At 66.8% G+C, this 112812-nt stretch carries 103 protein-coding genes and 1 riboswitch (2 of these 104 only partly in view); of the genes, 44 read left to right on the top strand and 59 right to left on the bottom strand.

What is annotated here, in order from left to right; translation table 11 throughout:
• Positions 1–611, bottom strand: the beginning of a protein-coding gene (locus HV742_RS05450) for an MFS transporter (RefSeq protein WP_175144641.1). 694 nt of this gene lie to the left of the window's left edge; the window shows 611 of its 1305 coding nt (coding positions 1–611); the start codon lies at positions 609–611; the stop codon falls past the left edge of the window.
• 112 nt (positions 612–723) lie between these two features.
• Here HV742_RS05450 and HV742_RS05455 point away from each other — a divergent pair, with 112 nt between their 5' ends.
• Complete coding sequence (locus tag HV742_RS05455) at positions 724–1698, top strand: Lrp/AsnC family transcriptional regulator (protein WP_254600975.1); 975 nt, start codon at positions 724–726, stop codon at positions 1696–1698.
• A gap of 54 nt (positions 1699–1752) precedes the next feature.
• On the opposite strand, the gene HV742_RS05460 is transcribed toward HV742_RS05455, so the two are convergent.
• The 3 genes from HV742_RS05460 to HV742_RS05470 are packed head-to-tail and all read right to left on the bottom strand — an operon-like array spanning position 1753 to position 6329.
• Positions 1753–4242, bottom strand: a complete 2490-nt coding sequence (locus tag HV742_RS05460) for a branched-chain amino acid ABC transporter ATP-binding protein/permease (protein WP_175144643.1) — start codon at positions 4240–4242, stop codon at positions 1753–1755.
• Complete coding sequence (locus HV742_RS05465; protein ID WP_175144644.1) at positions 4242–5120, bottom strand: branched-chain amino acid ABC transporter permease; 879 nt, start codon at positions 5118–5120, stop codon at positions 4242–4244. Before HV742_RS05465 ends, HV742_RS05460 begins: the two co-directional genes overlap by 1 nt.
• A gap of 18 nt (positions 5121–5138) precedes the next feature.
• Positions 5139–6329, bottom strand: coding sequence for an ABC transporter substrate-binding protein (locus tag HV742_RS05470; protein WP_047993169.1), 1191 nt, complete (start codon positions 6327–6329; stop codon positions 5139–5141).
• 197 nt (positions 6330–6526) lie between these two features.
• Between HV742_RS05470 and HV742_RS05475 the strand changes: the two genes are divergently transcribed.
• Genes HV742_RS05475 through HV742_RS05485 form a run of 3 tightly spaced genes read left to right on the top strand, consistent with a single transcriptional unit; the run spans position 6527 to position 8910 of the window.
• Positions 6527–7486, top strand: a complete 960-nt coding sequence (locus tag HV742_RS05475) for a polysaccharide deacetylase family protein (protein WP_063583725.1) — start codon at positions 6527–6529, stop codon at positions 7484–7486.
• Positions 7487–7520: 34 nt separating this feature from the next.
• Entirely contained in the window at positions 7521–8285 is a 765-nt protein-coding gene (locus tag HV742_RS05480; RefSeq protein WP_006389774.1) for a GntR family transcriptional regulator, read from the top strand.
• Between the two features lies 1 nt (position 8286).
• Positions 8287–8910 (top strand): flavin reductase family protein, encoded by a 624-nt coding sequence (locus tag HV742_RS05485; RefSeq protein WP_175144645.1) that lies wholly within the window; start codon positions 8287–8289, stop codon positions 8908–8910.
• A gap of 18 nt (positions 8911–8928) precedes the next feature.
• On the opposite strand, the gene HV742_RS05490 is transcribed toward HV742_RS05485, so the two are convergent.
• Positions 8929–9852: a LysR family transcriptional regulator gene (locus tag HV742_RS05490; protein ID WP_175144646.1), complete on the bottom strand. Its 924-nt coding sequence runs from the start codon at positions 9850–9852 to the stop codon at positions 8929–8931.
• Between the two features lie 131 nt (positions 9853–9983).
• Between HV742_RS05490 and HV742_RS05495 the strand changes: the two genes are divergently transcribed.
• From HV742_RS05495 to metF, 9 genes are all read left to right on the top strand, one after another.
• The gene (locus HV742_RS05495; RefSeq protein WP_059272820.1) at positions 9984–10958 is read left to right on the top strand and encodes a Bug family tripartite tricarboxylate transporter substrate binding protein; all 975 of its coding nucleotides are present in this window, start codon (positions 9984–9986) and stop codon (positions 10956–10958) included.
• 61 nt (positions 10959–11019) lie between these two features.
• Positions 11020–12441 carry a 3-isopropylmalate dehydratase large subunit gene (leuC, locus tag HV742_RS05500; protein ID WP_175144647.1) on the top strand — a complete coding sequence of 474 codons (1422 nt, stop codon included), beginning with the start codon at positions 11020–11022 and terminating at the stop codon, positions 12439–12441.
• On the top strand, positions 12438–13076 hold the full coding sequence (leuD, locus tag HV742_RS05505; protein WP_175144648.1) for a 3-isopropylmalate dehydratase small subunit: 639 nt from the start codon (positions 12438–12440) through the stop codon (positions 13074–13076). Before leuC ends, leuD begins: the two co-directional genes overlap by 4 nt.
• Before the next feature lie 29 nt (positions 13077–13105).
• Positions 13106–14002 (top strand): alpha/beta fold hydrolase, encoded by an 897-nt coding sequence (locus HV742_RS05510; protein WP_175144649.1) that lies wholly within the window; start codon positions 13106–13108, stop codon positions 14000–14002.
• Between the two features lie 209 nt (positions 14003–14211).
• Entirely contained in the window at positions 14212–14448 is a 237-nt protein-coding gene (locus tag HV742_RS05515; protein WP_047993175.1) for a DUF1289 domain-containing protein, read from the top strand.
• 79 nt (positions 14449–14527) lie between these two features.
• Positions 14528–15568: a glycosyltransferase family 4 protein gene (locus HV742_RS05520; protein ID WP_049077029.1), complete on the top strand. Its 1041-nt coding sequence runs from the start codon at positions 14528–14530 to the stop codon at positions 15566–15568.
• 67 nt (positions 15569–15635) lie between these two features.
• A riboswitch (S-adenosyl-L-homocysteine riboswitch) is annotated at positions 15636–15771 on the top strand.
• 100 nt (positions 15772–15871) lie between these two features.
• Positions 15872–17290 carry an adenosylhomocysteinase gene (ahcY, locus tag HV742_RS05525; protein WP_049077027.1) on the top strand — a complete coding sequence of 473 codons (1419 nt, stop codon included), beginning with the start codon at positions 15872–15874 and terminating at the stop codon, positions 17288–17290.
• Positions 17291–17410: 120 nt separating this feature from the next.
• Positions 17411–17746 carry a phage holin family protein gene (locus HV742_RS05530; RefSeq protein ID WP_006389784.1) on the top strand — a complete coding sequence of 112 codons (336 nt, stop codon included), beginning with the start codon at positions 17411–17413 and terminating at the stop codon, positions 17744–17746.
• A 137-nt stretch (positions 17747–17883) separates the two neighbouring features.
• On the top strand, positions 17884–18726 hold the full coding sequence (metF, locus tag HV742_RS05535) for a methylenetetrahydrofolate reductase [NAD(P)H] (RefSeq protein WP_054418482.1): 843 nt from the start codon (positions 17884–17886) through the stop codon (positions 18724–18726).
• A 167-nt stretch (positions 18727–18893) separates the two neighbouring features.
• Here the strand turns inward: metF and HV742_RS05540 are convergent, their stop codons facing one another.
• The 6 genes from HV742_RS05540 to HV742_RS05565 all read right to left on the bottom strand — a co-directional run bounded on the left by HV742_RS05540 (position 18894) and on the right by HV742_RS05565 (position 25301).
• Positions 18894–19892, bottom strand: coding sequence for a tripartite tricarboxylate transporter substrate-binding protein (locus tag HV742_RS05540; RefSeq protein ID WP_049077023.1), 999 nt, complete (start codon positions 19890–19892; stop codon positions 18894–18896).
• 155 nt (positions 19893–20047) lie between these two features.
• Positions 20048–20911: a proteasome-type protease gene (locus HV742_RS05545; protein ID WP_054418480.1), complete on the bottom strand. Its 864-nt coding sequence runs from the start codon at positions 20909–20911 to the stop codon at positions 20048–20050.
• Positions 20912–20966: 55 nt separating this feature from the next.
• A complete protein-coding gene (locus tag HV742_RS05550; RefSeq protein ID WP_175144650.1) occupies positions 20967–21770 on the bottom strand; it encodes a transglutaminase family protein in 804 nt (267 codons plus the stop codon).
• A 13-nt stretch (positions 21771–21783) separates the two neighbouring features.
• Entirely contained in the window at positions 21784–22770 is a 987-nt protein-coding gene (locus HV742_RS05555) for an alpha-E domain-containing protein (protein WP_175144651.1), read from the bottom strand.
• A gap of 2 nt (positions 22771–22772) precedes the next feature.
• Complete coding sequence (locus tag HV742_RS05560; RefSeq protein WP_054418474.1) at positions 22773–24203, bottom strand: circularly permuted type 2 ATP-grasp protein; 1431 nt, start codon at positions 24201–24203, stop codon at positions 22773–22775.
• A gap of 420 nt (positions 24204–24623) precedes the next feature.
• Positions 24624–25301 carry a 5-formyltetrahydrofolate cyclo-ligase gene (locus HV742_RS05565; RefSeq protein WP_175144652.1) on the bottom strand — a complete coding sequence of 226 codons (678 nt, stop codon included), beginning with the start codon at positions 25299–25301 and terminating at the stop codon, positions 24624–24626.
• A 198-nt stretch (positions 25302–25499) separates the two neighbouring features.
• On the opposite strand from HV742_RS05565, the gene HV742_RS05570 reads away from it, so the two are divergent.
• Together HV742_RS05570 and HV742_RS05575 are read left to right on the top strand one after the other, a co-directional pair.
• Positions 25500–27647 carry a lytic transglycosylase domain-containing protein gene (locus HV742_RS05570; protein WP_254600976.1) on the top strand — a complete coding sequence of 716 codons (2148 nt, stop codon included), beginning with the start codon at positions 25500–25502 and terminating at the stop codon, positions 27645–27647.
• Positions 27644–28747 carry a tRNA nucleotidyltransferase/poly(A) polymerase-related protein gene (locus tag HV742_RS05575; RefSeq protein ID WP_175144653.1) on the top strand — a complete coding sequence of 368 codons (1104 nt, stop codon included), beginning with the start codon at positions 27644–27646 and terminating at the stop codon, positions 28745–28747. Before HV742_RS05570 ends, HV742_RS05575 begins: the two co-directional genes overlap by 4 nt.
• Positions 28748–28756: 9 nt before the next feature.
• Here the strand turns inward: HV742_RS05575 and HV742_RS05580 are convergent, their stop codons facing one another.
• The 3 genes from HV742_RS05580 to HV742_RS05590 all read right to left on the bottom strand — a co-directional run bounded on the left by HV742_RS05580 (position 28757) and on the right by HV742_RS05590 (position 32839).
• Positions 28757–29938: a class I SAM-dependent methyltransferase gene (locus HV742_RS05580; protein WP_175144654.1), complete on the bottom strand. Its 1182-nt coding sequence runs from the start codon at positions 29936–29938 to the stop codon at positions 28757–28759.
• Between the two features lie 86 nt (positions 29939–30024).
• Positions 30025–31800, bottom strand: coding sequence for a DEAD/DEAH box helicase (locus HV742_RS05585; protein WP_059272810.1), 1776 nt, complete (start codon positions 31798–31800; stop codon positions 30025–30027).
• 277 nt (positions 31801–32077) lie between these two features.
• Positions 32078–32839, bottom strand: a complete 762-nt coding sequence (locus HV742_RS05590) for a uracil-DNA glycosylase (RefSeq protein WP_175144655.1) — start codon at positions 32837–32839, stop codon at positions 32078–32080.
• 274 nt (positions 32840–33113) lie between these two features.
• Between HV742_RS05590 and HV742_RS05595 the strand changes: the two genes are divergently transcribed.
• The 5 genes from HV742_RS05595 to HV742_RS05610 all read left to right on the top strand — a co-directional run bounded on the left by HV742_RS05595 (position 33114) and on the right by HV742_RS05610 (position 45298).
• Positions 33114–34853, top strand: coding sequence for a ShlB/FhaC/HecB family hemolysin secretion/activation protein (locus HV742_RS05595; protein ID WP_175144656.1), 1740 nt, complete (start codon positions 33114–33116; stop codon positions 34851–34853).
• Positions 34854–34925: 72 nt separating this feature from the next.
• Entirely contained in the window at positions 34926–43151 is an 8226-nt protein-coding gene (locus HV742_RS05600; RefSeq protein ID WP_175144657.1) for a hemagglutinin repeat-containing protein, read from the top strand.
• Between the two features lies 1 nt (position 43152).
• The gene (locus HV742_RS32625; protein ID WP_496350038.1) at positions 43153–43416 is read left to right on the top strand and encodes a DUF8617 domain-containing protein; all 264 of its coding nucleotides are present in this window, start codon (positions 43153–43155) and stop codon (positions 43414–43416) included.
• Positions 43417–43978: 562 nt separating this feature from the next.
• Positions 43979–44659 (top strand): hypothetical protein, encoded by a 681-nt coding sequence (locus HV742_RS05605; RefSeq protein ID WP_146074682.1) that lies wholly within the window; start codon positions 43979–43981, stop codon positions 44657–44659.
• Positions 44660–44707: 48 nt separating this feature from the next.
• Positions 44708–45298: a hypothetical protein gene (locus HV742_RS05610; protein WP_254600980.1), complete on the top strand. Its 591-nt coding sequence runs from the start codon at positions 44708–44710 to the stop codon at positions 45296–45298.
• 34 nt (positions 45299–45332) lie between these two features.
• Here HV742_RS05610 and tenA read toward each other — a convergent pair whose 3' ends face one another.
• Together tenA and HV742_RS05620 are read right to left on the bottom strand one after the other, a co-directional pair.
• Complete coding sequence (tenA, locus tag HV742_RS05615; protein WP_175144658.1) at positions 45333–45995, bottom strand: thiaminase II; 663 nt, start codon at positions 45993–45995, stop codon at positions 45333–45335.
• A gap of 177 nt (positions 45996–46172) precedes the next feature.
• Positions 46173–46958 carry a 3-hydroxybutyrate dehydrogenase gene (locus HV742_RS05620; RefSeq protein WP_049076994.1) on the bottom strand — a complete coding sequence of 262 codons (786 nt, stop codon included), beginning with the start codon at positions 46956–46958 and terminating at the stop codon, positions 46173–46175.
• Positions 46959–47367: 409 nt separating this feature from the next.
• Here HV742_RS05620 and HV742_RS05625 point away from each other — a divergent pair, with 409 nt between their 5' ends.
• The 3 genes from HV742_RS05625 (at position 47368) to HV742_RS05635 (ending at position 50255) form a co-directional block, all read left to right on the top strand.
• Positions 47368–48030, top strand: coding sequence for an N-acetylmuramoyl-L-alanine amidase family protein (locus HV742_RS05625; RefSeq protein ID WP_175144659.1), 663 nt, complete (start codon positions 47368–47370; stop codon positions 48028–48030).
• Positions 48031–48180: 150 nt separating this feature from the next.
• Positions 48181–49383, top strand: a complete 1203-nt coding sequence (locus HV742_RS05630) for a COG3904 family protein (protein WP_236749496.1) — start codon at positions 48181–48183, stop codon at positions 49381–49383.
• Between the two features lie 23 nt (positions 49384–49406).
• Positions 49407–50255 (top strand): lysozyme inhibitor LprI family protein, encoded by an 849-nt coding sequence (locus tag HV742_RS05635; protein ID WP_175144660.1) that lies wholly within the window; start codon positions 49407–49409, stop codon positions 50253–50255.
• Positions 50256–50309: 54 nt separating this feature from the next.
• On the opposite strand, the gene HV742_RS05640 is transcribed toward HV742_RS05635, so the two are convergent.
• Together HV742_RS05640 and nhaA are read right to left on the bottom strand one after the other, a co-directional pair.
• Positions 50310–50711 (bottom strand): DUF488 domain-containing protein, encoded by a 402-nt coding sequence (locus HV742_RS05640; RefSeq protein ID WP_054418453.1) that lies wholly within the window; start codon positions 50709–50711, stop codon positions 50310–50312.
• A 50-nt stretch (positions 50712–50761) separates the two neighbouring features.
• The gene (nhaA, locus tag HV742_RS05645) at positions 50762–51985 is read right to left on the bottom strand and encodes a Na+/H+ antiporter NhaA (protein WP_175144661.1); all 1224 of its coding nucleotides are present in this window, start codon (positions 51983–51985) and stop codon (positions 50762–50764) included.
• 260 nt (positions 51986–52245) lie between these two features.
• On the opposite strand from nhaA, the gene HV742_RS05650 reads away from it, so the two are divergent.
• Complete coding sequence (locus HV742_RS05650) at positions 52246–53634, top strand: glycosyltransferase (RefSeq protein ID WP_437340584.1); 1389 nt, start codon at positions 52246–52248, stop codon at positions 53632–53634.
• Between the two features lie 30 nt (positions 53635–53664).
• On the opposite strand, the gene HV742_RS05655 is transcribed toward HV742_RS05650, so the two are convergent.
• The 4 genes from HV742_RS05655 to HV742_RS05670 all read right to left on the bottom strand — a co-directional run bounded on the left by HV742_RS05655 (position 53665) and on the right by HV742_RS05670 (position 57027).
• On the bottom strand, positions 53665–54129 hold the full coding sequence (locus HV742_RS05655; protein WP_049076988.1) for an HIT family protein: 465 nt from the start codon (positions 54127–54129) through the stop codon (positions 53665–53667).
• Positions 54126–54575: a GNAT family N-acetyltransferase gene (locus HV742_RS05660; protein WP_054419825.1), complete on the bottom strand. Its 450-nt coding sequence runs from the start codon at positions 54573–54575 to the stop codon at positions 54126–54128. The genes HV742_RS05655 and HV742_RS05660 overlap by 4 nt, the downstream gene beginning before the upstream one ends.
• A gap of 20 nt (positions 54576–54595) precedes the next feature.
• A complete protein-coding gene (gene pap / locus HV742_RS05665) occupies positions 54596–56062 on the bottom strand; it encodes a polyphosphate:AMP phosphotransferase (protein WP_049076982.1) in 1467 nt (488 codons plus the stop codon).
• A gap of 101 nt (positions 56063–56163) precedes the next feature.
• A complete protein-coding gene (locus tag HV742_RS05670) occupies positions 56164–57027 on the bottom strand; it encodes an MBL fold metallo-hydrolase (RefSeq protein ID WP_175144662.1) in 864 nt (287 codons plus the stop codon).
• Between the two features lie 126 nt (positions 57028–57153).
• Between HV742_RS05670 and HV742_RS05675 the strand changes: the two genes are divergently transcribed.
• Genes HV742_RS05675 through HV742_RS05690 form a run of 4 tightly spaced genes read left to right on the top strand, consistent with a single transcriptional unit; the run spans position 57154 to position 59608 of the window.
• Complete coding sequence (locus HV742_RS05675) at positions 57154–57492, top strand: ArsR/SmtB family transcription factor (RefSeq protein WP_054505676.1); 339 nt, start codon at positions 57154–57156, stop codon at positions 57490–57492.
• Positions 57486–57917, top strand: coding sequence for a YeeE/YedE family protein (locus tag HV742_RS05680; RefSeq protein ID WP_059273123.1), 432 nt, complete (start codon positions 57486–57488; stop codon positions 57915–57917). The genes HV742_RS05675 and HV742_RS05680 overlap by 7 nt, the downstream gene beginning before the upstream one ends.
• A gap of 1 nt (position 57918) precedes the next feature.
• On the top strand, positions 57919–58356 hold the full coding sequence (locus tag HV742_RS05685) for a YeeE/YedE family protein (protein ID WP_049076974.1): 438 nt from the start codon (positions 57919–57921) through the stop codon (positions 58354–58356).
• 13 nt (positions 58357–58369) lie between these two features.
• Positions 58370–59608 carry an NAD(P)/FAD-dependent oxidoreductase gene (locus HV742_RS05690; RefSeq protein ID WP_175144663.1) on the top strand — a complete coding sequence of 413 codons (1239 nt, stop codon included), beginning with the start codon at positions 58370–58372 and terminating at the stop codon, positions 59606–59608.
• Positions 59609–59685: 77 nt separating this feature from the next.
• On the opposite strand, the gene HV742_RS05695 is transcribed toward HV742_RS05690, so the two are convergent.
• The 7 genes from HV742_RS05695 to HV742_RS05725 form a co-directional block, all read right to left on the bottom strand.
• The gene (locus HV742_RS05695) at positions 59686–60954 is read right to left on the bottom strand and encodes a phenylacetate--CoA ligase family protein (protein ID WP_049076969.1); all 1269 of its coding nucleotides are present in this window, start codon (positions 60952–60954) and stop codon (positions 59686–59688) included.
• Positions 60955–61036: 82 nt separating this feature from the next.
• A complete protein-coding gene (locus tag HV742_RS05700; RefSeq protein ID WP_049076966.1) occupies positions 61037–61879 on the bottom strand; it encodes an ABC transporter ATP-binding protein in 843 nt (280 codons plus the stop codon).
• 58 nt (positions 61880–61937) lie between these two features.
• The gene (locus HV742_RS05705) at positions 61938–63278 is read right to left on the bottom strand and encodes an ABC transporter substrate-binding protein (protein WP_080977525.1); all 1341 of its coding nucleotides are present in this window, start codon (positions 63276–63278) and stop codon (positions 61938–61940) included.
• A gap of 226 nt (positions 63279–63504) precedes the next feature.
• Positions 63505–64569 carry a branched-chain amino acid ABC transporter permease gene (locus HV742_RS05710; RefSeq protein ID WP_049076964.1) on the bottom strand — a complete coding sequence of 355 codons (1065 nt, stop codon included), beginning with the start codon at positions 64567–64569 and terminating at the stop codon, positions 63505–63507.
• 23 nt (positions 64570–64592) lie between these two features.
• A complete protein-coding gene (locus HV742_RS05715; protein WP_049078187.1) occupies positions 64593–65522 on the bottom strand; it encodes a branched-chain amino acid ABC transporter permease in 930 nt (309 codons plus the stop codon).
• 10 nt (positions 65523–65532) lie between these two features.
• A complete protein-coding gene (locus HV742_RS05720; RefSeq protein WP_175144664.1) occupies positions 65533–66429 on the bottom strand; it encodes an ABC transporter ATP-binding protein in 897 nt (298 codons plus the stop codon).
• Positions 66430–66434: 5 nt separating this feature from the next.
• Complete coding sequence (locus tag HV742_RS05725) at positions 66435–68411, bottom strand: AMP-dependent synthetase/ligase (RefSeq protein WP_175144665.1); 1977 nt, start codon at positions 68409–68411, stop codon at positions 66435–66437.
• A 168-nt stretch (positions 68412–68579) separates the two neighbouring features.
• Between HV742_RS05725 and HV742_RS05730 the strand changes: the two genes are divergently transcribed.
• The 3 genes from HV742_RS05730 (at position 68580) to HV742_RS05740 (ending at position 70534) form a co-directional block, all read left to right on the top strand.
• Entirely contained in the window at positions 68580–69287 is a 708-nt protein-coding gene (locus tag HV742_RS05730; protein ID WP_054419840.1) for a Crp/Fnr family transcriptional regulator, read from the top strand.
• Positions 69288–69489: 202 nt separating this feature from the next.
• Positions 69490–69951 (top strand): MarR family winged helix-turn-helix transcriptional regulator, encoded by a 462-nt coding sequence (locus HV742_RS05735; RefSeq protein WP_049076957.1) that lies wholly within the window; start codon positions 69490–69492, stop codon positions 69949–69951.
• Between the two features lie 154 nt (positions 69952–70105).
• On the top strand, positions 70106–70534 hold the full coding sequence (locus HV742_RS05740) for an organic hydroperoxide resistance protein (protein ID WP_024070675.1): 429 nt from the start codon (positions 70106–70108) through the stop codon (positions 70532–70534).
• Positions 70535–71020: 486 nt separating this feature from the next.
• Here HV742_RS05740 and HV742_RS05745 read toward each other — a convergent pair whose 3' ends face one another.
• The 7 genes from HV742_RS05745 to HV742_RS05775 form a co-directional block, all read right to left on the bottom strand.
• A complete protein-coding gene (locus HV742_RS05745) occupies positions 71021–71743 on the bottom strand; it encodes an ABC transporter ATP-binding protein (RefSeq protein ID WP_064528418.1) in 723 nt (240 codons plus the stop codon).
• A gap of 16 nt (positions 71744–71759) precedes the next feature.
• Complete coding sequence (locus HV742_RS05750; RefSeq protein ID WP_059272798.1) at positions 71760–73685, bottom strand: branched-chain amino acid ABC transporter ATP-binding protein/permease; 1926 nt, start codon at positions 73683–73685, stop codon at positions 71760–71762.
• A gap of 3 nt (positions 73686–73688) precedes the next feature.
• The gene (locus tag HV742_RS05755; RefSeq protein ID WP_049076953.1) at positions 73689–74561 is read right to left on the bottom strand and encodes a branched-chain amino acid ABC transporter permease; all 873 of its coding nucleotides are present in this window, start codon (positions 74559–74561) and stop codon (positions 73689–73691) included.
• A gap of 142 nt (positions 74562–74703) precedes the next feature.
• Positions 74704–75867: an ABC transporter substrate-binding protein gene (locus HV742_RS05760; protein ID WP_049076952.1), complete on the bottom strand. Its 1164-nt coding sequence runs from the start codon at positions 75865–75867 to the stop codon at positions 74704–74706.
• A 333-nt stretch (positions 75868–76200) separates the two neighbouring features.
• Complete coding sequence (locus tag HV742_RS05765; protein ID WP_063569609.1) at positions 76201–77142, bottom strand: LysR substrate-binding domain-containing protein; 942 nt, start codon at positions 77140–77142, stop codon at positions 76201–76203.
• Positions 77143–77194: 52 nt separating this feature from the next.
• Entirely contained in the window at positions 77195–77557 is a 363-nt protein-coding gene (locus HV742_RS05770; RefSeq protein WP_063579988.1) for an antibiotic biosynthesis monooxygenase family protein, read from the bottom strand.
• Between the two features lie 5 nt (positions 77558–77562).
• Positions 77563–78195 (bottom strand): LysE/ArgO family amino acid transporter, encoded by a 633-nt coding sequence (locus HV742_RS05775; protein WP_049076948.1) that lies wholly within the window; start codon positions 78193–78195, stop codon positions 77563–77565.
• 149 nt (positions 78196–78344) lie between these two features.
• Here HV742_RS05775 and HV742_RS05780 point away from each other — a divergent pair, with 149 nt between their 5' ends.
• Both HV742_RS05780 and HV742_RS05785 read left to right on the top strand, forming a co-directional pair.
• A complete protein-coding gene (locus HV742_RS05780) occupies positions 78345–79244 on the top strand; it encodes a LysR family transcriptional regulator ArgP (protein ID WP_049076946.1) in 900 nt (299 codons plus the stop codon).
• 19 nt (positions 79245–79263) lie between these two features.
• Complete coding sequence (locus tag HV742_RS05785; protein ID WP_049076944.1) at positions 79264–79755, top strand: copper chaperone PCu(A)C; 492 nt, start codon at positions 79264–79266, stop codon at positions 79753–79755.
• Between the two features lie 202 nt (positions 79756–79957).
• Here the strand turns inward: HV742_RS05785 and gdhA are convergent, their stop codons facing one another.
• Both gdhA and HV742_RS05795 read right to left on the bottom strand, forming a co-directional pair.
• Positions 79958–81304, bottom strand: coding sequence for an NADP-specific glutamate dehydrogenase (gene gdhA, locus HV742_RS05790; RefSeq protein ID WP_054500375.1), 1347 nt, complete (start codon positions 81302–81304; stop codon positions 79958–79960).
• A gap of 451 nt (positions 81305–81755) precedes the next feature.
• Positions 81756–82544 carry an exodeoxyribonuclease III gene (locus tag HV742_RS05795; RefSeq protein WP_049076940.1) on the bottom strand — a complete coding sequence of 263 codons (789 nt, stop codon included), beginning with the start codon at positions 82542–82544 and terminating at the stop codon, positions 81756–81758.
• A 134-nt stretch (positions 82545–82678) separates the two neighbouring features.
• On the opposite strand from HV742_RS05795, the gene pyrE reads away from it, so the two are divergent.
• The gene (gene pyrE, locus HV742_RS05800) at positions 82679–83368 is read left to right on the top strand and encodes an orotate phosphoribosyltransferase (RefSeq protein ID WP_063583587.1); all 690 of its coding nucleotides are present in this window, start codon (positions 82679–82681) and stop codon (positions 83366–83368) included.
• Here pyrE and HV742_RS05805 read toward each other — a convergent pair.
• The 5 genes from HV742_RS05805 to gatC all read right to left on the bottom strand — a co-directional run bounded on the left by HV742_RS05805 (position 83283) and on the right by gatC (position 87544).
• On the bottom strand, positions 83283–83861 hold the full coding sequence (locus tag HV742_RS05805) for a type II toxin-antitoxin system VapC family toxin (protein ID WP_175144666.1): 579 nt from the start codon (positions 83859–83861) through the stop codon (positions 83283–83285). The two genes, pyrE and HV742_RS05805, sit on opposite strands and share 86 nt — an antisense overlap.
• On the bottom strand, positions 83858–84109 hold the full coding sequence (locus HV742_RS05810) for a hypothetical protein (protein ID WP_063583586.1): 252 nt from the start codon (positions 84107–84109) through the stop codon (positions 83858–83860). Before HV742_RS05810 ends, HV742_RS05805 begins: the two co-directional genes overlap by 4 nt.
• A 127-nt stretch (positions 84110–84236) precedes the next feature.
• Entirely contained in the window at positions 84237–85694 is a 1458-nt protein-coding gene (gatB, locus tag HV742_RS05815) for an Asp-tRNA(Asn)/Glu-tRNA(Gln) amidotransferase subunit GatB (protein WP_049076931.1), read from the bottom strand.
• A gap of 2 nt (positions 85695–85696) precedes the next feature.
• Positions 85697–87232: an Asp-tRNA(Asn)/Glu-tRNA(Gln) amidotransferase subunit GatA gene (gene gatA / locus HV742_RS05820; protein ID WP_049076929.1), complete on the bottom strand. Its 1536-nt coding sequence runs from the start codon at positions 87230–87232 to the stop codon at positions 85697–85699.
• 3 nt (positions 87233–87235) lie between these two features.
• Positions 87236–87544: an Asp-tRNA(Asn)/Glu-tRNA(Gln) amidotransferase subunit GatC gene (gene gatC / locus HV742_RS05825; protein ID WP_049076928.1), complete on the bottom strand. Its 309-nt coding sequence runs from the start codon at positions 87542–87544 to the stop codon at positions 87236–87238.
• A gap of 228 nt (positions 87545–87772) precedes the next feature.
• Between gatC and HV742_RS05830 the strand changes: the two genes are divergently transcribed.
• From HV742_RS05830 to rodA, 5 genes are all read left to right on the top strand, one after another.
• Complete coding sequence (locus HV742_RS05830) at positions 87773–88816, top strand: rod shape-determining protein (protein ID WP_006216320.1); 1044 nt, start codon at positions 87773–87775, stop codon at positions 88814–88816.
• A gap of 84 nt (positions 88817–88900) precedes the next feature.
• The gene (gene mreC, locus HV742_RS05835) at positions 88901–89785 is read left to right on the top strand and encodes a rod shape-determining protein MreC (protein WP_049076925.1); all 885 of its coding nucleotides are present in this window, start codon (positions 88901–88903) and stop codon (positions 89783–89785) included.
• Entirely contained in the window at positions 89772–90341 is a 570-nt protein-coding gene (mreD, locus tag HV742_RS05840) for a rod shape-determining protein MreD (RefSeq protein WP_059272793.1), read from the top strand. Before mreC ends, mreD begins: the two co-directional genes overlap by 14 nt.
• Before the next feature lie 17 nt (positions 90342–90358).
• Positions 90359–92287, top strand: a complete 1929-nt coding sequence (gene mrdA, locus HV742_RS05845; RefSeq protein ID WP_175144667.1) for a penicillin-binding protein 2 — start codon at positions 90359–90361, stop codon at positions 92285–92287.
• A complete protein-coding gene (gene rodA, locus HV742_RS05850; protein WP_049076918.1) occupies positions 92284–93420 on the top strand; it encodes a rod shape-determining protein RodA in 1137 nt (378 codons plus the stop codon). Before mrdA ends, rodA begins: the two co-directional genes overlap by 4 nt.
• Positions 93421–94267: 847 nt before the next feature.
• On the opposite strand, the gene HV742_RS05855 is transcribed toward rodA, so the two are convergent.
• The 5 genes from HV742_RS05855 to argB all read right to left on the bottom strand — a co-directional run bounded on the left by HV742_RS05855 (position 94268) and on the right by argB (position 99389).
• Complete coding sequence (locus HV742_RS05855; protein ID WP_049076915.1) at positions 94268–95317, bottom strand: Ldh family oxidoreductase; 1050 nt, start codon at positions 95315–95317, stop codon at positions 94268–94270.
• A gap of 12 nt (positions 95318–95329) precedes the next feature.
• Entirely contained in the window at positions 95330–96823 is a 1494-nt protein-coding gene (locus tag HV742_RS05860) for a DASS family sodium-coupled anion symporter (RefSeq protein ID WP_080977523.1), read from the bottom strand.
• 286 nt (positions 96824–97109) lie between these two features.
• Positions 97110–97685 (bottom strand): nucleoid occlusion factor SlmA, encoded by a 576-nt coding sequence (gene slmA, locus HV742_RS05865; protein ID WP_049076910.1) that lies wholly within the window; start codon positions 97683–97685, stop codon positions 97110–97112.
• 55 nt (positions 97686–97740) lie between these two features.
• Entirely contained in the window at positions 97741–98487 is a 747-nt protein-coding gene (locus tag HV742_RS05870) for a pyrimidine 5'-nucleotidase (RefSeq protein ID WP_049076907.1), read from the bottom strand.
• Positions 98487–99389 (bottom strand): acetylglutamate kinase, encoded by a 903-nt coding sequence (gene argB / locus HV742_RS05875; RefSeq protein WP_026382124.1) that lies wholly within the window; start codon positions 99387–99389, stop codon positions 98487–98489. Before argB ends, HV742_RS05870 begins: the two co-directional genes overlap by 1 nt.
• Before the next feature lie 335 nt (positions 99390–99724).
• Between argB and HV742_RS05880 the strand changes: the two genes are divergently transcribed.
• On the top strand, positions 99725–100513 hold the full coding sequence (locus HV742_RS05880; RefSeq protein ID WP_049076905.1) for a MetQ/NlpA family ABC transporter substrate-binding protein: 789 nt from the start codon (positions 99725–99727) through the stop codon (positions 100511–100513).
• Positions 100514–100716: 203 nt separating this feature from the next.
• Here the strand turns inward: HV742_RS05880 and HV742_RS05885 are convergent, their stop codons facing one another.
• Genes HV742_RS05885 through HV742_RS05900 form a run of 4 tightly spaced genes read right to left on the bottom strand, consistent with a single transcriptional unit; the run spans position 100717 to position 103048 of the window.
• Positions 100717–101211 carry a peroxiredoxin family protein gene (locus HV742_RS05885; RefSeq protein ID WP_049076901.1) on the bottom strand — a complete coding sequence of 165 codons (495 nt, stop codon included), beginning with the start codon at positions 101209–101211 and terminating at the stop codon, positions 100717–100719.
• Positions 101208–101954 (bottom strand): BON domain-containing protein, encoded by a 747-nt coding sequence (locus HV742_RS05890; RefSeq protein WP_175144668.1) that lies wholly within the window; start codon positions 101952–101954, stop codon positions 101208–101210. The genes HV742_RS05885 and HV742_RS05890 overlap by 4 nt, the downstream gene beginning before the upstream one ends.
• Complete coding sequence (locus HV742_RS05895; RefSeq protein ID WP_006389868.1) at positions 101951–102544, bottom strand: phosphoheptose isomerase; 594 nt, start codon at positions 102542–102544, stop codon at positions 101951–101953. The genes HV742_RS05890 and HV742_RS05895 overlap by 4 nt, the downstream gene beginning before the upstream one ends.
• Before the next feature lie 30 nt (positions 102545–102574).
• The gene (locus HV742_RS05900; RefSeq protein ID WP_049076889.1) at positions 102575–103048 is read right to left on the bottom strand and encodes a YraN family protein; all 474 of its coding nucleotides are present in this window, start codon (positions 103046–103048) and stop codon (positions 102575–102577) included.
• Between the two features lie 68 nt (positions 103049–103116).
• Here HV742_RS05900 and rsmI point away from each other — a divergent pair, with 68 nt between their 5' ends.
• Both rsmI and HV742_RS05910 read left to right on the top strand, forming a co-directional pair.
• Complete coding sequence (rsmI, locus tag HV742_RS05905; protein WP_049076886.1) at positions 103117–104046, top strand: 16S rRNA (cytidine(1402)-2'-O)-methyltransferase; 930 nt, start codon at positions 103117–103119, stop codon at positions 104044–104046.
• A 4-nt stretch (positions 104047–104050) separates the two neighbouring features.
• Entirely contained in the window at positions 104051–104665 is a 615-nt protein-coding gene (locus HV742_RS05910) for a methylated-DNA--[protein]-cysteine S-methyltransferase (protein WP_054419855.1), read from the top strand.
• Positions 104666–104680: 15 nt separating this feature from the next.
• Here HV742_RS05910 and HV742_RS05915 read toward each other — a convergent pair whose 3' ends face one another.
• Positions 104681–105637 carry a septal ring lytic transglycosylase RlpA family protein gene (locus tag HV742_RS05915; RefSeq protein WP_049076883.1) on the bottom strand — a complete coding sequence of 319 codons (957 nt, stop codon included), beginning with the start codon at positions 105635–105637 and terminating at the stop codon, positions 104681–104683.
• Positions 105634–106506, bottom strand: a complete 873-nt coding sequence (rapZ, locus tag HV742_RS05920; RefSeq protein ID WP_049078186.1) for an RNase adapter RapZ — start codon at positions 106504–106506, stop codon at positions 105634–105636. Before rapZ ends, HV742_RS05915 begins: the two co-directional genes overlap by 4 nt.
• A 206-nt stretch (positions 106507–106712) precedes the next feature.
• Between rapZ and HV742_RS05925 the strand changes: the two genes are divergently transcribed.
• Both HV742_RS05925 and HV742_RS05930 read left to right on the top strand, forming a co-directional pair.
• On the top strand, positions 106713–107468 hold the full coding sequence (locus tag HV742_RS05925; protein WP_169535716.1) for a c-type cytochrome: 756 nt from the start codon (positions 106713–106715) through the stop codon (positions 107466–107468).
• 13 nt (positions 107469–107481) lie between these two features.
• Complete coding sequence (locus HV742_RS05930) at positions 107482–108762, top strand: c-type cytochrome (protein WP_049076880.1); 1281 nt, start codon at positions 107482–107484, stop codon at positions 108760–108762.
• Here the strand turns inward: HV742_RS05930 and HV742_RS05935 are convergent, their stop codons facing one another.
• From HV742_RS05935 to lptB, 5 genes are all read right to left on the bottom strand, one after another.
• Positions 108763–110196: an aminotransferase-like domain-containing protein gene (locus tag HV742_RS05935; RefSeq protein ID WP_059272787.1), complete on the bottom strand. Its 1434-nt coding sequence runs from the start codon at positions 110194–110196 to the stop codon at positions 108763–108765.
• 22 nt (positions 110197–110218) lie between these two features.
• Positions 110219–111145, bottom strand: coding sequence for an HPr(Ser) kinase/phosphatase (gene hprK / locus HV742_RS05940; RefSeq protein ID WP_006216298.1), 927 nt, complete (start codon positions 111143–111145; stop codon positions 110219–110221).
• Positions 111146–111164: 19 nt separating this feature from the next.
• Positions 111165–111620, bottom strand: coding sequence for a PTS sugar transporter subunit IIA (locus tag HV742_RS05945; protein ID WP_049076876.1), 456 nt, complete (start codon positions 111618–111620; stop codon positions 111165–111167).
• 375 nt (positions 111621–111995) lie between these two features.
• The gene (gene hpf, locus HV742_RS05950) at positions 111996–112331 is read right to left on the bottom strand and encodes a ribosome hibernation-promoting factor, HPF/YfiA family (protein ID WP_049076874.1); all 336 of its coding nucleotides are present in this window, start codon (positions 112329–112331) and stop codon (positions 111996–111998) included.
• Positions 112332–112550: 219 nt separating this feature from the next.
• Positions 112551–112812, bottom strand: the final stretch of a protein-coding gene (lptB, locus tag HV742_RS05955; RefSeq protein ID WP_049076872.1) for an LPS export ABC transporter ATP-binding protein. 533 nt of this gene lie beyond the right edge of the window; only the last 262 of its 795 coding nucleotides appear in the window; its start codon lies beyond the right edge, outside the window; it ends in the stop codon at positions 112551–112553.

The raw sequence follows: 112812 nt of genomic DNA on the forward strand, positions 1-112812 counted from the left end.
AGGAAGAACGGAATGCGCCAGCCCCAGTCGGCCATCTCGGTCTTGGTCAGGGTCGAAGTCAGCAGCCAGCCCACCGCCGACGCCGCCAGGATGCCCACGGCGGCGCTGAAAAAGACGAAGCTGGAGTAAAAACCGCGCTTGTTGGGCGGCGCCATTTCCGCCAGGAAGGTCGTGGCCGAGGCATACTCTCCGCCCAGCGACAGGCCTTGCAGCAGGCGCGCGGCGGTCAGCAGCAGCGGGGCGGCCAGGCCGATGGTGGCATAGGTCGGGGTGACGGCGATGATCAGCGAACCGCCGGCCATCATCAGGATGGTCAGGCCCAGCGCGGCCTTGCGGCCGTAGCGGTCGGAGAAGATGCCGAGCACCCAGCCGCCGACCGGGCGCATGAAGAAGCCGACGGCGAAAATGCCGAAGGTCGCCAGCAGCGCGGCGGTTTCATTGCCTTCGGGGAAGAACTGCTTGGAGAAGAAGATGGCGAATGACGCATAGATGGTCCAGTCGAACCATTCCACCGCATTGCCTACACTACCGGCCAGAATCGTGCGGGCGCGCGACACGGGCGCGGCGTTTGCCCCCTGCGTGGCTCGCAGGGTCGCGGAAGGGGTACTCATAACGTCCTCGGTTTTATTTTTTGGTCAAATAGACCGTTAAATTTTGTGTTTTTATCAATGCGCGAACGTTAGATTAATGAATATGGTCACGTCAAGTAAGGGTAAGTCCCTAATGCCGGCGCTCGATGACACCGATCTGGCCTGCCTGATCGCCTTGCAGGCCGACCCGCGAGCGTCCTGGCGCGAGCTGGGCGCGGCCACCGGCATCGCCGAGCGCACGGTGGCGCGCCGGATCAAGCGGCTGATGGATGCCGACGCCCTGCGCGTCATTGCGGAGGCCGACCCGCTGGCCACAGGCCGTGGCGTGGTGCTGCACGCCTGGGTGCGCTGCCGCTCGGGCCGCGTGGCCGAGGCGGCGGAAGCCCTGGCGCAGCTCGGCATCACTCAGTTGGTGGTGACCCTGGCCGGCACGGCCGATTTGATGGCGGAACTGACGCTGGCGGACGCAGCCGACATGCCCGACGTGGTGACGCGGGTGTTGCCGTCGATCGAGGGGGTGGAGCACGTGGAGGCGCGGTTGGTGCTGCGGCCTTTCCGCCGCGCCGGTCAGTGGCGCATCCAGGCCGGCGACGGCCCGCCCGATGGACCGGAACCGGCGACGGCGCAAACGCCAGCCGCGCTGACCGAGCCGGAACAGCGTATCGTCGCCCATCTGATGCGCGATGGCCGCGCGAGCCTGGCCGAGTTGGCTGCGCATGCCGATGTCAGCGAGCCCACCGTCCATCGCCTGTTGCAACACCTGGTGGAGCGGCGCGCGCTGAGTTTCCGCGTGGAAGTCGAGCCTGCCCTGGTGGGCTTTCCGGTGGAGGCGGTGATCTCGGTGCAGGTGCGGCCGCAGGCGGTCGATGCCCTGGCCGCGCACCTGGCGCTGGATCCGAATACGCGCTGCCTGTTCGGCACCAGCGGCGCTTCGCAACTGTTCTGGCATGTGCTGTGCCGCGACAGCCTGAACTTGTGGGACGTGGTCACGCGCAGGCTTGGCGAACTCGATGGCGTGCTGGCCAGTGAAGTGGGCGTGGTGATGCGCGCCTACAAGCGCTGCGGCATCGTGCGCGAGGGCGCGCGGCTGGGCGGCGAGGCCGCCTGAGCGTTCTGGCGCGGAGCCTGGCGCGCCTGCGCCGCGCCAGGCTCCGGTGCATTCTCACGCGCCGAGGTAGGCGCGCGCCAGCGCTCCATCGGCGGCGATTTCCCGCGCCGTGCCGTGCGCCGCCACGCGGCCGGACTCCAGTACGTAGGCGCGGTCGGCCAGCGACAGCGCCAGCGCGGCCATCTGGTCCACCAGCAGAATCGTCATCGATTCGGCCCGCAGCCTGTCCAGCGCTTCGAACAATTCGTCGATGATCTTCGGCGCCAGGCCGAGCGACGGCTCGTCCAGCAACAGGATCACCGGCTTGGACATCAGCCCGCGCGCGATTGCCAGCATCTGCTGTTCGCCGCCGGACAGCAGGCCGGCGCGCTGGTGCAGCCGCTCGCGCAGGCGTGGAAAGCGCGTCAGCATCTCCTCTACGCGGGCTTCCCGATCGGCCGGATGCAGGAAGGCGCCCAGCCGGATGTTGTCGAGCACGCTCAGGTCCGGGAACACCTGCCGCCCCTCGGGCACCAGGACCAGCCCTCGCGCCACGATGCGGTCCGCGCTCAGCCCCTGCAATTCCTGCCCTTGCAGGTGCATGCCGCCCTGGACGGGCCGGTGCAGCCCGGCCAGGGTGCGCATCAGCGTCGACTTGCCGGCGCCATTGGCGCCAAGCAGCGCCACCATTTCGCCCTCGCGGACCTGCAGGTCGATGCCATGCAGCACCGGGTTGGCGCCGTAGCCGGTGGTCAGGCTGCCTACGCCCAGCACTTCCGGCGCGACGCCGCCAGTCGCCGGACGCGCACGCGCCGTGGGCGCCTGGCGCGCCGCATCGTCGCCCAGGTAGGCTTGCCGCACGGCTTCGGACTGCTGGATCTCGCCGGTGGATCCCTGCGCCAACTCGCGCCCCGCGTCGATGGCGACAACGTGATCCGAGACGCCCATCACCAATGCCATGTCGTGCTCGACCAGCAGTACGCCGGCGCCGGCCTCGGCAATGCGCCGCAGCAGGGCGGCCAGTCGTGTCTTGTCCTCGCGGGACAGGCCCGCCGCGGGCTCGTCCATCAACAGGACGTCGGCGTCGGTGGCCAGCGCGCGGGCAATCTCCACCAGCCTGCGATCCACGTGCGCAAGATCGGCGGCTGGCGTGTCCAGGTCGCCTTCGTATCCGCAAAAGGCCAGCAGGGCGCGGGCCCGCTCGCGCGCATCGGACGACAGATAACGGCGTGCGGCCAGCAGGCCGCCCAGCCGGCCGCGCAACAGGCCCAGTGCGACGTTGTCCTCGACACTCAAAGTGTCGAACAACTGCGAGGTCTGATAGGTGCGCGCGATGCCCTCGCGCGCCACGCGGTGGGCCGGCAGGCCGGCCAGTGGCGCGGCGCCCAGCGCGACGTTGCCGCTGGTGGGCTGGTAATAGCCGCTGAGCATGTTGATGACGGTGGACTTGCCCGCGCCGTTGGGGCCGATCAACGCAGTGATGGCGGCGGGCGCGACGTGAAACGATACGCCCTGCACCGCGCGCACCCCGCCGAACGTCATGGTCAGCGTGTCGGCGCGCAGGGCGCGGCGGGCCCGGCCATTGGCGGCCAGGCCGCCCTGGCGTGGGGCCAGACGCGGTGTCAGGCCGCGTCGCCGCCAGCGGGCCAGCAGTCCCGCCGCGCCTTCGGGCGCCGCCCACAGCACCACGAGCAGGAAGGCGCCGAAGAACAACAGGCGATATTCCTCCAGGCTCGACAGCAGTTCGGGCAGCAGTCCGACCACCACCGCGCCCAGCAAGGGCCCCGCCAGCGAACCGGCGCCGCCGATGGTGACGGCCAGCACGAACAGGATCGACTGCATGAAGTTGAAGTTGTGCGGCGTGATCATGCCGGCCTGGGGCGCATACAGGCCTCCCGCCAGGCCGACCACGGCCGCCGACACCATGAAGGCCACGGCCTTCACCACCAGCGGGTTGATGCCGATGGATTCACTGGCCGTTTCACTGTCCTTGACCGCGCGCATGGCCGCGCCCCAACTGCCGCGCGCCAGCAGCGCATAACCGGCCAGCGCGGCGAACACCGTCACGATCGCGAGCATTGCCACCTCGCGGTCTCCGCCCAGCGCGCCGAGCGCGGGCTGCGCAATGCCCATCAGCCCGTTCTGGCCGCCGGTGAGATCGCCGCCCTCGACCAGGGTGTGTTCCACGATGAAGCCGAAGGCGATCGTGATCATCGCCAGGTAGGGCCCTTGGACTCGCAGCGCCGGGAGCGCCAGCAGCAGCCCGAACACCCCTGCCACCGCCGCGGCAACGGGCCATGCCAGCCAGAAATTCCAGCCCGCCTGGCCGGTGAGGATAGCCACCGTGTACGCCCCGATGGCGTAGAACGCGGCATGGCCGAACGACATCTGGCCGGTCAGCCCCAGCAGCACGTTCAGGCCGATGCCGGCAAGCGCCAGCAAGGCCACGTTGCCGATCACGAAAACGTAATAGCCGTTGACGCTGGCCGCCAGGGTCAGGCTGACGACCGCCAGCAGGGCGTAGGCGGCCAGCGCCGGCCAAGAGAATGCAGATTGCCGGGCCATCAGACTTTCCTCACGGCCGCGCGGCCGAACAATCCGTTGGGCCGCATGGCCAGGATGGCGATGACCAGCGCGAAGCTGATGATCTGGGTGTAGCCGGAGCCCAGCGCGACGGTGATCAGCCCTTCGGTCACGCCGAACAGCAGGCCGGCGAGCATGACGCCCCAGGCGCTGGTGATGCCGCCCAGGATGGCGACCACGAAGGCCTTCAGTCCGAACAGGGTGCCCATGTCGGCCTGCACGTTGAACAGCGGCGCGACCAGCGCGCCGGCCACGCCCGCGAACAGCGTCGAGACGGCAAAGGCGGCCATGATGGCGCGCCGCACCGGGATGCCCATCAGCCGCGCGGCGTTGGGATTCTGTACCACGGCCAACAGTGCCACGCCCCAGCGCGTGCGTCGCGACAAGGCGTGCAGGGCGGCAGCCAATGCCAGTCCGACCAGCGGGATCAGCAGTTGCAGCGGATACACGCCCAGCCCCAGGCCGCCGATTTCCAGCGGCGCTTGCGCCAGCGGAGACGGCAGGCTGCGGGGCTCCTTGCCGAAGGTGAACATCACCAGGTTGTCCAGCACGATGCCCAAGGCCACCGTCGACATCAGCCAGGCGTTCGAGCCGCGGCTGGCGAATGGCCGCACCGCCAGCCGCTCGACCACCAGGCCATACAGCGCGCACAAGGCCAGCGCCGGCGGCAAGGCGGCCAGCAGCGGCCAGCCCAGCGTCTGCGCGAAGGTATAGGTCAGCACCGCGCCCAGCATCATGGAGCTGCCCTGGGCGAAATTGACCGTGCCGGACACGGCGTAGGTCAGGTAGAAGCCCAGGGCCATCAGCCCATACATGCTACCCAGCCCCAGGCCGCTGACGATGGCGGACATCCACAGCATGCGTCTCTCCCCTCGCGCTTACTGCGCGCCCTTGACGGGCAGGATGCGGTTGTCGACGAAGTGCGTCCACACGTAGTCGTCTTCGCGCAGGGCGTCATGCGAGGCCGGCGTGAAGGGCTGCTCGTAGGTCTTGATCAGGCCTTCATACTTGCCGATCTTGTAGAAGCCCTGGCGCACGGCGTCGCCGTCGGTGGAACCGGCCTGCGCGATCGCCAGCGCCGCCAGTTGCATGCCGTCATAGGCATTGGCCACGCCCACGGCCGGGGTGATGTCCTGCGGACCCTTGATGTCGGAATACTTGGCCTTGAGCGCCTGCATCACTTTCTCGCCCACCGGCCCCTGCTTGCCGAAGAAGCTGTAGGTCTGCACGAAGTGCACATTCTTGGCGTTGGGGCCGGCCAGTTCGGTGAAGCGGCCGCCGGCCGGGCCCCAGTGCGACACCACCGGCACCTTCCAGCCCATGCGGTCCAGCGACTTCACCACCTGGGCCGAGGGCCCGACGTTGCCCACCAGGAACAGCGTGTCGGCGCCGGCCGCTTTCAGGCGGCTCAGTTGCGGCGTGACGTCGAGGTCGGCGGGCTGGAATTTCTCGACGCCGGCCGGCGTGATCTTGGCGGCGGCGAGCGCGGCGTCCAGCCCCTTTTCATTCGATTCGCCCCAGGGGTTATTCACCAGGATCATGCCCGGCTTGGCGCTCTGGAACGTCTTGCGGGCGTACTGCACCATGGCGCTGTCGACGATCTCGTCCATCGCCGAGACGCGGAACACGAAGTTTGGGTTGCCCTTGTTGTGCGTGATCGCGGTGCCGGCGGCCCAGGGGCCCATGAACGGCACCTTCTCCTGGTTGACGATGGGCACGATGGCCATCGACACCGGCGTGTCCAGGCCGCCGAACAGCACGGCGACCTTTTCCTTGTAGATCAGTTCGCGTGCCGCGGCCATGCCCTTGGCGGGGTTGCCTTCGTCGTCGCGCCGCACCAGCACCACCTGGCGCCCGCCCAGCAGGCCGCCCTTGGCATTGATTTCGTCGATGGCGATGGTCATGCCGCGCGTCAAGGCTTCGCCGGCACGCGCCGATTCCCCCGACAGGGCGGTGATCAGGCCGATCTTGATGGGGTCGGCGGCCAGCGCGGGTTGCGCGGCCAGGCCGGCCGCGAACAGGGCGGCGGCAGTGGCGCGGAGCATGAAGGAACGGCGGGTCGGGCGCATCGGGGCACTCCTGGAAAAGTGGAATGGATCTTGCATGGGAGAGGTGCTGCTGCCGTTCCCAATGCAAGATCCATGCCACCCGCGCCTCGGGGGCGTGTCCCAGGGGGAAATTGGTGGTTTGTCGACGCTGGATCCTGTTTTTGTTTTCAAAAGAACAGGGTTTTTGTTCACAATCATGCATCAGGATTTGCACCAAAATGAATCCATCCCTGCTTCAAGGCACTAATGCGGGGCCTGCCGCGCCCTGGTCTCCCGCGCCGCTGGCCGGCCACGACCGCTTCGCCTACCAGCCCATCACCGGCCGCGCGGACTACGCCTGGCCCAACGGCGCGCGGCTGGCCGTCTACCTGGGGTTCAACATCGAGCATTTCGCCTTTGGCGAGGGGCTGGGCGCCGAGCTGGGGCCGGCCTCGCCGCATCCGGATGTGCTCAATTACGCCTGGCGCGAGTACGGCAACCGGGTGGGCGCCTGGCGCTGCCTGGAACTGTTCGACGCGTTGGGACTGCCGACCGGCGCGCTGATCAACACCGCGCTGTATGACCATTGTCCGGAACTGGTCGATGCCTGCCTGGCGCGCGGCGACGAGCTGATCGGCCACGGCTACAGCAACGCGCATCGCCAGGGAGGGTTGGGCGAGGCCGAGGAACGAGCGCTGCTTGAACACTGCCGCGAGCGCATCGGCCGCCACGCGGGCAGCGCCCCGGCCGGCTGGCTGTCGCCATGGATTTCGGAAAGCCGCGCCACCCCGGACCTGCTGGCCGAGACCGGCTACCGCTACACCTTGAATTGGTGCCACGACGACCAGCCCACGCGCATGCGCACGCGTGGCGGCGATCTGTGGGCGATTCCCTACCCGCAGGAGCTGAACGACATTCCCATGATCATGGGCCGCAAGATGGATGCGCGCGATTTTGCCGATATGATTCTCGACCAGTTCGAGGAAATGCGGCTCCAGGCGCAGCGCCAGCCCCTGGTGATGGGCATCGCGCTGCATCCGTATATCGTGGGGCAGCCCTACCGTCTGCGGCACCTGCGCCGGGCGCTGGCCCCGCTGGCGGCCGCGCGCGACCGGGGCGAGATCTGGTTCGCCACGCCGGGCCAGATCTGCGCGCACGTCGATGGACTGTCGCCAGCGCCCGGACTGTCTTCCCGTTGACCGACCCTTTGTCTTCGTTGCCACCGAGTCCGCCATGCCTACCCGCGATCCCGCCAAATCCCGTCCCAGGGCGACGCCTTCGCGCCGCGCCGCCGCCGCCGTGTCCGAACACCTGGAGGACACCGCCCCCGATGCCGACATGGAGCGCCGCATTTGCGAGGCGGTCTATGAAAGTGTCATGAGCCAGCGGCTGACACCGGGCACCAAGCTGCCCGAGGCGGCGCTGTGCGACATCTTCGGCGTTTCGCGCTCGGTCGCGCGCAAGGCGCTGCAGCGCCTGGCCCACGAGCATGTGGTCGACCTGCACCACAACCGCGGCGCGGTGGTGGCCGAGCCCACCCCCGAGGACACGCGCCAGATCTTCGAGGCGCGGCGCGCGCTGGAAGCGGCCCTGTTGCCGCTGGCGGCCGCGCGCGCCACCAAGGCCGACTACGCCTCGCTGCGCAAGCAGTTGCGCGACGAGCACGCCTTGCTGCACCGCGCCGGCCAGCCTGCCTGGGCGCGCCAGGCCAGCGCCTTCCATGTGCGTCTGGGCGAGCTGTCGGGCAACGCCATCCTGCACGGCTACCTGGCCGAACTGGTGTCGCGCTGCTCGCTGATCGTGGCGCTGTATGAACCGCCCGGCAACGCCGCCTGCGAGCATGGCGAGCACGTGCAGATCGTCGATCTGATGGAACAGGGGCAGGTGGCCGAGGCGGTCAAGATCAACGACAACCATCTCGCGGACCTGGAGCGGCGCATCAGCCTGGAGCGCCCGCAGCCCGCACAAACCCTGGCCCAGATGCTGGGAATGGCCTGACATGGACATCGACTTCGATTCAATCACCGAATACCAGCGCTACAAGCTGATGGCCAGCCTGATCGTGCCACGGCCGATCGCGCTGATCACCACGCTGTCCGAAACCGGCGTGGTCAATGCCGCGCCCTTCAGCATGTTCAACATGCTGGGCGAGGATCCTCCCATCATCATGGTCAGCATCAACCGGCTCGAGGATGGCAACCTGAAGGACACCGCGCGCAACATCGCGCGCGACCGCGAATTCGTGGTGCACCTGACCGACGAGGCCATGGCCGAGAAGATGCACCGCTGCGGCGACCGCCTGCCGGCCGACGTCAGCGAGCTGGCGCACGCCGGCCTGGACGCCGCGCCCAGCCAGCGGGTGGCGCCGCCGCGCATCGTGCAGGCGCCGGTGGCATTCGAATGCACCCTGTTCGAGACCCTGGAAACCGCCAGCCGCCAGATCTTCATCGGCCAGGTGCGCTGGCTGCATGCGCGCGACGGCCTGATCGACACGGACACCTGGCGCGTGCGGCTGCAGGATTATTTTCCGGTGGGCCGCTTTGGCGCCAGCTTCTACGTCACCACGCGCGACCGCTATGCCATCGGCGACATGCCGGCCAGCACCGCCATCGACGAGATCTGACAGCGCGCGGGACGTTCGTCACCACACGGCGGCCTGCGAACCCGGCGCGCGCAGGTGGCGGGCGAAGCGTTGCGCCAGGAAATCGACGAAGGCCAATGTCTTGGCCGGCAGGTTGAGCCGCTCCGGGTACAGCACGTGGATGTCCGCCGGCGGCGTCGCCCAGTCGGTCAGCACCTGGCGCAGGCGGCCGGCGCGCAGCAGCGCGGCGGTCTCCCATTCCGAACGCATGACGATGCCGTGGCCGTCCAGCGCCCATTCCAGCGCGCTCTGGCCGTCATTCGAACTGACTGGGCCGCGCACCTTCACGGTTTCCGTGCGCGAGCCGGATTCGAGCCGCCAGGTGCCGTAGGCGACGTCGTTCTCGCGCACCACGATGCAGCGGTGGCGCTGCAACTCTCCGGGTGTGCGCGGCTCGCCAAAGGTTTCCAGGTAGCGCGGCGACGCGCACAGCAGGCGCCGGTTGGAGGCGATCTTGCGCGCGGTCAGGCGCGCGTCGGGCAAGTCGCCGAAGCGCACCGCGGCGTCGAAGCCTTCTTCGATCAGGTTCAGGGGCCTGTCGGTCAGGCGCAGTTGCACTTCCACTTCCGGATATTGCCGCGCGAAATCGGAGATGGCGGGCGTCACGTGGGCGCGGCCAAAGCCGAAGGTGGCGTTCAGGCGCAGCAGCCCCTGCGGCTGGGCGCGGCTGCTCGACACGGATCGTTCCAGCGCCTGAAGATCGGCCAGGATGCGGCTACCCTCGGCCAAGTACAGCTCGCCTTCCTGGCTGACGCTGACGCGCCGCGTGCTGCGGTTCAGCAGGCGTACGCCCAGACGCTGTTCCAGCTTGGCCAGCCGCGTGCTGACCGCCGGCGGCGTCAGGCCGAGCTCGCGCGCGGCGGCCGACAGATTGCCGTGCTTGACCAGCAGGGAGAAGAAGGCTAGGTCCGACAGCGCGTCCATGGATTTATTTATAAATTCAATTTAATAAAGATTTATTTTATTCATCCATTATAAGAATGGAACGGACTTATACACTGGGTCGACCGATACACAGAGCCGCCTGACGCGGCCGCCCTCAAGGAGACCCACCCATGAAAGTCCGCCATCTGTTGTGCGCGCTGACCGCCGCCGCGTCCTGTTGGACGGCGCCGGCCATGGCAGCCAATGCCTTTCCGCAGCGCCCGATCACCCTGGTGGTGCCGTTCGCTCCGGGCGGCAGCGTGGATATCGCCGCGCGCCTGATTTCCGACGCCTGGGGCAAGGCCCTGGGCCAGAGCGTGATCGTCGAAAACCGCGCCGGCGCCTCCGGCAACATCGGCATGGCCGCCGTGGCCCGCGCCGAGCCCAATGGCTACACGCTGGGCATCAACACCATGTCGCTGGCGATCAATCCGGCGCTGTTCCGCGCCATGCCGTTCGACACCGCCCGCGATCTGCGTTCGGTCGGCACGGTTGGAACTTCGCAGCATGTGCTGACGGTGTCACCGTCGCTGCCGGTGAACGATGTCAAGGAACTGCTCGATTACATCCGCGCGCGCCCGGCGAATGCACTCAGCTTCGGCTCCGCCGGCACGGGCAGCACTTTTCACATGGCCGCTGAACTGTTCAAGGCGGTCTCCGGCACGCAGATCCTGCACGTGCCTTACAAGGGCGGCGGTCCGGCCATGGTCGACACCATCAGCGGCCAGGTGCAGATGAGCTTCCCCGTGCTGTCCGCGGCCAAGCCGCAGGTCGACGGCAAGAAGCTCAAGGCACTGGGCGTGACCGGCACCACCCGCTCGCCGCTGCTGCCGGACGTGCCTACCATCGCCGAGTCCGGCCTGCCCGGCTATGCCTTCACCACCTGGTTCGCGGTCAGCGCGCCGGCCGGCACGCCGCAGGCTGTCGTGGACACGCTGAACGCCAAGCTGGCGCAGGCCCTCCAATCGCCCGAATTGTCAGATCGCATGCGCCGCGAAGGGTTCGATCCGCTCGTTTCGACGCCCGCCGAGACCGACGCCATGGTCAAGGGCGAAATGACGCGCTGGGCCGGCATCGTCAAGGACGCCGGCATCGAGGCCAATTGACGGCCGGCGACACATCGCGCGCCTCGCGTGGGCGCGTTGTTCTAAGCAAGGAAGCACCGACATGCCTGGCATGACGCTATACGACAAGCTGGTGGCGAGCCATGAAGTGGCCCGCATCGACGACGAGCACATCCTGCTGTACGTGGATCTGCACATCATGAACGAATACACCAGTCCGCAGGCCTTCAGCGGCCTGGCCGCGCGCGGCCGCGATGTGCTTCGGCCCGCGCAGCAGATGGCGGTGGTGGACCACATCATCCCCACCCATCCGGTGCCGGCCGCGCTGCGCGTGATTGCGGATGACGCTTCCTCGCGCCAGGCCCGCAACCTCAAGCGCAATTGCGACGAGCAGCGCATCGCGCTGTTCGACACCACCGACCCGTTGCAAGGCATCGAACACGTGATCGCGCCCGAGCACGGCATGATCCTGCCGGGCATGGTGGTGCTGTGCGGCGACAGCCACACCACCACCTACGGCGCGCTGGGAGCGCTGGGTTTCGGCATCGGCACTTCGGAAGTCGAGCACATCCTGGCGACGCAGACGCTGGTCTACCGGGTCGCGCGCAACATGCGCATCCGCGTCGACGGCCGCCTGGGCGCGGGCGTATCGGCCAAGGACCTGGTGATCTACGTGGTCCACCGCATCGGCGCGCAGGGCGCGCGCGGCCATGCCGTGGAATTCTGCGGCAGCGCCATCGAAGGCCTGTCGGCCGAGGCCCGCATGACCCTGTGCAACATGACGGTGGAAGCCGGCGCCCGCGCCGCGCTGATCGCACCCGACGCCACCACCGACGCCTATGTCGCTGCCCGCGCGCGACACCTGGACGCCAGCGAACTGGCGCAGGCGCGCGCCTATTGGGCCACCCTGCGCACGGATGCCGACGCGGCGTTCGACGCCGAGCATGTCTTCGACGCGGCGCTGATCGCGCCGTTCGTGACCTGGGGCACTAGCCCGGACCAGGCCATGCCGATCACCGGCACGGTCCCCGATCCCCAGGCCGAGCCGGATGCGCTGGCACGCCTGGCGCTGGAAAAGGCCGTGGAATACATCGGCCTGCAGCCCGGTGCGCCGATCGCCGGGGTGCCGATCGAGCGGGTCTTCATCGGCTCGTGCACCAATGGGCGCATCGAGGACCTGCGCGTGGTGGCCGACATCGTGCGTGGCCGCAAGGTGGCCGATGGCGTGCGCGCCATGGTGGTGCCGGGCTCGGGCGCGGTGCGCGCCCAGGCCGAGGCCGAGGGCATCGCCGCCACGCTGGTCGATGCCGGCTTCGAATGGCGCCAGCCGGGCTGTTCCATGTGCCTGGCCATGAACGACGACGTGCTGCGGCCGGGCGAGCGCTGCGCATCCACCACCAACCGCAACTTCGAGGGCCGCCAGGGCCGCGCCGGGCGCACCCATCTGATGAGCCCGGCCATGGCCGCCGCCGCCGCGCTGGCCGGCCGCATCGTCGACGTGCGCGACTTGGAGAACCTGCAATGAACCAGATCATCAGCGGCGTTGCCGCGCCGTTGCCGTATTCCAATCTGGACACCGACCAGATCATGCCGAAGCAGTTCCTGCGCATCATCGACAAGGCCGGGTTGGATCGCGGCCTGCTCTATGACCTGCGCTTTGACGCCGACGGCGAGCCGCGGCCGGACTGTGTACTGAACCAGCCCGCTTACGCGGGCGCGTCGGTGCTGGTGGCCGGCCCCAACTTCGGCTGCGGCTCCAGCCGCGAGCATGCCGTCTGGGGACTGATGCAGTACGGTATCCGCGCCGTTGTGGCCGCCAGCTTTGGCGAGATCTTCTACTTCAACGCGCTCAATAATGGTCTGCTGCTGGTGAGCCTGCCGCCGGCCGATGTCGACGCGCTCTTGGCGTGGGTGTCCGACCCCGGCGCCAACCGCGTCGAGATCGACGCGCTGGCGGGCACGGTGCGGGCCGCCGACGGCTGGACCGGGCATTTCGACTTGCCGGCGCGGCACCGCCGCATGTTCTCGCAAGGGCAGGACATGGTGGGCGCCTCGTTACAGCAGTTGGCGGATGTGGAACACTTCGAGGCCGGCCACTGGGCGCGGCATCCCTGGATGAAAGACGTGGCGCGCCGCGTGCGCGACCGGCTCGGCCAATGAACGCCACAGACTGAGAGGCACCGACCGCAATGACCGCTTTCTTCGATCTTCCCGTGCGCCGCCACGAGGTCAACGGTATTCACATCGCCGCCCGCATCGACGGCCAGGGGCCGCCGCTGCTGTTGCTGCACGGCCATCCGCAGACCCACGCCATCTGGCACCGGGTGTGGCCCGAGCTGACGCGCCGCCACACGTGCGTGGCGGCCGACCTGCGCGGCTACGGCGACAGCGACAAGCCGGCCGCCATGCCGGACCATGCCGCGCATTCCAAGCGCACCATGGCCGCCGACATGGTGGCGCTGATGCGCGCCCTGGGCCATCAACGTTTCGATGTGCTGGCCCACGACCGCGGCGCGCGTGTCGCGCACCGGCTGGGACTGGACCATGCCGACGCGGTCGGGCGCATGATGCTGCTGGACATCGCGCCGACGCTGGACATGTACGAAAACACCACCCGCGCCTTCGCCCAGGCCTACTACCACTGGTTCTGGCTGATCCAGCCCGCGCCCATGCCGGAGACCATGATCGAACGCGACCCGGTGTTCTACCTGCGTTCGGTGATGGGCGGCCGGCCTGGCGGGCTGGCGCATTTCTCCGCTGAGGCGATGGCCGAGTATGAACGCGCCGCGCGCCTGCCGGGTTGGGCCACCGGTATCTGCGAAGACTACCGCGCGTCCGCCACGCTGGATCTGGAGCACGACCGCCAGGGCCGCGCGGCCGGCGAGCGCCTGCGCATGCCGCTGCGCGTGCTGTGGGGCGAGCGCGGCGCGGTGGGGCGCAATTTCGATGTGCTGGGATTGTGGCGGGCGGTGGCCGACGAGGTCACGGGCGGACCGTTGCCCGGCGCCCACTACCTGGCCGAGGAAACGCCCGACGCATTGCTGCGCGAAGTGGCCGGCTTTTTCGGCTGGGGCGGGCGGGAATAGAGGCGGCTGCCCTCGCGGCCGGCACGGGCCAGCGCGGGTGCCGCAGCAGCCTGCTTGGCGACTTTCCATCGCCCTCCACGCCGGCCGTCGCCACCGGCGGGCAGTCAGGCCAGCGGCCTGGATGGTCCCTTGGCCCTGTTGTCAATCAAGCCACGGCGGGCGATAGGGCCATCCAAAAAGGGACGCACCGCCGGTGGTAACCTTCGGCCATGAATCCCTCTTTTGCCGATCTGACCGAATTGCCTGAACCGGAGGACGCCCAGCGCGCCTTCCGGGCCTCGGATTCCCCCTGCGTTGCCGTTTGTTCCACGCTGTTCGACGATATCTGCCGGGGCTGCGGCCGCACGGCCATGGAAGTGGCCAACTGGGTCTTCATGACGGAAGAGGAAAAGCGCGAGGTCTGGATCCGCATCAAGGCGCAGGGGTATCCCCGCCGCAACAACTAGGCCGGCGGCGCCGGGCGCGGTCTTGAGGGTGTCACATGGCGCGGGCTAAATCGCGCTATTGCCCACTTCCGGCCCCATCATGCGCATCGTCCTGGTTACGGATGCCTGGCATCCGCAAGTCAACGGCGTCGTCCGCACCTGGACGACCATGCAGCAGATTCTCACCGATTGGGGCCACGAGCTGATCGTGGTGAATCCCCAGGGCAGCCGCACCGTGCCGGCCCCCTCGGAGCCTGATTTGCGGCTGTGCCTGCAGCCGGGGCGGCAACTGCGCCGCATCCTGGGCGATATCGTGCCCGACGCGCTCCATATCGCCACCGAAGGCCCGCTGGGCCTGGCGGCGCGGCGCATGGCGCTGTCGCGCGGCTGGCGCTTCACCACCTCGTTCCACACCATGTTCCCTGACTACCTGCAGGCGCGCATGGGCATTCCCGCCGCGTTGCCGTGGCGCTTCCTGCGCTGGTTTCACCGACCGTCGCAATGCGTGCTGGTGCCCACGCCGACCGTGCGCGACATCCTGGTGCGGCGCGGTTTCGCCAACCTGCGCATCTGGTCGCGCGGGGTCGATCCGCGCAAATTCCAGCCCACCCCGGGCCGGGCGTTCCAGGACCTGCCGCGCCCCGTCTTCCTGTCGGTCGGCCGGGTGGCGCGCGAGAAGAACCTGGATGCGTTCCTGTCGCTGGACCTGCCCGGCAGCAAAGTGGTGGTGGGCGCGGGCCCCGACGAGGCGCGGCTGAAAAAGCGCTTTCCCCAGGCGGTGTTCCTGGGCATGCAGAACGACGAGGCCCTGCCGACGTTCTACGGCGCGGCGGACGTCTTCGTGTTTCCCAGCCTGACGGACACGTTCGGCCTGGTGATGCTGGAGGCCATGGCTTGCGGCACGCCGGTGGCGGCGTTCCGCAGCGAGGCGCCGCTGGCGGTGGTGACGCAAGGCGTCACCGGTTTCCTGGACGACGATCTGGCCCACGCCTGCCGCGCCGCCTTGCCGCTGGACCGGCACGCCGTGCGCGAGCACGCCCTGACGCGCAGCTGGGATGCCGTGGCCACGGATCTGCTGGCATCGCTGGTGCCGCTGACCCCCGGCGCGGAGCTGGCCAGGCCCTTGGCCCCGGCGGGCTGACCGCCGCCGATCCGACATTGCATATCGGGCTTTCCACCGCCCGGGCCAAACCGGTACAATGCCCGTCAATCCTGAGGAGCGTTGCGACGACCTCGCGGTTCCCGCCATCTCCCATGGCCCGCGGAACCCGGTTCGCCAGGCTCAGGAATCCTTGTTCAAGCGCCGTGCCACGCACGGCGTTACAGCAACGGCGCTCACCTTTTGTCGCGTATGGCGGAAAAGGCGAGCACTCGATTGTCGTGGTGGTTTCGCGTTGTCCGGCCGTATCGTGCGCCGTTCGTCATTCACGTGGAGCTACACACCATGAACGCTGTCACCGATAAATCCTTCTCCGACTACATCGTCGCCGACCTGTCGCTGGCAGGCTGGGGCCGTCGCGAGCTGGCCATCGCCGAAACCGAAATGCCCGGCCTGATGGCCATCCGCGAAGAGTTCGCCGCCAAGCAGCCGCTCAAGGGCGCCCGCATCGCCGGCAGCCTGCACATGACCATCCAGACCGGCGTCCTGATCGAGACGCTGGTGGCCCTGGGCGCCGAAGTGCGCTGGGCCTCGTGCAACATCTTCTCCACGCAGGACCACGCCGCCGCCGCCATCGCCGCGTCGGGCACGCCGGTCTTCGCCGTCAAGGGCGAAACGCTGGAAGAATACTGGCAGTACACCCACAAGATTTTCGAATGGCCCAATGGCCAGAACGCCAACATGATCCTCGACGATGGCGGCGACGCCACGTTGATGCTGCACCTGGGCACCAAGGCCGAGAAGGACATCTCGGTGCTGGCCAACCCCGGCAGCGAGGAAGAGCGCGTGCTGTACGCCGCCATCAAGAAAACGCTGGAGCGTGATCCGAAGTGGTACTCGACCCGCCTCGCCCTGATCAAGGGCGTGACCGAGGAAACCACCACCGGCGTGCACCGCCTGTACCAGATGTCGCAGAAGGGCGAGCTGGCCTTCGCCGCCATCAACGTCAACGACTCGGTCACCAAGTCCAAGTTCGACAACCTGTACGGCTGCCGTGAATCGCTGGTCGACGGCATCAAGCGCGCCACCGACGTGATGGTCGCCGGCAAGATCGCCGTTGTCGCCGGCTACGGCGACGTGGGCAAGGGCTGCGCCCAGGCGCTGGTCGCCCTGCGCGCCCAGGTGTGGGTCACCGAAATCGACCCGATCTGCGCCCTGCAGGCCGCCATGGAAGGCTTCAAGGTCGTGACCATGGAAGAAGCCGCCGCCCACGGCGACATCTTCGTCACCGCCACCGGCAACTTCCACGTCATCACGCGTGAGCACATGAACGCCATGAAGGACCAGGCGATCGTCTGCAACATCGGCCACTTCGACAACGAAATCGACGTCGCCAGCCTGGCCGACTGCAAGTGGGAAGAGATCAAGCCGCAGGTCGACCACGTCATCTTCCCGGACGGCAAGCGCATCATCCTGCTGGCCCAGGGCCGCCTGGTGAACCTGGGTTGCGCCACCGGTCACCCCTCGTTCGTGATGTCGTCGTCGTTCGCCAACCAGACCATCGCCCAGATCGAACTGTTCACGCGCAACGAAGCCTACAAGTCGGGCGAAGTCTACGTGCTGCCCAAGCACCTGGACGAGAAGGTCGCGCGCCTGCACCTGAAGAAGCTGGGCGTGAACCTGACCACGCTGCGCAAGGACCAGGCCGACTACATCAGCGTGCCGGTCGAAGGTCCTTACAAGCCGAATCACTACCGCTACTGATGCTTGTAGCAAAATAGGAAAGTGCCGCGCCATGTCGGCGCGGGCTTTCCGGTCCGCGGGGCTTGCCCGTCTCGCCTGGCGATGGCGGGGCCGCGGAGCGTCAATACAGGAGGTCGAACAATGGCATTGATACTCGTCTGGATCCTGAACGCGGTGGCCCTGTTGGCCGTTGCCTACTTGCTGCCCGGCATCACCGTGGCCAGCTTCGGTTCGGCGCTCATCGCCGCGCTGGTGCTGGGCCTGGTCAACATGCTGGTCAAGCCGGTGCTGGTGCTGCTGACACTGCCCATCACGATCGTCACGCTCGGTCTCTTCCTCATCGTCATCAACGCCTTGTTGTTCTGGTTCGTCGGCTCCGTGCTGAAGGGCTTCCAGGTCAACGGGTTCTGGTGGGCCGTGGGCGGTGCGATCCTGTACAGCATCATCTCGGGCCTGCTTACCAAACTGATCCCCTGAATTCCCACCCCCGAGCGCTACGCGCTTCCCCTCAAGGGGGCGTGCCAGCGGACCGGCCAAGCCGGCTCCGCGGCACCCCGGAGGGGGCGGCACCTGTTTCATGCAATGCGCATGGCGCTATGGATAACTGATCCGATATGTCCGACTCGACTTCTCCGGCGTTCAGCCTGGAATTCTTTCCGCCTCGCGACCTGGCTGGCCAGGAGCGGCTGGTCCGCGCGGCCAAGCAGATGCTGGCGATCCAGCCCAAGTACGTCAGCGTGACGTTCGGCGCCGGCGGCTCCACCCGCGCCGGCACGGCCGACGCGGTGCGCACGCTGCGTAACCTGGGCTGCGACGCGGCGCCGCACCTGTCGTGCGTCGGCGCCTCGCGCCAGGACCTGCGCGAGATCCTGCAGGCCTACAAGAACGAAGGCGTGCGGCGCGTGGTGGCCTTGCGCGGCGACCTGCCCTCGGGCATGGGCGGCGACGCCGGCGAATTGCGCTACGCCAACGAACTGGTGTCGTTCATCCGCGAGGAAACAGGCGATTGGTTCCACATCGAAGTGGCGGCCTATCCCGAAATGCATCCGCAGGCCGCCAATCCGTCGGCGGACCTGGATCATTTCGTGGCCAAGGTCAACGCGGGCGCCAATGCCGCCATCACCCAGTACTTCTTCAACGCCGACGCCTACTTCGACTTCGTCGACCGGGCCCAGGCCAAGGGCGTGCGGGTGCCGATCGTGCCGGGCATCATGCCCATCACCAACCACACCCAGCTGCTGCGCTTCTCGGAAATGTGCGGCGCCGAAGTGCCGCGCTGGATCCGCCTGCGCCTGGCCGAGCTCGGCGACGACAAGGCCTCGATCCGCGCCTTTGGCGTGGATGTGGTCACCGAGCTGTGCCAGAACCTGCTGGACAATGGCGCGCCGGGCCTGCACTTCTACACCCTCAACCACGCCGAAGCGCCGTTGGCCGTGTGGAAGGAATTGAGCGTGTGATCCCCGCGGCGCGCAGCGCGCAGTAACGCAAAGGCCGGCAGCTATTGCCGGCCTTTTTTCTCGGGCGTGTCAGGGTCTCAGCGCGCCTGACCGGCACGCGCGCCGCGTGGCAGCGACGGGCCGGCTGGGGGCGACGGCAAACGCGCCTCAACGGCCCGCATGACGCTTCAGTCGGCGTATACGCCCGCCTTGCGGATGATCGGCCCCCACTTGTCCACTTCCGACTGTAGCCAGCTCTGCAGGCCGGCCGGCGTCTGCTTGGCCTCGGGCACGATTTCCGCGCCCAGCTCGGCCATCTTCTGCGTGAAGGCAGGGTCCTGGAGCGCCGCGCGCAGGGATGCATTGAACTTCGCCACCACTTCCGGCGGGGTGCCCTTGGGCGCGTACACGCCGTGCCAGACCTTGACCTCGAAGCCCTTCAGCCCGCTTTCCTGCAGGGTCGACGCATCGGGCAGCGTCTTGATGCGATCCAGCGTGGTCACGCCGTACAGCTTGACCCGCTGCGCCTTGATGTGCGGAATGGTCTGCGTGGTCTGGTCGCACAGCACATCCACCTGGCCGCCCAGCAGCGCCGTCAGCGCGGGGGCGGTGCCGGCATACGGGATCGTGGTGAACTGCGTGCCCAGCGCTTCCTGCAACAGCATGCCGCATAGCTGCGACACCGCCCCCAGGCCGGCGTTGGCCAGGTTGATCTTGTTGCCGTTGGCGCGCGCGTACTTGATGAATTCCACCATGTCGGCGGGCGGCAGATCCTTGCGGCCCAGCAGCGTCATGGGCACGTCGGCCACCTGGCCGACATAGGCGAAGTCGGTCAGCGGATTGAACGGAAGCTTGCGGTACAGCGCCGGGGCAGTCGCCATGCCGTTGTGGTGGATCAGGAAGGTATACCCGTCGGGCGCGGCGCGCGCCACGTGCGTGGCCGCCAGCGTGCCGCCCGCCCCGGGCCGGTTCTCGACGATGATGCTCTGGCCGAGGGTCTTGGACATGGCGGCTCCCAGGCTGCGGGCCACGACGTCGGTGGGGCCGCCCGCCGCGAACGGTACGACCAGCGATATGGCGTGGTTGGGATAGTTGTCCTGGGCCGTGGCCGGGCCGCCTGCCAGGCAGCCCAGCGCCAGCAGGGGCGCGGCCAGGCGCCGCAGGGCGCGCGGGAAATTCGGGGTCATGTCTCGTCCTTATGGTGTTATGGCGACCCGCAAGACGAAGCATGGCGGGCTGGCGCCAGTGTGGCGCGCCAGCCGCGAGATGAGAATTTGTGGTTTTACAAGCCGGGTTTAGGGAAGCGGAAAGCCGGGTTTGTACGGTGGGACAGGTCCGAGCCCTAGTTCGGCTGATCCTTGCCCGGGTCCTCCGCCAGCACTTGCGGCGCGGGATAGACGACCTGTGGCACGTCCACCGGTTCGGCCCGCAGCGGCTGGTGCTCCCGGCTGGCGGGCACCAGCGAACCCGGGTCTTCCGGACGGGTCCAGAGCGGATCCGGGATCTCGGCGAACACCTGGCGCAGGCGTTCGCCCCAGGTGCCGCGGATCATGCGGAAATATTCGTTGTGCTCGTCGATGCTGGCGAAGTGCGTGACGCGCAGCGCGTCGGCGTCATAGACCAGCAGGTCCAGCGGCAAGCCGACCGAGATGTTCGAGCGCAGCGTCGAGTCCATCGAGATCAGCGCGCACTTGGCGGCTTCGTCCAGCGAGGTATCGGGGCGCAGCACGCGGTCCAGGATAGGCTTGCCGTACTTGGCCTCGCCGATCTGGAAGTACGGGCATTCGGAGCCGGCCTCGATGAAGTTGCCGGCCGAATACACCTGGAACAGCCGGCAGCGTTCGGCGCCGATCTGGCCGCCGAAGATCAGGCTGACGTTGAAATCCACGCCCTGCTCGTGCAAGGCCGCGGCCTCGCGGTGGTACACCGCGCGCACCGCCGCGCCGACCCGGCGGGTGGCCTCGAACATGTCGGGCGCGTTCCAGACGGTTTCGCCACCCTCGTCATGCTGGCGCGCCAGTGCGTTCAGCACGGCCTGGCTGACGGCCAGGTTTCCCGAGGTCATCAGCACCATCATGCGCTCGCCGGGGCGCTCGAAAACGGTCATCTTGCGGAAGACACTGATCTGGTCGACCCCGGCATTGGTGCGGGAGTCGGACAGGAATACCAGGCCGGCGTCGAGGCGGGCGGCTACGCAGTAGGTCATGATCGAAAAAGGGAAAAAACCACACCGCATTGTATTGCGGCGTGGCCGGGCGGGGTTACTGCTGCAATGCCGTCTGCACCTGCACCGAGACTTCCATGGACTCCTCGCCGCCGCCGGTGCGCACGCCGCGCACGGGTGAGGCGGAATCATAATCGCGCCCCACCGCCAGGCGGCAGTGGCAATCGGACGCGAATTGGCGGTTGGTGACGTCCACGCTGGTCCAGCCGGTGCCCGCCAGCCAGACATCGGCCCAGGCGTGGCTGGCCGCGTGTTCGTTGGTGGTGTACAGATAGCCGCTGACGTAGCGGGCCGGCACGCCCAGGCCGCGCACGCAGGCCAGGAACAGGTGGGCGTGGTCCTGGCAGACGCCATGGCCCAGCTCCAGCACCTGGCCGGCGGCGGTGGTGACGTCGGTGGTGCCGGGCTCGTAGGCGACCCGGTCGTGGATCGCGGTGGCCAGTGTCAGCACGTCGGCGGGCGTGTTCAGGCCGTCAGGCAGCACGGCGTGGGCGAAGGCGAGGATGGTGTCGTCGGCCTGCGTCAGCGGCGTCTGCACGCAATAGGCGTGCACCGGCAGGCGGCTGTCCTCGCCGCCCAGCGCGCCTTGCGCCAGCGGGTCGACCAACACCTGGCCGACCACGCGCAGTTCGATTTCCGTGTGGGGCCGGTTCAGCGTCAGCGTGTGGGTGATGTTGCCGTAGGCGTCCACCTGCTGTTCGAGCACGCCGGGCGCCTCGATGTGCCAGCGCAGCACGCGCTGGTGCTCGTCGTCGCGCGGCGTAAGCCGCAGCGTCTGGATGCTGTAGGTGACGGGCGCGGTATAGCGGTAGTGCGTGACGTGCGTGATGATCTGTTTCATGCCTGTCTCCTTGTCATGCCGACAACGGCACCAGGAAGTCCTGGCTGATCCGGTTGCCCAGGTCGTTGATGCGGTCCAGGAAGTGCTCCAGGTACTGGTGCAGGCCGCTGCGCAGAATGTCCTCGACGCGGCCGAATTGCAGTTCGGCGCACAGCATGCCGGCGCGTCGCTGGGTTTCGGTCGAGCGCTGGTTGGACACACGGGCCAGATCCTCGGATACCGCCCGCATGGCCGCCAGCAGCGAGCGCGGCATGTCGGGATGCAGCATCAGCAGCTCGGCCACGCGGTCCGGCGTAATCACATCGCGGTACACCTTGCGATAGATCTCCAGCCCGGACACCGAGCTGAGCAGCGCCGACCAGCGGTAGAACTCGCTTTGCAGGGCGCCCGAAGCATGGCCCTCGCCGCGGCCGTCCTGCTGTTGTTGCGGCGTGCCGTTGCCGTCGCGCTCGTGGAACTTCACGTCCAGCATCCGCGCGGTGTTGTCGGCGCGTTCAAGGTGCATGCCGATGCGCAGGAAGTACAGCGCCTCGTCCTCCAGCATGGTGCCGATGGTGACGCCGCGCGCCAGGTGCGAGCGGAACTTGACCCACTCGAAGAACTCGCCCGGGTTGCGTTCCAGCAACCCGGTGTGCAGGTGCTTGAGCAGTTCAAGCCAGGTGGTGTTGTAGGTCTCCCAGACTTCGGTGGTGAGGCTGCCGCGCACGGCGCGGGCGTTCTCGCGCGCGGCGCGCATGCAGCTGTAGATGGACGAGGGGTTCTCGGCATCGCGCACCATGTACTGCAGTACGTCCTGCGGTGACACCGCGGCGTGCTTGGCGTGGTACAGCCGTTGCAGCTCGGAGATGCGCAGCACGGCGTTCCACGAGCCTTCGCGGGTCTGCGCGTCCTGCGGCAGCAGCGACATCTGCAGGTTCACGTCCAGCATGCGGGCGGTGTTCTCGGCGCGCTCGGTGTAGCGGCACATCCAGAACAGGTTGTCGGCGGTTCGGCTCAGCATCGTTATTCCTCCAGAACCCAGGTGTCCTTGGTGCCGCCGCCCTGGCTGCTGTTGACCACCAGCGAGCCTTCGGTCAGCGCCACGCGGCACAGCCCGCCGGGCACGGTGCGGATGTCCTTGCCGCACAGCACGTAGGGGCGCAGGTCGACGTGGCGCGGCGCCACGCCGGATTCAACGTAGGTCGGCACCGTGGACAGGGCCAGCGTGGGCTGCGCGATGTAATTGGCGGGATTGGCGCGCACCCGATCCTTGAACGACTCGACCTCGGCGTGGGTCGCGGATGGTCCCACCAGCATGCCGTAGCCGCCGGCGCCGTGCACTTCCTTGACCACCAGTTCGTGCATGTTGGCCAGCACGTGCGACAGCTCGTCGGGACGGCCGCAGCGCCAGGTCGGCACGTTCGACAGGATCGGCTCCTCGCTCAGATAAAAGCGGATCATGTCAGGCACGTAGAGGTAGGTGGACTTGTCGTCGGCGATGCCGGTGCCGATGGCATTGGCCAGCGTCACGCGGCCGGCGCGATACACCGACAACAGGCCGGGCACGCCGAGCGCCGAGTCGGCGCGGAACGACAGCGGATCGAGAAAGTCGTCGTCCAGCCGGCGGTAGATCACGTCCACCTTGCGCGGCCCCTGCGTGGTGCGCATGTAGACCGTGTTCTGCTCGACAAAAAGATCCTGGCCCTCCACCAGTTCCACGCCCATCTGCTGCGCCAGGAAGGCATGCTCGAAATAGGCCGAGTTGTACATGCCCGGGGTCAGCACCACCACCGTGGGATCATCGCCGCCATGCGGCGCCACTTCGCGCAGGTTGTCCAGCAGCAGGTCGGGGTAGTGCGCCACCGGCTCGACCTTGATGCGGCTGAACGCGTCGGGCATCAGCCGCATCGACATCTTGCGGTTCTCCAGCATGTACGAGACGCCGGACGGCACCCGCAGGTTGTCCTCCAGCACGTAGAACTCGCCGGCGCCGGCGCGCACGATGTCGACCCCGGCGATGTGGCAGTAGATGTCCTCGGCCACGTCCACGTCCTGCATCTCGGGGCGGTACTGGGCGTTCAGGAACACCTGCTCGGCCGGCACCACGCCGGCGCGCACGATCTCATGGCCATGGTAGATGTCGTGGATGAACATGTTCAGCGCCCGCACGCGCTGCTTCAGGCCGGCCTCCAGGCGACGCCATTCGTCGGCGGGGATGATGCGCGGGATCATGTCGAACGGGATCAGGCGTTCGGTGCCGGCCGCGTCGCCGGCCACTGAAAAAGTGATGCCGACCCGCCGGAAACTCAGGTCGGCCTCCAGGCGGCGCGCCGCCATGGCTTCCGCCGATTGCTCCTGGTGCCAGCGCTCGAAGGCCTGGTAGTGGGAGCGTATGCCGCCGGCGCTGTCGCGCATTTCGTCATAGGCGGCGGGACGGGATGGTCTGTCCTTCATGGCTCCTCCGTTGCAGATGCTGACGGCCCGCTAGGGCGCGGCCGTTGGCCGGCCCTTGCGTGGCCGGTCTGAATGAATAAGCAACCCGTGTGCCAGCTTGCGCTGGCGCGGTCGGGATACCGCCTGGAGGTAAATATCCTCTGGTCGGCGGCGGATGGCTAGCCTCCGGATGCACCGAGACAGCGGTGGCGCGGGTGGGGCGGCGGGTCCCCGGGGGGCGGATGGCGTGGGGAAATGATGCGAAGCGTGGCTGCGCGGGAGCGCGGCGGCGTCCCGCGGACGGGCCAAGGCAGCGGGCCGCGCAGCGCGGCGGAAGGCGTGCCCGCCGGCAATGCCGCGCCAGGCGGCAATCGAGAATATCAGGGGCAGATCATAGGGCTTGCACCGTCATGGTGCAAGCCCCGGGGCGAAACTGGTGCGTCAGCGCAGCGTGTAGCGGTGCAGCGTGGCGCCGCCGCCCTGGCCAGGCTGTTCCTGCGGCGCGTGCGGCACCCAGCCATCGGGCGTGATGACGGCGTCCAGGCGGAAGTCGTGCGCGGCCGGTTCATAACCGGGTTCCAGTTCGCCGCAGCTCCAGGCCACGCCGATCGTGGTGAAGGCGTGGCCACGGTCGCGCAGCGCCGCCAGGGTACGGTCGTAGTAGCCGCCGCCATAGCCGAGGCGGTCGGCGGATTCGGTGTACCCCAGGGTCGGGACCAACAGCACATCGGGCAGCACCTCGGCCCCTTGGACCGGTTCCTGGATGCCGTAGGGGCCGGCGCGCAGTTCGGCGTCCGGCGTCCACGGCAGGAAGGCCAGCGGCGCGTGGCGCTCGCGCACCACCGGCAGCGCCACGGTGACACCATTTTCGGTCCATTGCTCCAGCAGCGGCCGCAGGTCAGGCTCGTCTTCCATCGGCCAGAAGGCGGCCACCACCGCGGGCGCCCGCCGACCGGCCCGCACCGCTTCGTCGCGGGCCACGTTAAGCCAGGTGAACAGCCGCGCGCGCATCAGCAGGCCGCCGCGGCTGCGTTGGTCTTCGGGCAGTTCGGCACGCAGTTTCCGCAATCGCGTGCGTAGCTGGCTTGCGGTATCCTCTGGAGTATTTTGCGTAGTCATGCGGTAGCTGTAACAGGGGTGGAAAATGAAGGCGACAATGCGGGTCAGTGATAACACGTGCAACAGCGCGCACCCGCGCGCGGATCATCACGCAGCCAGTCGCCAAGCTGGCCATCGCGCCCACGACGGCGCGCATCGCCGCGCCTGTCTCTGCGCCTATCACTGCGCGGACCCGCAAGCCGCCGCCCGGGTCCACGCATGAAGCCCGCGCGCAACGCCATGGGCGCGGTCCGGGCCCCGCAATCCGGACGGTATCAGAAAACCGGTGGGAAATCCCTGCGCGCGGTCGACACCCGCGCCGGTTTGCGTCGCTGGTTGCCATTGCTGGCGCTGTTCACGGCCGCCTGCGCGCCCGTCGACGCCCAGCAACGCACCGCGTCCGTCAGTCCCCAGCCCCAACCCGCCGCGCAGGCGCCGCAACCGGCCATCGCCGTGCCGCCGGCCGTGCTGGCGGGATTGCCGCCCACCGCCGAAACGCCGGCCCTGGCCGCCGTGGTGGCCGCGCGCGAGGCCATGAATCGCAAGCAGTGGTCAATCCTGGGCGCCCTGGTGCCGCAGGCCAAGTCCGACCCGCTGGGCATGTATCCGGAATACTGGCTGTTGCGCTATCAGCTGTGGACGCCGCCGCCGGGCGGACGGCCCAACGCCGAACTGCAGAAGTTCATCAGCGGCAATGGCGACGCCTACCTGGCTGATCGGCTGCGCGCCGACTGGCTGCTCGCCGCCGCGCGCAGCGGCGACTTCGAAACCGTGCGCAAGCTGGCGCCGGTCAAGAACAGCAACGCCCAGGTCGAGTGCGCCATCCTCAACGCCAAGCACATGACCGGCCAGCGCGCCACGGCCGCGCAGGCCGTGGCGGTGTTCGCGCCAGGCGGCGCCTGCTGGTCGCTGTACGACCAGCTGGTCGCGGACAACGTTCTGGGCTGGGATCAGCTCGAACCGCAGTTGCGCGACGCCATCGAGGCCAACAAGACCGCCGACGCGCGCAAGTTCGTGCAGTACATGTTCGAGCCGCGCGACCAGAAGACCTACGATCTCCTCATCAAGGACCCGATGCGCTGGCTGACGCGGCAAGACCGCCTGCCGGTGGGCCGCAACGAGAAAGAGCTGGTCACCATCGCGCTGGCGCGGCTGGCCCGCTCCGATATCAACGTGGCCGATTCCTACCTGCGGCGCGAGTGGGCCAAGTCCATGGCCAAGTCGAACCTGGCCTGGATCCGTGGCCAGTATGCGCTGGTGGCCGCGCTCAACCTGGACAGCCGCGCCGACGACTGGTACCACGAGGCCGGCCATATCCGCATGACGGAATACAACGCCGGCTGGAAGGTGCGGGCGGCGCTGCGTCAACCGAAGATCGACTGGAAGTGGGTCATCGAGTCCATCGACCAGATGCCTGCCGCGCAACAGCAGGATCCGTCCTGGATCTACTGGAAGGCGCGCGGCATGGCCGCCACCGGCCGGCGCGACCAGGCCAACGCGGCCTACGCCTCCATCGCCGATCGCTTCGACTTCTACGGCCAGTTGGCCGCCGAGGAACTGGGCCGCCGCATCACCGTGCCTCCGCGTCCGGCGCCCATCACGGACAGCGAGATCGCCGAGGCCCGTGCCAACCCGGGCCTGCGCCGCGCGGTACAGCTGTTCCGCCTGGGCTGGCGCCAGGAGGCCGTGCCCGAATGGAACTTCGCGCTGCGCGGCATGACCGACCGCCAACTGCTCGCCGCCGCCGAACTGGCGCGCGCCGAGAACATCTACGATCGCGTGGTCAACACATCCGACCGCACCGAGAAGGAATTCGACTTCAGCCAGCGCTTCATCGCGCCGTTCGAAGGCCGTGTCACGGCCAAGGCCAACGCCATCGCGCTCGACCCCGCCTGGGTCTACGGCCTGATCCGCCAGGAATCGCGCTTCATCATGGACGCGCGCTCGCACGTCGGCGCCTCCGGCCTGATGCAGTTGATGCCGGCCACCGCCAAGTGGGTGGCGGGCAAGATCGGCATGAGCAACTTCACGCCCGACAGCGTCAACGACTTCGACACCAACACCGAGCTGGGCACCAACTACCTGAACATGGTGCTGCGCGACCTGAACGGCTCGCAGATGCTGGCCAGCGCCGGCTACAACGCCGGACCTCGCCGTCCGCACAACTGGCGTTCCACCTTCAACCATCCCGTCGAAGGCGCGATCTTCGCCGAGACCATTCCGTTCAACGAGACGCGCACCTACGTCAAGAACGTGATGTCCAACTCGGTCTACTACGCCGCCATGTTCAGCGGCCAGCCGCAGTCGCTGAAAGAGCGGCTGGGCAACGTGGTCCCGCTGGGCGCGGAAAGCACCACCCTGCCATGACGGAGGATGTGGCGACGCAGGGCCTGCAGGTCTACATCGTGGGCGGGGCAGTGCGCGACGCGCTGCTCGGCCTGACGCCCGGCGATCACGACTGGGTGGTGGTCGGCGCCACGCCCGAGGACATGGCGCGGCGCGGCTTCATTCCGGTGGGCGGCGATTTCCCGGTGTTCCTGCACCCGGTCACCAAAGAGGAATACGCCCTGGCGCGCACCGAGCGCAAATCGGGCCGCGGCTACAAGGGCTTCACCTTCTACACCGGCGCCGACGTCACGCTCGAAGAGGACCTGCGCCGCCGCGATCTGACCGTCAACGCCATCGCGCAGAAGCAGGACGGCGAACTGGTCGATCCGCTCGGCGGCGCGGCCGACGTGCGCGCGCGCGTGTTCCGCCACGTGGGCGAGGCCTTCGAGGAAGATCCGGTGCGCATCCTGCGCCTGGCGCGCTTCGCCGCGCGCTTTGCCGACTTCAGCGTCGCGCCCGAAACCCTGGCGCTGTGCCGCCGCATGGTCGAGGCCGGCGAGGCCGACGCCCTGGTGGCCGAGCGCGTCTGGAAAGAAGTATCGCGTGGCTTGATGGCCGCCGCGCCGTCGCGCATGTTCGACGTGCTGCGGCAGTCCGGCGCGCTGGAGCGCGTCATGCCCGAGTTGCAGGGCTCCGAGGAGACCGGCGGTGACGTCGATCGCGCGGCCGCGCGCAACCTGTCGCTGCCGGGCCGCTATGCCTTGCTGTGCCGCCTGTCACCCGAGCGGGAAGCGCTGGGCCGGCGCCTGCGCGTGCCCACCGAATGCAACGACTACGCACGGCTCCTGCCCGAGATGTTGACGGGCTTGGACACCACGCAGGCGCCCGGCGCCGACGAAGCCGACGCGCAGCTCGCGCTGATGGAGCGCGTCGACGCGCTGCGCAAGCCCGAGCGCTTTTTCGATCTGTTGGAAACGGTGGCGGTGCTGCGGCCGGTGGCTATCGGCGCCTGGCGCGAACGCGCCGAAGCGGTGCGGGGCGTGGATGCCGGCGCCATCGCCCGCGCCTGCGCCGGCGATCCGGCGCGCATCAAGCAGAGCGTGCGCGAGGCGCGCCTGCAGCGGCTGCGCGCCGCCTGACGCCGACTGCTACAGCTTGCCGAGGCGGTCGCCGCGCGCAAAGCCGATCAGCGGCTGCGCGATGCCGCGGCCCACGGCCAGCACCTTGAAGAGTTCGCCCATCTCGGCTTCCGACAGCAGCTTCTGCACCGGCGCCACCGCCTGCGCGTAAGCGCGCACGTCGGTCGGGTCCAGTTGCGCCAGCAGTTCCATCAAGCCGGCGTTCATCAGGAAGCGCGCCTGTGACGTATAGCCCAGCACCTGCAGGCCGGCCGCCTGCGCGGCGTCCGCCATGGCGGTGAAGTCGACGTGCGCCGTGATGTCCTGCAGCCCCGGCGCGGTGAACGGGTCGCCATGCGCGTGGTGGCGCAGATGGCACATCAGCGTGCCGCCGGCGCGTTGCGGGTGGTAGTACTCGCCCTGCGGAAAGCCGTAGTCGATCAGCAGCGCCGCACCCTGTTCCAGCCAGCGGCCCATGGCGTCGATCCACGCTTCGGCCTGCGGGTTGATCTCCGACACATAGCCAGGCAGCGCCGGCATGCGCGCCGCGACCGCCTCGGCCAGGCGCGGCGGGGCTGGCCTATCTTCCCAGACGAAACCCTGCGTGGCGTCCCACGCCACGCCGCGTTCCAGCACCGTGCCGTCGTCGCCCCAGCGGAACAGCGACACCGGCATGGCGTCCAGCACTTCGTTGGCCAGCACGCAGCCGCGGAAACGGTCGGGCAGGGCATCCAGCCAGCGCACCCGCTCGCCGAACGGCGCCAGCCGCTCGGCCTGGCGCGCGCGCAGGTCGGCCGATACTTCGAGGATCAGGTACTGCGTGTCCTGCAGCCCCAGCGCATCCAGTTCGCGCAGCACGCCTTCGGCCAGCGCGCCGGTGCCGGCGCCGAACTCCAGCACCGCCTGGGTATCGGTCTGCCGCAGCACCTGGGCCACCTGGCGTGCCAGGGTGCGGGCGAACAGCGGAGTCAGTTGCGGCGCGGTGACGAAATCGCCCGCGGGTGCGCTCGCATCGGCTTCGGCCAGCTTGACGTTGCCGGCCGCGTAATAACCCAGTCCTGGCGCATACAGCGCCTCGGCCATCCAATGATCGAACGGCAGCCAGCCGGACGCGGCGCCGATCGCGGCGCGCAGGTGCGCGGCGGCGGCTTCGCTATGGGCCTGGGCGGCGGGAGGCAGCGGGGGCAGGTTGGCAGGGGCGGGGCGTTGCATGGCGGAAAAAGAAGCGTCGAAGAGGGCATTTTCCCAAAAAACAAACCCCGCGACAGGCGCGGGGTTTGCTGGGTGCCGATCAGGGCTTAGCCGCGGCGGGCGCCGGCCGGCTTGTTGAAGCGCTTGGCGGGGCCGCCGGGGCGCTTGTCGAAGCTGGGACGGTCACGGAAACCGCCTTCCGAGCGGTCGCCGCCGCGGAAGCCGCCTTCGCGCTGCGGACGGTCGCCGAAGCTGGGGCGATCGCTGAAGCTCGGGCGCGAATCGCGGTCGCCGCCACGGAAGCCGCCTTCACGCGGGCCGCGCTCGTTGAACGGACGCGGATCGCGCTGCGGGCGATCGCCGAAGCTGGGGCGGTCGCTGAAGCTCGGGCGCGAATCACGATCGCCGCCACGGAAGCCGCCTTCACGCGGGGGGCGGTCGCCAAAGGGACGATTGCCCTGGTAGCCGCCTTCGCGCTGGGGACGATCACCGAAGCTGGGACGATCGCCGAACGAACGGGCCGGGCGGTCGCCGAACGGGCGGTTGCCTTGGTAGCCGCCGCCTTCGCGGGCGCCCTGGTAACCGCCTTCGCGCGGCTTGAATTCGCCACGCGGGCCGCCGAACGAACGGCCTTCGCGCGAACCGCCTTCACGGTGACCCTGGTAGCCGCCGCCGAAGCCGCCCGGACGCTTGCCAAACGGCTTGCCGCCGCGCGGCGCGCCGCCGGTCGAGGGACGCGGGGTGCGCTTGGGTTCCAGGCCGGCGATCACTTCGGGCGTGATGGACTGGCCGATGTAGTGCTCGATGCGGCGCACTTTGTGGCGCTCGGAGTGCGTGGCCAGCGTGAACGCCAGGCCGTTGCGGCCGGCGCGGCCGGTACGGCCGATACGGTGCACGTAGTCTTCGGCCTGCATCGGCAGGTCGAAGTTGACGGCGTGGCTGATGCCTTGCACGTCGATGCCGCGGGCGGCCACGTCGGTGGCGACCAGGATGCGCAGCTGGCCGCGTTGCAGTTGCGACAGCGTGCGGGTGCGTTGGCGCTGGTTCATGTCGCCGTGCAGGGCGGCGGCGGCAAAGCCCTGGTCGGCCAGGTGGTCGGCCAGATCGTCGGCGCCGCGCTTGGTCGACGTAAAGACGATGGCCTGGTCCAGCGAAGCGTCGCGCAGGACGTGGTCCAGCAACTGCATCTTGTGGCTGGCGTCGTCCGCGTACAGCAGGCTTTGCGTGATGTTGGTGTGCTTTTCCTTGGCGCCGGCGACTTCGATGCGCTGCGGATCGCGCATCATGCGGGCGGCCAGCTTGGCCACGGTGCCGTCCAGCGTGGCCGAGAACAACAGCGTCTGGCGCTCGGCCGGCAGGCGGCTGATGATGGTCTCGATATCCTCGATGAAGCCCATGTCCAGCATGCGATCGGCTTCGTCCAGCACCAGCGTGTGCACGGTATTGAGTTTGACGCGGCCCGAATTCAGGTGGTCGATCAGGCGGCCAGGCGTGGCCACCAGCACGTCGACGCGGCGCGACAGCGCCTTCAATTGGGCGCCGTAGGGCATGCCGCCGACGACGGTGGCGGTGCGCAGGTCAGCCAGCTTGCGGCCGTAGGTGGCGGTGGCTTCGGTAACCTGCAGGGCCAGTTCGCGCGTCGGCGCCAGCACCAGCACCTGCACGCCGACGCCCTTGTTGGCGGGCATCTGGGCGATGCGGTGCAGCGCCGGCAGCATGAAGGCGGCGGTCTTGCCGCTACCGGTCTGCGACGACACCATCAGGTCGTGGCCGGCCAGCGCCTGCGGAATGGCCGAGGCTTGCACGGTGGTGGGGGTGGTGAAGCCAGCTTCTTGCAGGGCCGACAACAGGGCGGGCGCGAGGCCCAGGTTTTCGAAAGACATAACTTTCCCTTGCCGCGATCAAATGCGACGCAGTGCTTGGTCGGGCCAGGGGATTAGGCGGCCGGATCCAGGCGACGGTTGATGGAGCATCGTGCCGACCGAATCAACCGTGCGCGTGGCGCGTTCCCGTAATGCTGCTTGGAACGCAGGGCGAAAGGAAAGGAGGTCAGGAATCGATGATGTTCGGCATGGGCTGGGCTTGGTTGCCCGGCAGACTGCTGAAATTTCCGCTAAATCAAGGCGGTAAATGCCGAACTCGTTTGGTGCAGTGCGGCGATCATAACCCGAATTCGCCTTGCACGGGAATTATTTTTTTGTCCAGCTTCCAATCAATAGGGTTTTTCCCTTGGTCGACCAGCCAGCGGTTGGTCGCCAGGAAGTGGCCGCAGCCCAGGAACGGCACGGGCGGACGCCGGGCCGATAGCGGCGAGGGATGGTTCGCCATCAGTACCAGGTGGCCACTGTCGTGCGGAAGCAACGCCTGCTTGGCCTGGGCATGGGCGCCCCACAGCATGAACACCTTGGGCGACGGGTCTTGCGCCACCAATGCAATCAATGCATCCGTCACCGTTTCCCAGCCGCGCTTGGCGTGGGAGGCGGGCTGTCCATCCTCGACCGTCAGCGCGGTGTTCAGCAGCAGCACGCCCTGCTCGGCCCAGGGACTCAGATCGTTGCCGGCCGGCAGCGGCGTGCCCGGGTATTCCTGGGCGATCTCATTGAAGATGTTGCGCAGGCTGGGCGGACGCTTGCAGTCGTCCGGCACGGAAAACGCCAGGCCCTGCGCCTGGCCCGGGCCGTGATACGGATCCTGGCCCAGGATCACCACCCGCACATCCGATGGTTCCAGGCCCTGCAGGGCGCGCAGCGGCGTAGCGGGATATACCACCGCGCCTTCGGCCAGGCGCCGCTCGACATGGGCGGTCACGGCCTGCAGGGCTTCGGCGACGCGCGGGGCGCGCAGGGCGGCCTGCCAAGAGGCAGGCAATTGTGCCGTCTGGGCGGCGAGGGCATTGGGAATCAGTCGGTTATCGGTCGGCATGGCCGTGATTTTTGCACAGCGCCGGCGAGGTCGCGGCGGGTCGGAAGTCATGCCGCCTTCGCATTTTCAAAGCCGCTTCATCTCAAGGAGCACACCCCCGGGCGGCAGGCATGAACGTAATCAAATGTTGCCATTCGGGCGCTGTCGCCAAATTTTGTATTTTCTATTCAAGCGAGAAAATCGGGGAAAAAGGCGGCATAAATTGAAATATGCGCTTAATTAGCTGTGAAATCTTCCGTTATGGAAAGAAATTAGCATTTTCAATAAGAAACAAGTGCATACCATCGTATCGCGAGGCCGCCTCCGGCAGAGGTGGCTTCCCTGCCTGGCGTTGTTCGTTTCGTCCATCGCCTTCCTGCCCCCCTTGGTCGCGCAATCCCTCCCCGTGGAGGCCGCCACGCGCGCCAGCGAGATTCAACGCCGCCAGGAGCAGGAGCTTGACGCGCAGCGCGCCCGCGCCGCCGAAAGGCCGGACGTGCTGTCGGCGCCGCCCGTCGTCCCCGGCGAGGGGCCGCTCGTCTTCCCCGCGGAATCACCCTGCTTCACGATCGCCCAGGTGGTGTGGGATGGCGCCGGTCCGCCGACCGCTTTACGCCGCGCCGCCGAGACCACGCTTGGGCAATGCATCGGCGGCCAGGGCCTGCGCGTCCTCCAGGAACACCTCATGGCGCGCCTGATCGACCGCGGCCAGATCACCGCGCGAGTGCTGGTGCCGGAGCAATCGCTGGCCAGCGGCACCCTGACCCTGCGCTACGTGCCCGGCCGTATCTCCGGGGTCAAGAGCGACGGCGCGCCCGGCTGGTGGCGCACCGCCTTGCCGACCTGGCCGGGCGGCGAGGTCAACCAGCGCGATCTGGACCAGGCGCTGGAGAACATCCGTCGCCTGCGCGGCCAGGCGGACGCGTCGATCGACGTCGCGCCCGGCCCTGAACTGGGCGACTCCGACATCATCATCAAGCCCGGCACCGGCAAGCGCTGGCACGCCTATGTGGGCGGGGACAACGCCGGCATGGAGTCCACCGGCAAGAACCAGGTCAACGCCGGACTCACGCTGGATTCGCCGCTGTTCCTGTATGACCAGTTGTCGGTCTCCTGGAACAGCAACGCCGACCTGCGCAACAGCGACGCCGGCTCGCGCGCCGCCTCCGTCAACTACAGCATCCCGTTCGGCTACTGGACCCTGTTCGCCGGCGCCAGCAAGTCGCGCTACCGCCAGACCGTGGCCGGCTTCGATGAACCCATCGTCTACGGCGGCACCAGCAAGCAGGTTGAGGCGGGCGTGTCGGTGGTGCCCTACCGCGGCGCCAGCTACAAGGGCACCGCCATGCTGAAGTTCCTGCGCAAGCGCGCGAGCAGCACCCTCAACGACATCGACATCGAGGTGCAGCGGCGCGACGTGGTCGGCTACGAATTCAGCTATGGCCATCGTCATTACATCGACCAGATGGTGCTGGACGTTGGCGGCGGCGTGCGCGGCACGCTGCCGCAATTTTCCGATCAGCCCGGCTACGTCTACGGCGATCCCGACTGGAACGGCCGCAGCACCATCCTGACGGCCAATGCAGGTCTATATCTGCCCTTCAAGGTGGCGGGGCAGCAGATGGCGTACCAGGTCAACTGGCAGATCCAGCACGCCAAGACGCCCATCGTGCCCGCCGACTACTTCACCATCGGCAACCGCTACGCGGTGCGCGGCTTCGATGGGCAGATGACGCTGGCCGCGGAAGACGGCTGGACCCTGCGCAATGACCTGTCGCTGAACCTGGGCAACCTGGGCCAGCAACTTTACACCGGCCTGGATGCCGGCCGCGTCGGCGGCCCGGCGGCGCAGTACCTGACCAGCCGCACCCTGGTCGGCGCGGTCGCGGGTCTGCGCGGCCGCATCGCCGTGCCCGGGGTTGCCAATGCGGTCAACGCCAGCTACGACCTGTCGGCCGGCTGGCCCCTGAAAAAGCCCGACAACCTGAAGACGCAAAGCACGGTCTTCGCCGCCACGCTGATGTTCGAGTTCTAGACCGTTCGGGGCCTGTGCGCCCCGGCCGTCGTCCGTTCAGTTGCTTCACGCTTACCGAGAGTTGCCCTCGTCATGTCCAAGCTTCGCTCCGCAGTCGTCTGGTTGGTCCTGTACACGCAGATCTGGACGCCCGTCCTGGCGCAGACCCTGCCCATTTCCGTCGACAAGAGCGTGCCGGGCCAGAAGCCCGTGGTGGGCGTAACGAATGGCGTGCCGGTGGTCAATATCGCGCCGCCTTCGGCCGGCGGCGTCTCGAACAACCGCTACACGCAGTTCAACGTCGGCCCCTCGGGGGTGGTGCTGAACAACAGCGGCGCGGCCAGCCAGACGCAACTGGCCGGACAGGTCGCGGGCAACCCGATGCTGGGCAACCAGCGCGCCGCCACCATCCTGAACCAGGTGACGGCGCCCAATCCGTCGCAACTGATGGGCATGCTCGAAGTGGCGGGCAACCGCGCCAACGTCATCGTCGCCAACCCCGCCGGCATCACCTGTAACGGCTGCGGCTTCCTGAACGCCAACCGCGCCACGCTGACCACCGGCAAGCCGGTCATCGGTCCGGATGGCGCGCTGGGCTTCGACATCGCCAGTGGTCGCCTCGCCATCGAAGGCGCGGGCCTTTACGGCGCCAACCTCAGTCAGCTCGACCTGATGGCGCGCACGCTGGAACTGAACGCCCAAGTCTGGGCCAACAATCTGAACGTGGTCGCGGGCGCGGCGCGCGTCGGCTATGACGGCATCGACGTGTCGGCCCTGACCGGCGCCGGCGCGGGCACCGGCGTGGCGCTGGACGTCGCCGCGCTGGGCGGCATGTATGCCAACAGCATCCGCCTGATCGGCACGGAAGCCGGGGTCGGCGTGAACATCGGCGGCAACCTGGCGGCGCTGACGGGCACACTGACGGTCAGCGCCAACGGCGACGTCCGGATCCAGCCCTCGGGCCGGCTGCAGGCCGCCACGAACCTCGCGGTGCAAAGCGCCGGCGACATCGTCAACGACGGCACGGTCGCCGCGGGCGGCGCGCTGGGCTTGAACGCCGCCGCCAAGGTCATCAACAACCAGGCCATGTCCTCGGCTGGCAACGCCAGCATCGTGGCGCGCCAGCTGGAGAACCGCGGCGCGCTCACGGCGGGCTTGCAGGCGGACGGCTCCATCAGTCCGCTCGGCGCCTTGAGCGCGCAGGTGGACCAGCTGCTCAACCCCGGCACCCTGGTGGCGGGTGGCGATGCCACCATCACCGCGAACGCGCTGGGGTTGTCGGGCGGCAAGTTCGTCGCCGGGGGCGCATTGCGCGTGGACGCCACGGGCGCGGTCACCAATCACGGCGGCTCTGTCTATGGCGGCTCCGTGGCCTTGCGCGCGGCCGGCCTGGACAATACGGGCGGCAAACTCACCAGCGGTGCGGCGCTCGACGGCCAGGTGGCGGGCGCCATCGACAACACCGGTGGCACGCTGGCCGGCGCCGGCGCGGTGGACCTGCGCGGCAGGTCCGTGGTCAACGCGGCCGGTGGCGTGGTCTCGGGCCAGAGCGTGGCACTGCGCGGCGCCGACGGCATCGACAACCAGGGGGGATCGGTGCAGGCCAACGACGCCTTGCGCGTCGAGACGGCCGGCGCGCTCGACAACCGTGGCGGCAAGCTGCTCGGCGGCGCCACCGACATCCAGGCGGCCAGCCTCGACAACCGCAATGGCATCGCCCAGGCCGACGCCAAACTCGCGGTCACCACCGGCGGCGCGATTCAGAACCAGTCAGGCGGCCTGTATGGCGGCACGGTCGGCATCGACGCGGCAAGTCTCGCCAACAGCGGCGGCAAGGTCGCCAGCGGCGGCGAATTGAACCTGAAGACCGTCGGCGCGATCGACAACGCCGGCGGCACCATCGCCGCGCAAGGGCAGGCCGCGCTGAGCGCACAAAGCCTGTCCAACACGCGCGGCATCGTCGCGGCCAACGGCCTCACGCTCAAGACGCAAGGCACGCTGGACAACAGCGCCGGCCTGATCCAGGCCGACAACGCGCTGGCGCTGACCGCCGGCAGCTTGAAGAACCGCGACACCCTCGCCAACGGCATCGCCGGCGCAGGCAGCACGGCCGCGGGCGCCCTGGGCCTGATGGGCAAGCAGGTCATGCTGGACACCGGATCCATCGACAACCAGGCTGGCCGCATCGGCGCTGGCCAGGACCTGGCCTTGTCTACCGGCGCGCTCGACAATGCGCGCGGCAACGTCTCGTCCGACGCCAATGCGAAGCTCGCCTTCAGCAGCATCACCAACACCGGCGGCGCCCTGACCGCCGGCACCTCGCTGGAGCTGGTCACCGGCAACCTCGACAACGACGGCAAGATCCACTCTGGCCAGGACCTGAAAATCACCGCCAATACGCTGACCAACCGCGCCGGCGGCGAATTGATCGCGGTGCGCAACAACGAACTGATCATCGGCGGCCTGCTGAGCAACGCCGGCCTGATCGACGGCGGCTACACACTCATCAACGCGGGCAATCTGCTCAACACCGGCCGCATCTACGGCGATCGCATCGGCATCAAGACGCCGTTGCTGCAGAACGAACCCAATGCCGTCATCGCCTCGCGTGGCGACATGGACCTGGGCGTGGGCACGCTGACCAATCGCGAGCACGCGTTGATCTACGCCGCGGGCGACCTGCGGCTGGGCGGCACGCTGGACGCCACCGGCAAGGCCGCCGGCCAGGCGGCGTTGTTGTCCAACGAGTCCGCCACTATCGAAGTCGAGCGCAACGCCGACATCGCCGCCGCCAGCATTCAGAACCGCAACCTGCACTTCGCCAGCGAAAGCGTCGAGGTCAGCCGCGAAGCCAAATGGTTCTACCGCCTGGATGGCACCACCGACATCGTCGACGGCGAAGGCATGTGGTTCTGCAACACCGTCAAGTCCATCTGCGGTCGCGACCCCAGCTGGATGGGACAGTACGACGAGCGGCGCCTGCTGATGCCGTCGGCGCGTTATCCGGAAAGCCAGTATGGGCCGCCGTTCGACTACAGCAACATCCAGGAGGACCAGCAGGGGCGCGCGGGTGTCAGCGCGCCGATTGGCCTGGCATATATCGCCGAATACTCCGGCTGCAGTGGCGGCGATGCGGGCGGGTGCTACACCAACCCCGCACAGTTCCTGTACAAGCCCGACGCCAAGATCTGGTCCGTCTTCGAGGTAGAGCGTCCCAGCGGCATCAGGCGGCCCCCGTCGCCGGATGATTGCGGCTTGCGTTGCCCCGCGGACCTGGCCCAGCAACAGGCTCAGTACGACCACGACCTGGTGCTGTACGACACGCTGAACGAGAAGATCAAGGACTTCAACGCCGACTTCCGCAACAACCGCATGATCAAGGATTTCACCTTCTATGAGGTGACCCAGATCACGCGCGAGACCCGCATCACAGAGAGCGATCCGGGCAAGATCATCGTGGGCGGCAATGCCCGCCTTGTTGGCAACATCGTCAATGACAAGAGCCGCATCCTCGCCGGCGGCGCCTTGAAAACCGAGGGTGGAACGCTGAGCAACGTCGGCGCCGAGGGACTGCGCACGGTCGACCGTGTCGGCACCATGGCCTACACCTACGAAAAGAACGACTCCCGCAAGTACAACCGTTCCGACTACAACGCCACCGTCCTGGCCGAACGCATCGAGACCGGCCTGGGCGATGCGAAGGGCGGCGCCGCGGTCGCGCCTTCCGGCCAGACGCCGGGCGCCAGCACCGTCGTCCAGGCGTTGCCGCCGGCGACCCTGACGCGCATCACGCTGCCGGGCAACCAGACCATCGCTGTCGTGGTGCTGCCGCCGACCCTTCCGACCAGCAAGCTGTACCAGGTCATCACGGCGCCCAACGCGCCTTATCTGATCGCCACCGACAGCCAGTTCATCGGTTCGCGCGCCGTGGTGTCCAGCGATTTCCTGCTGGAGAAACTGAACCAGGACCCGGGCCACGTCCTCAAGCGCCTGGGCGACGGCTTCTATGAGCAGAAGCTGGTGGCCGAACAGGTGATGCTGGCCACCGGCCAGCGCTTTGTCGGCGACTACACCGATAACGAGACCCAGTACAAGGCGCTGCTTTCCGCCGGCGCCGACTTCGCCAAGCAGTTCGGCCTGGCCGTGGGCACCGCGCTCACCGAAGAGCAGATGCGCCACCTGACCAGCGACATCGTCTGGATGGTGGAGCAGACCGTGACGCTGCCTGACGGCACGCAGCAGAAGGTGCTGGCCCCGCAGGTCTACCTGGCCGTCAAGCCGGGCGACCTGCGCGGTGAGGGCACGTTGATCGCCGGCCGTGACACGCAGATCAGCGCGACGGGCGACGTGAACAACAGCGGCACCCTCGGCGCACGCAACGCGTTGGTGGTCGATGCGCAGAACGTGCGCAACACCGTGGGCACGATCCAGGGCAAGACTGTCAACCTGAATGCGCGCAACGACATCGATAACCTGGCCGGGTTGCTCAAGGGTGACGGCGTCACGCTGACCGCGGGCCGCGACATCAACCTCACCGCCAGCACCCAATCGAACGTGCGGGGCGGAATCAGCAACACCATCGTCGACGGGGTCGCCCGTATCGACGCCGGAACGCTGAATGCGCAGGCGGGCCGCGACGTCAACGCGCAGGCTGCCGCCATCGTCACCAGCGGTGATGCGAGCATTCGCGCCGGCAACGATATCAACCTGACCGCCGCTGGGACGAGCTACGGCGAGTCGTTCAACTTCGGCAAGAAGAACCGGTCGGAGATGCGTACGACGGAAGACGTGGGAACCCGCATAGCCGCTGCCGGGAACCTGACATTGATGGCTGCGCAGGATATCAATGCCATTGCCGCGCAAGTGTCGTCCGACAAGCAGTTGGCGCTGGGCGCGGGGCGCGATATCAATGTGCTGGCGGGGGATTCCAGCGGGTATACCTATAACGAGATCTATTACAAGACGAAGGGGTTCCTCTCCAGCAAGACGACACACCGCATCAAGGAAGCGTCCTGGACGCAGGCGGTGTCTTCCACCTTCACCGGCGATAGCGCCGTGATGGTGGCTGGGCGTGATCTGAATGTGCTGGGTTCCAACGTGGCGGCACAGAACGACTTGGTCATGTCGGCGGATCGCAATGTCAATATCGTTGCCGAAAAGAACTCCGCCAACGAATACCAGTACGAGAAGATCAAGAAGTCCGGCTTTGGTGGACTGGGAGGCCTCAGCTACGGATCGCGTCAGACGACGGATTGGATGGACACCAAGCGTGGCCTGAATACTGGTAGCACCATCGGCAGTGTGACGGGGGACGTGCTGATCAACGCGGGCGGTTCGTTGAACGTGCTTGGCAGTGATGTCCTGGCACGGCAAGGCGACATCACGATGATCGGCCGGGACGTCAGTATCGTTGGCAGTTTCGACACGATGCGCCAGCGTGAAGTGCACGAGATGAAGCAGTCTGGCTTCAGTGTCACGGCCAGCACACCTGTGGTCAGCGCCATGCAAACGGCCGGACGTATGGCGGAAGCATCCGGAAAGTCCGGCAATCCGGTCATGACCGCGCTGGCGGGTGGAACCACAGCGCTTGCGGCCAGCAACGCCTATGACGCGGTCGCGGCCGCCGGCGCGGTAAAGGACGCCGGTGCCATCGACAAGATGGGCGGCGGCAGCATCAAGATCAGCTTCGGCAGCAGCAAGAGCAGCAGCACTACGGATAGAAGCTCGTCCACCTCGGTGGGATCGAACATCGCTGCGGGCAAGGACCTGACGATTGTCGCCAAGGGCGCGGGAAGCGCATCGGATATAACGGTTTCGGGTTCCAACCTGTCGGCGGGCAACAATGCCGTGCTGAAGGCCGACGGCGACATCCTGCTGCAGGCGGCCAAGAACTTCTACGAACAGAAGACGGACAGCAAGAGCAGCGGTTTCAATATTGGTATCGGCTACAGCACCGGCACATCCAACGGTTTGACGGTGGAGTTGGGAGCCTCCATTGCACGGGGCAAGGAGAACGGCCGGGATGACAGCTGGACCAACAGTTCCGTCACCGCGGGCAATGTGCTCGCGTTGCAGTCGGGGGGAGACACGACCCTAAAAGGCGCATCCGGAAAGGCTGAACAGATTCTGGCCTCGGTAGGAGGCAACCTGTTGCTGGAGAGCCTGCAAGATACAAGCACGTACACCTCAAAACAGACCAGCGCTGGCGTGAATATCACGTTGTGCATTCCGCCCTATTGCTATGGCCAGAGTACGGCTGCCGCTAACTTCGGCACCGGCAAGATGAACAGCAACTTCAAGTCTGTCACTGAACAGACGGGCTTGTGGGCGGGCGACGGTGGGTTCCTGATCGACGTCAAGAACAACACGACGTTGATCGGTAGTGTCATCGCCAGCAGCGACAAGGCGGTGGCAGATGGACTGAACATGCTCAGAACCGGGACATTGGTCACTCGCGACATCAAGAACTCGGCGAGCTATAGCGCCAACCAAATCGCCGTGGGCGGAGGGTTCGGGTTTGGCGGTAGTGCGTCGGCGGGGGGAGAAAGCCCCGCTGGCTTGGGCACCACCAAGGGCAACCAGGTGGCCGGCGGCGCGAGCAAGGACGCAGGCACTTCCTTGGCGTCGAGTGGGGGCTTTTCCGGCAATCTACCGACGGTGGTTGCGGCCAGCGGCAATAGCAATTCCACGACCCAAAGCGCCATCAGTGGCGGCACCATCATCATCCGCGATGAAGAAGGACAGCGGGCGCTGACAGGCAAGACTGTGGCGGAGACGATTGCGGCGCTGAATCGGGATACGTCGGACACGTTGAACACGCTGAAGCCGATCTTTGACAAGGAGAAGATCGAGGCGGGGTTCGAGATCGCGTCGGAGGCCAGCCGGCAGTTGGGGCAGTTCCTGACGAATCGGGCTAGGGAAGCGGATGCATTGTCTTCTTCTCTGGCCAAGGAGTTGCAAAAGCCAGGCGGCGGCGACGCGCAACGAATCGCTCAACTCGCGAATGAGCTGGATAGCGCCCTTAGGTGGGCTCCCGGTGGCGACTATCGTCTAATTTCGACGGCCATCCTTGGCGGCATAAGCGGAAACGTCTCGGGAGGTGTTGCCGAGGCCGCGAGGGCGAGTGCAGTGAACTACCTGCAAGGGCTGACTGCACAGCAGGTAAAGCTCTTTGCGGACGGCCTGGGGTCGTCACCGCAGGCCGACGCCACGCGCGCCGCGCTGCATGCGATTGTGGGATGCGCGGGCGGAGCGGCGCAAGGGACGGGCTGCTCCTCGTCGGCCTTGGGAGCAGGGGCTGCTTCAGTCGTCAATGCGTTGCTTGATGCCGCTGATCGCGGTTCGGAGTCGGGGCTTAGCGTCGAGCAGCGTGAGGCACGCGCCAATCTGGTGTCAAACCTGCTGGCAGGCGTGGCGTTTGGCCTCGGTCTTGATGCAGGAGGGGCAGTCAATAGCGGCCGCTTGGAGACTGAGAACAACGCTGTTGGTTTGTTGCTCAAGCGGGGTGGGCCAGCGCTGATAGGGCTGTGTTTCAGGTCGGCGACGTGTCAAGAGAAGGTGATCGGGCCGGCGGCATTTGCCGCGATCAGTGCAGCAGTTGCTGCGCTCAGAGCTGCAAATCCTCAGCTGGATGAAAACCAAGCGCTGCTGCTCGCAGTGACTCGCTACATTACGACGCCTGCATCGATGGAACCCATCCCAGGCAAGCCAGGCGAGCCGGTACCTCCGTTGCCGATTCCCCCGGGTCAGACCGGTGGCAATGAAAACGTTTCGGTGCCTGGCAAGCCAGCGGATGGACAAGCTCCTATCGGTGTGCCTGGGCAGGAGAACAACGGTGCTAACGGTGGAACCACTACTACCACGCCCATGCTTGATCCACCAGGGCCGCAGATTATATTGAGTGAGGCCGAAAATAGGGGCAACGTCACTATAGAAGCGGGTGCAAAGCCAGATGCTAACGAGCTTCGTGCTGGGCAAGGCTTGGCGAGCGTAGGATACGATGTAATTCAGCAAGCTACCGCATCTTCACAAGGCATTCCAAACGTACGAACGGCCGATTTGTCTGTAAGTGGAGTTGGCCAAGTGGATGTCTATACCCCCAAGAGTGGGACGTCTGTGAACGCGATTACCAGGGCTATCGAAGGGAAGGCCGACCAAGCTTCCGGTGTTCTTGTTCAAGCAGATCTTTCAGACTCTGATATGGCCTCTATTGCTGCTCGTACATGGGGCAAACCAAGTGCGCAATCTATCAATACGCTGTTCTTCCAGCAATCGAATGGAATTATCGTGCGCTTTAATCGACCAAATTCAGGAGGCTGAAATGCCAAAATTTGCTTGCAAGTGTGGAAACGTACTGAATTTGTCCGGTGTTTGGCCTGAGTGTGAGTGGCGCTTAGTACCCATGGCGCGTGTGGGTGAAATTGCCGATAGATTAGATGTTGGGCAGGTTTCCAGTGGAGACGAAATTTACGATCTCGTTGATGAGGTGAGCGTAACCGTTTATCGGTGTCCAGTATGCTTCAGGCTTTATTTGGAAACGGGCAAGAATACGTTTGAAACGTACGCAAAAGAACCGTATGGCTGAGTCAGTCCGTATTTTGGCGGTCCAGGCATTTTAAAAATTGTTATTCCGCCAGCTACAGCGCGAATCAGATTGCGGTAGGCGGAGGCTTCGGGTTTGGCGGCGGTGTCTCGAAAGAAAGGTCGGCGGGTCTGGGCACCACCAAGGGCAACCAGGTGGCCGGCGGCGCGATGTCAAGACGGATCAGTGAACTCAGTCCGATTTATCGGAACTGGTGGAGCCTCGTGACACCCGCGGCGACTAGCCTCTACACAGGGTGTGCCGATTCCGCGTTAACGGTGTGCCCAGTTCCTGGCACGCCCCAACGCGCGAGTGTGCGTGCAATAGATGATATGGATGACGCGTTTCCATGACCGCCTGCCCCAATTGCCAAGTTCAAAGTTCACCACCTGCGTTGCTAGCGGGCAAGCACGTTGAGGGTTTCTATCACGCGGATGAGTTTGCCGTGGTGGATCTGGGTGGCTCCACGGTCTACACCGAGATCTTCCAATTTGCCGAGCCGGTTACGGCTAAGTAGGCGACTTCCACCCGTCCGCAGTTTGCTTCATTGAATACCACGAATATCATGCGTTCACTTAAATTGGCAGCTACTGCCGCTGTGTTGCTGCTCACGTCGGGCTGCGCCTTCATCATGGGTTCCCCGGCCAAGCCCTTGGCGACGAACCCCGAGCCGGATGAAGTGATCAGTCCGGTGTTGGTCTATACGTCCGATTGCAATTACCAGAAGAAAATCGACGACACGGGCTGGATCGGCGCACGTACTGCGCTGCCAGCGCTGTATGCAGCCGAGGCGGTCTGCAAGGCCCTGAACAACGAACTACCCGGCGCGATGGATGCGGCGGGTATCAAGGCGACATTCAAGCTGCGCAAGGTGAATCCGGATTCCGCGCGGCCGTTGACCTTGAAGGAAGACGCAGCGGCCATCGGGGCAAAGTATGTGGTGGCATTGGGCGAACCCTATGGCTTTGGCGGCTATCAGCAATACGGCCCATCGGTAAGCATCAAGGTGCGCCTGTATGACGCCGTATCGGGTGAATACCGCGGCTACGCCGAAGACACCTATCCGATTTCCTTGCGCGACTACTCCAATCGGGGGCCGGCCGCAGACGGCCTGCGGATCGCGGCGGATATGGCGCAAATGCTGGCGCGCACGATGCGCAAGCGCTGCATCGAGGCCTATCCTTATCAATGCGGCAAGACAGGCTTGTTCCGCCTGGCCGAACCTCGCGATGCCTATGGCAAGTGAGCACCGCGTTTGCCCTGGCTAATTTCTTCTCTTTTGAGTGAGTGGTAGATGATTGCTGTATTGCGTTGCATGGCGCCCGCTGTGTTGCTGGGTGGCGCCTTGGTGGGTTGCTCCGCCACCAATCCCAATATTCTCAGTCGTTACGACGCTGGCAGCAGTGCGCGGGTTCGCGTGTATGTATATACGGCGGATCGCATCCGCCTGGATTTTGACAGGACGTGCTTCCTGCCCGCATCGGGCCTGTTCGGTCACGGTGACGGCCTGGAAACGATCCAGCGCTCGCACATGCGCGGTAGCGGTAGCGTTGGAATGCCGCCTTCGCCGAACATCTCGGGCCTGGTGTTCGACGAATTCATCATCAAGGCGGGTATTCCGGTAACCATTTACGGTCAGGTCGGCGGGACGTACAGAAGCGCCGGGCCTTATGGGTCCGTGACCACCACGAGCTGGCCCGAGACGAAGAATGCGGGGTATTTCACGCCAGCCGCTGGCAAGGACTACGAGGTCTATGTGGAGCGGCGCGCGGTCGTGGTGCAGGACATCACGGTGCCCGGCGCCAGCGCAGCGGAACGGCAGGTGCCGCTGACGCCGGCTTCGCCCTGCCCGGAACCCCCTGCGACCGTGATGCCGAAGGTCTGACCGCAGTCGCAGGGCCTATCCGCTACGCGTCGTCTCACACCGGCCATTCCCCCAACCGATACGCCGAGTCCCAGAACATCCATTCCAACTGCGCCGCATGCGTATACGCCCGGTGCATGTCGTCGCGCGTTTGCGCGGACGCCTTGTCCGCCGCCTGGTCCACCGATGCGATGACTTCGCGCACCAGACTGTGGAATTCTTCCCCGGCGTAGGTATCGATCCACGCGCCATAGGGATTGGGACGCGTCGCGCGCGAGTGGATGTCGCGCCCGATCTCGGCATAGATCCAGAAGCACGGCAGCAACGCCGCCAGCGCCACCGGATACGGTGCGCTCCACGCCGTGGCGATGAGGAAGCTGGTGTAGTGATGGCTGGCCGGCGACAGCGGGGTGCTGGCGAACGTCTCTGCATCGATGCCGAATTGCTTCATGAAGCCTTCGTGCAGACTGCGTTCGACCACCACCGCGTTCTTGGCGGCGTCGGCGAACTGCCCCACGCCGTCGGCATGGTCGGCCTTGGCGGCGGCGACCGCCAGGGCGCGGCCGAAGGCCAGCAGGTAGTGGGCGTCCTGGATCATGTAGTGGCGGAACGCCTGCTCGCTGAGCTGGCCGCTGGCCAGTTCCTGGTTGAACGGCATGGTGCGCGTTTCTTCGTACAGCGCGGCGTTGCGCGCCCAGGCGTCGGTGCTGAAAGACATGGCAATCCTCAAATCGAAGTCGGACGGCGCATCATGCGCAGCGCCGTGGCTACGGTTCAAGGATATCAAGACTTCCCGGCGGCGTTTGCGCGCACGCCAGGCCGATGGGCGGAACCTCGATAGCGGGGCGGGCCGCGGCCTCGGGACGGGCCGCGATGCTCTCGCTCCGTGCTGCCCTTATTGCATGTACCACCCATGGCTGACCACGAACGACTGCCCCGTGAACGCCGCGCTGGGGAAGGTCGACAGGAACAGCGCCGTCTGCGCCACGTCCTCGACGGTGGTGAAGATGCCGTCGACGGTATCGCCCAGCATCACCTTCTTGACCACGTCTTCTTCGCTGATGCCCAGTTCCTTGGCCTGTTCGGGAATCTGCTTCTCAACCAGCGGGGTGCGCACGAAGCCGGGGCAGATGACGTGCGAACGCACGTTGTGCTTGGCGCCTTCCTTGGCCAGCACGCGCGCCAGGCCCAGCAGCGCGTGCTTGGCGGCGACGTAGGCGGACTTGAGCGGCGAGGCTTCGTGCGAGTGCACCGAGCCCATGTAGATCACGACGCCGCCGCGATCATCCTTGTACATGTGCTTGAGCGCGGCCTTGGTGGTGAGGAAGGCGCCATCGACGTGGATGGCCTGCATTTTCTTCCAGTCGGCGAAGGCGAAGTTCTCGATGGGGTTGACGATCTGGATGCCGGCGTTCGAGATCAGGATGTCGATGCTGCCGTAGGCGGCGGCGACGCGGTCGATGCCCTGGTTGACGGCGTCTTCGTTGGTGACGTCCATGGCCACGCCCATGGCCTTGCCGCCGGCCTGTTCGATTTCGCGGGCGACGGCGTCGGCGCCGGCCTGGTTCAGGTCGGCGATGGCGACCGCGGCGCCTGCGCGCGACAGGGTCAGCGCGATTTCCTTGCCGATGCCGCTGGCCGCGCCGGTGACGACGGCCACTTTTCCGTTCAGATTGCTCATGCTGGGGAACCTCCGGGTAAGGATGCCGCGGGCCGGGGTGCGCCCGCGGATGCGAGGGGCATGGCTTGATGGTAGCGCTCCAGGATGAGCGCAGCCTGAACGCCACGGCTCGGTAACCATCTATGTCATTTGCTTCCACCGGCGCTTCGCGCCAGAGCTGACACCGGCATCGCGGCCGAGAGGCGGCCGTCGGCGGCGCGGCGCACGCCGGGACGGGCTGTTACCAACCGGCCCTGCACGCCCCAAGCGGACATTGCCGATTGCTGCCCGCTGCGGGAGAATCCGCGGCAGTCGACGCCGCCGCGAGGCGGCTATCCGGATTTCTTACAGGACAAAGACAAACGTGGCATCGGTCATGGCGGGTCAGGCGGGCAAGGGCGGGAACGTGGCGGGAAAATGGGCGCGGCGCATGGCGGCGTCCTTGCTGGTCCTGGCGGCAGGGGCGGCGCAGGCCGCCCACGTCGTGGTGGACACCGGCCATACCCCGAAGCAGCCGGGCGCGACCGGCGCCAGCGGCCGGGTGGAGTATCTGTACAACCTGGACCTGAGCGGCGCGGTGGCCGCCGACCTGGCGGCAGCCGGGAACCGCGTGACCCGCGTGTCCGCCGACGGCGCCGAGGTGCCGCTGGGCCGGCGCACCCGGATCGCGCCGGATGCGGATTTCTTCATCTCGATCCACCACGATTCGATGCAGCAGAAGTACATCGACGCGGGCCGCCAGCGTGAATTCGCCGGGTTCTCCATCTTTGTCTCGCAGCTCAATCCGCGCTACGAAGACAGCCTGCGCTGCGCACAGGCGATCGGCGAGGCGTTGCTGGCGGCGGGCGAGAAGCCGTCGCTGTATCACGCCGAACCCATCGCCGGTGAAAACCGGCCGTTGCTGGACCGGCGCCTGGGCGTGCATCGCTACGACGGGCTGGCGGTGCTCAAGACCGCCACCATGCCCGCGGTGCTGGTGGAGGCGGGCGTGATCGTGAATCCGGACGAGGAGGCGCGTCTTGCCAGGCCGGAGACCATCCAGCGGCTGGCGCGCGCGATTGCCGGCGGCGTGCAGGCCTGCCAGGCGCGGTAGCGCGACTCGCGGGCCTCGGAAACTGGCGATGGCCGGCGAGATGGATAAAATCCCGGATTCGAGGGGGCGGGCCGCGCCGCCCAACGCGGGGATGACGGCGCGAACCGGAGGCGATCCGGCCCGTGGCATGCGTTCCGAGGACAAGGACTGATGATGCTGAAAAGAAAACTGACGACACTGGCCATGGGCCTGGCACTCACGCTGACGGGCCTGTCCATGGCGCCCGCCCAGGCACAGTCGCCCGCGCCGCAAAAGGAAGAACCCGAGCGCTATGGCCCGTTCTTCTACCTGCCCAGCGAACCGAACCTGTTGATCTACGTCGGCGCGGTCAGCGCTAACGACCTGCTGCACATGAAGAAGGCGTTGCGCGAGCATCCGACCATCTCCACCCTGATCCTGCAGAACAACGGCGGCGGCCTGGTGCACATCGGGCTGGTGGTGGCCGAGGAGGTCTACGAACGCGGGCTCAACACCTACATTCCGAAGGACAGCTACTGTGCCTCGGCGTGCGCGTTCGTGTTCTTCGCCGGCCGCCAGCGTCTGGCCGAAGGCCGGCTCGGCGTGCACCAGATCACCGCGCCGGAGATGACGGGCGAACAGGCGCAGTTCGGCGTGTCGGATATCGTCACCACCCTGCCCAAGTACGGGGTGTCGGCCGACGTGCTGGGCATCATGTTCAGCACCCCGTCCAAGGAAATGTATTTCTTCTCGCCGCAGGAGATCATCAAGTACGGCATCAATCGCACCGGCAATGTGAAAACGGCCGCCAACGAGTCGCAGCAGGGCGGCCAGCGGCCAGCGCCGGCCTCCACGCCAGCCGCCGCGCCCGCGCCGCAGGCCCAGGCATCCGACGACGACACCCGGCTGCCGCCGCGCAAGCCGGCCGCGCCCGCCGCCGCGCCGGCGCCGTCCAACCCGCCGCCGGTGGCCAATCCCTACATGACCAAGGATCCCGCGCCCGCGCCGCTGTCCGACGAACAGCGCGCGATCAACGCCGCGACCCTGATGATCCAGGCGGGCAGCGGCACCAATGAAGAGGCGATGAATTTCACGCGCGAGTTCTACGCCGACACGGTCGACTACTTCAAGAAGTCGCGGCCGAAGTCGGAGATCCTGGCGGACAAGAAGGCCTACTTCGCGCGCTGGCCGGTGCGGCGATTCGTGGTGGACCAGAATTCGCTCAAGGCCAAGTGCCAGGACCAGATGTGCATGGTCAAGGGCCTCTACGATTTCAAGGTGTCGAGCCCGGAGCGCGGCAAGACCGCGACTGGCACGTCCAATTTCACTTACGTCCTTGACCTGCGCAACCGCTACCGCATCGTCATGGAAGACAGCGAGGTCGTCAGCCGCTGAGGCTGCCGCCGGGGAGAAGCACAATGCATTTCGGCAAGCGCGTGGCACAACTGCTGGGCCTGGTGGGCATCAGCGTGGTATCGGCGTCCGCGCTGGCAATCAATTGCCAGAAGGCCAGCAACGCGGCCGAGAAGCTGATCTGTTCGGATCGCGCGGCGGTGGCCGCCGACGCCGAGTTGAACCGCGCCTACGCCGCCTTGCTGAAGCAGGCGCCGGACGCGGAGATCCGCGCGATGCTGGTGGCCAGCCAGCGGCGTTGGGTCGAAGCCCGTGACCTGCGCCTGGAGGGCCTGGCGTCCGATCCCGAATCGCTGCCCGACGACAAGACGCCCGGCGCGATCGCGGCCGACCTGATCCGTGCCCGCGCCAGCGAGTTCAAGGAACGCGGGAAGGGCGACGATATCCCCAGGCTGATCCGCGTGGCGTTGAGCCAGCGCGAGTTCCGCAAGCAGTTCACCGGCGGTCCATACTCCGGCTATGACGTGTCCTGCGACGTGCTGCCGCCGGACTACAAGTATTACGCCTGCTTTGCCACCCGCTACTACCAGAACAATGACCGCGTCTGCAGCACGGATGAATACTGGGCCACCGGCTCGGTCTACGTCCAGCGCTACGTAGCGAAGGTGGTGGACAACAAGCCGGTGCCGGTGGCGTCCTGCTCCTACAACGGCAATGACGAGAGCTGTCCGGGCAGCATTGCCGATGACGCGCGCTGGAATACGGGGCCCAAGGTGCACGCGCCGACCTATCCGTCCAAGCCGTTGCCCCAGGTCGATGGCGAGGTCGACGACAGCGACGATTACGGCTGGATCAAGGCCTGCCTGACCGACAGCAGCTTCCCGCTGTCCAACCCGACCACGGCGGGCCGCTAGGGTTGTAAAAACTGCCCTTGCGGGCAACCTTGCGAGGCGTCTTGTGAATGTCGGCTAGCCCGTGGTCCGGGCCAGGCGCTTGCGGTGGTGCCGGGCATGGTCCAGCAGCGCGTCGCGCAACACCACCGCCTGGTTGTGCTCGGTGTCGCGGGCGCCATACAGCAGGGTCAGCGGACGTTCGCCGGCGGCTTGCAGCAGGGCGGCCATGCGGGCCTGCTGGGCGGGTTCGGCCAGTTCGGCCAGGTATTTTTCGCGAAAGGTGTCCCAGCGTTCGTCGACGTGGCAGAACCACTTGCGCAGTTCGGCGCTCGGGGCCAGGTCCTTGGCCCATTCGTCCAGCGCCAGGTCGGCGCGGCGCAGGCCGCGCGGCCACAGGCGGTCCACCAGGGCCCGGTAGTGCCCGTCGGGTCCGATGCCTTCGTAGACGCGTTGCACGGAAATGGCGGACGGCTTCATGGCGGCTCCTGTGGCGGATGCCCCAAGTCTACTCCCCGGCAAGCCCCGTGCTAGACCGTGGCCTTGGCTTCGGGCGCGGCGGCGGCGCCAGCGCGCAGCAGCAGGAAACCCACGACCGCCGAGGCCAGGGAGCCGGTCAGCACGCCGATCTTGGTGGCGTCCACCGCGGCCGGATCGGTGAAGGCCAGCGCGCCGATGAACAGGCTCATGGTGAAGCCGATGCCGCACAGTAGCGCCACGCCATAGAGCTGCGTGAAGCTGGCATGGCGCGGCAGGCTGGCGACGCCCGATTTGATGGCCAGCCAGGCAAATCCGAACACGCCCAGTTGCTTGCCCAGGAACAGGCCCAGCGCCACGCCCAGCGGCACCGGCTGCGCCAGGCTGGACAGGCCCATGCCGGCGAATGACACGCCGGCGTTGGCGAAGCCGAACACCGGCACGATCAGCAGGGCCACGGGCTTGTGCAGCGCGTGTTCCAGCGCGTGCAGCGGCGAGCGCGCGCCAGCGTGGCCCTGGTTCTGCGGGCGCAGCGGAATGGTCAGCGCCAGCGCCACGCCCGCCAGCGTGGCATGCACGCCGGACTTCAGCACGAAGTACCAGAGCACCGCGCCGATCAGCAGATAGGGCGTCAGGCGCAGCACGCCGGCCCGGTTCAGGCAGACCAGGCAGGCCAGCAGCGCGCCGGCCATGGCGAGCGCGAACAGGTTCAGTTCGGACGTGTAGAACAAGGCAATGATGACGATGGCGCCCAGGTCGTCCAGGATCGCCAGCGCGGTCAGGAACACCTTCAGCGAGGTTGGCACGCGGCTGCCCAGCAGGGCCAGGATGCCGAGCGCGAAGGCGATGTCAGTGGCGGCCGGAATGGCCCAGCCGCGCAGGGTGTCGGGGCTGCCCAGGTTGATCAGCACGTAGATCAGGGCAGGCATTGCCATGCCGCCCAGGGCGGCGATGCCGGGCAGTACGATGCGGGCCGCCCCGCGCAGTTGGCCATCCAGCACCTCGCGCTTGATTTCCAGGCCCACCAGCAGGAAGAACACGGCCATCAGGCCGTCATTGATCCAGTGCAGCACGGATTCCTTGAGCATGACCGGCCCGGCCTGGAATCCCAGCTTGGTGCCGAGCACTTCGAAATAGTGCGGGGCGAGCGGGCTGTTGGCGATGACCAGGGCGACCGCGGCCGCCAGCATCAGCACATAGCCGCCGAGCGCTTCGGAGCGAAGGAACGCCTGCAGAAACGAGACGGGCCGGGACGGGTGCGGGGCCTGCAGGGTCAATATCCACTCCTTGATTGCTGCGGTGCAGCGTAAAACCTGTGATGTTGAATATTACCTGAATTCAGACCAGTCCTAGGCGTAAAGGGCGTTGATTTCTATAGGATTTGACTCTGTTCGACCCGGTGAGGCCGGTGTCCGGTCCCATCCCGAATCCGTCGTTCCGAATGCCAGGAGATCACGCTTTGTCGCCGCTTTACGTCTTGATGTACCACCCGAAAGCGGACGGCTCCGGCCGGATGGTGGAGGTGCGGCCAGAGCCCATGGTAGCGCCGGACCCCGCCTATCGGGTGGCCTATCTACAGGCCAGCGCCCGGGTGATGGATTGGGTCGCACAGGGGGCGCGGTTCGACCTGTCCACCGCGGGCGCCATCCGCGTCTGGCAAGGCACCCGGTTGGTTGCCGCCGAAGCCCCAAGCGATGGGGCCCCAGGGCTTGCGCCCGATGATTGCGCCTATCTTGGCGCCTATCTGATCTGGCAGGGCTGCGGCTGGAACCAGGAGATGGCCGGGCCGGCGGCCCTGCCCGACGACGGTCCGCCCCGGTTGCGCATCCTGCACACGGAGGCGGCCACCTCGTTCGGCGGCCAGGAATACTGCATCTACAAGGAAATGGTCGCCATGCGCGAGCGCGGCCACCATCTCGAAGCCGTGTGCCAGCCGCGCTCGGAACTGGCGGTGCGCCTGCAGCAGGCCGGCTTTATCGTGCACATGCTGCCGATGGACGGCGTGGCCAATTTCTGGCGCACCATCGCCCGGATCCACCGGCAATTGCGCCGGACTCCCTTTGACGTCATCCATACCCACAGCCGGCGCGATACGGTGCTGGGGGCCATCGCCGGCCGCCTGGCCCGCACGCCGTTGATCGTGCGCACCCGCCACCTGGCCAAGCCGATCCACTCGCTCTATGCCTACACCTGGCTGGCGCACGGCGTGATCGCCGTCAGCGATTTCGTGCGCCGCCAGCTGCTCGATGGCGGCGCGTCGCCGGACAAGGTCGCCATGGTCCATTCCCCGGTCGAGTCGCTGAGCGCGGATGGCGGCGGCCGTGTCCGGCGCGAGCTTGGCCTGTCGGCCGACACGCCCGTCATCGGCTGCGTCGCGGCGATGAGGGCCGACAAGGGCCACCATGACCTGCTGGACGCCTTCCGCCGCGTCGTCATCCGGCATCCGCGGGCGCGGTTGGTGCTGGCGGGCGATGGCGAACCGTTGTTGTCATTGCTGCGCGAGCGCGCCGAGGCGCTCGGCCTGGCCGGCCACGTCCATTTCCTGGGCCGGCGGGAAGACATCGGCGACGTCATGAGTGCATTCGACATCTTCGCGCTGCCGACGCGTCGCGAAGCCCTGGGCACGGTGTTCATCGAGGCCGCCGGACTTGGCGTGCCGGTGATCGGCGGCGACGTGGATGGCGTGCCGGAAACCATGCTGCCCGGTGTGTCGGGCCTGCTGGTGCCGCCGGGCGACGTGCCGGCGCTGGCGCGGGCGCTGGACGAATTGCTGGACGATCCGGCGCGTCGGCGCGCCATGGGCCGGATGGGCCGCGCCTATGTCGAGGGAGGGCGATTTTCGCCGGCCGTCACCGCCACCCAGGTGGAGTACGTCTATTTGCGCTGGCTGGCCGCCCGCGGCTGGCGGGCCGGCGGCCGGCGGTGAAATCGGGCCGGCGCGTTCCGTGCCGCTGCCTCAGTGCCACAGCAGTGCGTTCATGGCCTCGACCAGCCGGTCGCGGTAGCGTGGCAACAAGGCGCGAACGCGTGCCTGGCGCGCGTGCCAGTCGGCGGATTCGGCACCCGCGGCGACACGCGGGGCCGCCCAGATCGGGTCGGGGAAGTGGCGGTCGCCGCGCCAGCGCGGGATGACGTGCCAATGCAGATGCGGCACCATGTTGCCCAGCGACGCCAGATTGATCTTGTCGGGCGCCAGGATGGACTGCTGCGCTTCCTCGACCACGTACACGGCCCGCATCAGCAGGTCGCGGCCATGGGTCGACAGGCTGGTCATCTCGGCCAGGTGGCCGTTCCAGACCACGCGGGTGAAGCCCGGATAGTCGGGGTCGTCGACCTCGATCAGGCGCAGGTGCGGACCGCGCCACAGCAACGTGCCGCCGTCGGTCTGGCACAGCGGACAGTCCGGATCGCGCGCGCTCACGGCAGCACCTTGCGATACTGGATGAAGCCGGACCGGTCGGCGATGCGGTCATACAGCTGCATGGCGGTGGCGTTGGTCTCGTGGGTCAGCCAGTACACGCGGGCGCAGTTGGCGGCGGCGGCCTGGGCGTAGACGTGCTCGATCAGCTTGCGGCCGGCGCCGGTGCCGCGGGTGGCGGGATCCACATACAGGTCTTGCAGGTAGCAGTAATCGCCCGCCGTCCAGGTCGAGCGGTGGAAGATCCAGTGCACCATGCCGACCGCCTTGCCGCTGTCGTAGGCCAATGCCGCGTGCATCGGCTCGGCGGGATCCAGGAAGCGGGCCCAGGTGTTGCGGGTGACGGCATCGGCGATGTCGACGCGATAGAAGTCCTGGTAGCCTTTCCACAGCGGCAGCCAGACGTCAAAATCGGTGGCGACGGCGGGGCGGATTTCGGCGGAGCTCATGGCGCGGGGCCTCCTGCGGATCAAAGTTGGTTTTCGAGGGTTTCGACGATGTGCCGCAGCACTTGCAGGCGAGCGTAGCGCTTGTCGTTGGCCGACACCAGGTGCCACGGCGCGTGCTTGACGTCGGTACGCGCCAGCATTTCATTGGTGGCGGCGGCGTATTCCTTCCATTTGTCGCGATTGCGCCAGTCGTCGGGGGTGATCTTGAAGTTCTTGAACGGCGATTTCTCGCGGTCCTTGAAGCGTTCGAGCTGCACGTCGGCGGTGATCGCCAGCCAGAACTTCATCACCAGCGCGCCGCTGCCCGCCAGTTGTGCCTCGAAGTCGTTGATTTCGGCATAGGCGCGGCGCCACTGCGCGGGCGGGGTGAGCTTTTCGACCCGTTCGACCAGCACCCGGCCATACCAGGAGCGGTCGAAGATCGCGATGCGGCCGCGGCGCGGCACATGGCGCCAGAAGCGCCACAGGTACGGGCGCGACAGTTCATAGCTGTTGGGCGCGGCCACCGGCGTGATGTCGAACTGGCGCGCGTCCAGCGCGTGGGTGATGCGGCGGATGGCGCCGCCCTTGCCGGCGGCGTCCTGGCCCTCGAACACCAACACCAGCGAGCGTTCCTGGAACTTCTTCGAGCGCGCCGCGCGCGCCAGCCGGCCTTGCAACAAGCCAAGCTCGGACTCGTAGTCCTCGCGGTCGAGCTTGGCGTCATAGTCCAATTGACCTAACCGGTCGAGGATGCGGGCCGGGCCGGTGTGGGCCACGAACGTCGGCGGGATGCGCGGCACGCTCTGCTGGCGCATGGCGGCCAGGACCGCTTCGGCGGTGCGCGCGGCGCGCATGTTTTCATCGGCGCTGGGAATCACCACCCAGGGCGCATGGCCGCTGTCGGTATGGTTGATGACGACCTGGCCGCTGTTGCGGATGCGGTCATACTTCTTGTACACCTTGAGGTCGACCGGGCTGACCTGCCAGGAGGTCTCGGGACTGGCCAGCAGGCGCTTGGCGCGCGCCCGCTGGGCGTCGGACGACAGGTGGAACCAGAGCTTGAGGATCTGCACGCCCTCGGCCGCCAGCATGGCCTCGAAGCGCCGGATGGCCACCGACTGCGCCTCGATGCTGTCCTGGTTGGGCTTCTTGCGCGCGGCTTCGCGGATCAGCGGCGTGTACCAGGAACCGAAAACGATGCCGGTGCTGCCCTTGGGCGGCAGGTCTTTCCAGTAGCGCCACATCGGCGGACGCTCCAGTTCGCCGCCTTCCGGCGGGCCGTAGGCCAGCGTCCTGATGTGGCGCGGGTCCATCCACTCGTTGAGCAGGTTGACCGTGGCGCCCTTGCCGGCGCCGTCGATGCCGGCCACCACCACCAGCAGGGATTTCTCCGCCTTCTGCAAACGCTGGTATTGCGCATTCAGCAGCGCGACGCGCAGCTTGGCTTCCAGCGGCTTGAAGGCTTCCTTGGACAGGACGGGGTCGGCTTCGGCTTCGGCGAACATGAGGGGATTCCGTTTGATCGGCAATCTTGTGACCGGCCGATCTTGCGGGATATCCCGGCGGCGCGCAAGTGCGCCGCCCGGCAAGCCGCGGCGCGCGCCCGCTACAGGGCGTCGACGGGAATCTTGAGGTAGCGCACGCCGTTGTCTTCCGCCGGCGGGAAATGGCCCGCGCGGATATTCACCTGGATGGCGGGCAGGATCAGCGTGGGCATGGACAGGGTGGCGTCGCGCTGCGTGCGCATGGTGACGAAGTCGTCTTCGCCGATGCCGTCGCGCACGTGGATGTTGGCGCGGCGCTGCTCGGCCACGGTGGTCTGCCACGCGGCTTCTCGGCCGGCGGGCGGATAGTCGTGGCACATGTAAAGGCGGGTGTCGTCCGGCAGGCTCAGCAGCTGACGGATGGAGCGGTACAACTGGTGGGCGTCGCCGCCGGGAAAGTCGCAGCGCGCGGTGCCGACGTCGGGCATGAACAGGGTGTCGCCGACGAAGACGGCGTCGCCGATGCGGTAGGCCATGTCGGCCGGCGTATGGCCGGGCACGTGCATGGCGCTCGCGGTGAGGGCGCCGATCTGGAAGGTTTCGCCATCGGCGAAGAGGCGGCCGAATTGCGAACCGTCGAGCTGGAATTGGGGTTCGAGGTTGAAGATCTTCTTGAATACGCCCTGCACGGTGCGGATGCTCTGCCCGATGGCGATGACGCCGCCCAACTGGCGCTGAAGATAGGGCGCGGCCGACAGGTGGTCGGCGTGCGCGTGGGTTTCCAGCAGCCAGTCGGTGCGTAGTCCGTGTTCGCGCACATAGGCGGCGACCCGGTCGGCGCTGGCGGTGCTGGTGCGGCCGGATTTGGGGTCGTAGTCCAGCACCGAATCGATGATGGCACAGGCGCCGCCCGCCACGGGCTCGTGGACCACGTAGGTAACGGTGGCGGTGACCGGGTCGAAGAAGGCCTGGATATGCGGGTTCATGAGAGGGGGCGCCGGGAGCAAAGGAGGAGGGTGCGCAGAACAATATATATTTTTCAATAATATTGTTGGATAGTTTATCCGTCAATATAATGATCAAACTCTTTTCCGCCGATTGATCCCCATCAAATGCTGACTGCCCTGAACGATTGCGAAGTCGCCGCGCTGCGCGAATCCGCCTCCCAGGCCTGCGCGCTGCTCAAGGCGCTGGCTAATGAAGACCGGCTGCTGCTGCTGTGCCAACTGGTGCAGGGCGAGCGCAACGTCGGTGAACTGGAATCCCTGACCGGCATCCGCCAGCCGACGCTGTCGCAGCAACTGGGCGTGCTGCGCGACGAGGGCCTGGTGAGCACGCGGCGCCAGGGCAAGTACGTGTACTACCAACTGGCCAGCTTCGAGGTCAACCAGGTCATGAAGACACTGTCGAGCCTGTATTGCGGTCGGACCATGGCGGCGCTCGCATCATGATCGACCTGTCCGCCTTTACCCCCGCAAGCGCGCTCGCCGGCGGCGCGGTCATTGGCGTGGCCGCCGTCCTCATGATGCTGGGCGCGGGCCGCATCGCCGGCATCAGCGGCATCCTCGGCGGGCTGTTGCCGCCTGATCGAAATGCCGGCTGGCGCCTGGCGTTCCTGCTGGGGTTGTGCCTGTCGCCCTGGCTGTATCGGCTGGGCAGCGCGCTGCCGCCGATCGTGGTGGAAGCGGGCAATGCAAGGCTGATCGCGGCCGGCCTGCTGGTTGGCATCGGCACGCGTTACGCGTCGGGGTGCACCAGCGGCCACGGCGTCTGCGGGCTGGCGCGCGGCTCGCGCCGTTCCCTGGCGGCGACGGCGCTTTTCATGGCGGCGGGGTTCGCCACCGTGTATGTCGCGCGGCACCTGATGGGAGGCTGACATGGTGGCCTTGTTCGCGTTTCTCTCGGGATTGGTGTTCGGTCTGGGACTGCTTGTTTCCGGCATGGCCAACCCCGCCAAGGTGCTGGGCTTCCTGGACCTGGCGGGAAGCTGGGATCCTTCGCTGGCGTTGGTGATGGGCGGTGCGCTGGCCGTGACGGCAGCGGGCTTTGCCTGGTTGCGCCGTCGCCGTGCCAGCCTGTCCGGCGAGCCGCTGCATTGGCCCACGGCCACGCGCATCGATCCGCGGCTGGCGTTGGGCAGCCTGGCGTTCGGCGCGGGCTGGGGGCTGGCGGGTTTCTGCCCCGGCCCGGCGCTGGTGGCGGCTGCGGCCGGCGTGCGGGAAGCCCTGATCTTCGTGGCGGCCATGGTGGCCGGCATGGCGCTGTACTCGGCAATTCAATACATGACGAACCGGCCACCCCGGACCGGTCGATAGCAGGGAGACAAGCATGCAGACGGCAGCACAGGCGCGGCGCGATTTCGACGTGGTGGTGGTCGGGGGCGGTTCGGCGGGCATCGGCGTGACCGCCAGCCTGCTGCGCCGCCGTCCGGACCTGCGCATCGCGGTCATCGAGCCCAGCGACAAGCACTACTACCAGCCAGCCTGGACGCTGGTGGGCGGGGGCGCCTTCGACGTCGCCAAGACCGTGCGGCCGACGCGGTCGGTGATGCCGGGCCGCGCCACCTGGCTGCAGGCCGCGGCGGCGGGTTTCGAGCCCGAGGCCAATCAGGTCCGGCTGGCGGATGGCAGCGCGGTCAGCTACCAGCAATTGATCGTGTGTCCGGGACTGCGCCTGGCCTGGGACAAGGTCGAGGGCCTGTCGGAAACGCTGGGCCGCAATGGCGTCAGTTCCAACTACCGCTTCGACCTGGCGCCTTACACCTGGGAGCTGGTGCGCGGCCTGAAAGGCGGCAAGGCGCTGTTCACGCAGCCGGCCATGCCGATCAAGTGCGCCGGCGCGCCGCAGAAGGCCATGTACCTGGCGTGCGACCACTGGCGCCGCAGCGGCGTGCTGGATCGCGTCGAGGTCGAATTCGACCTGGCCGGCGCGGTGCTGTTCGGCGTGCCGACCTTCGTGCCGCCGTTGATGCGCTATGTGGAAAGCTACGGCATTTCGCTGGCGTTCAATTCGGCGCTGGTGGCGGTGGACGGCCCGGCGCGCAAGGCGTGGTTCGACGTCAAGGACGCCGAGGGGGCGGTGACCCGTGTAGAGAAGTCATTCGACATGCTGCACGCGGTGCCGCCGCAGGTGCCGCACGATTTCCTGCGCCAGAGCGCGCTGGCCGATGCGGCCGGCTGGTGCGAGGTCGATCCGGCCACGCTGCGCCACGTGCGCTACGACAACATCTTCGGGCTGGGCGATGGCATCAGCACCACCAACGCCAAGACCGCGGCGGCGGCGCGCAAGCAGATCGTCACGGTGGCCGAGAACCTGCTGGCGGTGCGCGAAGGGCATGCGCTGCCGGTCACGTACGATGGCTACGGCTCGTGCCCGCTGACGGTCGAGCGCGGCCGCATCGTGCTGGCCGAGTTCGGCTATGGCGGCAAGCTGCTGCCCACCTTCCCGCTGGACCCGACCGTGCCGCGCAAGAGCGCCTGGTTCCTGAAGGCGACGATGCTCCCGTGGATCTACTGGAACGGCATGCTCAAGGGCCGCGAATGGCTGGCCCGTCCGTTGGGCAATTGAGCCTGCCGTCGCCGGCGGCGCTGCCGCGCCCGGGCTTTGCCGGTCCCGGGCGCGCGCCTTTCTTCTTCTTATCCTTGTTATTCGTAGGTGCGGATGTCGTCGATGACCTTGCCGTCGTTCGGCAGGGAGCCGGCCTCGGCCCATTCGACGTCGCTGCGCAGCTTGGTCACGTCACGCACCGATTCGGCGATGCGGGCGCCCAGGTCTTCGCCGCGCACGCGTGATTCCACGCGCAGCACCATTTTGTCCGACCCGGTGGTGCCGCTGATCACCAGGCGTGCCCGCAGGATTTCCGGGTGGCGGCGCACCACGTCGGCCACCTGCGAGGGATGCACGAACATGCCGCGCACCTTGGTGGTCTGGTCGGCGCGTCCCATCCAGCCCTTGATGCGGGTGTTGGTGCGGCCGCAGGGCGAGATGCCCGGCATCACCGCCGACAGGTCGCCGGTGCCGAAGCGCACCAGCGGGTAGTCGGGGTTCAGCGTGGTGACCACGACTTCGCCCACTTCGCCATCGGGCACCGGTTCGCCGGTGCCGGGGCGCACGATTTCGACGATGATGTCCTCGCCCAGCACCAGACCCTGGCGCGCCGGCGTCTCGAACGCGATCATGCCGAGGTCGGCGCTGCCGTAGGCCTGGTAGCCCTCGATGCCGCGCGCGGCCAGCCAGTCGCGCAGCGACGGCGGGAAGGCCTCGCCGGACACCAGCGCGCGGCGCAGCGAATCCAGCTTCACGCCGAGTTCGTCGGCCTTTTCCAGGATGATCTTCAGGAAGCTGGGCGTGCCGGTGTAGCCGCTGGGCGCCAGGTCCTGGATCGCGCGCACCTGCTGTTCGGTCTGGCCGGTGCCGCCGGGGAACACGGTGCAGCCGACGGCGTGCGCGGCGGTCTCCATCATCGAGCCGGCCGGCGTGAAGTGATAGGAGAAGCAGTTGTAGGCCAGTTCGCCGGCGCGAAAGCCCGCGGCGTACAGCGCGCGGGCAAAGCGCCAGTAGTCGGCGCGCGCGCTTTCAGGTTCGTAGATCGGGCCGGGCGAGGCGAACACGCGCATGGCTTCGCCCCAGCCGATGGCCGAGAAGCCGCCGAAGGCCTTTTGCGGTCCGGCCGGTTGCGCCGCCTGTTCGCGGCTGTGCTGCTGGCGTTCCAGCAGCTCGTGCTTGCGCAGCACCGGCAGGCGCGCCAGCGCGGCGCGCGAGGTGACGGTGGCGGGGTCGATGCCGCGCAGTTGCTCGGCAATGGCCGGCGCGCGGGCGATGGCGCGGGCGATGGCGTCGGGCAGGGCCGCCATCAGGTCGCGCTCGCGTTGCTCGGGCGCTCGGGTTTCCAGGACATCGAAAAACTCGGACATGGGATCGCACCCTCTCGTGTGCCGTACTGCGGTGTCGTTGCCGGCGGCGAGCCGGACCGCGCCGGCGTCGCCGCTCCAGGGATCAGGCCAGCCAGCGTTTGCGGCGGCGGTAGAACTTGTTGTCGCGGAAACTCTTGCGTTCGCCGCTGGAAATGCCCAGGTAGAACTCTTTCACGTCCTCGTTCTGGGCCAGGTCCTGCGCGGCGCCGTCCATCATCACGCGGCCGTTCTCCAGGATGTAGCCGTAGTCGGCATAGCGCAGCGCGATGTTGGTGTTCTGCTCGGCCAGCAGGAAGCTGACGCGCTCGCGCTGGTTCAGGTCGCGCACGATCTCGAAGATTTCCTCGACGATCTGTGGCGCCAGTCCCATGGACGGCTCGTCCAGCAGGATCATGTTGGGGTTGGCCATCAGCGCGCGGCCGATGGCGGTCATCTGTTGTTCGCCGCCCGAGGTGTAGCCGGCCTGGCTGGCGCGGCGCTGCTTCAGGCGCGGGAAATACTGATAGACGCGCTCCAGCGCCGCGCTGGTGTCGCCGCGGCTGAGGTCGCGGGTGTAGGCGCCCGTCAGCAGGTTCTCTTCGATGGTGAGGTGGGCGAAGCAATGACGGCCCTCCATCACCTGCACCACGCCGCGCTTGACCAGTTCGGCCGGCGACAGCTTTTCGATGCGCTGGTCGCGGTACTGGATGTGGCCCTTGGTGACGTCGCCGCGCTCGCCCTTGAGCAGATTCGAGATGGCGCGCAACGTGGTGGTCTTGCCGGCGCCGTTGGCGCCCAGCAGGGCCACGATCCGGCCTTCCGGCACCTGCAGGGACACGCCCTTGAGCACCAGGATGACGTGGTTGTAGATCACCTCGATGCCGTTCACATCGAGCAGCACCTTGGGGGTGTCGGCGGTAGTAGCGGTAGTCGTTGCTGCGGTCATGGCGGTTCCTGCGGCTTGGTGGCGGCCGACGCCGTGGGGCGCCGGCCGCCGGTTCACATCAGTTCTCGCAAGTGCGGGGCGTGATGTTCTTTTCCTTGGCGTACTTCGCCGCGGCTTCCTTCACCATCGGGTCCAACAGGGTCTTGTCGGCCTGGTACCAGTCCGAGACGACCTTGAACTTGGCGCCGTCCCACTGCACGATACGTGCCCAGTCGTCACCCTTGTGGTTGCTGCACGAGGTCTTGACCGGGCGCATGATCTGGCCGAAGCCCAGCTGGTTCAGGCGTTCCTGCGTCAGGTTCAGGTTCTCGAAGCCCCAGCGCACCTGGTCGGGCGTGAGCGCCTTGCCCTTGCCGAACTTTTCCTGCGCGGTACGGATCGCCTCGACCTGCAGCATCGAGATCATCATGCCGCGGGTGTGGGCGATGGTGCCGAGCGTGGTCTTGCCCGTCTTGTCCGAACCCTGGCCCTTGTCGTAGACGTACTTCTTCAGGTCGTCATAGACCTTGTCGTGGTCGGCGCCGCTGTTGTGGATGGTGATGGCGTTGTAGCCCTTGGCGACATCGCCCAGGTCCTTGACGTCGCCTTCCGAGCCGGCCCACCAGATCGCGTACATCTTGTCGCGCGGGTAGCCGCTGGCCTGCGCTTCGCGGATGGCGGTGGGCGTCATGATGCCGGCGCTCCACAGCAGCACATAGGCCGGGCGCGCCTGGCGGATCTGCAGCCAGGTGGACTTCTGTTCCACGCCGGGGGCGGTCACCGGATACAGCAGCAGCTCGAAGCCTTCCTTGGCGGCGCGCTTCTGCAGCAGCGGGATCGGCTCCTTGCCGTAGGGCGAGTCGTGGTAGACCAGGGCGATCTTCTTGCCCTTGAGCTTGTCCATGCCGCCTTCTTTCTTGGCGATGTCCTGGATCATCACGTCGGCGGCGGTCCAGTAGGTGCCGAGCAGCGGGAAGTTCCACTCGAACACGCTGCCGTCGACCGATTGCGACAGGCCGTAGCCCATCGTCTCGACCGGCACCTTGTCCACCATGGCCTTGTCGCTGACCGCGAAGGTGATGCCGGTCGATTGCGTGTCGAAGCCCGAGGCGCCGGTGCCCTTGCCCTTCAGGCGCTCGTAGCACTCGACGCCGCGATCGGTGGCGTAGGCGGTTTCGCATTCCTCGTAGGTGATCTTGACGCCGTTGACGCCGCCGTCGCGTTCGTTGACCAGCTTCAGGTAATCCAGCTTGCCATCGGCCCAGGGAATGCCCAGCGGCGCGAACGACCCGGTCCGGTACACCAGCAACGGAACGAACTGCTCTTCCGCCGCCATTGCCGGCGTGGCCACGGCGCCCACGGCGCCGGCTGCGGCCACCAAGGCTGCCGCCAACTTCAGGTTAAGACGCTTCATCTCCATTTACCTCCTGCGTGGTGTTTGGGTCATAAACCCTCGGACACCGGGGTTGGCCCGGTCTGGAGCCGGGTATTCAGGACGTCGGTCGTGGCGCGCATACCGCTACTACCGACGATGATCACAACGGGAGCCGCACCATCCGGGCCGCGGCGGATCCGGCTTTGCCGGTCCCCAGCGGCGCCCCCTTGAGGGGGAAGCGCCGCAGGCGCTTTCGGGGGTGGGCCCATCATTAGTGGGGGAAGGGCCAGATGCGAAGTTTTTCCTTGCCGATGCTCCACAACCGCGCCAGCCCGTGCGGCTCGGCGATCAGGAAGAACACGATCAGCGCGCCGAACACCATGTGCTCGACGTGCGCGGCGGTGTCCACCGACAGCGACAGGCCCAGCATGTGCGGCACGTTGGTCAGCGCCACCGGCACCAGCACGATGAAGGCCGCGCCAAAGAAGCTGCCGATGATGGAACCCAGTCCGCCGATGATGACCATGAACAGCAACTGGAACGAACGCGTCAGGTCGAAGGCCAGCGGCTCCCACGAGCCCAGGTGGATGTAGCCCCACAGCGCGCCGGCCACGCCGACGATGAACGAGCTGACGGCGAACGCGGTGAGCTTGGCGTACATCGGGCGGATGCCGATGACCGAGGCGGCCACGTCCATGTCGCGGATCGCCATCCACTGGCGGCCGATGGCGCCGCGCACCAGGTTCTTGGCCAGCAGGCTGAAGATCACCACCAGGATCAGCACGAACAGGTACTTTTCCAGCGCGCTCTGTACCGGCAGGCCGAAGGCGGTCAGCGGCGGCACCGAGACGTTGCCCGACGACGAATAGTTGGTGAAGAACGGGATGCGCAGGAACGCCCAGTCGACGAAGAACTGCGCCGCCAGCGTGGCCACGGCCAGGTACAGGCCGCGGATGCGCAGGCTGGGAATGCCGAAGATGACGCCGACGATGGTGGCGAAGCAGCCGCCCAGCAGGATCTGGACGATCAGCGGCATGCCGGGAAAGCGCACGCCGAAGTTCCAGGCGGCATACGCGCCCACCGCCATGAAGGCGCCCGTGCCCAGCGAGATCTGGCCGCAATAGCCCACCAGGATATTCAGGCCGACGGCGGCCAGCGACAGGATCAGGAACGGGATCAGGATGGCGCGCAGCAGGTAGTCGCTGGACAGCGCAGGGATGGCGATGAACGCCACCGCCAGCAGCAGCCAGATGAAGACGCGGTCCTGGCGGATCGGGAAGATCTGCTGGTCGGCGCGATAGCTGGTCTTGAATTGGCCGTTTTCGCGATAGAACATGTTTTTATCCTAGAAGGCCGTGGTCAGACGCGGTCGATGATCTTCTCGCCGAACAGCCCTTGCGGACGGAACAGCAGGAACACCAGCGCCAGCACATAGGCGAACCAGATTTCGATGCCGCCGCCCACCAGCGACCCCAGGTAGACCTCGGACAGCTTTTCGCCCACGCCGATGATCAGGCCGCCGAGAATGGCGCCCGGCACCGAGGTCAGGCCGCCCAGGATCACCACCGGCAGCGCCCGCAGCGCCGCGGTCGAGAGCGTGAACTGCACGCCAAACTTGGAACCCCAGATGATGCCGGCCACCAGCGCCACCAGGCCGGCCACGCTCCAGACGATGACCCAGATGCGGTTCAGCGGAATGCCGATGGACTGCGCCGCCTGGTGGTCGTCCGCCACGGCGCGCAGCGCGCGGCCGGTGGAGGTGAACTGGAAGAACAGCGCCAGCGCGGCCACCAGCAATGCGGCGATGACGGCGGCGGTCAGGTCTTCGAGGTTGATGAGCAGGCCGCCTTCGAACACCGAGTCCAGGATCATCAACGGATCCTTCGGCATGCCGACGTTGATGGAATAGACCGAGCTGCCGAAGGAGATCTGGCCCAGGCCGTCGAGGAAATAGCTGATGCCCAGGGTGGCCATGAGCAGGGTGGTGGCCTCCTGGTTGACCAGGTGGCGCAGCACGAAGCGCTCGATCGCCACGGCCAGCAGGAACATGAGGATGGCGCTGACGATGAACGCCAGCACGTTGGCCAGGATCATATTTTCGAAGCCGAACCAGCGCGGTATCCACTCCGAGAAGCGCGCCATCGACAGCGCCGCCACCAGCACCATGGCGCCCTGCGCGAAGTTGAACACGCCCGACGCCTTGAAGATCAACACGAAGCCCAGGCCGATCAGGGCGTACAGCATGCCGCTCATCAGGCCGCCGAATAAGGTTTCCAGAAAAAATCCCATCATTCGCCCCTTAAGTCCGTGCAGCCAGTGAGTTTTCTCCCTCCCCCTCGGAGGGAGGGTTAGGGGCGGGGGCTGTTGCCTGCGCTTCGGCGTCCTGGGTGACGCCGGCTTCGCCGCCGACGCCAAGGTACGCTCGGATGACGTCTTCGTTGGCGCGCACCTCATCGGGCTTGCCGTCGCCGATCTTCTTGCCGTAGTCCAGCACCACCACGCGGTCGGAGATGTCCATGACCACGCCCATGTCGTGCTCGATCAGCACGATGGTGGTGCCGAATTCGTCGTTCACGTCGAGGATGAAGCGGCTCATGTCCTGCTTCTCCTCGATGTTCATGCCGGCCATCGGCTCGTCCAGCAGCAGCAGGCGCGGCTCCATGGCCAGCGCGCGGCCCAGGTCGACGCGCTTTTGCAGGCCGTAGGGCAGGCGCCCCACGGGTGTCTTGCGATACGCCTGGATCTCGAGGAAGTCGATGATGTTCTCGACGAACTGGCGGTGCTCGATCTCTTCGCGCTCGGCGGCGCCCAGGCGGAAGGCCTGCGCCAGCAGCCCGCACTTCATGCGCAGGTTGCGGCCGGTCATGATGTTGTCCAGCACGCTCATGCCCTTGAACAGGGCCAGGTTCTGGAAGGTGCGCGCGATACCCATTTCGGCGGCGCGGCGCGGATTCATGCGCGAAAAGCGCTCGCCGCGGAAGGCGATGCCGCCCTGCTGCGGGGTGTAGACGCCGTTGATGACGTTCAGCATCGAGCTCTTGCCCGCGCCGTTGGGGCCGATGATGGCGCGGATCTCGTGCTCGCGCACATTGAAGGAAATGTCCGTCAGCGCCTTGACGCCGCCGAAGGACAGCGAGATGTTCTGCATGTCCAGCATCACGTCGCCGATGCGCTGGTCGCGGTCGTTGTTGCTCATGGTCTCTACGCGGCTCGGGCGGTGATGGCGGGGAACGTCTTGACCGGGCGGATCTTCAGGTCGGCGGCGATCTTGCCGGTGCGGCCGTCCTCGAACTTCACTTCGGTTTCGATGTACTGGGACGGCTTGCCTTCGAACAGGGCGTCGATCAGCACGCCGTACTTCTGCGCGATGAAGGCGCGCCGCACCTTGCGGGTGCGCGTCAGTTCGTCGTCATCCGGATCCAGTTCCTTGTGCAGGATCAGGAAGCGGCCGATCTGCGAGGCCGACAGCTTGGGATCGGTGGCCAGGTCGGCATTGACCTGCTCGACGCAATCGGCGATGAGCTGGTAGACCTCGTCCTTGCCCGCCAGGTCGGTATAGCCGGCGTAGGGCAGGCCGCGGCGCTCGGCCCAGTTGCCCACGGCTTCCAGGTCGATGTTGATGAAGGCGCACACGTCCTGGCGGCCGGCGCCGAACGCCACCGCCTCCTTGATGTGCGGGAAGAACTTGAGCTTGTTCTCCAGGTACTTGGGCGCGAACAGGCTGCCGTCGGCCAGCTTGCCGACGTCCTTGGCGCGGTCGATGATCTTGAGCTGGCCGTCGGTGTCCAGGTAGCCCGCGTCGCCCGTGTGGAACCAGCCGTCGGCGCTGCGCGCCTCCTGCGTGGCGTCCGGGTTGCGGTAGTACTCCTTGAACAGGCCGGGGCTCTTGACCAGGATTTCGCCGTTGTCGGCCACGCGGATCTCCACGCCGGCCACCGGCGGGCCGACGGTGTCGTCGCGCACCTGGCCGTCCGGCTGCACGCAGACGAACACCGAGGTTTCGGTGGAGCCGTAGAGCTGCTTGAGGTTGATGCCGATGGAGCGGTAGAACACGAACAGGTCGGGGCCGATGGCCTCGCCGGCCGTATAGGCCACGCGCACGCGGCTCATGCCCAGCGCATTGCGCAGCGGACCGTAGATCAGCACATTGCCCAGCGCGTAGCGCAGGCGGTCCCAGGCGTTGACCGGTTCGCCATCCAGGATGCGGGTGCCGACGCGGCGCGCCAGCTTCATGCAGGCATGGAACAGCTTGCGCTTGAGATAACCGGCGTCTTCCATGCGGATCATCACATGGGTCAGCAGGCCTTCCAGCACGCGCGGCGGCGCGAAGTAGTAGGTGGGGCCGATGTCGCGCATGTCGATCGACACGGTATCGGGCGACTCCGGATGGTTCACGGTGAAGCCCGTGACCAGTAGTTGCGTGTACGAGAACATGTTCTGCCCGATCCAGGCCGGCGGCAGGTAGGCCAGCACGTCCTCGCGGTCGGTCAGGTTTTCCATTTCGGATACGGCGCGGGCGCGGTCGATCAGCGCATGGTGCGTCAGCACCACGCCCTTGGGCTTGCCGGTGGTGCCGGAGGTATAGAACATCGCGGCCGCGTCGTGCGGCTGCACCGCGGCCACGGCGCGGGCGAAGAAGTCGGGATGCTGCGCGGCGTACTCGCGGCCAATCTCCTCGAGCCGGTCGTACGACAGCAGCATCGCATCGGTGTAGTGGCGCAGGCCGCGCGGATCGTCGTAGACCACGTGCTTGAGCGCGGGGCATTGCTCGCGCACTTCCAGCATCTTGTCGACCTGCTCCTGGTCCTCGACTACGGCAACGCTGATCTCGGCGTCCTGCAGCACGTAGACCATCTCCTGGGCCACGGCGTCCTGGTAGAGCGGAACGGGAATGGCGCCGAGCGATTGCGTGGCCATCATGGCCATGTACAGGCGCGGCCGGTTCTCGCCGATCACGGCCACGTGCATGCCGGGCTGGATGCCCAGCGATGCCAGCCCGTGGGCGACCTGGCGCACGTGCTCAGCCACTTGCGACCAGGTAAGGGTTTGCCAGATACCCAGGTCTTTCTCACGTATCGCGGGCCGCGACCCGCGTACGTCGGCATGCGCGAACAGCAGCGCCGGAAAAGTATCCAGCGCCGCCGGCATCGTTGCGGATGCGGGCGATAAATGTGCCACGTTGTCTCCTCCGGTTTGGGCACATCGCACCCGAGGCCGCTAACGCGGCGCGCGGGAGATCGCGCTTGACCAGTTGGTTTTAGATTTACGGCAGGAGTTAAGGTATAAGGTTGGGTTGCTACCAACTGTCACCATCGCGACATTCAAGGAACTTTTAGGGTATTCCCGATGCAGCTATCCGACTCCCTGCAACTGGCCGCGGCCTGGTTTCGCGTACTCGACGCCGAGCAGCAAGCGCGCGTTGAGCGAGACCTGTCCGTGCAGCAAGTTGCCGCCGGGTCGATCATAGAGCGCAAAGGCGAACTCGCCCAGGCTTGGATCGGCGTGCTGGCGGGCCTGGTGAAGGTGTCGGTGGGAAATGCCGAAGGCAAGGTCGCATCGCTGACCGGCGTGCCCGCGGGCGGCTGGATCGGCGAGGGCTCGCTGCTCAAGCGCGAAGTCCGCAAGTACGACATCGTGGCGCTGCGCGATTCCGTCGTCGCGCGCCTGCCGGCCGCCACTTTCGATTGGCTGCTGGACACCAGCATTCCCTTCAACCGCTACCTGCTGCACCAGCTGAACGAACGCGTCGCCCAGTTCATCGGCAAGGCCGAATACGACCGCCTGCTGGATCCGGACGCGCGCGTGGCGCGCTGCCTGGCCGAGCTGTTCAACCCGCTGCTGTACCCCGGCATGGGCATGCGCCTGACGATCACGCAGGAAGAGGTCGGTTACCTGGCGCGGGTCTCGCGCCAGCGTGCCAACCAGGCGCTGCGCAAGCTGGAAGAGGCCGGGCTGCTGAATGTCGAGTACGGCGCCGTGCGGGTGCTGGACCTGGACGGCTTGAAGCGCTACGGTTCCGACCGCGGGGCGCTGGAAGGCGAGCACGCCGCCTGAACGGGGCCGAGACGCCTGCCTTGGGCGACACGGCGCGGGGCCCAGGCCCTTGGAGGTGTCGCCGGATACCCCCCTGCTCACCATCTTCGACGGGGCCTTCCTGCCGCAGCGCAGCACGCGAGGGGACGCCAATCGCCATGGCGGATACAAAAGCCCGGAAAAATTGCTTGACGATAAATAGCGCGCTATTTAATATTGCACAATGAAATCCAGATCCCAGCCCAAAAGCGCGTTCAACCCGCTGCTGCTAGACAGCCAGCTGTGTTTCGCCCTGTACTCGACCTCCCTGGCGATGAACAAGGTGTACCGCAAGCTGCTGCGCGGCCTGGATCTGACGTATCCACAGTACCTGGTCATGCTGGTGCTGTGGGAACGCGACGAAATCACGGTCACCGACATCGGCGAACGCCTGTTCCTGGACTCGGCCACCCTGACGCCCCTGCTCAAGCGGCTGGAAGCGGCGGGCCTGGTTACCCGGGCCCGCGCGCAGGATGACGAACGCCAGGTCATCGTCACCCTGACCCGGCAGGGCCGCGACCTGCGCAACCAGGCCGAAGCCGTGCCCCACGCCATCGCCGCAGCGGCCCAGTGTTCGCTGGAAGAGGCGCAGGGCACCATGAAGTCGTTGCACGAATTGCGGGAAAAGTTGGTCAGCAGTCTTTGATTCGCAGTCTTTGCGGAGGATGATGGCAATCGCTGTCATTCCCGGTTATAAATAGCGAACGATGTAATCGTGTGCTATCAAATCAGTAAGGGTCGAAGCGGGAACGTTCCCGTCAGCCCGGCAGTCCCTCACCTTCATCCAAAAGGAAAGCACCATGTCCATCGAAAAAGTCCTCTACCGCGCCCACGCCCACGTCACCGGCGGCCGTGAAGGCACTGGCGTCTCCAGCGACGGCAACCTGAACGTCAAGCTGACCACCCCGAAGGAACTGGGTGGCGCCGGCGCGGCCGGCACCAACCCCGAGCAGCTGTTCGCCGTCGGCTACTCCGCCTGCTTCATGGGCGCCATGAAGTTCGTCGCCGGCCGCGACAAGATCGCCATGCCCGCCAACGCCACCATCGACGGCTCGGTCGGCATCGGTCCCATCCCCACCGGTTTCGGCATCGAAGCCGAACTGAAGATCTCGCTGCCCGGCATGGACCGCGCCGAAGCCGAAAAACTCGTCGCCGCCGCCCACATCGTCTGCCCCTACTCGAACGCCACCCGCGGCAACATCGACGTCACCCTGACCATCACCGTCTAAGCAAAGCGCGCGTCCCGCGCGCCAAAAGCAAAGGCAGGATTGCGCCAAGCGCAATCCTGCCTTTTTTCATCCGCCCCACTCCCAAGAACAGGCGGCCCACCAAGCCGTCCGTCACCCGCGCGCAGCGTCATCCGCCAACGCAAAACCAGCGCGTAAGCCCAAAAAGGCCGCCCGCGCGGCCGCCTTTGGGCGGGCCCCGCAAGATCTTCAGCGAGAGCACCCGCGGCCAAAGCATGCCAAGCACACGGCTAACCCCGGCAACGCAGGAATCAGAACAATCGCGAGCACGGCGGGGCGGCGGGCGGTGGCGGGCGGGGCGTGTAGATGCGCCCGAGGGAATCTGAAGGAACAGCCGAAGGCTGTGACGAAGATGACGAAGGGGCAGTCCGGAGCGAACGCTCCGGACCGCAATCGTAGCCCCGCCCGCCACCGCCCGCCGCCCCGCCGTGCGTCTCAAGAACTCAATCCCACGCAACAACAAAAAAACTAATGCCCCCCACCAAGATAAGCCGCCACCACAGCCGGATCATGCTTCAACTTCTCCGCACTCCCATGCACAGAAATCCGCCCATTCTCCAACACATACCCATAATCCGCGACATTCAACGCCGCCGCCGCAAACTGTTCGACCAGCAACATCGTCACCCCTTCATCCTTGAGCCGCGCGATGATCCGGAAAACCTCCTCCACCAGGATCGGCGCCAACCCCATCGACGGCTCATCCAGCAACACCAGCTCCGGATTCAGCATCACCGCCCGCGCCATCGCCAGCATCTGCTGCTCGCCGCCAGACAGCGTTCCCGCCAACTGATCGCGCCGTTCCTTCAGCCGAGGAAACAGATCCATCGCCCGCCCCAGGTCCGCCTGCACGTCGCCCTTGGGCCGGCTCCCCGTCAACCGGGGAAATGCGCCCAGCAGCAGATTGTCGGTGACGGAAAGCGTAGGAAACACCCGCCGCCCTTCCGGCGAATGCGCCAACCCCAGCCGCGCGATCCGATGCGACTCCAGCCCGTCGATGCGCTTGCCACCCAATGTGACCTCGCCCGCGGTCGGCCGGATCATCCCCGACAGCGCCCGCATCGTCGTCGTCTTGCCGGCCCCGTTCGAGCCGATCAGCGTCACCACCTTGGCCTTCGGGACCTCCATGCTGATGCCGTGCAGCACCTTCACCTTCCCGTAGCCCGCTTCCAGATTCTTGATCGATAGCATGTTGTCGTCCTTGGCGTCAGGCGGGCGCGCCGCCCAGATACGCCTCGATAACCTTGGCGTTGCTCTGCACTTCGTTGGGCAGCCCCTCGGCGATCTTCTGGCCGAAGTCCAGCACCGACACGGTGTCACATACTCCCATCACGACGTCCATGTGGTGCTCGATCAGGATCAGCGTGATGCCGTGGTCGCGCACCTTGCGGATGATGGCCAGCAGCTCGACGATGTCGGGCGCCGTCAGGCCGGCCGCCGGCTCATCCAGCAGCAGCAATTGCGGATCCAGCGCCAGCGCGCGGGCGATCTCCAGCAACCGCTGCTTGCCGTAGGGCAGGTTGCGCGCCTCCTCGTTGGCCATGCTGTCCAGCCCGACGAACTCCAGCAGCGCCAGCGCGCGGGCGCGGGCGCCTTGCTCCTCGCCTTTCCACTTGGACGTGCGCAGCGCGATGCCCGCCAGCCCGGTGGTGAACGTATGGTGCAGGCCCACCAGCACGTTCTCCAGCGCCGTCATTTCGCCGAACAGTTGCACGTTCTGGAATGTGCGGGCGATGCCGGATGCGGCGATGTCGGCCGGCGCCAGCCCCACCAGCGACTTGCCCGAGAACTCCACCGAACCGGCCGTCGGCACGTAGATGCCGGTCAGCACGTTCATCATGGTGCTCTTGCCGGAGCCGTTCGGGCCGATCAGCCCGTGGATGGTGCCGCGCTTGATGGTCAGGTCGACCTGGTTGAGCGCCTTCAGGCCGCCGAACTGCATCAGCACCTGCTTGGCCGCCAACAGGGTCTCGCCCTGGCCGCGCGCGCTTTCGGGCACGACCGCCTCCTGCTCCTTGACCAGGTCCTTTTTGACCGACAGCGCCGCGCGGCGGGTCGAGAAGAACAGGTTGCGCACGAAGCCGACGATGCCGTCGGGCAGGTAGTACACGACGAACAGGATCATGGCGCCGAAGATCGTCAGGCGCCAGTCGGTCACCGCGTCCAGCCAGTAGGAGAACACCGCCAGCAGGATGGTGCCGACCACCGGCACCGCCACCCGGCGGGCCTCGGTGCGGCCCTTGGAGATGGCGATGGCGCTGCCCACCGTCACCAGGATCGCCACGCCCAGCGCGATCAGGCGGAAGGTGCCGATGTCGTCCAGCATCTTGGGCAGCAGCACGATGATCGACGCGCCCAGCAGCGCGCCGGTGCGGCTCTTGCGTCCGCCCATGATGATGGCCAGCAGGAACAGGATGGTCAGTTCGAAGTTGTAGGTGTTGGGCGAGATGTACTGCTCGGAATACGAGTACAGCGCGCCCGCCAGGCCGGCGAAGCCGGCGCTGATGACGAAGGCGAACACCTTGTGCCGGTAGACCGACACGCCCATGCAGTCCGACGCGATCGGGCTGTCGCGCAGGGCCTCGAACGAGCGGCCCAGGTGCGACTTGAGGATGCGGTGCACCACGATCAGCGACAGCACCAGCAACGCCGCCACCAGCCAGAAGTACTCGCTCTTGGTCAGGATGTGTCCGCCGATCGACGGCTTGGGGATCTTGATGCCGAGCGGGCCTTCGGTCATGAAGGTCATCTCGTTGATCAGGATCTGGATGATGGTGCCGAACGCCAGCGTCACCATCGCCAGATACGGACCGGTGACCCGCAGCGCCGGCAGCGCCAGCACCGCGCCGAACGCCGCCGCGATCAGGATGGCCGCCGGCAGCGTCACCCAGATCGGCATCTGCAGATGGAAGAACAGCACGCCGGCCACGTACGAGCCGATGCCGAACAGGCCGGCGTGGCCCAGCGACACCTGGCCGGTATAGCCCACCACGATATCGAGCCCGAACAGCAGGATCGAATAGATCATGATGGTTTCGATCAGGTGCAGGTAGTACGTGTTGGTCACGCCCAGCGGCACGGCGGCCAGGCAGGCCACGGCCACAATGGATAGCAGAAGGTGCAGGGGTTTCATCGATTACACCTTCTTGATCGCGGTCTTGCCGAACAGGCCGGCGGGCTTGAAGGTCAGTACGAGCAGCAGCAGGACCAGTCCCGGCACGTCTTTGTACCCCGTCGAAAGATAGAAACCGGTGGTGGTCTCGGCGATCCCCAGGATCAGGCCGCCCACCACCACGCCCATGCCGCTGGACAGGCCGCCGATGATGGCGACCGCGAAGGCCTTCAGGCCCAGCACCGCGCCCATGGTGGCGCCGGTCAGCGTCAGCGGCGCCACCAGCACGCCCGCGAAGGCGGCGGTCAGCGACGACAGGGCATACGAAAACGTGATCACCATGCCAGTGTTGATGCCCATCAGGCCGGCGGCGTCGCGGTCATTGGAGGTGGCGACGAAGGCCTTGCCATAGATGGATTTGCGGTTGAACACTTCCACCAGCAGCATCATCGCCAGCGCGCCGAACACCACCAGCAGCTCCATCGGCAGCACGTTGGCGCCCAGCACCTGGATCGGCGCCTCGGGCAGCGGCGAGGGAAAGCGCAGGTCGTCGCGGCCCCAGACATTCTCGGCCACGTTCTTGAAGATGATGCCCAGCGCGATCGTGGCCATGATCCAGCCGAACTCCGACCGCGTCTTGATGGCCGGCCGCACGCCGACCCGCTCGACCAGCACGCCTTGCGCGAAGCCGAAGATGCAGACGATGGGAATCATGACCCAGTAGTTCACGCCCAGTCCGACCAGCGTGAGCCCGACCAGCGCGCCCAGCATCAGGGCTTCGCCCTGGCCGAAGTTCAGGGTGCCGGATGTGGCGAAGGTGAGCTGGTATCCGAACGCGATGACGGCATAGATCATGCCTAGCGCGATACCGCTATAGATAAGCTGTAGAAGAATCATGGTATGTGTCGTGAGGCGCTGTGTTCCGTCCCAACCCCCTTGGGCAGAACGCTGTTGTCAGGCGACTGCATGCCGGCGCCCCGCGCACCGGGACGCCGGCGGCGGCGGCCGGGCAGCCGCCGCCGCATTGCTGCGGACGAACCTAGTTGGCCTTGACCACGCGGCCGCCCTTGACCTCGCCGATGACCACTTCCTTGGCGGTGATCGCGTCGTGGTTGTCGTGGGTGAAGGGCTTGTTGTAGGTCATCACCACGCCTTCGACGGGCGTCTGCAGGTTCTCGAGCGCTTCACGGATCTTCGGGCCGTCCGTGGAGTTGGCCTGCTTGATGGCCGCGGCCAGCAGGAAGATCGAGTCATAGCCCTGGGCCGCCGACACCGGCGAGTCGATGCGGTTGTTCTTGGGCTTGAATTTGGCCAGGTAGGCGTCGATGAACGCCTTGCGCTTGGGCGTGTCCGGGTCCTGGATGAAGGTCTGCGGCATGCGCGCGCCTTCGCCATTGGCGCCGGAGTTGTCGATGTAGTTGGCCATCGACAGCGTCCAGCTGCCGATGATCGGCACCTTCCAGCCCAGCTTGGCCATGCCGTTGGCGATCTGCGCCAGCTCGGGGCCGATGCCGTAGGTCAGCACGGCTTCTGCGCCCGCGGCCTTGGCCTTGAGCAGCTGGGCCGTCATGTCGACGTCCTTGATGTTGAACTTCTCGACGGCGACCGGCTTGATGCCCTTGGCGTCCAGGGCCTTTTCCAGGTCCTCGCGGCCGAGCTGGCCGTAGTTGGTCGAGTCGGCCAGGATCGCGACCTTCTTGAAGCCGCGGCGCGTGATGGCTTCTTCGACGATCATCGGCGCCTGGATGCTGTCGTGCGCCGCGTTGCGGAACACGTAGTTGTCCGGGTATTCCGGCGCCTTGAACTGGTGCGTGATGACGCTGCCGGTGGCGACGTTGTTGAACACCGGGATCTTGGCGTCCTGGTAGAAGCGCTGCGAGGCCAGCGCCACGCCGGTGTTGATGTAGCCGACCGTGGCCGTGACCTGTTCCTTGTTGATCAGCTCCTGGGCGATCTGCACGCCGCGTTCGTTCTTGGCTTCGTCGTCGCGCTCCACCGCGACCAGTTGCCGGCCGAGCACGCCGCCGCTCTTGTTGATTTCCTCGATGGCCAGGCGCACGCCGTCGCGCATGCTGACGCCCATGGAGGACGAGCCCCCGGTGTAGGGACCGGCCACGCCGATCTTGATGGGGTCGGCGGCGTAGCCCGCGGCCGATACGGCAAAAGCAAGGGTTCCTGCAAGCAGCTTCAAACGAAAATCCATGGATGTCTCCGTTGTAATTAGTAGAACTGCGTGGAAAACCGTGTGCCGGCGCCAGGCGGCGAGGAAAGAGGTTGGTGGCGCGCTCCTGTGTTGCGTGTTGTGACTGTCTGCTTAATCGCTTACGCGAATCTGACCGCGCGGGGTTTTTCCGCGTAAATACCTAGTACGGGCGCAAGGGTGCCGGACCCGGGCGCTGCGATGCAGCATCCGATGGGAAAGGATCGGGCAACGCCATGACGCGGCGCCTGCCTCCGGCGCGCGGCCACGTTCGGCGCATCCTAGCCAGCGATGCGCCATGGCGCGCGGAATTTCCTTCCGCCCGGGACTGGAAATTTATTCCGGCTTGGCTGGCAGGCCGCGCGGCCACTGGGATGCGCGTTCGCAGACCTCCGCCAGCCATAGGGAAAACGCTTGGGCCGCGCCGCCGGGCGGGCGCGAGATTTCGGTGCACAGGTGGTACTGGGATTCACCCGGTGTTTCGATGTCGAGCACGCGCAGCAATTTGCCTTCGTCGAGCCATTCGGCGGCGAGCGTGCGGCGGGTCAAGGCGATGCCCTGGCCGGCGCGGGCCGCCGCCAGCATCATGCCCAGGTCGACCAGCCAGACGCCGCGGGCGGGCTCGGGCCAGTCCAATCCCGCCGCGGCCAGCCATGGACGCCAGGGTTCCATCGGGCAGCGCAGCAGCGCGGCGCGCGCCAGGTCCTGGGGACGGTCGAACGGGCCGTGGGCGTCGCGATAGGCCGGCGAGCACACGGCGAACACCGGGTCGGTGGTCAGCGGCCGGGCATGCAGGCCGGGGTATTTGCCGCTGCCGAAGCGGATCCAGACATCGGCGTTTGGCGGCGTGATGTCCAGGTAGGGAATGGACAGCATGATCTCCAGCTCGACGTCCGGATGGGCGGCGGTGAAACCGGGCAGGGCGGGGATCAGCACCTGGCGGGCGAAGGTGGGCGTGGACACGACCCGCAGGGGTTCGAGCTTGGGTTCGCCGCGCTTGTGCAGCGAGGCGTCCGACAGCAGGTCCAGCGCGGTGCGCACCTGCTCCAGGTATTCGCGCCCGGCGGCGCTCAGGGTGGCGCCGCGGCTGCTGCGGATGAACAGGGTGACGTCCAGCTGCGCTTCCAGCGCGGCGATGCGCTTGCCGATGGCGCTGGCGGTGACGAAGAGTTCTTCGCTGGCGCGCTCGAACGAACCGAGCCGGGCGGCCGCCTCGAAGGCCTGGATGGCGGCCAGCGGCGGCAGGCGCACGTCTTTGGAAGGAGAGGGTCCGCGCATGATCGTCTGGCGGGCCGGCCATGCGCCCGACGAAAGAGTGGCAACCCGGCGATTATAAAAGTGCTGGACCGGGCAGTCCGTCCCCGTATTCCCTTAGCACCTGGGCGATGATCACCCGGTAGCCGTCCAGCCAGCGCGACTGCGCGGCCTTGGCCTGCTGGTGGGCAGGGTGGCGGATCAGGGCTTCCAGGGCTTCAAGCGATTCCCAGTAATAGACATTGGCGTACAGGCCGCGCGCGGGATCTTCCCAGGCCTCTTCGCCCAGGTAGCCGGGGGTAGCCCGCGCCGCCGTGGCGATGGCCTGGTCGAGCCGGTGGAAGTCGTCGTCGAACTGCTTCTTGGCGAAGATGAAGGTGGCGGTGTAGCGCGCGGGCCCCGGGTGGGCGGGGCTGGGACAGGCGGCGGTACCGGGCACGGCCGTCAGACGCCCTTGACCGCCAGGCTGATCGCCAGGCCCGCCATGACCACGGCGATGACGCCGTCCAGCACGCGCCAGGCCGAGGCGCTGGCGAAGAAGCGCGCGAACAGGCGCGAGCCGATGCCCAGCACGGCCAGCCACAGCAAGCTGGCGGTGAAGGCGCCGGCGGCGAACGCCATGCGGGCGTCGTCGAAGCCGTGGGCCAGCGAGCCGACCACCACCATGTCGAGCCAGAAATGGGGGTTCAGCAGCGAAAAGCCCAGGGCGCCCAGCATCGCGGCACGGCGCGAGGGCACCACGTCGCGCGCGGCGGCCAGGCCGCCGGTGGCGGTCCAGGCGCGGCGCGCCGATTGCAGCGCGTACCAGGACAGGAACGCCACGCCGAACCACAGCACCGCGGTGGTCAGCCACGGGAACCAGGCGGTCAGGGCCTGCAGGCCCGAGACGCTGGCGAAGATGAAGATGGCGTCGATCAGGGCGCAGATGGCGACCACCGACAGCAGGTGCGCGCGCATCAATCCCTGGCGCAGGATGAATGCGCTCTGTGCGCCGACAACGGCGAACAGGCCCAGCCCGGTGGCCGTGCCGCTGGCCCAGGCGGTGAGGAAGAGGGGGGAGGACAACGTGGCGAACATGACTGCGAACCTTTTGACTGCAACGCCTTGTGGCGGCGCTTGGATACCGGGCCGGCAGCGTCGCGCATGCCGGCAATGCAACATTTTCGCTTGCCGCCAATATGAAATACAGCTAATTTTCCTTCACTATATTAAGTAAAACTAATCCTATGAAGATCGATCATGGCAACCTGCGCGCCCTGGCCGCGGTGGTGCGCGAAGGCAGTTTCGAGCGCGCCGCGCTGGCGTTGAGCGTAACGCCGTCGGCGGTGTCGCAGCGGATCAAGGCGCTCGAAGACCGCATGGGCCGGCTGCTGGTCCAGCGCACCGTGCCGGCCGCCGCGACCGCCGACGGTCAGGTACTGGTGCAATTGGCCGAGCAGACCGCGCTGCTGGAGCACGACGCGCTGAACCGGCTGGGCGTGGCGGACGACGATGTGCCGCACGCCAGCATCCCCATCGCCGTCAACCACGACAGCCTGGAGACCTGGTTCGTCGACGCGGCGCTGCAGTTTTCCAGCCGCACCCGCGCCACGCTCGACATGCAGTCCGAAGACCAGGACCATACCGCCGCGTTGCTGCGCAACGGCTCGGTGCTCGGCGCGGTGACGACGCTGGCCGATCCGGTGCAGGGCTGCCGCATCCACGCGCTGGGCAGCATGCGCTATGTGGCGACGTGCACACCGGCTTTCCACAAGCGCTATTTCGCGCAAGGCGTGAACGCGCAGACGCTGGCGCAGGCGCCGGTGCTGGTGTTCAACCGCAAGGACGCGCTGCAGGCCCGCTTTGCCCACAAGATCTCCGACCCGGCGCCGTGGCAGCCGCCGGTGTGGTGGGTGCCGTCCACGCGCGCCTTCGTGCAGGCTACGCTGGGCGGGCTGGGCTGGACGATGAATCCGCTGCCGCTGGTGCAGGAACATCTTGACGCAGGTCATCTGGTGCTGCTGCGGGGCCGCGCCTGGGAGGATGTGCCCCTGTATTGGCAGCATTGGCGGGTAAACTCCGAGGCCATGGAAGCTTTGACCGACTCGGTTCTGTCAGCCGCCCGCAGCCTGGTCCGGCGGCGTTAACCCTTTAGGAGAACACCTCATGAACATCCGCAAGTTCGCCGCTGTCGCCATCCTGGGCCTGTGCGCGGCCGGGTCCGCCTGGGCCAAGGACTACAAGGTTGGCGAGGTCGAGGTCGATGATCTCTGGGTGCGCGCGTCCGCCCCGGGCCAATCCAACGGCGCAGGCTACATGGATATCGACAACGAGGCCAAGACGCCCGACCGCCTGCTGTCGATCTCGTCCGACGCCGCCGAGCGCGTCGAGCTGCATACGGTCGAAACGGCCAACGGCGTGGCCAAGATGCGCCCGGTCGAGGGCGGCATCCCGCTGCCGGCCAATGGCGAGGTCAAACTTTCGCCGGGCGGCTATCACGTCATGTTCATCAAGCTGAAGGCGCCGTTCGCCGAGGGCGCCACCGTGCCGGCCACGCTCAAGTTTGAAAAGGCGGGCGAGGTGGCGGTGCAGTTCAAGGTCAAGCCGGCTTCGCACAATCCCGGCATGAGCCATGACCACGGGGCGATGAAGCACTGATCCCGGCGGCATCGGCGGCGCGCCGGTACGGGGCTCGTATGCCGTTCGCGCCGGGCGCTGCGGCATCAGGGCAGGCAGGGCAGAGATCCGAAATGATCTCTGGCCGCACGGCGGTCCGCCATGGAAAAAGGCGGCAGGCTTGAACAGCCCGCCGCCTTTTTATCGTCGCATTGCCGGCGCCGGAGGGCCGCCGGCATGTCGATCAATACAGCCCTTGCTGGCGCATCGCGTCGGCGACCTTGACGAAGCCGGCGATGTTGGCGCCGTCCAGGTAGTTCACGTATTCGCGCTCGCTGTGGCCGTGGCGCACGCAGTTCTCGTGGATGTCGCGCATGATGGCGTGCAGGCGCGTGTCCACTTCTTCGCGGGTCCACGCCAGGCGGGCCGAGTTCTGGGCCATCTCCAGGCCCGACACGGCCACGCCGCCAGCGTTGCTGGCCTTGCCCGGGGCGTACAGCACGCGGGCGGCGATGAAGGCCTTGGCGGCGTCCAGGGTGGCGGGCATGTTGGCGCCTTCGGCCACGCACTGCACGCCGTTCTTGATCAGCGTTTCGGCGTCGGCCAGTTCCAGTTCATTCTGGGTGGCGCAGGGCAGGGCCACGTCCACGGGCACGTGCCACGGGCGCTTGCCGGGTTCGTAGACCAGGCCGAATTGGCGCGCGTAGGCGTCCAGGCGGCCGCGCAGGTCGTTCTTGACGTGCATCAGCGCCACCAGCTTCTCGTGGTTGAAGCCGGCTTCGTCGACCACCGTGCCGTTCGAGTCGGACACCGTCACGACCTTGGCGCCCAGCGCCATGGCCTTCTCGATGGCGTACTGGGCCACGTTGCCCGAGCCCGAGACCGACACGCGCAGGCCGTCGAACGACTTGCCGACGCGCTTGAGCATTTCCTCGGCGAAGTAGACGGTGCCGTAGCCGGTGGCTTCGGGGCGGATCAGGCTGCCGCCGAAGGTCAGGCCCTTGCCGGTGAAGACGCTGGCGGTGGAGTTCGACAGCTTCTTCATCATGCCGGCCATGAAGCCGACTTCACGCGCGCCCACGCCGATGTCGCCGGCCGGCACGTCGGTGTCCGGGCCCAGGTGGCGGTACAGCTCGATCATCAGGGCCTGGCAGAAGCGCATGACTTCGGCGTCGGACTTGCCCTTGGGGTCGAAGTCGGAGCCGCCCTTGCCGCCGCCCATGGGTAGCGTGGTCAGCGAGTTCTTCAGGGTCTGCTCGAACGCCAGGAACTTCAGGATCGACAGGTTCACCGAGGGGTGGAAACGCATGCCGCCCTTGAACGGGCCGATGGCCGAGCTGTGCTGGATGCGGAAAGCGCGGTTGACCTGCGCCTGGCCCTTGTCGTCGGTCCAGCACACGCGGAACTGGATCACGCGTTCCGGTTCCACCAGGCGCTCGAGCAGGGCGTGCTCGGCGTAGTGGGGGTGCTTTTCGATGAAAGGCCACAGACTCAGCATCACCTCCTGGACGGCTTGCATGAATTCCGGTTGCTGCGGATCGCGCACGGCGACGCTACGCAGGAAGTCGTCCAGACGCTGCACTTTCAACATGATCTCCTTGGGGGCGCTTCGAATGGGTGCGGAGATGCGCCGTTTTGGGGCGCGGTATCTCCGTTTTGGTGCGAGTAGCACCGGCTTGGTGCGGGATTGTAGGGCTAATTTGTTGCCCTGCGCAAAGCCGGAAAGTGCGCCATCGTCTTGATATCAAAGCACTTTTTCTTATTTTTATTGGGGACGTATTATGATTGGGCGCGCGGGTGCGGAACCGGAGACTTCATAGCAGAAGTCATGAGGCATTGAATTCATAGGGAAAATTAATATGTCCCCAATATTATGGGAATCTGGGAAGCGGCGCGGGATCGCCGCCCCATAGGGGAATCCAGCCTTTTGGCGGGATATGGTCCTCATCTTGCAAGGCCTGATCCCCTTTATGTGTCCCTAAATATATTTTGAGCAGGATCATGCGCGCGGGCGGCGGAATCCGTCTTCCGCCGCCCGTCTTTCAGAGCGTGGCGTCGTAGTCGATGGTCAGCGGCGCGTGGTCGGAAAAACGTTCGTCCTTGTAGATGGCGACGCTGCGCGCGCGGGCGGCGATGCCCGGCGTGGCGATCTGGTAGTCGATGCGCCACCCGACGTTCTTGGCCCAGGCCTGGCCGCGGTTGCTCCACCAGGTGTATTGGTCGGGGCGGTCGTCGATGGTGCGGAACACGTCGACGAAGCCGCGCTTGTCGAACACGTCGGTCAGCCAGGCGCGTTCCTCGGGCAGGAAACCGGAGTTCTTCAGGTTGCCCTTCCAGTTCTTGAGGTCGATTTCCTTGTGGGCGATGTTCCAGTCGCCGCAGATGATGAATTCGCGGCCGGTCTTCTTGTGTTCGTGCATCAGTTCGTCGATCCACGGGCCGAAGCGGTCCAGGAAGCGGTACTTGGCCTGTTGGCGTTCGTCGCCGCTGGAACCGGAGGGCAGGTAGGCGCTGATCACGGACAGGTTTTTCCAGTCGGCGCGGATGACACGGCCTTCCGGGTCGAACTCCTCGCAGCCCAGGCCGATGTTGACGCGCTCGGCCGCGTCGCGCAGGTAAATGCCGACGCCGCTGTAGCCTTTCTTGACGGCATGGTGGAAGTGGCCGGTGTAGCCCGGCGGGTGGCGCAGGTCGTCGGTCAGATCCTCGTCGGACACCTTGATTTCCTGCAGGCACAGCACGTCGGCGGCGTGCTTTTCCATCCAGGGTTGCAGGCCCTTGCGGAAGGCGGACCGGATGCCATTGAGGTTGATCGACGTGATGCGCAGCAAAGCGGGACTCCTGTAGAGCGGCCGGAAACGGCCGGAACAATGCCAGGAATTTAACCGACTGGGCGACGTTGTCCGGGAAAGGCCCCGACAGCGGATAAAATGCCGGGGTTTGCCACCTCCCGGATCCTCCTCGCATGTCTGCCGCCCATACCGCCTCCGCCACCTCGCTCGACTTTGTCCGCTTCGCCCTGAACGAAGGCGTGCTGCGCTTCGGCAGCTTCAAGGTGAAGTCTGGTCGTATCAGTCCCTATTTCTTCAACGCGGGCCTGTTCAACAGCGGCGCATCGGTTGGCAAGCTGGCGGGCTTCTACGCCCAGGCGCTGCTGGATTCGGGCGTGGCCTTCGACATGCTGTTCGGGCCCGCCTACAAGGGCATCCCGCTGGCCACCGCCACCGCCGTGGCGCTGGCTGGCCACCCGGCGATGCAGGGCCGCGGCGACGTGCCGTTCGCCTACAACCGCAAGGAAGCCAAGGACCACGGCGAAGGCGGCACGCTGGTGGGCGCGCCGCTCAAGGGCAAGGTCGTCATCATCGACGACGTGATCACCGCGGGCACCTCGGTGCGCGAGTCGGTGGAGATCATCCGCAGCGCCGGCGCCGAACCGGCCGCCGTGCTGATCGCCATGGACCGCATGGAACGCGCGGGCGCCGACGACGCGCTGTCCGCGCACTCGGCGGTGCAGGACGTGGCCAAGACCTACGGTATCCCGGTGGTGGCGATTGCCTCGCTGGCCGACATCATGGCGCTGCTGCAGGACGACGCCGCGTTCGCCGAGCACCGCGAGGCGGTGCAGGCATACCGGACGAAGTACGGGGTGAAGTAAACCCGGGCCGGTGGGACTTGGCCCGCCGGCTTCCGTATCGGACTCCAGGGGACTCCAGCCTGTTGGCCGGCCCCTCAGCGCCGATGACGACGAGATCACACGCATATGCCGCTTGCGTCAGGCGCTTGTCGAAGGTGGCCAGTGCGGCATCGTGCCAAAGCGCAAGTTCCAGATACGACGCGTCGTACACCGTGAGGGCGTGTTGCCGGGCAAGGGCGACACAGCGCGGCAGCCATGTGGTGGCAGGTCGGTGTTCGTTGACCACTGGCGCCCTCTTCAACCGCGTTGAAAATTTGGCCAGCATGGCTGGCGTGGCTTGCCGCGACCGTTCGATGCGCAGCGCTCCCTGGGCGACCTCCAGCTTCCAGATCAAGGGGACGAGGGCGGGCTTATCAACCAGGCCTTCCAGTATCGCGAGCGCTTGTCCACTGTGGGTCTGGCTGGGCAATTGCAGCCAACTCAAGGCAACCGACGCATCGAGCACGAGCTTCATTCGCGTATCCCCTTGACGGCGTACCACCAGGTGGCGTCGTCCACATACGGGATGCCCTTGAGTTGCTTGAGTTCCTCGATCGCGCGGTGCGCCTCTTCGGTCAGGAGGGGGTTGACCCGCCAGAACTGGGCATATGCCATGCCATCTCGCATGATGACGACCCGGGTGCCCCCGTGGGCGGCCTCGATAAGTTCGTCCAGCCGCTGCGCGACCTGTTCGTGTGGAACGGATAGGTAGGGGGTAGTCATGGCCAAGTCTCCGGCGCGAAATCGACCGAACCATTCTTGGCCAAACAAAAAGCCGCGGCAAGATGCCGCGGCCTTCGGTTCGGTCTGATACTGCGCCGGTCCTCGTGATGACGGGCCGGCGCGGGGATCAGCTATCCAGCTTCTGCTTGAGCAGGTCGTTGACCTGCTGCGGGTTGGCCTTGCCGCGCGCGGCCTTCATGATCTGGCCGACCAGCGAGTTGAACGCCTTCTGCTTGCCGGCGCGGTACTCCTCGACGATGGCCGGATTGGCCGCCAGCACCTCGTCGATCATGGCGCCGATGGCGCCGGTGTCGCTGATCTGCTTGAGGCCGCGGGCTTCGATGATGGCGTCGGGCTGGCCGCCGTTCTCGCCGGCCCACATGGCGCCGAACACTTCGCGCGCGATCTTGTTGGAGATCGTGCCGTCGATGATGCGGTTGATCAGCGCGGCCAGGGCCGGCGCCTGCACCGGCGCGTCGGCGATGGCCTTTTCTTCCTTGTTCAGGGTGGCGGCCACTTCGCCCATGATCCAGTTGGCGGCCAGCTTGGCCTGGCCGGCCGGCAGCGCGTGCGCCACGGCCTCGAAATAGGCGGCCAGGTCGCGGCTGACGGTCAGCTGGGCGGCGTCGTAGGCCGGCAGCCCATACTCGGACTCGAAGCGGGCGCGCTGGGCGGCCGGCAGTTCGGGCATGGCGGCGCGGACCTCGTCGACCCATTCGCGCGAGATCACGAGCGTGGGCAGGTCGGGATCGGGGAAGTAGCGGTAGTCGTGCGCGTCTTCCTTGCTGCGCATGCTGCGGGTTTCGTCGCGGTCGGCGTCGTACAGGCGGGTTTCCTGGACCACGGTGCCGCCATCCTCGATCAGCTCGATCTGGCGCCGCGCTTCATAGGTGATGGCGCGTTCCAGGAAGCGGAACGAGTTGACGTTCTTGATCTCGGTGCGGGTGCCGAATTCCTTCTGGCCGACCGGGCGCACGGAGACGTTGGCGTCGCAGCGGAACGAGCCTTCCTGCATATTGCCGTCGCAGATGCCGAGCCACACCACCAGGCTGTGCAGGGCGCGCGCGTAGGCCACGGCCTCGGCGGCCGAGCGCATTTCCGGTTCCGTGACGATTTCCAGCAACGGCGTGCCGGCGCGGTTCAGGTCGATGCCGCTGGCCGGCGAGCCGTTGGCCAGGGTGAAATTGTCGTGCGAGGATTTGCCCGCGTCTTCTTCCAGGTGCGCGCGCGTCAGGTTGACGGTCTTTTCTTCCTCGCCGACGAAGAACGACAGCGAACCGCCCACCACCACCGGCAGCTCGTACTGGCTGATCTGGTAGCCCTTGGGCAGGTCGGGGTAGAAGTAGTTCTTGCGCGCGAACACCGAGCGCGGCGCGATCTCGGCGCCGACCGCCAGGCCGAAGCGGATGGCGCGTTCGGCGGCGCCGCGGTTCATGACCGGCAGGCTGCCCGGCAAGGCCAGGTCGACTTCGTTGGCGTGGGTGTTGGGCGCGGCGCCGAACTCGGTGCTGCTGCCCGAAAAGATCTTGGAGTCGGTGGAAAGCTGGGTATGCGTTTCCAGGCCGATGACGATTTCCCAGTTCATGCTTAGGCGTCCTGCTGGGCCGGCGTGGCCTTGTGCCACGTCGTGACTTGTTGGTAGCGGTCGGCGATGGCCAGGAGGCGGCCTTCGTCGAAGTAGTTGCCGATGATCTGCAGACCGACGGGGCGGCGGCCCGCGCCGCCGAAGCCGCAGGGCACGGACATCGCGGGCAGGCCCGCCAGGCTGACGCCCAGCGTGTAGACGTCGGCCAGCCAGTCGGCGGTGGGGTCGTCGCGGTTGTCGCCGATGTTCTTGGCCACCGTCGGGGTCACCGGGCCCATGATGACGTCGCACTGGCCGGCGAAGGCGCGCTGGAAGTCCTGGGCGATCATGCGGCGCAGGCGCTGGGCCTGCAGGTAATAGGCGTCGTAATAGCCGTGGGACAGCACGTAGGTGCCGATCAGGATGCGGCGCTTGACCTCGTCGCCGAAGCCTTCGGCGCGCGAGCGGCTGATCATCTCGTTCAGGTCGCCGTACTGCTTGGCGCGGTGGCCGTAGCGCACGCCGTCGTAGCGCGCCAGGTTGCTCGACGCTTCGGCGGGGGCGATGACGTAGTAGGCGGGGATGGCCAGCTCGGTGCGCGGCAGCGACACCGGCACGCGCACCGCACCCAGGGCTTCGAACTGGGCCAGCGCGGCCTGCACCGCGGCGGCCACGTCCGGGGCCAGGCCGGCGCCGAAGTATTCCTCGGGCACGCCAATGCGCAGGCCCTTCAGGGGCTGGCTGCCGGCGGCGTCGAACCTGCCTTGCGCGGCATCGAAATCGCGCCGCACGCGGCCCGGTTCATTGACGGCGGCGTCGCATTTTTCCAGGCTGGTGGCGTCGCGCGGATCAAAGCCGCTGATGACATCCAGCAGTTCGAGCAGATCGCGGCTGCTGGGAGCCAGCGGGCCGGCCTGGTCCAGGCTGGAGCCGAAGGCGACCATGCCGTAGCGCGACACGGTGCCGTAGGTCGGCTTGATGCCGCTGACGCCGCACAGCGCGGCGGGCTGGCGCACCGAACCGCCGGTGTCGGTGCCGGTGGCGGCGGCCACCAGGCGGGCGGCGACCGCCGCGGCCGAACCGCCCGACGAACCGCCGGGCACGGCGGCCGGGTCCCAGGGGTTGCGGACCGCGCCGTAGGCCGAGTTCTCGTTGCCCGAACCCATGGCGAACTCGTCGCAGTTGAGCTTGCCCAGCGACACGGCGCCGGCGGCCTGCAGGCGCTCGACCACGGTGGCGTCGAACGGGCTGACGTAGCCGTCCAGCATCTTGCTGCCGGCGGTGGTGCGCCAGCCGCGGGTGACGAAGGCGTCCTTGTGGGCGATGGGCACGCCGGCCAGCGGACCGGCATTGCCGGCGGCCAGCGCGGCATCGGCGGCGCGGGCCTGGGCCAGCGTCAATTCGGCATCAATATGTAAGAAGGCGTTCAGGCCGCTGGCCGCCTCGGCGGCCGCCAGCGAGCTTTGCGCCAGTTCGACGGCGCTGACCTGGCGTTGGGCGAGGGCCGCGCGCAGGGCGGCGATCCCCTCGAATTGAGTATGCAGGGCGGGTTGGGTCATGGCTTAATCGAGAACCTTGGGGACCAGGAAAAGACCGTCCTGGGCGTCGGGAGCATTGGCCAGCAGTTCGGCGCGGCGGGCCTCCGAGGCGGTTTCGGTCACGGCGTCCTGGCGCAGGCGCAGCACGATGTCCTCGTGGGCCGACAACGGGTGGGCCAGGGGGTCGACGCCCTGGGTGTCGACGGCCTGCAGCCGTTCGATCAGGTGGAGGATGCCGTTGAGTTCGGCCTGCGCGTGGGCGCGCTGGTCCGGGGTCAGTTCGATTCTGGCCAGCCTGGCAATGCGGGCCACATCTGTGTCATTGAGCGCCATGGGGAGTGCGAATATCGAGAAGCGGAGGCCGAGGGGCGGGACTGGGCAGTATGCACATGCCAAACCCGTTACAAAGCTTGAATAGCCTGCATTTATGCGCTATTTCCGGGGAAATTATAAGTTATGATTCACGGTTTAATCGCCGTGATGACAGGCGCACCCAGGCTTTCCTGGGTCGTACGCCCCGCGGCATGACCCCAATTCCCCCCAGAATTTAGCTGAGCTCCCATGTTCGGATTCCTGCGCAGTTATTTTTCCAGCGATATGGCGATCGACCTCGGTACCGCCAATACGCTGATCTACGTCCGCGGCAAGGGCATCGTGCTCGATGAGCCCTCCGTGGTCGCGATCCGTCATGAAGGCGGGCCTCACGGCAAGAAGATCATCCAGGCCGTCGGCCACGAAGCCAAGCAGATGCTCGGCCGCGTGCCCGGCAACATCGAGGCCATCCGGCCCATGAAGGACGGCGTCATCGCCGACTTCACGGTCACCGAGCAGATGCTCAAGCAGTTCATCCGCATGGTGCACCCGCGCAACATGCTGGCGCCCAGCCCGCGCATCATCGTGTGCGTGCCCTGCGGTTCCACCCAGGTGGAACGCCGCGCCATCCGCGAATCGGCCCTTGGCGCCGGCGCCTCGCACGTGTTCCTGATCGAAGAACCCATGGCCGCGGCCATCGGCGCCGGCCTGGCCGTCTCCGACGCCAGCGGCTCCATGGTCGTGGACATCGGCGGCGGCACCACCGAAGTGGCGGTCATCTCGCTGGGCGGCATGGTCTACAAGGGTTCGGTGCGTGTTGGCGGCGACAAGTTCGACGAGGCCATCGTCAACTACATCCGCCGCAACTACGGCATGCTGATCGGCGAACCCACCGCCGAACTGATCAAGAAGGAAATCGGCTCGGCATTCCCGGGTTCCGAAGTCCGTGAAATCGAAGTCAAGGGCCGCAACCTGGCCGAAGGCGTGCCGCGCAGCTTCACGGTCTCGTCCAACGAGATCCTGGAATCGCTCACCGATCCGCTCAACCAGATCGTCTCGGCCGTCAAGATCGCCCTGGAACAGACCCCGCCCGAACTCGGCGCCGACATCACCGACAAGGGCATCGCCCTGACCGGTGGCGGCGCGCTGCTGCGCGACCTCGACCGCCTGCTGCAGGAAGAAACCGGCCTGCCGGTGGTGGTCGCCGATGATCCCCTGACCTGCGTCGTGCGCGGTTGCGGCGAGGCGCTGGAACACCTTGAGAAACTGGGCGCCATCTTCATCAACGACTAATTCTGCCCGCCAGCCCGGAGCCCCGCTTTTCCACGGCTCCGGCCGCTGCGGGGGCTGCGGGCGCGGGCGCCCGGGCTGAGATTCATGCAACGACAAGGGACTCCTCCCCTATTCAGGCGCGGCCCTCCGGCGGAGGTGCGGCTGGTCATCCTGGTCGTCCTGGCACTGGCTTTGATCATCATGGATTCGCAATGGCGCATGCTGGAACCGGCGCGCCGGGCGATGTCCGTGGCGCTTTACCCCTTCCAGCGCGCCGTCATGGCGCCGCGCGACCTGGTCCAACAGGTCAACGAATGGGTCAACGCCGCCAACCTCATCCGCACTGAAAACGAAGCCCTGCAGCGCCAGCGCATCGAATTGGCCCAGGTGGCCACGCACGCCGCCCAGCTGGCCGCCGAAAACGCTCAATTGCGCCGCCTGCTCGGCGTCACCGACACCGTGGCGCAGTCGGCCGTGGTGGTGGAAGTGCTGTACGAACCCACCAACGCCTTCAACCAGCGGCTGGTGTTCAACAAGGGCAGCAAGGCCGGCCTGGCGCCGGGCATGCCGGTGATCGACGAAGGCGGCGTGGTCGGCCAGATCGTGCGCGTCACGCCCATGACGGCCGAGGCCGCCCTGGTCACCGACGAACAGGTGTCGATCCCGGTCCAGTTGCTGCGCAATGGTCTGCGGCTGATCGCCTTCGGCGGGAATTCTCCCGGCAAGATGGAAGTTCGTTACCTCGCCGCCAATGCCGACATCAAGGAAGGCGATACCATCGTCACCAGCGGCGTCGGCGGGCTGTTTCCCGCCGGCCTGCCGGTGGCCAAGGTAACCTCGGTCGAGCGCGACACCGCTTCCGGCTTCGCGCGCGCCGTCTGCGAGCCGCTGGCCCACCCTGAACGCTATCGCCACTTCCTGGTCCTGCAGGTGGATGTGGAACGTGCCGAGTCCAACCGTCAGGAGGTCGATTCCGGTGGATCGGACTAATCAATCATCATCCGGGCAACCCCGGCGCCGCCTGGGCACGCCCAGCAACGTGCACCCGGAACGCCTGTCGGGCCCCGCGCACGGGGTCTTTGTCTGGGGCACCATCCTGCTGGTCTGGCTGGTGTCGCTGCTGCCCTGGCGCCTGTGGCAGGGCGCGCCGGATGTCCTGATCCTGATCATTGCCTTCTGGTGCGTGCACGAGCCGCGCCGGGTCGGCCTGTTCACCGCCTTCTTCTTCGGCCTGCTGATGGACGTGCATGACGCCGGCCTGCTCGGCGAACACGCGCTGTCCTACACCCTGGTCGCCTATGGCGCCGTGGTGCTGCACCGCCGCCTGCAACGGTTCGACCTCTGGAGCCAGGCCATGCACATGCTGCCGGTGTTCCTGATCGCCCGTTTCCTCACCCAGATCATCCACGCCTGGCTGGCCGGCAAGTGGCCGGGTTGGGATTGGGGCGTCAGCGTGGCCATCACGGCCGCCCTGTGGCCGCTGGCGGGCTGGGTGCTGCACTTGCCGCAGCGCGGCGCCGACGACGCCGAATCTTCCTCCGCCTGACGGCGGCGCCGCGTCCCATGTTCGAATTCAAGAAAACCGGCCAGCAGCAGAAGCAGCGCTTCCGCCTGCGCGCCTGGGTGGGCGGCATCTTCGCGCTGGCCTGCTTCGGCGTGCTGGTGGGCCGGTTCTGGTACCTGCAGGTCGACCGCTACGAGGGCCTGTCCGAGCGCGCCGACCGCAACCGCATCGCGGTGGTGCCGATTCCGCCGCGCCGCGGCGAGATCCTCGACCGCAACGGCGAGGTGCTGGCGCGCAACTACCGCACCTACACGCTCGAAGTGGTGCCGGCCCAGGCCGGCAACATGAACGCGCTGTTCGAGCGGTTGACGCAGGTGGTCTATATCAGCCCGGCCGACCAGCGCCGCTTCAAGCGCCGCGCGGCCGAGTCCAGCCGCTACGCCAGCCTGCAGCTGCGCAACAACCTCAACGAAACCGAGGCGGCCTGGTTCGCCGCCCATGCCTTCCAGTTTCCGGGCGTCGAGCTGCGCGCGCGCTGGGTGCGCGAGTATCCGCAAGGCCAGTCCGCCGCCCACGTGGTTGGCTACATCGGCCGCATTGCCGAGGGCGACATCGAAGAACTCGAGCGCGCCGGCCAATTGGGCAACTACCGCGGCACCGACGTCATCGGCAAGAAGGGCATCGAGAAGACCTGGGAAGAAGCGCTGCATGGCCGCACCGGCCTGGAAGAGGTCGAGGTGACCGCGGGCGGCCGTCCCATGCGCACGCTGCGCCGCATCGACCCGGTGCCCGGCTCGGACATCATGCTGTCGATCGACCTGGGCCTGCAGAAAGTGGCCGAGGAGGCCTTCGAGGGCCAGCGCGGCGCGCTGGTGGCGATCGACCCCGACACGGGCGAGGTGCTGGCGTTCGTGTCGCAGCCCTCGTTCGACCCGAACCTGTTCGTCGATGGCATCGACGTGGACAACTGGCGCATGCTGAACGAGTCGCCGGACCATCCGCTGATCAACCGTCCCCTGTACGGCACCTATCCAATCGGTTCGACCTACAAGCCTTTCGTCGGCCTGGCGGCGCTGGAGCTGGGCAAGCGCCGCGCCACCGACCGCATCTCCGACCCGGGCTACTTCGAGTTTGGCGGGCAGAAGTTCCGCAACGCCGGCGGCGCCGCCTACGGCATGACCGACATGCACAAGGCCATCGTGGTGTCGTCGGACACGTATTTCTATTCGCTGGGTCCCGAGATCGGCGTGAACGCGCTGCACGATTTCACCAAGCAGTTCGGCTTCGGCCAGATCACCGGCATCGACCTTGAAGGCGAAAAGCGCGGCGTGCTGCCGTCCACCGACTGGAAGCGCGCGGCCTACAAGGACAAGGAACGCCAGCGCTGGTACGCCGGCGAGACCATCTCCGTGGCGGTGGGCCAGGGCTACAACGCCTTCACCCTGCTGCAGCTGGCGCAGGGCACTTCGACCCTGGCCAACAACGGCCTGTACCGTCGTCCGCACCTGGTGCACGCGGTGCGCGATCCGCGCTCGGGCGTGGCCAAGCCCACCGAGTCCGCGCCCGACTACCGCATTCCGCTCAAGCAGGCCAACGTCGACGTCATCAAGAACGCCATGGCCGACGTGGTCCGTGCCGGCACCGCGCGCCGCGCGTTTGCCAACGCGCCCTACCAGGCCGCCGGCAAGACCGGCACGGCCCAGGTGTTCAGCCTGCGCGGCGGCCACTATCGCGCCAGCGCCATCGACGAACGCCTGCGCGACCACGCGCTGTTCATGGGCTTCGCGCCGCTGGAACACCCGCGCATCGCGGTCGCCCTGATCGTCGAGAACGCCGGCTGGGGCGCCAGCGTGGCCGCGCCAGTGGCGCGCAAGGTATTCGACTACTGGCTGTCCAAGGACCGCCAGGACAAGATCCAGCGCCCGGAGCGCAACGCGTCGACGGCCTCGGTCGAAACCATCACCTCCGACCTGGTGCGCCAACAATGAAGCGTCTCGGCCTGATCCTGCTGCGCGTCTTCACGGCCTTCGACTGGCCGCTGCTGGCGATCCTGATGATGTTCGCCGCGCTCGGCCTGACCGTCATGCATTCGGCGGTGGGCGGCACCGACTGGCGCTTCGCCGAGCAGTCGCGCAACTTCATCATCGCCTTCTTCGCCATGTGGACCATGGCCCTGATCCCGCCCAAGTGGCTGATGAAGCTGGCGCTGCCGTTCTACGTGGTCGGCGTGGTGCTGCTGCTGGGCGTGGAATTCTTTGGCGAGACCAGCAAGGGCGCGACGCGCTGGCTCAACCTGGGCGTGACCCGCATCCAGCCGTCCGAGATGATGAAGATCGCCGTGCCCATGATGCTGGCCTGGTACTTCCAGCGCCACGAGGGCGCCGTGCGCATCCGCGACTTCCTGGCCGCCGCCGCGATGCTGGCGGCCCCCTTCGGCCTGATCGTGCTGCAACCCGACCTGGGCACCGCGCTGCTGGTGTTCGGCGCCGGTTTCTTCGTCATCTACTTCGCCGGCCTGTCGTTCAAGCTGCTGGTTCCCGTCATGCTGGCCGGCATCATCGGCATCGGCACGCTGGTGTACTACGAAGACCAGCTGTGCGAACCGGACGTCAACTGGGTGGTGCTGCACGACTACCAGAAGCACCGCGTCTGCACGCTGCTCAACCCCAGCTCCGACCCGCTCGGCAAGGGCTTCCACACGATCCAGTCGATGATCGCGGTGGGCTCTGGCGGCGTCTACGGCAAGGGGTACATGAAGGGCACGCAGACCCACCTGGACTTCATTCCCGAACGCACCACCGACTTCATCTTCGCCGTCTACGCCGAGGAATTCGGCCTGTACGGCGGCATCGCCATCCTGGTGCTGTACGGCCTGATGATGGCCCGTGGCCTGACCATCGCTTCGCGCGCGTCATCGCAGTTCGGGCGGTTGCTGTCCGGGGCGTTGACGATGATGCTGTTCATCTATGTATTTGTGAACGTGGGCATGGTGACGGGGATTCTGCCGGTGGTCGGGGTGCCATTGCCGTTCATGAGCTATGGGGGGACAGCCTTGTTCACCATGGGGATCGCGTTTGGGATCATGATGAGCATCAGTCGGCATCGGTCGGTCAAGAGCTGAGCGTTTTGCTTCGTAGGCTGCCCGGTGCGGGTGGCGCACGGGTGGGCGCGCCTGCGATTGCGGTCCGGAGCGTTCGCTCCGGACTTCCCCTTACTCAACCTCGTTGCCGCCTACGGCGGCTGCCTTCGGTTTCCGTCGGGCGCATCTGACGGCGCGCCCACCCGTGCGCCACCCGCACCGGGCTACCGCTGTCGAGAAATGTGGCGCTGCTGCAGCGTGGGGTAAGGAGAGAGTCTTGCGTCGCCCGCCGATGATGGCCGCGCGGGCGGCCATCATCGGCATACATGGTGTCTGGCGTCGGGGCGGGGTTCGCTGCGCGTGGTTGGACTACTTGTGTGCGCGGCGCATTCTGATGCATCCGAGAGCGCTGCTTTTCGATGCGGCATTGGCCGCTTTTCGATGTGGTGGTAGCCGTCAGTCAGTCTTGAGCCTACGATGCCGATGAACATAACACGTCCCCTCACCAGCGGCGCCGCCACCATCCCTTCGACGTCCCTCATCGCGTAAGCCCAAAAAGGCCGCCCGCGCGGCCGGCTTTGGGCGGGCCCCGCAAGATCCTCCTCTCCCCCTCCGTCGCTGGCAAAAACGCCAAGCACCCAATTCGCCCCTGCGATGTTGAACCCGAGACGACGTGAGCCCGTTGCGTTGGCGGGCGGGGGGCGGCGGGGCGTGTAGATGCGCCCGAGGGAAACCGTAGGGAGCCGAAGGCGTACGAGGTTGACAACGGGGCAGTCCGGAGCGAACGCTCCGGACCGCAATCGTAGCCCCGCCGCCCCCCGCCCGCCAACGCAACGGGCGGCTCAAGAACCCCTGAGCCGCCCGCAAAAACAACCGTAAACACAAATCCTCAAGGCAACGCTTCAGGCACCCCTAAGTCCGCGGCCAGCTTCTTCAACCCCTCCCAGATGGGAGGCGCGAATTCCAGCGACTCCGCGTTCAGCTCGCGGTTGCGGGCTTCGTACTCGCCCGGATACTGGACGCCGTCCACGCCCGGTTGCGGCGGGCAGGCATGCAGGTAGTCGATGAACGCGCCCACTTCCATCGAGCGCCAGTCCGTATTGAAGTCCACCTGCGGATCCAGCAGCAGCGCGAACATGTTGTTCGTCGCCACCCCGTTGCGCGGATGCTCCGGCTGGATCGTGCCGCCGCCGGACAGCACGCCCGCCAGCAGCTCGGCCACCAGGCCCATCGCGTAACCCTTGTGGCCGCCGAACGGCAGCAGCGCGCCTGGCGGATCGGTGAACAGCGCGCCCGGATCCGTGGTCGGATTGCCCTGCGCATCGATCAGCGACCCCGGCGGCGCTTGTTCGCCCTTGGCCGCCAGCACGCGGGCCTTGTTCACCGCGATCGAGCTGGTCGCCATGTCGACGATGAAAGGCGGGCGGCCGCCCGGCAGCGGCCCGGCGAAGCACAGCGGATTGGTTGTCAGGCAGGCGCGCGCGCCGCCGAACGGCGCCACGGTGGGGGCGCGGTTGATCACGTTGGTGAAGGCCAGCAGGATCAGGCCCTTGGCTGCCACCATCTCGCCGTAATGGCCCATGCGGCCCAGGTGGTGGCTGCGGCGCAGCGTCAGGATGCACTGGCCGTGCTCCTGCGTGCGCTCGATGGCCTTCTCGATCACGACCTTGCCGATGTACTGGCCCAGGCCGTTGTGGCCGTCGTAGGCCAGCATTGCGCCACGGTCGTTGAGCAGCTCGGGGCGGCCGTCGGCCTGCGCCAGGCCTTCGCCCAGCACACGCCGGTAGTTGGTCAGGATCGACAGGCCGTGGCTGGTGTAGCCGACCCGGTCGGACTCCACCAGGTGCTCGGCCACGTCGCGGGCGATGTCTTCCGGCACGCCTTGCGCCATCAGCACGCGGCGGCCGTATTCATTGGCTTGGGCGATGGAGATCTTCATGATGCGACCTCCTTACAGCCAGCCGAGCCAGCGCCAGTAGGTCATGCCCATCAGCATCATCAGCGCATAGCCGACGAGGGTGACCAGGATGCCGACCTTGGCGAACTGCTTGGCGTTGAAGGTTTCGGTGCCCAGGCACACCATGTTCTGCGGCGCGTTGATCGGCAGGATGAAGCCGTAGCTGACCACGAAGCCCAGCAGCATGGTCATGCCCAGGCGGCTGAAGTCGCCCGGCAGCGTGGCCAGCACCGAGATCAGGATCGGCAGCATCGCCGAGGTCAGCGCGGTGGCGCTGGCGAACCCCAGGTGGATGATGATCAGAAAGGCCGACAGGATCGCGAAGATGGCCAGCGGGCCGAGGTGGTCCAGACCCGTGTGCGCCACCACTTGGTTGCCCAGCCATTGGCCGGCCTGCGTGGTCAGCAGCGCGGTGCCCAGGCTGATGCCGACGCCGAACACGATCACGGTGCCCCATGGAATGCGCGATTGCACGTCTTTCCAGGTCATCACGCCAAAGCGCGGCAGCAACAACAGGACCAGGCCGAAGTAGGTGGTCGAGGTGGTGTCGAACTTGTGCAGCTTGCCTTCGGTCGACCAGAACAGCAGCAGCATGATGGACACGGCCATCAGGCGTTTTTGCGCGCCGGTCATGGGGCCCAGTTCAAGCAGCGATTTCTCGACGGCTTCCTTGCCCCCCGCGATGCTGTCGCTTTCCGGCGGCAGCAGCTTGAGGACGATGACGATCAGCACGGCCGACATGATCAGCGACCACGGCGCGCCGGCGATCAGCCAGTCCGACCAGGCCACGCGCTGGCCAAGCATCTTTTCCATGAAGCCGACGGTCAGCAGGTTCTGCGCGGCGGCCGTCTGGATGCCGACGTTCCAGATGCTGGTGGCCTGCGCCACGATGATCATGATGCCGGCGGCGATGTTCGAGCGCTTGTCCACGCCGAAGGCCGCGATCACGCCCATCATGATGGGCACCACGGCGGCGCTGCGGGCAGTGGCGCTGGGCACCACCAGGCTCAGCACGATGGTCACCGCGATACATCCGATCAGGATGCGGCGCGTGCTGGTGCCGACCTTGGACAGCGTCACCAGCGCGATGCGCCGGTCCAGCCCGGTGAAGGTCATGGCCGCGGCGATGAACAGCGCGCCGGTGACCAGCGCCAGCGCCGAGTTGGCGAAGCCGGTCAGGGCCATGCTGATGGCGGCCGACGTGCCATAGACCACCTGCGGATCCTTGATGGTGGGCGCGGTGCCCAGCAGGAAGGCCATCAGCGTCGTGATCATGATCGCGCTGGCTTCGTAGGACACGGCTTCCGTGATCCACACCACCACCGCGAAGGCCAGGATGGCCAGCATGCGATGCCCTGCGACCGGCAGGTCGGCGGGCAGCGGCATCATCAACACGCCGATCATGACGAGGAAACCGGCGACCAGGCCGATCGGTATTTTGGTTTTCTTGGGGGCTTGCGAGGCAGGGACAGCGGTTTCCGCAGTCATATCCATCTCCGGTTGAGGTCAAACTGACGGCACGCCGCTGACAAGCCCGAGGCTGGATCAAAGCGAAGTGCCGACGCTACAGAATGATCGTGACGGCATTAAGGAAAACCCGTATTGATAGATGTCAATTCGGGGGGCAATCGTGCTTGTCGGAAAACCGATCCGGGGATTATGCTCGTCGGCCGCCGAAAATCGCAACCCTACGAATGTTGCATAAAAACAAACAAATGGCACAGCTACAGCCGCGCGAGACCGTTATTTCGTTCGTGTTATGGCGCGAATGAGGTCAGCCCAGCGCCAGGCGCAGTTGTTCGTCAAGGTGCAGCGTGGGCACCACGCGCCAGCCGCTCTGGGCGTACCGTAGCCAGCGCCCCAGCACCAGGTGCGTCAGCAGGCTGGCGTGCGCGGCCACATTGGCTTCGGGGGGCAGGCCGCCATCGGTGACGGCGATGCGCAGCGATTGCTTCAACGATGCCTCGATGCGGTCGTTGATGTGGTTGATCCGTTCCTGCAGGCGGTTGTCTTCCGTGACCAGGGCGTCGCCAGTCAGCACGCGCGTCATGCCCTTGTTGCGTTCCGAGAACGTCAGCAGCATCGACACCGTCTGGTGGGCCTGCGACAGCCCGTAGGGCTCGGCGATGGCGATCTGGTTCACCAGCGTAAAAATGCTGGTTTCGATGAATTCGATCAACCCCTCGAACATCTGCGCCTTGCTGGCGAAATGCCGGTAGAGCGCGGCTTCCGAGACCTCCAGGCGCGCGGCCAACGCCGCCGTGGTGATGCGCGAGGCGTGCGGCTGCTCCAGCATCTCGGCCAGGGTCTGCAGAATCTGGGTCTTGCGCTCGCCGGGTTTGGTCGCCATGGACGGGTCTGGTGTTACGCAGGCTGACGGTGAAGGAGGGAGGGCGCGCCGGCGATCAACCCCGCAAAGGGCGTCGGCGCAGCAGCAAATCACTGACGGAGTTTACCCGCAAGTCGACATACGACGGCCGTTGCGCGCGGCCGCGCGCAAACGGGGTCCCGGGATGGAACACATGCACCGTGCGCAGGCCGGCGCGGCGCGCGCCGCGCAGGTTGGCCAGGGTGTCCTCGACCAGCACCGCCTGACGCGCCGGCACGCCCTCGCGCGCCAGCACATAGCGCAGCAGCGCTGGCGACGGCTTGGGGCGGAATTCACCATGCAGGCGCATGTGCTCGATGGCCCACAGGCTGTCGAACTGTCGCAGGATGCCCAGTCGCCGCAGCACGGCGCGCGCGTAATGCAGCGGCGCGTTGGTCAGCAGCACCTTGCGGCCCGGCAGTTGCCGCAGCTTGTAGGCCAGTGCCTTCTCGGCGCGCACCAGCGGGTTGACGTCGAAATCGTGGCTGCGGTGCAGGAAGGCGTGCGGGTCGATGCCATGGTTGCGCACCATGCCGATCATTGTTGCGCCGTAGCGCTGCCAGTACTGCTTGCGCACCGCGTTGGCGGTGTCGATGTCCACGTCCAGCGCCTCGGCCACGGCCATCGTCATGCCGTGGTCGATCCGCGGAAAGATGGCGTGCGACGTGTCGTGCAGCGTGTTGTCCAGGTCAAACAACCACAGGCGCCCGGGGGCGCCTGTGGCGGTGCGGCGCGAGCGGCGCTGGCGCACCGCCGGCCGCAGCAGGGTGCGCAGCGCTCGCATCAGTGCGAGCTGATCATCGTGCCAACGCCCTGGTCGGTCAGGATTTCCAGCAGCAGGCAGTGCGGCACGCGGCCGTCGACGATGTGCACCGAGTTGACGCCGTTCTTGGCGGCATCCAGCGCCGACGAGATCTTGGGCAGCATGCCGCCCGAGATGGTGCCGTCGGCGAACAGTTCGTCGATGGTCTGGGCCGACAGGCTGCGCAGCAGCTTGCCGCCCTTGTCCAGCACGCCCGGGGTGTTGGTCAGCATCAGCAGTTTTTCGGCGCCCAGCACTTCGGCCATCTTGCCGGCGACGACGTCGGCGTTGATGTTGTAGGCGGTGCCGTCTTCACCGTAGCCGATGGGCGAGATGACCGGAATGAACTGGTCGTCCTGCAAGGCCTTGACCACCGCCGGCTCGACCAGGGTGATGTCGCCGACGAAGCCGATGTCGATCGGTTCGGCGGGATTCTCCTTGTTGGCCATCAGCTTCTTCTGGGCCTGGATCAGTCCGCCGTCCTTGCCGGTCAGGCCCACGGCCTTGCCGCCGACTTCGTTGATCATCATGACGATGTCCTGCTGGACCTGGCCGCCCAGCACCCATTCGACCACTTCCATGGTCTCGGCATCGGTGACGCGCATACCCTGGATGAAGGTGCCCTGCTTGCCGATGCGGCGCAACGCGTCGTCGATCTGCGGACCGCCGCCGTGCACCACCACCGGATTCAGCCCCACCAGCTTGAGCAGCACCACGTCATGCGCGAAGCTGCGCTGCAATCGCTCTTCCGTCATGGCGTTGCCGCCGTACTTGACCACGATGGTTTTGCCGTGGAATCGTCGGATGTAAGGCAGCGCTTCGGAGAGCACCGCGGCTTTGACAGCGGGAGACGAGACGGCAGCAGGGTCGGGGGTGTCGGTCATGGCAGCTAAGTCGGCAATAAGTAGGGTATGAAAGTTAGAGGTTGAAAGCCTTGTGCCGATGATGGCGCGAAGGCGTTGCCCCCAGTGGGGGCGAGAGGTCCCGCAGTAAAAAAATGCCTGCACAGGAACGCGTTGGCAACGCGGTAGCGCAAGCATACGACGGATTGTAGTCCCCACAGGTTTCTTATGCTTTAAACCTATGTTGATATGCCCGACAAATAACCGGCATTGGGGTAAATTGGGGGCGTTTTCGCAACGGAGCGCCCCTCACAAGGGGGATTCTCCACACCGGCTGGGCATTTGCCCCCAATTCCTACCTATAAAAGAGGCAACTCATGCGTTTGAATTTCGTCCGTTCCGCCCTGGTGGCATCGGCCCTGCTGGTGGCGGCCACCGCCGCCCACGCCGAAAAGATCGTCGTCGGCGCCACCCAGGTGCCGCACGCCGAGATCCTGGAAGTGGTCAAGCCGCAGCTGGCCAAGGAAGGCGTGGAACTCGACATCAAGGTCTTCAACGACTACGTCCAGCCCAACCTGCAACTGGCCGACAAGCAGCTCGACGCCAATTTCTTCCAGCACAAGCCGTATCTGGACACCTTCAACAAGGACCGCAAGGCCACGCTGGTGCCGGTCGCCCTGGTCCACGTCGAACCTTTCGGCGGCTACTCCAAGAAAATCAAGACCCTGGCCGAGCTGAAGGACGGCGCCACCGTCGCCATCCCGAACGACCCGTCCAACGGCGGCCGCGCCCTGGTGCTGCTGCAGAAACAGGGCATCATCAAGCTGAAGGATCCGTCCAACATCCTGGCGACCGCCGCCGATGTGGTCGAGAACCCCAAGAAGCTGAAGTTCCGCGAGCTCGAGGCCGCCATGCTGCCGCGCTCGCTGGATGACGTTGATCTGGCCCTGATCAACACCAACTACGCGCTGGAAGCCGGCCTGGTGCCGACCAAGGACGCGCTGTTCATCGAAGGCTCCGATTCGCCCTACGCCAACATCCTGGTGACTCGCGCCGACAACAAGGACGCGCCCGGGATCAAGAAGCTGGTCAACGCGCTGCACTCGCCCGAGGTGAAGAAGTTCATCGTCGACAAGTACAAGGGCGCCGTGGTGCCGGCGTTCTGATCGCGACGCGGACCTGTTCCCCCGCCGTAACCGCCCGCTCATGCGGGCGGTTTCTTTTTGGGCCAGGCCCTGGCTTCGGGCATGGGGGCGGGGGGCGGCCGGGGATTGGCGCGAGGCGTGGCCGAGCCCAGCCGGCCGGCCGTGGCCAAATGAAAACCGCCCGGCAGGCGGGCGGTTCATGGCGGCGGCCGAGCGGACCGGGTTCAGCCCGCGGCCAGCGCCTTCTCGACGGTGGCGTGGAATTCCGCCACGTCATACTCGCCCAGGTAGCGCTTGATGATGTGTCCCTGCTTGTCGATCAGGAAGGCCGTGGGCGTCAGGCGGATGTCGCCGAACGCGCGGGCGATGTCGCCCTTGGTGTCCAGCGCCACCGGGAACGGCAGCTTGCGGCTCTCGGCGAAGTTCAGCACGAAGTTGGGCGGATCGTAGTCCATGGCGACCGCGATCGCCTGGTAGCCCTTGCCCGCATACTCGTTGTAGGCGGAGATGGTTTCCGGCATCTGCTTGACGCAGGTGACACAGCTGGTGGCCCAGAACTTCACCAGCACCACCTTGCCGCGCAGGTCCTGCATGGAGAAGGTCTTGCCTTCCAGCGTGGTGAAGGTGACGTTCGGGGCGGTTTGCGCTGGGCGCAGGGTGAACCAGGCGCCGACGCCGACCGCCACCAGGACGGCCAGGGCTACGATGGCTTTTTTCATTTGATGGGCATGGCTTCTACGGTACTGCCACCGCTGCTGGGCGCGCTGCTGCCGCTGTCGGCAGCGCCCGCGCCGCTTTCGATGGGGGCCTTGGTTTCCGTGGTGGTCGACTTGCTGCCGCTGCTGGACAGGCGGATCGCTTCCTCGCGGCTGATGGTCTCGAACAGTTTTACCACTTTTGCCACGCCGCCGAGGTCGGCCACCGCGTTGGCGGCGTAATCGCCTTCGGCCTGCGTCACCTTGCCCATCAGGTAGACGACGCTATGGTCGGTGGTCACGGCGATGGTGCCGGAAGGCACGTACTTGGTGTTGATCAGCGCGGTCTTGGCCTTGGAGGTGAGCCAGGTATCGTTCGAGCGCACGCCGAAGGACGCGATCGGGCCCACGGTGAGCTGGTTGATCACCTGCTTGACGTTCTCGACGCTCTGGGCAATGGCGGTGGCCTGGGACTTGGCTTCCTCGGTGGGCACGTCGCCGGTCAGCAGCAGGTGGCCGCCGTAGGCCATGGCGTTCACGCGCGCCGCGTCGCCCAGCTTGTCGGAGATCTGCTTCTGGGCCTTGAAGGCCATGTTCTGGTCTTCGAGCTGGATGCCCGAGGTACGCCGGTCGGTCACCACCACCGCGGTGGTGGCGGCCGCGCCGCCCACGATCAGGGGGGCGCAGGCCGACAGCGACAGCACGGCGCCGGACAGGGCCGCGGCGAGCAGCAAGGGGCGGGTGGCGTGTCGGACGTCTGAAATCATTCGGTGTCTCCAAGCAGAAGAGCGTCAATGCCGTCGCAAAGCGCATGCAACAGCAGTATATGGACTTCCTGGATGCGCATCGTGCGATCGCTGGGAACACATAGATGGACGTCCATCGGCGTAATGAGTTCCCCCATGACGCCGCCGCCCTTGCCGGTCAGGGCCAGCACGTGCATTTCGCGGCTGGCGGCCGCTTCCATGGCGCGCACCACGTTGGGCGAATTGCCGCTGGTGGAAATGGCCACCAGCACGTCGCCGGCCTGGCCGAAGGCGTTGACCTGGCGTTCGAAGACCTCGTCGAAACCGTAGTCGTTGCCGACCGCGGTGAGGATCGAGGTGTCGGTATTCAGGGCGATGCCGGCCAGGGGCAGGCGTTCGCGCTCGAAGCGGCCCACCAGCTCGGCGATGAAATGTTGCGCGTCGGCGGCCGAGCCGCCGTTGCCGCAAGCCAGAATCTTGCCATTGTTGGCGAGGGCGCCGAACAGCACGTCCACCGCGATCGCCAGCGGCTCGGCCAGCACGTTCATGCTTTGTTCGTACGTGGCCATGGCGTCGCGAAAGTGCGACGTCATTCGAGAGGTCATATCCATGGGCGCGATTATCTCACGGGCGGACCGGAATCAAGCCAGCTCGAATGCCGCGCGCAGCCACTGGACCCGGTCGCCGTCGAACACGACTGCGTCGAAGCGGGCGGCCGGCATGCTGGCCCGCCAGTAGTGCCGGGCCAGTCGCGGCAGCCAGTGCGCCGCGGCGCGCGCCAGCCGCGCCTGCTTGTCGCGGCCGATGCTGGCGGCGGCGCCGCCATAGGCGTCGCTGCGGCGCGCGCGCACCTCGACGAACACCAGGACGTCGCCGTCGCGCATGGCCAGGTCGATCTCGCCCGCCGGGCAGGCGAGGTTACGGGCCAGCAACACCAGGCCGGCGCCCTGGAGCAGGCGTAGCGCGGCCTCTTCGTGGCTGTCGCCGATGCGCTGGCGCGGCGAGCGCCGGGGGGCGGGCGCGTCACCCCGCGGCCGTGGCGAGGCGCGCCGCCGGCGCCTGGCGGCCCGGCGGCGCGCTGCCAGGGCAAGTTCGAAAGCAAAGGTGTCATCCATCGGGGCCGGTCCGAAACGCGAGGCGATGGCGGCTACACTGGCATGGTTTTCCGCGTAAGTAGGCAGCAATGAATCAAAATGTCTCACCCCCGGTGGCCGGCGACGCCTGGACCCGCGTCGCTGAACGCGTGGCCGGGCAGCATTGGCCCGCCTCGACGCTGTATGTGGTGGCCACACCGATCGGCAATCTGGGCGACCTGGGGCTGCGCGCCTGGCATGCGCTGCAACGCGCCGACGTGATCGCGGCCGAAGACACCCGCGCCAGCCGCACGCTGCTGGACGCCTGGGGCGTCAGCACGCCGCTGATGGCGGCGCATCGCCACAACGAAGCCGCGGCGGCGCAGGCCATCTGTGAGCGCCTGGCGCAGGGCCAGCGCGTGGCGTTGGTCTCCGACGCGGGCGCGCCAGCGGTCAGCGATCCCGGCGCGCGCGTGGTGCGCGCGGTGCGCGAGGCCGGTTTCGCGGTGGTGCCGGTGCCCGGTCCCAGCGCCGTGATTGCCGCGCTGATGGGCAGCGGCGTCACCACCGACGAGAACCCCGCCTACGCCTTCGCCGGTTTTCCGCCGTCCAAGGCCACCGCGCGCCAGCGCTGGCTGCGCACCTGGTGCGCGCTGCCGGCGCCGGTGGTGATGTTCGAATCGCCGCACCGGCTGGCCGCGACGCTGGCCGATCTGCGGGAAGTCTGCGGCGACGCCCGTCTGCTGACGGTGGCGCGCGAGCTGACCAAGCGCTTCGAGGAAATCGCCACTTTCCCACTGGGCGAGGCGGCCGCCTGGCTGGCGGCCGACGCGCATCGCGAGCAGGGCGAATTCGTGCTGATCGCGCATGCCCAGGCGGGGCGCGAGGAAGACGAGGACGCCGATCCGCGCGCCGACGCCTTGCTGGACGCGCTGCTCGAAACCCTGTCGGTGCGCGACGCCTCGAAGATCGCCGCCAAGGTCACCGGCCTGTCGCGCGACGTCCTGTACAACCGGGCCCTGGCCCGCAAGAATGCGTAAGCCCATGATCTACACCGCAGAGACACGCAAGCGTCCCGGCGAAGCCGCGGAGCCGATCGTCTACCGTGACATCCCCACGCCGCTGGGCGAAATGCGTCTGGTCGCCAGTGCCAAGGGCCTGCGCGGCGCCTGGTTCACCGACCAGACCCTGCTGCCCTCGGCCGAGGGCTGGACCCGCAGCGAATCCGATCCGATCCTGGAGCAGGCGCGCCGCGAACTGGATGAGTGGTTCGCCGGCCAGCGCCGCGATTTCGAGGTGGCGCTGGATCCGGTGGGCACGCCGTTCCAGCATGAAGTCTGGCGCGCGCTGTGCAAGCTGGATTTCGGCCAGCTCGCCAGCTACGGCGAACTGGCGCGCACGGTGGGGCGGCCCAAGGGCGCCCAGGCCATCGGCGGCGCGGTGGGCCGCAATCCCGTCATCATCATCATTCCGTGCCACCGCGTCATCGGCGCCGATACCTCGCTGACCGGCTTCGGTGGCGGTCTGCCGCGCAAGCAGGCCCTGCTCAAGCACGAGGGCAGCCAATACCTGAGCCGCAATGCGCGCGCGCGCCGGGTCTGTGACGGCCAGGCGCAGTTGCCGTTCGAGCAGCCGGCGTTCGACTGGCCGGCGGCGTAGCGGGCGGGCGCCGCGCTATTGCGCGGCGATGCTGGGCGTGATGCCGATGCGGTCGGACACCAACTGCACCGCGTTCAGCGCGCTCTGGCGATCCGGATACGGGCCGATCTTGACCCGGTACAGGTTGTTGGCCTGTTCCACCGCGGCTGGGGGCGCCCCATCGGCGCCCAGTTGCGTGTTGATGCGGCTGACCAGCGATTGCGCATTGGCGGGCTGGCTGAACGCGCCCACCTGCAGATAGACGCTGCCGGCCGCGCCGATCTGGCGCACCGGCGCGCTCCCTGGCGCGGGCGCGGGCTGCTGCGCCAGCGGCTGGGGCTCCAGTGCCACCGGCGCGGCGGCGACAGGCGTGGCCACGGGGGTGGAACCGGTGGCCGAGGCGGGCGCTGGCGCCGGCGTCCCCTGGGAGGCCAGGCGACGGATCTCATCCTGCGGAATGCTCTCGACCACCACCTGGCCGCTGCCCGGCCCGATGATGCCCAGCTTGTAGGCCGCCACGTACGACAGGTCCATGATGCGGTCGCTGTGGAACGGTCCGCGGTCGTTGACCCGCACGATGATGGTTTTGCCGTTGACCAGGCTGGTGACGCGCGCGTAGCTGGGGATCGGCAGCGTGGTGTGGGCCGCCGTCATGGCGTACATGTCATAGGGCTCGCCGATCGAGGTCGAGTTGCCGTGGAATTTCTTGCCGTACCACGAGGCGATGCCCTGGCGCTTGTAGGGCTGGCCGCTGGTATCCGGCACATAGCGCTGGCCGAACACCACGTATGGACGATTGGCGCCGCTGGCGTAGGGCTCGATGCGCGGCACCGCGTCCGGCACCTGGTCCAGGTTGGAGGGCGGATTGGCGTCCGGGCCATCGTCCTTGTAGTACCCGCCCCCCTTCTTGCGCCCCCCGGTGGAAGAGCAGCCGGCCACGGCAATGGCCAGCAACAGCATCATCAGGATATGGAGCGGGCGGGACAGGATCATGCGGATTCGTCGGGCAGTTGGGTGCGATGGCGCACCAGCAGCGGGTCGTGGTCGGCGAAGCGCTTGGCCAGCTGTTCGACCACGTAGACCGAACGGTGCTGGCCGCCGGTGCAGCCGATGGCGACCGTGAGGTAATTGCGCGTGTCTTGCGTGTACTGCGGCAGCCAGCGATTCAGGAAGGCGGCGATGTCGTCGATCATCTGGCCCACCTGTTCGTAGCCGGACAGCCAGGTGGCGACCGGTTCGTCGCGGCCGGTCAGCGGACGCAGGTTGCGGTCATAGTAGGGATTGGGCAGGCAGCGCACGTCGAACACCAGGTCGGCGTCGCGCGGCACGCCGCGCTTGTAGGCAAAGGATTCGAAGGTCAGCACCAGCGGGGCGCGGTCGGCCTGGATCAGGTCGCGGATCCACGCGCGCAGTTGGCCCGGCGTGAGTTCGGAGGTATCGATGACGTGTTCCTGCTCGCGCAGCGGCGCCAGCAGTTCGCGTTCGAGCGCGATGCAGTCGGTCAGGGACGGCGCGGTGCCGCCGCGCTGCAGGCGATCGGTCAGCGGATGGCGGCGGCGCGATTCGGAATAGCGTTGCACCAGGGTGTCGGTGCTGGCGTCCAGGAACACCACGCGCAGGCTGGTGCCCATGGCGCGCAGCGCGGTGACCACGTCGGGCAGTTCGGCCAGCTCCCCGGGCGAGCGCACGTCGATGGCGACCGCCACGCGCTCCAGACCGTCGTCGCGGGCGTTGGCGATGAACTCGGTCAGGAACCGCACGGGCAGGTTGTCGACGCAGGTGTAGCTGGCGTCCTCGAGCATGCGCAGGGCCACGGACTTGCCTGAGCCTGAGATGCCGGTAACGAGGACGACTTTCAACATGGACATGATTGTGGCACGCTTTTGCAGGAGGATGCCGGCGGGTTGGCATCTGATATGGCCGTAAACTGCGAATCTGCGCCTGTACCGCTTTGAAGACCCTGGCGTAAGCTTGGGCACCGCACCGACCGATTCATCTACGCGCCCCGCCGCCATGCGCCTTCGGGGGTTGGACTTCGACTTAGTGACTTAGTGTTAACTGGCCCTAGATGTTAGCCCTCATTTCCTTTCGTAGTGTTTCACTGCCGTGGTTCAGGGCAAAAATCCACCTCGTGGCGGCGGTCGTTGTTGCCTTTTCGACAGCGTCTGCCCTGGCCCAGGACGCACCCCAGGTATTGCAGCCCGGCACCATGGCGGCCCGGGTGGCGGCCTGTACGGCCTGCCATGGCGAGCAGGGCCGTGCCGGCGCCGACGGCTATTACCCGCGGCTGGCCGGCAAGCCGCAGGAATACCTCTATCACCAGCTGCTCAATTTCCGTGACGACCGGCGCCAGTACCGCCCCATGGCGCACCTGCTGACCGGCCTGCCGGACGCCTACCTGCATGAAATGGCGGCGTACTTCGCGGCGCAGCACGTGCCGTATCCGCCGCCGGCGCGGGCCGAGGTGTCCGCCGCCACGCTCGAGGCCGGTCGCCAGCTGGCCCTGTCCGGCGACGCCGCCCGCGGCCTGCCGGCCTGTGCTTCCTGTCACGGCGCCGCCCTGGGCGGCGCGCTGCCCGCCATCCCGGGCCTGCTGGGCCTGCCGCGCGACTACATCGGTTCGCAGATCGGCAGCTGGAAGAACGGCCTGCGCCGCGCCGCCGCGCCCGATTGCATGGCCGACATCGCCCGCAAGCTCACGCCCGAGGATATCGGCGCCCTGGCGGCCTGGCTGTCGTCGCAGCCGGTCGCTGCCAGCTACGCGCCCGAGCCTGCCGGCGCCTTGCGCCTGCCCGCCGAGTGCGGCAGTCAGGCGCAGCGTTGAAGGGGCGACTCGGATGAAACTGATGAAGCGACTCCTCGGGACCCTGTTGATGCTCGCCGTGGTCACGGCGGGCGTGCTGTATTGGCTCGGCACGCGCGACGATGCCAGCATCGGGCCGGCCGTGGCGCCAGCCGATCCGCAGCAACGCATCGAGCGCGGGCGCTACCTGGCGCTGGCCGGCAACTGCATGGCCTGTCATACCGCGCGCGGCGGCCCGGCCTACGCGGGCGGCACGCCCATCCCGACGCCATTCGGCACGATCTACGGCCCCAACATCACGCCCGACGAGAAGACCGGCATCGGCGCCTGGAGCGCGGACGACTTCTGGCAGGCGCTGCACAACGGCAAGTCGCGCGACGGAACGTTGCTGTATCCGGCCTTCCCGTACACCGAGTACACCCGCGTCACGCGCGCCGACGCCGATGCGCTGTTCGCCTATCTGCGCACGGTGACGCCGGTCAACCAGCCCAGCCGCGCGCCGGAACTCGATTTCCCGTACGACCAGCGTGTCCTGCTGGCGGCCTGGCGCGCCCTGTATTTCCGCCCCGGTGTGCAGGAGTCCGATCCGGGCCAGTCGACCCAGTGGAACCGTGGCCGTTATCTGGTCGAAGGCCTGGGCCATTGCGCCGCCTGCCACGCGCCGCGCAACAGCCTGGGGGCGACGCGCGCGGCCGACGGGCTGGCCGGCGGCATCATCCCGATGCTGGACTGGTACGCGCCGCCCCTGACCAACGATCCGCAAACGGGCCTGGGGCGTTGGTCGGCCGAAGACATCGCGGCGCTGTTGCGTACGGGGATCTCGGCGCATTCCAGCGCCAGCGGCCCGATGGCCGAAGTGGTGCTGGGCAGCACGCAGCACCTGAGCGACGCCGATGCGCTCGCAATGGGTGTGTATCTGAAATCACTGCCGGCAACCCCGGCGCCGACGAGGTCGAGCGCGCCGGCCGCGCCGGCCGCGATGGAGCTGGGCGGCAAGATCTATCGCCAGCAGTGCGTGCAATGCCACCAGCCGCAAGGCGAGGGCAGCCCGGGCGCGTGGCCGGCATTGGCAGGCAACCCGACCGTGACGGCGCCGTCGCCGCTCAACGCCATCCGCATGGTGCTCGATGGCGGCTTCGCGCCGGCTACCGCGGCCAACCCGCGGCCGCACGGCATGCCGCCTTTCGGCCAGTTGCTGAACGACAACGATGTGGCGATGCTGGTGTCCTACATCCGCAACAGCTGGGGCAATGAGGCCGGCGGCGTGACGCCCCTTGAGGTCAAGCGCGCCCGCGCCGCCTCGACCCGCAACTGATCAGGATCGCCGCGCGGCAGGCTGGCAGGCCGCGCGCGCCATCTCGCCCAGGGCGCGGATGGCGTCGGCCTGCGCGTCATCCCAGGGGTGGCCGTAGTTCAACCGCAGCGCATTGCCGAACTGCCCGCTGGCCGAGAAGATCGGCCCCGGCGCCACGCTGATGCCGCGCGCCAGCGCCTGCCGGTGCAGGGTCAGCGCATCCACCGCCGCGGGCATTTCCAGCCAGAGGAAGAAACCGCCTTGCGGGCGCGTCACGCGGGTTCCCGCGGGAAACTCGCGCGCAATCGCATTGGCCATCAGGTCCTGCTGCGCCTGCAGTGTTTCGCGCAGGCGGCGCAGGTGGCGGTCGTAGCCGCCTTGCTCCAGGTATTCGGCCAGCGCGCCCTGGGCCGGGCTGGAGGCCGACAGGGTGGACGACAGCTTCAGGCGCTGCACGCGCTGCGTGTAGCGGCCGGCGCTGGCCCAGCCGATGCGGTAGCCCGGCGCCAGGCACTTGGAGAACGAGGAGCAATGCAGCACCAGTCCATGCCTGTCGAAGGCCTTCGCCGGCACCGGCCGGGCCGCGCCGAAATACAGTTCGCCATAGACGTCATCTTCGATCAGCGGGATTTCATGGCGCGCCAGCAGTTCGACCAGGTGCCGCTTCTTGTCTTCGGGCATCAGGCTGCCCAGCGGATTCTGGAACTGCGTCATCAGCCAACAGGCCTTGGGCCGATGGCGCTTGATCGCCGTTTCCATCGCGTCCAGATCGACGCCGGTGCGCGGATGCGTGGGCACTTCCAGCGCTTTCAGGCCCTGGCGCTCCAGCGCCTGCAGTGCGCCGTAGAAGGTCGGCGCTTCCACGATGACGGTGTCGCCTGGCCGGGCCACGGCCTGCAGGCACAGGTTGAGCGCTTCCAGCGCGCCGTTGGTGACCACGATGTCGCTGGCCGGCACGTTGATGCCGGCGATCAGGTAGCGCAGCGCGATCTGGCGCCGCAGCCCGGGATTGCCGGGCGAAAGGTCTTCCATCGTGGCCAGCGGATCCTGGCGCTTGAGATGCGTCGACATGGCCTGGGCCAGCCGCGGTAGCGGGAACAGCAGGGGGGAAGGAAAGGCCGAGCCCAGCGGCGTGACGTCGCGGTTGCGTACGGAGTCGAGGATGTCGAAGATGCGTTCGCTGATTGCCAGCTCGGTCGATTCGCCATCGGGACAGGATGTGTCCGGCTCGGGGGGCAGCGTGTCGCCGCGCGCGTTGACGTAGTAGCCCGAGCGGGGGCGGGCGCGTATCAGGCCGCGCGCTTCCAGCAGGTAATAAGCCTGGAAGACCGTCGACGGGCTGACGCCACGGCTGGCGCAGGCCTCGCGCACCGAGGGCAGCCTGTCGCCCACGCGCAGCACGCCGTCGCGGATCGACTTGGCGATCTCGTTGGCGAGTTTCTCGTACAGGCTCACGGTGCCGCGCGGCGACGCGCGCTTACTTGCTGCTTTGCAGGATCGCCATGGCCTGGCGTTCCATGAATTCGCCCAGGGTGTCGATGCCGCGCAGCTTGAGGATGGTGTTGCGCACGGCGGCTTCCACCAGCACCGCCAGGTTGCGGCCGGCGGCCACCTGCAGCATGACCTTGCGCACCGGCAGGCCCAGCATGTCCTGGGTGATGTCCTGCAGCGGCAGGCGTTCGAACTTGTCCTGCGCCGTGGCGCGCACCAGGTGCACGATCAGCTTCAGGCGCATCTTGCGGCGCACCGAGGTCTCGCCGAAGATGGTGCGGATGTCGAGCAGGCCCAGGCCGCGCACTTCCAGCAGGTTCTGCAGCAGTTGCGGGCAGTGGCCCTCGATCATGTTGGGGGCGGTGCGCGAGAACTCGACCGCGTCGTCGGCCACCAGGCCGTGGCCGCGCGAGATCAGTTCCAGCGCCAGTTCGCTCTTGCCCAGGCCGGATTCGCCGGTGATGAGCACGCCCAGGCCCAGCACATCCAGGAACACGCCGTGCACGGTCGTGGTGGGCGCGAGCTTCTTGCCCAGGTAGATGCGCAGCAGGTCGATCAGCTGCGCGGCCGCCACCGGGGTGGACAGCAACGGCACCTGGTGCTGGTCGCACTGGTCCACCAGGTCCTGCGGCGGCGTCAGGCCGTCGGCCAGCAGGATGGCGGGCACGCCACCGATCAGCAGCTCGTCCATGTGGTGCATGCGGCGGCGCAGGTCGAAGCGGGTGTAGTACGCCAGCTCTTCCTGGCCGAACACCTGGATGCGCGACGGGTGGATCAGGTTGAGGTGACCCACCAGGTCGGCGGCCGCCATGCCGTCATCGGGAATCGCGCGGTCCGCGGCTCCTTGGCCGGAAATCCAGTTGAAGGGGATTTTGTCGGCGTTGTCGTCGACGAGTTCCTGCACCGTGAGCATGGCAGCGTTTCCGCGAGGATCAGAGTTGGCCGGTGGTGAGCATCTTGTGCACGATGGCCGGATCGGTCTCGGTGGCCAGGGCTTCGCGCAGTGCCTTGTTGGACATCAACTGCGCCAGCTCGGCCAGGATATCCAGGTGCTGCTGCGTGGCGGTTTCGGGCACCAGCAGACACAGCAGCATCGAGACCGGCTGGCCGTCGGGGGCATCGAACGTGATCGGCTGGGCCAGGCGGATGAAGGCGGCGAGCGCCTGTTCCAGACCCTTGACGCGACCGTGCGGCACGGCCACGCCCTGGCCCAGGGCGGTCGAGCCCAGGCGTTCCCGTGCAAACAGGCTATCGAACACGAGCGCGCGTGCCAAGCCGTGGTTGTTTTCAAAGAGGAGGCCAGCCTGTTCGAACGCGCGCTTCTTGCTCGTGGCGAGCATATCGAGGACGACGTTGCCGGCGGGAAGGATGCGCGACAAATGATTCATCGGGTCATTATAGGGTTATATGACGCACTGCAAAAAACTCCGGTGGGAGGCACTTTCCTGGCGGTCCGCACCCTCCTGGATCAGGCCGCCGCTCCCGGCACGAGAGCGACAGCATAGACTGATAGCGCCGGGTTGTGGGCATTCTTCGTGCGCAGGCAGGTATACCAGGACGGTATGGCGTCGGATATTCTGGGAGTGAACGGCGCCCCGCGGCCAACTGCCGGGGATTCGGGGGACAAAGAGGAGGTCGTGCAGGGGAGGGAGTTTGCCGATGCCCCGGCTGGACTCTGGGTCTAGCGGGACACCGGGACTTAGGCAGGATTCAAGAGTTGCTGTTTCCTGGCTCGCACGGCGAGCGGGTCATGAAGCGCGGTGTTACTGGGTTGGCGAAAGGTTCGCCGCTTGCCGCTTCACGGACTCTGCCGAGTGGCTTCGTACCTTGTCCTTGTGCTTGATGACCTGACGGTCGACTTTGTCAGCGAGAAGGTCGATCGCGGCGTAGAGGTTTTCATCGGTTGCTTCACAATGAATGTCCTTGCCACTAAGACGCATGGTGATTTCGGCTCTGTGCCGCAGGGGCTCTACTGAGAGCATGACCTGGGTATCGATGACGTGATCGAAATGCCGCAGCACTCGCGCCAGTTTGTTCATGACATATTCCCGGATGGCCGGGGTGACGTCGAGGTGACGACCGCAGATGCTCAGGTTCATAGTGTGCTCTCCTTCTAAAAGAGGAAAAAATGGTGCGCGGAAGGCGCGGTGGGGTCGTTAGGCGTTCTCCTTGTTCGAGGGGTTCGTTTGATACTAGTGTATAGACTCGGGCCGATAAAACAAGCTGACCTAGCGCAAGTTCATGGCATTTTCATGGCGCTCGCCCAGGGGCGTGCCCCAGGGGCCGTCAGGGACCCTGGGATTTTCCCCAATGGGGTGTTACATGCGGAAGTGTTCGCCCAGGTAGACGCGGCGAACGGCCGGATCGCCGACGATTTCGTCGGGGTGACCGTCGGTCAGCACCTTGCCTTCGCTGATGATGTAGGCGCGGTCGCAGATGCCCAGCGTTTCGCGCACGTTGTGGTCGGTGATCAGCACGCCGATGCCGCGCCCCTTCAGGAAGCGCACGATGCGCTGGATCTCGATCACGGCGATCGGGTCCACGCCCGCGAAGGGCTCGTCCAGAAGGATGAAGCGCGGA

It is taken from the genome of Achromobacter ruhlandii (assembly GCF_902859695.1).
GTDB classification, from domain to species: Bacteria; Pseudomonadota; Gammaproteobacteria; order Burkholderiales; family Burkholderiaceae_B; genus Achromobacter; species Achromobacter ruhlandii.

Excerpts from the sequence above, each read along its gene's own strand:
- HV742_RS05455 (WP_254600975.1), top strand. The coding sequence starts at position 724 with ATGCCGGCGCTCGATGACACCGATCTGGCCTGCCTGATCGCCTTGCAG.
- HV742_RS05460 (WP_175144643.1), bottom strand. The coding sequence starts at position 4,242 with ATGGCCCGGCAATCTGCATTCTCTTGGCCGGCGCTGGCCGCCTACGCC.
- HV742_RS05465 (WP_175144644.1), bottom strand. The coding sequence starts at position 5,120 with ATGCTGTGGATGTCCGCCATCGTCAGCGGCCTGGGGCTGGGTAGCATG.
- HV742_RS05470 (WP_047993169.1), bottom strand. The coding sequence starts at position 6,329 with ATGCGCCCGACCCGCCGTTCCTTCATGCTCCGCGCCACTGCCGCCGCC.
- HV742_RS05475 (WP_063583725.1), top strand. The coding sequence starts at position 6,527 with ATGAATCCATCCCTGCTTCAAGGCACTAATGCGGGGCCTGCCGCGCCC.
- HV742_RS05480 (WP_006389774.1), top strand. The coding sequence starts at position 7,521 with ATGCCTACCCGCGATCCCGCCAAATCCCGTCCCAGGGCGACGCCTTCG.
- HV742_RS05485 (WP_175144645.1), top strand. The coding sequence starts at position 8,287 with ATGGACATCGACTTCGATTCAATCACCGAATACCAGCGCTACAAGCTG.
- HV742_RS05490 (WP_175144646.1), bottom strand. The coding sequence starts at position 9,852 with ATGGACGCGCTGTCGGACCTAGCCTTCTTCTCCCTGCTGGTCAAGCAC.
- HV742_RS05495 (WP_059272820.1), top strand. The coding sequence starts at position 9,984 with ATGAAAGTCCGCCATCTGTTGTGCGCGCTGACCGCCGCCGCGTCCTGT.
- leuC (WP_175144647.1), top strand. The coding sequence starts at position 11,020 with ATGCCTGGCATGACGCTATACGACAAGCTGGTGGCGAGCCATGAAGTG.
- leuD (WP_175144648.1), top strand. The coding sequence starts at position 12,438 with ATGAACCAGATCATCAGCGGCGTTGCCGCGCCGTTGCCGTATTCCAAT.
- HV742_RS05510 (WP_175144649.1), top strand. The coding sequence starts at position 13,106 with ATGACCGCTTTCTTCGATCTTCCCGTGCGCCGCCACGAGGTCAACGGT.
- HV742_RS05515 (WP_047993175.1), top strand. The coding sequence starts at position 14,212 with ATGAATCCCTCTTTTGCCGATCTGACCGAATTGCCTGAACCGGAGGAC.
- HV742_RS05520 (WP_049077029.1), top strand. The coding sequence starts at position 14,528 with ATGCGCATCGTCCTGGTTACGGATGCCTGGCATCCGCAAGTCAACGGC.
- ahcY (WP_049077027.1), top strand. The coding sequence starts at position 15,872 with ATGAACGCTGTCACCGATAAATCCTTCTCCGACTACATCGTCGCCGAC.
- HV742_RS05530 (WP_006389784.1), top strand. The coding sequence starts at position 17,411 with ATGGCATTGATACTCGTCTGGATCCTGAACGCGGTGGCCCTGTTGGCC.
- metF (WP_054418482.1), top strand. The coding sequence starts at position 17,884 with ATGTCCGACTCGACTTCTCCGGCGTTCAGCCTGGAATTCTTTCCGCCT.
- HV742_RS05540 (WP_049077023.1), bottom strand. The coding sequence starts at position 19,892 with ATGACCCCGAATTTCCCGCGCGCCCTGCGGCGCCTGGCCGCGCCCCTG.
- HV742_RS05545 (WP_054418480.1), bottom strand. The coding sequence starts at position 20,911 with ATGACCTACTGCGTAGCCGCCCGCCTCGACGCCGGCCTGGTATTCCTG.
- HV742_RS05550 (WP_175144650.1), bottom strand. The coding sequence starts at position 21,770 with ATGAAACAGATCATCACGCACGTCACGCACTACCGCTATACCGCGCCC.
- HV742_RS05555 (WP_175144651.1), bottom strand. The coding sequence starts at position 22,770 with ATGCTGAGCCGAACCGCCGACAACCTGTTCTGGATGTGCCGCTACACC.
- HV742_RS05560 (WP_054418474.1), bottom strand. The coding sequence starts at position 24,203 with ATGAAGGACAGACCATCCCGTCCCGCCGCCTATGACGAAATGCGCGAC.
- HV742_RS05565 (WP_175144652.1), bottom strand. The coding sequence starts at position 25,301 with ATGACTACGCAAAATACTCCAGAGGATACCGCAAGCCAGCTACGCACG.
- HV742_RS05570 (WP_254600976.1), top strand. The coding sequence starts at position 25,500 with ATGAAGCCCGCGCGCAACGCCATGGGCGCGGTCCGGGCCCCGCAATCC.
- HV742_RS05575 (WP_175144653.1), top strand. The coding sequence starts at position 27,644 with ATGACGGAGGATGTGGCGACGCAGGGCCTGCAGGTCTACATCGTGGGC.
- HV742_RS05580 (WP_175144654.1), bottom strand. The coding sequence starts at position 29,938 with ATGCAACGCCCCGCCCCTGCCAACCTGCCCCCGCTGCCTCCCGCCGCC.
- HV742_RS05585 (WP_059272810.1), bottom strand. The coding sequence starts at position 31,800 with ATGTCTTTCGAAAACCTGGGCCTCGCGCCCGCCCTGTTGTCGGCCCTG.
- HV742_RS05590 (WP_175144655.1), bottom strand. The coding sequence starts at position 32,839 with ATGCCGACCGATAACCGACTGATTCCCAATGCCCTCGCCGCCCAGACG.
- HV742_RS05600 (WP_175144657.1), top strand. The coding sequence starts at position 34,926 with ATGTCCAAGCTTCGCTCCGCAGTCGTCTGGTTGGTCCTGTACACGCAG.
- HV742_RS32625 (WP_496350038.1), top strand. The coding sequence starts at position 43,153 with ATGCCAAAATTTGCTTGCAAGTGTGGAAACGTACTGAATTTGTCCGGT.
- HV742_RS05605 (WP_146074682.1), top strand. The coding sequence starts at position 43,979 with ATGCGTTCACTTAAATTGGCAGCTACTGCCGCTGTGTTGCTGCTCACG.
- HV742_RS05610 (WP_254600980.1), top strand. The coding sequence starts at position 44,708 with ATGATTGCTGTATTGCGTTGCATGGCGCCCGCTGTGTTGCTGGGTGGC.
- tenA (WP_175144658.1), bottom strand. The coding sequence starts at position 45,995 with ATGTCTTTCAGCACCGACGCCTGGGCGCGCAACGCCGCGCTGTACGAA.
- HV742_RS05620 (WP_049076994.1), bottom strand. The coding sequence starts at position 46,958 with ATGAGCAATCTGAACGGAAAAGTGGCCGTCGTCACCGGCGCGGCCAGC.
- HV742_RS05625 (WP_175144659.1), top strand. The coding sequence starts at position 47,368 with ATGGCGGCGTCCTTGCTGGTCCTGGCGGCAGGGGCGGCGCAGGCCGCC.
- HV742_RS05630 (WP_236749496.1), top strand. The coding sequence starts at position 48,181 with ATGATGCTGAAAAGAAAACTGACGACACTGGCCATGGGCCTGGCACTC.
- HV742_RS05635 (WP_175144660.1), top strand. The coding sequence starts at position 49,407 with ATGCATTTCGGCAAGCGCGTGGCACAACTGCTGGGCCTGGTGGGCATC.
- HV742_RS05640 (WP_054418453.1), bottom strand. The coding sequence starts at position 50,711 with ATGAAGCCGTCCGCCATTTCCGTGCAACGCGTCTACGAAGGCATCGGA.
- HV742_RS05650 (WP_437340584.1), top strand. The coding sequence starts at position 52,246 with ATGGTAGCGCCGGACCCCGCCTATCGGGTGGCCTATCTACAGGCCAGC.
- HV742_RS05660 (WP_054419825.1), bottom strand. The coding sequence starts at position 54,575 with ATGAGCTCCGCCGAAATCCGCCCCGCCGTCGCCACCGATTTTGACGTC.
- pap (WP_049076982.1), bottom strand. The coding sequence starts at position 56,062 with ATGTTCGCCGAAGCCGAAGCCGACCCCGTCCTGTCCAAGGAAGCCTTC.
- HV742_RS05670 (WP_175144662.1), bottom strand. The coding sequence starts at position 57,027 with ATGAACCCGCATATCCAGGCCTTCTTCGACCCGGTCACCGCCACCGTT.
- HV742_RS05675 (WP_054505676.1), top strand. The coding sequence starts at position 57,154 with ATGCTGACTGCCCTGAACGATTGCGAAGTCGCCGCGCTGCGCGAATCC.
- HV742_RS05685 (WP_049076974.1), top strand. The coding sequence starts at position 57,919 with ATGGTGGCCTTGTTCGCGTTTCTCTCGGGATTGGTGTTCGGTCTGGGA.
- HV742_RS05690 (WP_175144663.1), top strand. The coding sequence starts at position 58,370 with ATGCAGACGGCAGCACAGGCGCGGCGCGATTTCGACGTGGTGGTGGTC.
- HV742_RS05695 (WP_049076969.1), bottom strand. The coding sequence starts at position 60,954 with ATGTCCGAGTTTTTCGATGTCCTGGAAACCCGAGCGCCCGAGCAACGC.
- HV742_RS05700 (WP_049076966.1), bottom strand. The coding sequence starts at position 61,879 with ATGACCGCAGCAACGACTACCGCTACTACCGCCGACACCCCCAAGGTG.
- HV742_RS05705 (WP_080977525.1), bottom strand. The coding sequence starts at position 63,278 with ATGGAGATGAAGCGTCTTAACCTGAAGTTGGCGGCAGCCTTGGTGGCC.
- HV742_RS05710 (WP_049076964.1), bottom strand. The coding sequence starts at position 64,569 with ATGTTCTATCGCGAAAACGGCCAATTCAAGACCAGCTATCGCGCCGAC.
- HV742_RS05715 (WP_049078187.1), bottom strand. The coding sequence starts at position 65,522 with ATGGGATTTTTTCTGGAAACCTTATTCGGCGGCCTGATGAGCGGCATG.
- HV742_RS05720 (WP_175144664.1), bottom strand. The coding sequence starts at position 66,429 with ATGAGCAACAACGACCGCGACCAGCGCATCGGCGACGTGATGCTGGAC.
- HV742_RS05730 (WP_054419840.1), top strand. The coding sequence starts at position 68,580 with ATGCAGCTATCCGACTCCCTGCAACTGGCCGCGGCCTGGTTTCGCGTA.
- HV742_RS05735 (WP_049076957.1), top strand. The coding sequence starts at position 69,490 with ATGAAATCCAGATCCCAGCCCAAAAGCGCGTTCAACCCGCTGCTGCTA.
- HV742_RS05740 (WP_024070675.1), top strand. The coding sequence starts at position 70,106 with ATGTCCATCGAAAAAGTCCTCTACCGCGCCCACGCCCACGTCACCGGC.
- HV742_RS05745 (WP_064528418.1), bottom strand. The coding sequence starts at position 71,743 with ATGCTATCGATCAAGAATCTGGAAGCGGGCTACGGGAAGGTGAAGGTG.
- HV742_RS05750 (WP_059272798.1), bottom strand. The coding sequence starts at position 73,685 with ATGAAACCCCTGCACCTTCTGCTATCCATTGTGGCCGTGGCCTGCCTG.
- HV742_RS05755 (WP_049076953.1), bottom strand. The coding sequence starts at position 74,561 with ATGATTCTTCTACAGCTTATCTATAGCGGTATCGCGCTAGGCATGATC.
- HV742_RS05760 (WP_049076952.1), bottom strand. The coding sequence starts at position 75,867 with ATGGATTTTCGTTTGAAGCTGCTTGCAGGAACCCTTGCTTTTGCCGTA.
- HV742_RS05765 (WP_063569609.1), bottom strand. The coding sequence starts at position 77,142 with ATGCGCGGACCCTCTCCTTCCAAAGACGTGCGCCTGCCGCCGCTGGCC.
- HV742_RS05775 (WP_049076948.1), bottom strand. The coding sequence starts at position 78,195 with ATGTTCGCCACGTTGTCCTCCCCCCTCTTCCTCACCGCCTGGGCCAGC.
- HV742_RS05780 (WP_049076946.1), top strand. The coding sequence starts at position 78,345 with ATGAAGATCGATCATGGCAACCTGCGCGCCCTGGCCGCGGTGGTGCGC.
- HV742_RS05785 (WP_049076944.1), top strand. The coding sequence starts at position 79,264 with ATGAACATCCGCAAGTTCGCCGCTGTCGCCATCCTGGGCCTGTGCGCG.
- gdhA (WP_054500375.1), bottom strand. The coding sequence starts at position 81,304 with ATGTTGAAAGTGCAGCGTCTGGACGACTTCCTGCGTAGCGTCGCCGTG.
- pyrE (WP_063583587.1), top strand. The coding sequence starts at position 82,679 with ATGTCTGCCGCCCATACCGCCTCCGCCACCTCGCTCGACTTTGTCCGC.
- HV742_RS05805 (WP_175144666.1), bottom strand. The coding sequence starts at position 83,861 with ATGAAGCTCGTGCTCGATGCGTCGGTTGCCTTGAGTTGGCTGCAATTG.
- HV742_RS05810 (WP_063583586.1), bottom strand. The coding sequence starts at position 84,109 with ATGACTACCCCCTACCTATCCGTTCCACACGAACAGGTCGCGCAGCGG.
- gatB (WP_049076931.1), bottom strand. The coding sequence starts at position 85,694 with ATGAACTGGGAAATCGTCATCGGCCTGGAAACGCATACCCAGCTTTCC.
- gatA (WP_049076929.1), bottom strand. The coding sequence starts at position 87,232 with ATGACCCAACCCGCCCTGCATACTCAATTCGAGGGGATCGCCGCCCTG.
- gatC (WP_049076928.1), bottom strand. The coding sequence starts at position 87,544 with ATGGCGCTCAATGACACAGATGTGGCCCGCATTGCCAGGCTGGCCAGA.
- HV742_RS05830 (WP_006216320.1), top strand. The coding sequence starts at position 87,773 with ATGTTCGGATTCCTGCGCAGTTATTTTTCCAGCGATATGGCGATCGAC.
- mreC (WP_049076925.1), top strand. The coding sequence starts at position 88,901 with ATGCAACGACAAGGGACTCCTCCCCTATTCAGGCGCGGCCCTCCGGCG.
- mrdA (WP_175144667.1), top strand. The coding sequence starts at position 90,359 with ATGTTCGAATTCAAGAAAACCGGCCAGCAGCAGAAGCAGCGCTTCCGC.
- rodA (WP_049076918.1), top strand. The coding sequence starts at position 92,284 with ATGAAGCGTCTCGGCCTGATCCTGCTGCGCGTCTTCACGGCCTTCGAC.
- HV742_RS05855 (WP_049076915.1), bottom strand. The coding sequence starts at position 95,317 with ATGAAGATCTCCATCGCCCAAGCCAATGAATACGGCCGCCGCGTGCTG.
- HV742_RS05860 (WP_080977523.1), bottom strand. The coding sequence starts at position 96,823 with ATGACTGCGGAAACCGCTGTCCCTGCCTCGCAAGCCCCCAAGAAAACC.
- slmA (WP_049076910.1), bottom strand. The coding sequence starts at position 97,685 with ATGGCGACCAAACCCGGCGAGCGCAAGACCCAGATTCTGCAGACCCTG.
- HV742_RS05870 (WP_049076907.1), bottom strand. The coding sequence starts at position 98,487 with ATGCGAGCGCTGCGCACCCTGCTGCGGCCGGCGGTGCGCCAGCGCCGC.
- argB (WP_026382124.1), bottom strand. The coding sequence starts at position 99,389 with ATGACCGACACCCCCGACCCTGCTGCCGTCTCGTCTCCCGCTGTCAAA.
- HV742_RS05880 (WP_049076905.1), top strand. The coding sequence starts at position 99,725 with ATGCGTTTGAATTTCGTCCGTTCCGCCCTGGTGGCATCGGCCCTGCTG.
- HV742_RS05885 (WP_049076901.1), bottom strand. The coding sequence starts at position 101,211 with ATGAAAAAAGCCATCGTAGCCCTGGCCGTCCTGGTGGCGGTCGGCGTC.
- HV742_RS05890 (WP_175144668.1), bottom strand. The coding sequence starts at position 101,954 with ATGATTTCAGACGTCCGACACGCCACCCGCCCCTTGCTGCTCGCCGCG.
- HV742_RS05895 (WP_006389868.1), bottom strand. The coding sequence starts at position 102,544 with ATGGATATGACCTCTCGAATGACGTCGCACTTTCGCGACGCCATGGCC.
- HV742_RS05900 (WP_049076889.1), bottom strand. The coding sequence starts at position 103,048 with ATGGATGACACCTTTGCTTTCGAACTTGCCCTGGCAGCGCGCCGCCGG.
- rsmI (WP_049076886.1), top strand. The coding sequence starts at position 103,117 with ATGAATCAAAATGTCTCACCCCCGGTGGCCGGCGACGCCTGGACCCGC.
- HV742_RS05910 (WP_054419855.1), top strand. The coding sequence starts at position 104,051 with ATGATCTACACCGCAGAGACACGCAAGCGTCCCGGCGAAGCCGCGGAG.
- HV742_RS05915 (WP_049076883.1), bottom strand. The coding sequence starts at position 105,637 with ATGATCCTGTCCCGCCCGCTCCATATCCTGATGATGCTGTTGCTGGCC.
- rapZ (WP_049078186.1), bottom strand. The coding sequence starts at position 106,506 with ATGTTGAAAGTCGTCCTCGTTACCGGCATCTCAGGCTCAGGCAAGTCC.
- HV742_RS05925 (WP_169535716.1), top strand. The coding sequence starts at position 106,713 with ATGTTAGCCCTCATTTCCTTTCGTAGTGTTTCACTGCCGTGGTTCAGG.
- HV742_RS05930 (WP_049076880.1), top strand. The coding sequence starts at position 107,482 with ATGAAACTGATGAAGCGACTCCTCGGGACCCTGTTGATGCTCGCCGTG.
- hprK (WP_006216298.1), bottom strand. The coding sequence starts at position 111,145 with ATGCTCACGGTGCAGGAACTCGTCGACGACAACGCCGACAAAATCCCC.
- HV742_RS05945 (WP_049076876.1), bottom strand. The coding sequence starts at position 111,620 with ATGAATCATTTGTCGCGCATCCTTCCCGCCGGCAACGTCGTCCTCGAT.
- hpf (WP_049076874.1), bottom strand. The coding sequence starts at position 112,331 with ATGAACCTGAGCATCTGCGGTCGTCACCTCGACGTCACCCCGGCCATC.